The sequence below is a fragment of the Alteromonas macleodii ATCC 27126 genome (assembly GCF_000172635.2).
In the GTDB taxonomy this organism is placed as follows: Bacteria; Pseudomonadota; Gammaproteobacteria; order Enterobacterales; family Alteromonadaceae; genus Alteromonas; species Alteromonas macleodii.
This window is the reverse complement of record NC_018632.1, coordinates 519,042-634,384: the sequence shown is the minus strand read 5'-3', so window position 1 is coordinate 634,384 and position 115,343 is coordinate 519,042. Positions and strand designations below refer to the sequence as shown.

The 115,343-nt window shown below is 45.9% G+C and carries 97 protein-coding genes and 2 pseudogenes (2 of these 99 cut by a window edge); 42 read left to right on the top strand and 57 right to left on the bottom strand.

Going from position 1 to position 115,343, the window contains the following annotated elements; genetic code table 11:
* The 6 genes from MASE_RS02785 to MASE_RS02755 form a co-directional block, all read right to left on the bottom strand.
* Positions 1–774, bottom strand: the 5' portion of a protein-coding gene (locus MASE_RS02785; RefSeq protein WP_014948239.1) for a glycosyl transferase family protein. 213 nt of this gene lie to the left of the window's left edge; 774 of the gene's 987 nt are visible here — the first part of the coding sequence; its start codon is at positions 772–774; its stop codon lies off the left edge, out of view.
* Positions 758–1,741, bottom strand: a complete 984-nt coding sequence (gene cobA / locus MASE_RS02780) for a uroporphyrinogen-III C-methyltransferase (protein WP_014948238.1) — start codon at positions 1,739–1,741, stop codon at positions 758–760. The genes MASE_RS02785 and cobA overlap by 17 nt, the downstream gene beginning before the upstream one ends.
* A gap of 12 nt (positions 1,742–1,753) precedes the next feature.
* Positions 1,754–4,645, bottom strand: a complete 2,892-nt coding sequence (locus MASE_RS02775; RefSeq protein ID WP_014948237.1) for a nitrate reductase — start codon at positions 4,643–4,645, stop codon at positions 1,754–1,756.
* Between the two features lie 86 nt (positions 4,646–4,731).
* Positions 4,732–5,103: a nitrite reductase small subunit NirD gene (gene nirD / locus MASE_RS02770; protein ID WP_014948236.1), complete on the bottom strand. Its 372-nt coding sequence runs from the start codon at positions 5,101–5,103 to the stop codon at positions 4,732–4,734.
* Positions 5,104–5,139: 36 nt separating this feature from the next.
* Positions 5,140–7,689 carry a nitrite reductase large subunit NirB gene (gene nirB / locus MASE_RS02765; RefSeq protein WP_014948235.1) on the bottom strand — a complete coding sequence of 850 codons (2,550 nt, stop codon included), beginning with the start codon at positions 7,687–7,689 and terminating at the stop codon, positions 5,140–5,142.
* A gap of 311 nt (positions 7,690–8,000) precedes the next feature.
* Positions 8,001–9,566, bottom strand: coding sequence for a SulP family inorganic anion transporter (locus MASE_RS02755; protein WP_014948233.1), 1,566 nt, complete (start codon positions 9,564–9,566; stop codon positions 8,001–8,003).
* A gap of 434 nt (positions 9,567–10,000) precedes the next feature.
* Between MASE_RS02755 and MASE_RS02750 the strand changes: the two genes are divergently transcribed.
* Positions 10,001–10,288, top strand: a complete 288-nt coding sequence (locus MASE_RS02750; protein ID WP_014948232.1) for a hypothetical protein — start codon at positions 10,001–10,003, stop codon at positions 10,286–10,288.
* A 355-nt stretch (positions 10,289–10,643) separates the two neighbouring features.
* Positions 10,644–11,984 carry a nitrate regulatory protein gene (locus MASE_RS02745; RefSeq protein WP_014948231.1) on the top strand — a complete coding sequence of 447 codons (1,341 nt, stop codon included), beginning with the start codon at positions 10,644–10,646 and terminating at the stop codon, positions 11,982–11,984.
* Positions 11,985–12,066: 82 nt separating this feature from the next.
* Here the strand turns inward: MASE_RS02745 and MASE_RS02740 are convergent, their stop codons facing one another.
* The 7 genes from MASE_RS02740 to MASE_RS02710 form a co-directional block, all read right to left on the bottom strand.
* Positions 12,067–12,270 carry a helix-turn-helix transcriptional regulator gene (locus MASE_RS02740; protein WP_014948230.1) on the bottom strand — a complete coding sequence of 68 codons (204 nt, stop codon included), beginning with the start codon at positions 12,268–12,270 and terminating at the stop codon, positions 12,067–12,069.
* Positions 12,263–12,745 carry a hypothetical protein gene (locus MASE_RS02735; protein ID WP_014948229.1) on the bottom strand — a complete coding sequence of 161 codons (483 nt, stop codon included), beginning with the start codon at positions 12,743–12,745 and terminating at the stop codon, positions 12,263–12,265. The genes MASE_RS02740 and MASE_RS02735 overlap by 8 nt, the downstream gene beginning before the upstream one ends.
* Before the next feature lie 377 nt (positions 12,746–13,122).
* Positions 13,123–13,764 carry a nucleotidyltransferase family protein gene (locus tag MASE_RS02730; RefSeq protein WP_014948228.1) on the bottom strand — a complete coding sequence of 214 codons (642 nt, stop codon included), beginning with the start codon at positions 13,762–13,764 and terminating at the stop codon, positions 13,123–13,125.
* A 2-nt stretch (positions 13,765–13,766) separates the two neighbouring features.
* Positions 13,767–14,459, bottom strand: coding sequence for a phosphatase PAP2 family protein (locus tag MASE_RS02725; protein WP_014948227.1), 693 nt, complete (start codon positions 14,457–14,459; stop codon positions 13,767–13,769).
* 31 nt (positions 14,460–14,490) lie between these two features.
* A complete protein-coding gene (locus MASE_RS02720) occupies positions 14,491–14,811 on the bottom strand; it encodes a BolA family protein (RefSeq protein ID WP_014948226.1) in 321 nt (106 codons plus the stop codon).
* 5 nt (positions 14,812–14,816) lie between these two features.
* Positions 14,817–15,458 (bottom strand): alpha-ketoglutarate-dependent dioxygenase AlkB family protein, encoded by a 642-nt coding sequence (locus MASE_RS02715; protein WP_014948225.1) that lies wholly within the window; start codon positions 15,456–15,458, stop codon positions 14,817–14,819.
* 138 nt (positions 15,459–15,596) lie between these two features.
* Positions 15,597–16,679 carry a hypothetical protein gene (locus tag MASE_RS02710; RefSeq protein ID WP_014948224.1) on the bottom strand — a complete coding sequence of 361 codons (1,083 nt, stop codon included), beginning with the start codon at positions 16,677–16,679 and terminating at the stop codon, positions 15,597–15,599.
* Positions 16,680–16,915: 236 nt separating this feature from the next.
* Between MASE_RS02710 and MASE_RS02705 the strand changes: the two genes are divergently transcribed.
* Together MASE_RS02705 and MASE_RS02700 are read left to right on the top strand one after the other, a co-directional pair.
* Positions 16,916–18,148 carry a methyltransferase gene (locus MASE_RS02705; RefSeq protein WP_014948223.1) on the top strand — a complete coding sequence of 411 codons (1,233 nt, stop codon included), beginning with the start codon at positions 16,916–16,918 and terminating at the stop codon, positions 18,146–18,148.
* A 49-nt stretch (positions 18,149–18,197) separates the two neighbouring features.
* A complete protein-coding gene (locus tag MASE_RS02700) occupies positions 18,198–18,806 on the top strand; it encodes a peptidylprolyl isomerase (protein ID WP_014975652.1) in 609 nt (202 codons plus the stop codon).
* A 37-nt stretch (positions 18,807–18,843) separates the two neighbouring features.
* On the opposite strand, the gene MASE_RS02695 is transcribed toward MASE_RS02700, so the two are convergent.
* From MASE_RS02695 to efp, 5 genes are all read right to left on the bottom strand, one after another.
* Positions 18,844–19,362, bottom strand: coding sequence for a GNAT family N-acetyltransferase (locus MASE_RS02695; protein ID WP_014948221.1), 519 nt, complete (start codon positions 19,360–19,362; stop codon positions 18,844–18,846).
* Between the two features lie 99 nt (positions 19,363–19,461).
* A complete protein-coding gene (locus tag MASE_RS02690) occupies positions 19,462–20,079 on the bottom strand; it encodes a hypothetical protein (RefSeq protein WP_014948220.1) in 618 nt (205 codons plus the stop codon).
* Between the two features lie 169 nt (positions 20,080–20,248).
* Positions 20,249–22,759, bottom strand: a complete 2,511-nt coding sequence (locus MASE_RS02685; protein WP_014948219.1) for a TonB-dependent receptor — start codon at positions 22,757–22,759, stop codon at positions 20,249–20,251.
* Positions 22,760–22,932: 173 nt separating this feature from the next.
* Positions 22,933–23,901, bottom strand: a complete 969-nt coding sequence (gene epmA, locus MASE_RS02680; RefSeq protein WP_014948218.1) for an elongation factor P--(R)-beta-lysine ligase — start codon at positions 23,899–23,901, stop codon at positions 22,933–22,935.
* Positions 23,902–23,986: 85 nt separating this feature from the next.
* On the bottom strand, positions 23,987–24,556 hold the full coding sequence (gene efp, locus MASE_RS02675) for an elongation factor P (protein ID WP_014948217.1): 570 nt from the start codon (positions 24,554–24,556) through the stop codon (positions 23,987–23,989).
* A gap of 36 nt (positions 24,557–24,592) precedes the next feature.
* On the opposite strand from efp, the gene epmB reads away from it, so the two are divergent.
* A complete protein-coding gene (epmB, locus tag MASE_RS02670; RefSeq protein ID WP_014948216.1) occupies positions 24,593–25,618 on the top strand; it encodes an EF-P beta-lysylation protein EpmB in 1,026 nt (341 codons plus the stop codon).
* A 1-nt stretch (position 25,619) separates the two neighbouring features.
* On the opposite strand, the gene MASE_RS02665 is transcribed toward epmB, so the two are convergent.
* Positions 25,620–25,811 (bottom strand): hypothetical protein, encoded by a 192-nt coding sequence (locus MASE_RS02665; protein WP_014948215.1) that lies wholly within the window; start codon positions 25,809–25,811, stop codon positions 25,620–25,622.
* Between the two features lie 280 nt (positions 25,812–26,091).
* Here MASE_RS02665 and MASE_RS02660 point away from each other — a divergent pair, with 280 nt between their 5' ends.
* Positions 26,092–26,424 (top strand): hypothetical protein, encoded by a 333-nt coding sequence (locus MASE_RS02660; RefSeq protein WP_014948214.1) that lies wholly within the window; start codon positions 26,092–26,094, stop codon positions 26,422–26,424.
* 102 nt (positions 26,425–26,526) lie between these two features.
* On the opposite strand, the gene MASE_RS02655 is transcribed toward MASE_RS02660, so the two are convergent.
* Both MASE_RS02655 and MASE_RS02650 read right to left on the bottom strand, forming a co-directional pair.
* Positions 26,527–27,822, bottom strand: a complete 1,296-nt coding sequence (locus MASE_RS02655; RefSeq protein ID WP_014948213.1) for a hypothetical protein — start codon at positions 27,820–27,822, stop codon at positions 26,527–26,529.
* Between the two features lie 178 nt (positions 27,823–28,000).
* Entirely contained in the window at positions 28,001–28,702 is a 702-nt protein-coding gene (locus tag MASE_RS02650) for an HAD family hydrolase (RefSeq protein WP_014948212.1), read from the bottom strand.
* A 212-nt stretch (positions 28,703–28,914) separates the two neighbouring features.
* Here MASE_RS02650 and MASE_RS02645 point away from each other — a divergent pair, with 212 nt between their 5' ends.
* A complete protein-coding gene (locus MASE_RS02645) occupies positions 28,915–29,589 on the top strand; it encodes a hypothetical protein (protein ID WP_039231969.1) in 675 nt (224 codons plus the stop codon).
* Between the two features lie 124 nt (positions 29,590–29,713).
* Here the strand turns inward: MASE_RS02645 and parE are convergent, their stop codons facing one another.
* The 5 genes from parE to nudF all read right to left on the bottom strand — a co-directional run bounded on the left by parE (position 29,714) and on the right by nudF (position 34,295).
* Positions 29,714–31,609, bottom strand: a complete 1,896-nt coding sequence (gene parE, locus MASE_RS02640) for a DNA topoisomerase IV subunit B (RefSeq protein WP_014948210.1) — start codon at positions 31,607–31,609, stop codon at positions 29,714–29,716.
* A 113-nt stretch (positions 31,610–31,722) separates the two neighbouring features.
* Positions 31,723–32,304, bottom strand: a complete 582-nt coding sequence (locus MASE_RS02635; RefSeq protein ID WP_014948209.1) for a YqiA/YcfP family alpha/beta fold hydrolase — start codon at positions 32,302–32,304, stop codon at positions 31,723–31,725.
* A gap of 127 nt (positions 32,305–32,431) precedes the next feature.
* Positions 32,432–33,235, bottom strand: a complete 804-nt coding sequence (locus MASE_RS02630) for a metallophosphoesterase family protein (protein WP_014948208.1) — start codon at positions 33,233–33,235, stop codon at positions 32,432–32,434.
* Positions 33,232–33,627 (bottom strand): DUF1249 domain-containing protein, encoded by a 396-nt coding sequence (locus tag MASE_RS02625; protein WP_014978277.1) that lies wholly within the window; start codon positions 33,625–33,627, stop codon positions 33,232–33,234. The genes MASE_RS02630 and MASE_RS02625 overlap by 4 nt, the downstream gene beginning before the upstream one ends.
* A 41-nt stretch (positions 33,628–33,668) precedes the next feature.
* Positions 33,669–34,295, bottom strand: a complete 627-nt coding sequence (nudF, locus tag MASE_RS02620) for an ADP-ribose diphosphatase (RefSeq protein ID WP_014948206.1) — start codon at positions 34,293–34,295, stop codon at positions 33,669–33,671.
* A 296-nt stretch (positions 34,296–34,591) separates the two neighbouring features.
* Here nudF and tolC point away from each other — a divergent pair, with 296 nt between their 5' ends.
* Entirely contained in the window at positions 34,592–35,980 is a 1,389-nt protein-coding gene (gene tolC, locus MASE_RS02615; protein WP_014948205.1) for an outer membrane channel protein TolC, read from the top strand.
* A 135-nt stretch (positions 35,981–36,115) separates the two neighbouring features.
* On the opposite strand, the gene MASE_RS20030 is transcribed toward tolC, so the two are convergent.
* Positions 36,116–36,268, bottom strand: coding sequence for a hypothetical protein (locus MASE_RS20030; RefSeq protein WP_014948204.1), 153 nt, complete (start codon positions 36,266–36,268; stop codon positions 36,116–36,118).
* A 209-nt stretch (positions 36,269–36,477) separates the two neighbouring features.
* Here MASE_RS20030 and MASE_RS02610 point away from each other — a divergent pair, with 209 nt between their 5' ends.
* Entirely contained in the window at positions 36,478–37,332 is an 855-nt protein-coding gene (locus tag MASE_RS02610; RefSeq protein ID WP_014948203.1) for an ion transporter, read from the top strand.
* Between the two features lie 112 nt (positions 37,333–37,444).
* Here the strand turns inward: MASE_RS02610 and prsT are convergent, their stop codons facing one another.
* A complete protein-coding gene (gene prsT, locus MASE_RS02605) occupies positions 37,445–40,219 on the bottom strand; it encodes an XrtA/PEP-CTERM system TPR-repeat protein PrsT (RefSeq protein ID WP_014948202.1) in 2,775 nt (924 codons plus the stop codon).
* A 305-nt stretch (positions 40,220–40,524) separates the two neighbouring features.
* Here prsT and MASE_RS02600 point away from each other — a divergent pair, with 305 nt between their 5' ends.
* From MASE_RS02600 to MASE_RS02580, 4 genes are all read left to right on the top strand, one after another.
* Positions 40,525–42,315, top strand: a complete 1,791-nt coding sequence (locus MASE_RS02600) for a DEAD/DEAH box helicase (protein ID WP_014948201.1) — start codon at positions 40,525–40,527, stop codon at positions 42,313–42,315.
* A gap of 129 nt (positions 42,316–42,444) precedes the next feature.
* On the top strand, positions 42,445–43,827 hold the full coding sequence (gene cysG / locus MASE_RS02595; protein WP_014948200.1) for a siroheme synthase CysG: 1,383 nt from the start codon (positions 42,445–42,447) through the stop codon (positions 43,825–43,827).
* 317 nt (positions 43,828–44,144) lie between these two features.
* Complete coding sequence (locus MASE_RS02590) at positions 44,145–45,713, top strand: tryptophan halogenase family protein (RefSeq protein ID WP_014948199.1); 1,569 nt, start codon at positions 44,145–44,147, stop codon at positions 45,711–45,713.
* Between the two features lie 147 nt (positions 45,714–45,860).
* Entirely contained in the window at positions 45,861–46,865 is a 1,005-nt protein-coding gene (locus MASE_RS02580) for a hypothetical protein (RefSeq protein WP_014975626.1), read from the top strand.
* A 7-nt stretch (positions 46,866–46,872) separates the two neighbouring features.
* Here MASE_RS02580 and ccoG read toward each other — a convergent pair whose 3' ends face one another.
* The 3 genes from ccoG to MASE_RS02565 form a co-directional block, all read right to left on the bottom strand.
* A complete protein-coding gene (gene ccoG, locus MASE_RS02575) occupies positions 46,873–48,246 on the bottom strand; it encodes a cytochrome c oxidase accessory protein CcoG (protein WP_014948196.1) in 1,374 nt (457 codons plus the stop codon).
* 234 nt (positions 48,247–48,480) lie between these two features.
* Positions 48,481–49,878: an aminotransferase-like domain-containing protein gene (locus MASE_RS02570; RefSeq protein WP_014948195.1), complete on the bottom strand. Its 1,398-nt coding sequence runs from the start codon at positions 49,876–49,878 to the stop codon at positions 48,481–48,483.
* Positions 49,879–49,971: 93 nt separating this feature from the next.
* Complete coding sequence (locus tag MASE_RS02565) at positions 49,972–51,369, bottom strand: PhoH family protein (protein WP_014948194.1); 1,398 nt, start codon at positions 51,367–51,369, stop codon at positions 49,972–49,974.
* 521 nt (positions 51,370–51,890) lie between these two features.
* On the opposite strand from MASE_RS02565, the gene MASE_RS02560 reads away from it, so the two are divergent.
* Entirely contained in the window at positions 51,891–53,288 is a 1,398-nt protein-coding gene (locus MASE_RS02560; protein WP_014948193.1) for a gluzincin family metallopeptidase, read from the top strand.
* 1 nt (position 53,289) lies between these two features.
* Here the strand turns inward: MASE_RS02560 and MASE_RS02555 are convergent, their stop codons facing one another.
* On the bottom strand, positions 53,290–54,081 hold the full coding sequence (locus MASE_RS02555; protein ID WP_014948192.1) for a DUF4019 domain-containing protein: 792 nt from the start codon (positions 54,079–54,081) through the stop codon (positions 53,290–53,292).
* 329 nt (positions 54,082–54,410) lie between these two features.
* On the opposite strand from MASE_RS02555, the gene rapA reads away from it, so the two are divergent.
* The 6 genes from rapA to MASE_RS02525 all read left to right on the top strand — a co-directional run bounded on the left by rapA (position 54,411) and on the right by MASE_RS02525 (position 63,204).
* On the top strand, positions 54,411–57,272 hold the full coding sequence (gene rapA / locus MASE_RS02550) for an RNA polymerase-associated protein RapA (protein ID WP_014948191.1): 2,862 nt from the start codon (positions 54,411–54,413) through the stop codon (positions 57,270–57,272).
* A 49-nt stretch (positions 57,273–57,321) separates the two neighbouring features.
* The gene (rluA, locus tag MASE_RS02545) at positions 57,322–58,038 is read left to right on the top strand and encodes a bifunctional tRNA pseudouridine(32) synthase/23S rRNA pseudouridine(746) synthase RluA (RefSeq protein WP_014948190.1); all 717 of its coding nucleotides are present in this window, start codon (positions 57,322–57,324) and stop codon (positions 58,036–58,038) included.
* Positions 58,039–58,188: 150 nt separating this feature from the next.
* A complete protein-coding gene (locus tag MASE_RS02540; protein WP_014948189.1) occupies positions 58,189–59,076 on the top strand; it encodes a DUF3530 family protein in 888 nt (295 codons plus the stop codon).
* Positions 59,077–59,218: 142 nt separating this feature from the next.
* A complete protein-coding gene (locus MASE_RS02535; RefSeq protein ID WP_014948188.1) occupies positions 59,219–59,542 on the top strand; it encodes a hypothetical protein in 324 nt (107 codons plus the stop codon).
* A 43-nt stretch (positions 59,543–59,585) separates the two neighbouring features.
* Positions 59,586–60,932 (top strand): AmpG family muropeptide MFS transporter, encoded by a 1,347-nt coding sequence (locus tag MASE_RS02530; RefSeq protein ID WP_014948187.1) that lies wholly within the window; start codon positions 59,586–59,588, stop codon positions 60,930–60,932.
* An 85-nt stretch (positions 60,933–61,017) separates the two neighbouring features.
* The gene (locus MASE_RS02525; protein WP_014948186.1) at positions 61,018–63,204 is read left to right on the top strand and encodes a response regulator; all 2,187 of its coding nucleotides are present in this window, start codon (positions 61,018–61,020) and stop codon (positions 63,202–63,204) included.
* On the opposite strand, the gene MASE_RS02520 is transcribed toward MASE_RS02525, so the two are convergent.
* From MASE_RS02520 to rppH, 7 genes are all read right to left on the bottom strand, one after another.
* Entirely contained in the window at positions 63,199–64,188 is a 990-nt protein-coding gene (locus MASE_RS02520; RefSeq protein ID WP_014948185.1) for a sensor domain-containing diguanylate cyclase, read from the bottom strand. The genes MASE_RS02525 and MASE_RS02520 overlap by 6 nt on opposite strands.
* Positions 64,185–65,255 carry a response regulator gene (locus tag MASE_RS02515; protein ID WP_039224447.1) on the bottom strand — a complete coding sequence of 357 codons (1,071 nt, stop codon included), beginning with the start codon at positions 65,253–65,255 and terminating at the stop codon, positions 64,185–64,187. Before MASE_RS02515 ends, MASE_RS02520 begins: the two co-directional genes overlap by 4 nt.
* 9 nt (positions 65,256–65,264) lie before the next feature.
* Positions 65,265–66,098, bottom strand: coding sequence for a thymidylate synthase (locus MASE_RS02510; protein ID WP_014948183.1), 834 nt, complete (start codon positions 66,096–66,098; stop codon positions 65,265–65,267).
* A gap of 8 nt (positions 66,099–66,106) precedes the next feature.
* Positions 66,107–66,919, bottom strand: a complete 813-nt coding sequence (gene lgt / locus MASE_RS02505) for a prolipoprotein diacylglyceryl transferase (protein WP_014948182.1) — start codon at positions 66,917–66,919, stop codon at positions 66,107–66,109.
* A gap of 4 nt (positions 66,920–66,923) precedes the next feature.
* A complete protein-coding gene (locus MASE_RS02500; protein WP_014948181.1) occupies positions 66,924–67,730 on the bottom strand; it encodes a sulfite exporter TauE/SafE family protein in 807 nt (268 codons plus the stop codon).
* 3 nt (positions 67,731–67,733) lie between these two features.
* Positions 67,734–70,025 carry a phosphoenolpyruvate--protein phosphotransferase gene (ptsP, locus tag MASE_RS02495; protein WP_041693667.1) on the bottom strand — a complete coding sequence of 764 codons (2,292 nt, stop codon included), beginning with the start codon at positions 70,023–70,025 and terminating at the stop codon, positions 67,734–67,736.
* A gap of 108 nt (positions 70,026–70,133) precedes the next feature.
* The gene (gene rppH, locus MASE_RS02490) at positions 70,134–70,676 is read right to left on the bottom strand and encodes an RNA pyrophosphohydrolase (RefSeq protein ID WP_014948179.1); all 543 of its coding nucleotides are present in this window, start codon (positions 70,674–70,676) and stop codon (positions 70,134–70,136) included.
* A 113-nt stretch (positions 70,677–70,789) separates the two neighbouring features.
* Between rppH and mutH the strand changes: the two genes are divergently transcribed.
* Entirely contained in the window at positions 70,790–71,467 is a 678-nt protein-coding gene (mutH, locus tag MASE_RS02485) for a DNA mismatch repair endonuclease MutH (RefSeq protein WP_014948178.1), read from the top strand.
* Positions 71,468–71,670: 203 nt separating this feature from the next.
* Here mutH and MASE_RS02480 read toward each other — a convergent pair whose 3' ends face one another.
* On the bottom strand, positions 71,671–72,576 hold the full coding sequence (locus tag MASE_RS02480) for a hypothetical protein (RefSeq protein WP_014948177.1): 906 nt from the start codon (positions 72,574–72,576) through the stop codon (positions 71,671–71,673).
* A gap of 76 nt (positions 72,577–72,652) precedes the next feature.
* Entirely contained in the window at positions 72,653–74,158 is a 1,506-nt protein-coding gene (locus tag MASE_RS02475) for a CYTH domain-containing protein (RefSeq protein ID WP_014948176.1), read from the bottom strand.
* Here MASE_RS02475 and MASE_RS02470 point away from each other — a divergent pair.
* Positions 74,121–74,933, top strand: a complete 813-nt coding sequence (locus MASE_RS02470; protein ID WP_014948175.1) for a TIGR04211 family SH3 domain-containing protein — start codon at positions 74,121–74,123, stop codon at positions 74,931–74,933. The two genes, MASE_RS02475 and MASE_RS02470, sit on opposite strands and share 38 nt — an antisense overlap.
* Positions 74,934–75,067: 134 nt before the next feature.
* Here MASE_RS02470 and MASE_RS02465 read toward each other — a convergent pair whose 3' ends face one another.
* From MASE_RS02465 to MASE_RS02430, 7 genes and pseudogenes are all read right to left on the bottom strand, one after another.
* The gene (locus MASE_RS02465) at positions 75,068–76,417 is read right to left on the bottom strand and encodes a sensor histidine kinase (RefSeq protein WP_014948174.1); all 1,350 of its coding nucleotides are present in this window, start codon (positions 76,415–76,417) and stop codon (positions 75,068–75,070) included.
* Positions 76,411–77,151 carry a response regulator transcription factor gene (locus tag MASE_RS02460; protein ID WP_014948173.1) on the bottom strand — a complete coding sequence of 247 codons (741 nt, stop codon included), beginning with the start codon at positions 77,149–77,151 and terminating at the stop codon, positions 76,411–76,413. The genes MASE_RS02465 and MASE_RS02460 overlap by 7 nt, the downstream gene beginning before the upstream one ends.
* Positions 77,123–80,346, bottom strand: a pseudogene (locus tag MASE_RS02455) (efflux RND transporter permease subunit). The gene MASE_RS02460 and the pseudogene MASE_RS02455 overlap by 29 nt, the downstream one beginning before the upstream one ends.
* Entirely contained in the window at positions 80,336–81,814 is a 1,479-nt protein-coding gene (locus MASE_RS02450) for an efflux RND transporter periplasmic adaptor subunit (protein WP_014948172.1), read from the bottom strand. Before MASE_RS02450 ends, MASE_RS02455 begins: the two are co-directional and overlap by 11 nt.
* Positions 81,811–83,265, bottom strand: coding sequence for a TolC family protein (locus tag MASE_RS02445; RefSeq protein WP_014948171.1), 1,455 nt, complete (start codon positions 83,263–83,265; stop codon positions 81,811–81,813). The genes MASE_RS02450 and MASE_RS02445 overlap by 4 nt, the downstream gene beginning before the upstream one ends.
* A 260-nt stretch (positions 83,266–83,525) precedes the next feature.
* On the bottom strand, positions 83,526–87,323 hold the full coding sequence (putA, locus tag MASE_RS02440; RefSeq protein ID WP_014948170.1) for a bifunctional proline dehydrogenase/L-glutamate gamma-semialdehyde dehydrogenase PutA: 3,798 nt from the start codon (positions 87,321–87,323) through the stop codon (positions 83,526–83,528).
* A gap of 297 nt (positions 87,324–87,620) precedes the next feature.
* Positions 87,621–88,667, bottom strand: coding sequence for a zinc-dependent alcohol dehydrogenase family protein (locus tag MASE_RS02430; protein ID WP_014948168.1), 1,047 nt, complete (start codon positions 88,665–88,667; stop codon positions 87,621–87,623).
* A gap of 176 nt (positions 88,668–88,843) precedes the next feature.
* On the opposite strand from MASE_RS02430, the gene MASE_RS02425 reads away from it, so the two are divergent.
* The 11 genes from MASE_RS02425 (at position 88,844) to rpoS (ending at position 99,053) form a co-directional block, all read left to right on the top strand.
* On the top strand, positions 88,844–89,302 hold the full coding sequence (locus tag MASE_RS02425) for an Lrp/AsnC family transcriptional regulator (RefSeq protein WP_014948167.1): 459 nt from the start codon (positions 88,844–88,846) through the stop codon (positions 89,300–89,302).
* 132 nt (positions 89,303–89,434) lie between these two features.
* On the top strand, positions 89,435–91,057 hold the full coding sequence (locus MASE_RS02420; protein WP_014948166.1) for a methyl-accepting chemotaxis protein: 1,623 nt from the start codon (positions 89,435–89,437) through the stop codon (positions 91,055–91,057).
* 342 nt (positions 91,058–91,399) lie between these two features.
* A complete protein-coding gene (locus MASE_RS02415; protein WP_014948165.1) occupies positions 91,400–93,115 on the top strand; it encodes a TIGR03545 family protein in 1,716 nt (571 codons plus the stop codon).
* Positions 93,116–93,213: 98 nt separating this feature from the next.
* Positions 93,214–93,504: a cell division protein FtsB gene (ftsB, locus tag MASE_RS02410; RefSeq protein WP_014948164.1), complete on the top strand. Its 291-nt coding sequence runs from the start codon at positions 93,214–93,216 to the stop codon at positions 93,502–93,504.
* Between the two features lie 5 nt (positions 93,505–93,509).
* Positions 93,510–94,271 (top strand): 2-C-methyl-D-erythritol 4-phosphate cytidylyltransferase, encoded by a 762-nt coding sequence (gene ispD / locus MASE_RS02405; RefSeq protein ID WP_014948163.1) that lies wholly within the window; start codon positions 93,510–93,512, stop codon positions 94,269–94,271.
* Entirely contained in the window at positions 94,271–94,744 is a 474-nt protein-coding gene (gene ispF / locus MASE_RS02400) for a 2-C-methyl-D-erythritol 2,4-cyclodiphosphate synthase (protein ID WP_014948162.1), read from the top strand. Before ispD ends, ispF begins: the two co-directional genes overlap by 1 nt.
* Positions 94,741–95,826 (top strand): tRNA pseudouridine(13) synthase TruD, encoded by a 1,086-nt coding sequence (gene truD / locus MASE_RS02395; protein WP_014948161.1) that lies wholly within the window; start codon positions 94,741–94,743, stop codon positions 95,824–95,826. Before ispF ends, truD begins: the two co-directional genes overlap by 4 nt.
* Positions 95,827–95,906: 80 nt before the next feature.
* Positions 95,907–96,542: a protein-L-isoaspartate(D-aspartate) O-methyltransferase gene (locus MASE_RS02390; protein ID WP_014948160.1), complete on the top strand. Its 636-nt coding sequence runs from the start codon at positions 95,907–95,909 to the stop codon at positions 96,540–96,542.
* Positions 96,539–97,117 carry a YqaA family protein gene (locus tag MASE_RS02385; RefSeq protein WP_014948159.1) on the top strand — a complete coding sequence of 193 codons (579 nt, stop codon included), beginning with the start codon at positions 96,539–96,541 and terminating at the stop codon, positions 97,115–97,117. The genes MASE_RS02390 and MASE_RS02385 overlap by 4 nt, the downstream gene beginning before the upstream one ends.
* 31 nt (positions 97,118–97,148) lie before the next feature.
* Positions 97,149–97,988, top strand: a complete 840-nt coding sequence (locus MASE_RS02380; RefSeq protein ID WP_014975595.1) for a peptidoglycan DD-metalloendopeptidase family protein — start codon at positions 97,149–97,151, stop codon at positions 97,986–97,988.
* 72 nt (positions 97,989–98,060) lie between these two features.
* Positions 98,061–99,053, top strand: coding sequence for an RNA polymerase sigma factor RpoS (gene rpoS, locus MASE_RS02375; RefSeq protein WP_014948157.1), 993 nt, complete (start codon positions 98,061–98,063; stop codon positions 99,051–99,053).
* A 113-nt stretch (positions 99,054–99,166) separates the two neighbouring features.
* On the opposite strand, the gene folA is transcribed toward rpoS, so the two are convergent.
* Positions 99,167–99,664: a type 3 dihydrofolate reductase gene (folA, locus tag MASE_RS02370; protein ID WP_041693359.1), complete on the bottom strand. Its 498-nt coding sequence runs from the start codon at positions 99,662–99,664 to the stop codon at positions 99,167–99,169.
* A gap of 182 nt (positions 99,665–99,846) precedes the next feature.
* Between folA and MASE_RS02365 the strand changes: the two genes are divergently transcribed.
* The 4 genes from MASE_RS02365 (at position 99,847) to MASE_RS02350 (ending at position 101,281) form a co-directional block, all read left to right on the top strand.
* Positions 99,847–100,212: a hypothetical protein gene (locus tag MASE_RS02365; RefSeq protein ID WP_014948155.1), complete on the top strand. Its 366-nt coding sequence runs from the start codon at positions 99,847–99,849 to the stop codon at positions 100,210–100,212.
* Between the two features lie 63 nt (positions 100,213–100,275).
* Positions 100,276–100,482: a hypothetical protein gene (locus tag MASE_RS02360; protein ID WP_014948154.1), complete on the top strand. Its 207-nt coding sequence runs from the start codon at positions 100,276–100,278 to the stop codon at positions 100,480–100,482.
* Between the two features lie 13 nt (positions 100,483–100,495).
* Positions 100,496–100,993: a superoxide dismutase, Ni gene (sodN, locus tag MASE_RS02355; protein WP_014948153.1), complete on the top strand. Its 498-nt coding sequence runs from the start codon at positions 100,496–100,498 to the stop codon at positions 100,991–100,993.
* Positions 100,994–101,281 (top strand): S24/S26 family peptidase, encoded by a 288-nt coding sequence (locus MASE_RS02350; RefSeq protein WP_014948152.1) that lies wholly within the window; start codon positions 100,994–100,996, stop codon positions 101,279–101,281. It abuts the gene before it with no gap.
* A 186-nt stretch (positions 101,282–101,467) separates the two neighbouring features.
* Here MASE_RS02350 and cgtA read toward each other — a convergent pair whose 3' ends face one another.
* The 4 genes from cgtA to MASE_RS20025 form a co-directional block, all read right to left on the bottom strand.
* Complete coding sequence (gene cgtA, locus MASE_RS02345; protein WP_014948151.1) at positions 101,468–102,634, bottom strand: Obg family GTPase CgtA; 1,167 nt, start codon at positions 102,632–102,634, stop codon at positions 101,468–101,470.
* A gap of 260 nt (positions 102,635–102,894) precedes the next feature.
* The gene (gene rpmA, locus MASE_RS02340) at positions 102,895–103,152 is read right to left on the bottom strand and encodes a 50S ribosomal protein L27 (RefSeq protein ID WP_012517170.1); all 258 of its coding nucleotides are present in this window, start codon (positions 103,150–103,152) and stop codon (positions 102,895–102,897) included.
* 15 nt (positions 103,153–103,167) lie between these two features.
* The gene (gene rplU, locus MASE_RS02335) at positions 103,168–103,479 is read right to left on the bottom strand and encodes a 50S ribosomal protein L21 (protein ID WP_012517169.1); all 312 of its coding nucleotides are present in this window, start codon (positions 103,477–103,479) and stop codon (positions 103,168–103,170) included.
* A 258-nt stretch (positions 103,480–103,737) separates the two neighbouring features.
* Complete coding sequence (locus MASE_RS20025; RefSeq protein ID WP_156080638.1) at positions 103,738–103,902, bottom strand: hypothetical protein; 165 nt, start codon at positions 103,900–103,902, stop codon at positions 103,738–103,740.
* Between the two features lie 352 nt (positions 103,903–104,254).
* Here MASE_RS20025 and ispB point away from each other — a divergent pair, with 352 nt between their 5' ends.
* Positions 104,255–105,229: an octaprenyl diphosphate synthase gene (ispB, locus tag MASE_RS02330; RefSeq protein ID WP_014948150.1), complete on the top strand. Its 975-nt coding sequence runs from the start codon at positions 104,255–104,257 to the stop codon at positions 105,227–105,229.
* Between the two features lie 111 nt (positions 105,230–105,340).
* Here the strand turns inward: ispB and MASE_RS02325 are convergent, their stop codons facing one another.
* From MASE_RS02325 to MASE_RS02315, 3 genes are all read right to left on the bottom strand, one after another.
* Entirely contained in the window at positions 105,341–106,057 is a 717-nt protein-coding gene (locus MASE_RS02325) for a ZIP family metal transporter (protein ID WP_014948149.1), read from the bottom strand.
* Positions 106,058–106,337: 280 nt separating this feature from the next.
* The gene (gene pepQ / locus MASE_RS02320) at positions 106,338–107,669 is read right to left on the bottom strand and encodes a Xaa-Pro dipeptidase (protein ID WP_014948148.1); all 1,332 of its coding nucleotides are present in this window, start codon (positions 107,667–107,669) and stop codon (positions 106,338–106,340) included.
* A 167-nt stretch (positions 107,670–107,836) separates the two neighbouring features.
* Positions 107,837–109,900, bottom strand: a complete 2,064-nt coding sequence (locus tag MASE_RS02315) for a transglycosylase SLT domain-containing protein (RefSeq protein WP_014948147.1) — start codon at positions 109,898–109,900, stop codon at positions 107,837–107,839.
* Between the two features lie 495 nt (positions 109,901–110,395).
* Here MASE_RS02315 and fadB point away from each other — a divergent pair, with 495 nt between their 5' ends.
* Together fadB and fadA are read left to right on the top strand one after the other, a co-directional pair.
* The gene (gene fadB, locus MASE_RS02310) at positions 110,396–112,546 is read left to right on the top strand and encodes a fatty acid oxidation complex subunit alpha FadB (protein ID WP_014948146.1); all 2,151 of its coding nucleotides are present in this window, start codon (positions 110,396–110,398) and stop codon (positions 112,544–112,546) included.
* A gap of 18 nt (positions 112,547–112,564) precedes the next feature.
* Entirely contained in the window at positions 112,565–113,728 is a 1,164-nt protein-coding gene (fadA, locus tag MASE_RS02305) for an acetyl-CoA C-acyltransferase FadA (RefSeq protein ID WP_014948145.1), read from the top strand.
* A gap of 81 nt (positions 113,729–113,809) precedes the next feature.
* Here the strand turns inward: fadA and MASE_RS20375 are convergent.
* Positions 113,810–114,361 (bottom strand): annotated as a pseudogene (locus tag MASE_RS20375) (phage integrase N-terminal SAM-like domain-containing protein).
* Between the two features lie 238 nt (positions 114,362–114,599).
* Here MASE_RS20375 and MASE_RS02295 point away from each other — a divergent pair.
* Complete coding sequence (locus tag MASE_RS02295) at positions 114,600–115,313, top strand: hypothetical protein (protein WP_014948144.1); 714 nt, start codon at positions 114,600–114,602, stop codon at positions 115,311–115,313.
* Positions 115,283–115,343 carry the 5' portion of a winged helix-turn-helix domain-containing protein gene (locus tag MASE_RS02290; RefSeq protein WP_014948143.1) on the top strand. It continues 578 nt past the right edge of the window, so only the first 61 of its 639 coding nucleotides appear in the window; it begins with the start codon at positions 115,283–115,285; its stop codon lies beyond the right edge, outside the window. The genes MASE_RS02295 and MASE_RS02290 overlap by 31 nt, the downstream gene beginning before the upstream one ends.

The window sequence follows — 115,343 nt, the reverse complement described above, 5'->3', positions numbered from 1 at the left end:
AACCACCGGCATTATTACTTCTTCGGTCTCACCATTTCTGGTAATAAATAGCTCAGTTTCCCGTTCACCATTAACTTCAGGATCTCCGCCATCACCACGAAAACAAAGCGCATCTATAGATGGATAATTTTCATTAACGCGGCAGTGTTTGTGGTCAAGATGCATATGGTAAACGCCCTGTACGCAAAATTGTGCAGCGGTGGGATTCAACAACCTTGCGAGGGTGTTAGCGCATGAACGCAGGCCAAATACCTCACGAAGCTTAATAATTGTGTCGAGCGCAGGCAGCAAATAAGACAAATCAAGGTAAGTCACCCCTTTATCCGTTAACTGCTGTTTGGCATCTTCAATACTGCTAACTTCAGACAGGCCCAATTGGGGTAACGCTATACTTGCATAAAGGCGTCCCGAACCCGGTTCATGCGCACCGTGGAGCATAACCGAGTAACCATTGTTGGCTAGAACCGCTACGGCCAATAAGTACCACGGTAACTGGCGACGCTTTCCCGCGTAGCAGCCAATATCTAACGTGGGGGTGAGGGTTTTAACTTCTGGCTCTATCAGCTCTCTGCATGCATCGACAAAGCCAATAACTTCTTCTGGTGTTTCTTCACGGGTACGCAGCAACATAAGAAATGCGCCGCGTTGATCGCCTGTCACTTCATTGGCCAATACCATTTTCATGGCATGATAAGCCTCATCACGGGTAAGGCTACGCCCCCCTTTTTGACCTTTTCCAATAATTTTTATGTATTCACTAAATGGTTGCTGCATGCTTGGATGAATGTAATAGAAGAGTATTTACCTGTTGACGAGACTCTACCACCTTTCCAAATATAAGTAACGTAGGCCCCGTTAAATTTGCTGCTTCTACCTTGCTATGAATATCGGCAAGCACGCCAGTAATCACGCGCTGTTCAAGCGAAGTGGCATTTTCAATTGCCGCTACTGGCCATGTGGTTGGCACGTTGTGATGAATCAAGCCTTTGCATAGCCCTTCAAGTCGGCTTAGCCCCATATAAACCACCATGGTTTGCTTCAATACATTTTGCGCCATGGGTGCCATCTCTGGCCATTGATCCACGTCCTTAAAATGTGCGGTCATAAAACACACCGACTGAGCACAACACCTGTCGGTTAAAGGGATCCCCGTATAGGCTGACACACCCGATGCTGCCGTAATACCAGGAACAATAGCAAAAGGAATGTTGGCTTTTGTGAGTGCATCGGTTTCTTCGCAGGTTCTTGCAAATAGGGCTGGGTCACCGCCTTTTAACCGTACGACAGTGTGACCGTTGCTTGCCAATTCAACCACTCGCTTGCATATAGCGTCTTGGGTAAAGCTATGCTTTTTGCAGCGTTTCCCTACATATTCTTTCACCACTTTAGAGGGAATTAGCGCGAGAATATCTTCGCTGACTAAAGCATCGAACAGCACGACATCGGCTTGTTGCAGAAGACGAAACGCTTTTAACGTAAGTAACTCGGCATCACCAGGGCCAGCACCGACGATGAACACCTGCCCTTGTTTATGACCTTCAGTTTGCCTGTTTGCTAACTTCAACCACTTGCCAAAGTATGAATGCTTAGCTGGAGCTTTTGGATTATCGGAGCGCTGGCGCGTCGTCACGGTCGTGACCGAGGTAGAAATAGCATCGCGATAAAAGAGGTTTAACAAAGGTTTCTGCGGTTTAAATAAGGTGCGCAAAAACGGTAACGACCAACTAGTTGCAATTGACATGATTTAACGCTCCTAAACAGATTGAATTTCAATGACTAAATGCTCGTCTATCAGCTGAGACAAGGCGGGCTTACACGAGCCACAATTCGTACCACACTTTAATGCTTCACCAAGCTCTGCCACCGAACTACAGCCTTCTTCGATGGCATGTGTAATGGTTTTTTCGCGCACTTCAAAGCAGCTACAAACTACATCACCATTTAAAAATGCGTCGTCTACTTGGCCACGTATTAAATTGCGCTGTATGTCTGTAGAAATAGATGTGTTGAGAAGGCTGGCGAGCCATTCGTTAGGTACTGACCATGTGTTTTTTAAATGTGGCGCTGCCTGCGCTATTGTATGTGCAGCTGCTGGTGCCCTTTCACCCTTTTCTGGCTCATCGCCTAAAAACGCCGCGAAACAAAGAGTATCATCGACAAGCGCAAGGCATACTGAGTATGTATGATGATGAAACTGCAATAGCACCGCGTTTTGCGGCAGCAGAGGTATCAACCCTTGGGTAAAATCCCGACGACCTTTGTTCGAAGCAACATTCAATACTGATAATGCTGCATCCGAGTTATTTAAAGGTGAAGACGCCTCTGTGCTTTCAAGCGGTGTCGTATTCCAGTAATCACACGCATGCTTTAGTGCGTCTTCACTAAACGGATTAAGTTTTGAATTATGTGCTGATTGGTTTACTGATGAAACAAAGAGCTTGCCGTAGGTAGCGAAATGAGCAGGCGCGATAGCTACCGCCGCGTGTTTTAACTCTGGCTGCCCTGAAATAGGGTCTACCGCGCTGGCGTAAAGTGCGCCTAGTTTACTGTGCGAACCCCATTGCGCCGACCAGTGAATGGGAATGAATACTTCCCCTTTGCGCATATCCGTATCCGCTTTAACCGGATAAATAACAGGGGCGTCTTTACACACTGCACTTGAAAGAGAAACGAGGCTTCCGTCTTCAACGCCCAATTCAGCAGCGTCTTTAGGGTTGATATGCACGCAAGCACTTGGCATATGAGCCAGTAACTTTGCCGCTTTACCCGTGCGTGTCATAGTATGCCACTGATCTCGCGCTCGCCCGCTGTTCACAACAAAAGGATAAGCGTCTGATGTCACCTGCAGTGGCGCTCTGTAAGTTACGGGAATAAGCCTAGCCTTGGCGTTGGGTGTTGAAAACTGCTTGTCTTCAAAAGGACGTTTACTGGTAAGGCTAGGTTGAGAATTAGAACTGGCCGTATTCTCAGCTTTTGTAACTGCTTGAAAGGGCCACTGCAAAGGCGATAGCCCGTTGTATTGAGCTTCACTTAACGCTTGTAAAGGTGACAGGTCTAATTGTCGCTTACCGTTATTTTGATAGCCGGTTAGCCCAGCGTATTCGCAGAATATTTGTGACGGATGGGTAAAATTAAATGCCTCGCCAAAGCCCATTTTACCCGCCACTTCACACAGTATTTGCCAGTCGTGTTTTGCACTACCTGGTGGAGGCAATATACCGCGCTGACGTGATATACGGCGCTCTGAGTTTGTCACCGTGCCGTCTTTCTCCGACCACCCCGTGGCAGGAAGGGCAATGTGCGCGTAGTTAAGCGTATCGTTAGACTCAACGATATCAGACACCACCACCATGTCACATTTAGAAAGTGCGCGTTCAACTTGACCGCGATTTGGCATACTGACAACGGGGTTCGTCCCCATTATCCAAACGAATTTTACCTTTTCACTCTCAATTGCATTAAACAAATCAACAGCTTTAAGCCCCTGCCCTTTGGGCATAACAGGGGCATTCCAATAGGTTTTAACAGCGCTGATATGCTCATGGTTTTCAAGGTCCATATGTGCAGCTAGCATATTGGCTAACCCACCGACTTCACGCCCTCCCATGGCATTGGGCTGGCCAGTAATTGAAAACGGGCCACAACCGTTCTTAGCAATTAAATCCATTGCTAAATGACAGTTGATAATGGCTTGGGCTTTATCCACACCAGCAGAAGACTGGTTCACGCCCATAGAATAAAAAGTAACTACGCTAGAGGCTTCACAAAAGGCATCAAAGAAGGCCTTAATGCTGTTAATGTCCAGGTCGCATACTTCAGCAACGTCATCTAACGTTAAGGCATTTGCACTTTTGAGCGTTTCTTCAAGTCCCTCGGCATAGGTCTCAACGGCGGATTTGTCTATTCGACCTTGTGCGTTTGCATAGCTGAGTAAACCGTTAAATAGCGCTACGTCGCTACCCGGTTTTATAGGAAGGTGTAAATCGGCAATGGTACAGGTTTCGGTTTTGCGTGGGTCAACAACAATGACCTTCATATTCGGATTTTTCAGCTTTGCTCGCTGAATGCGTTGAAAAAGCACTGGGTGCGCCCACGCCGTATTACTCCCGGTGATCACCAGTAAATCTGTACATTCTAAGTCGGTGTAATCGCAAGGCACTACATCTTCACCGAACGCACGCTTGTACGCGGCAACGGCTGATGACATACACAGGCGTGAATTCGTATCGATATTGGCACTGCCGATGTAACCTTTCATAAGCTTATTGGCAATGTAATAGTCCTCGGTGAGAAGCTGACCTGATACATAAAAAGCAACGGCATCCGCGCCATACTGCGCAATGGTAGAGGTGATCTTATCCGCAATCACATCGGTGACCGTGTCCCAATCCACCGATTGACCTGCCATGGTTGGGTGAAGCAAACGTCCGTTTACGTCGTTTGTTTCAAGCAGGTTTGTTCCTTTAACACACAATCTTCCATAATTGGCGGGATGCTCTGGCGTGCCTTTAACAGTGTCCAGGGTTATGGCACGCGGGCTTACGTTGCAACTGATATCTACACCACACCCTACGCCGCAGTATGGGCATGTTGTTTGTCTTAATTGTTCAGACATCATGTCGGGTTGTCGTGTAGGCATATTCATTTCATTACCTTTTTCGGTTTCACAGCTTTTGAATGCATTTTGCTAAAAGGCTTTATTCATGTGGGCGTATAAAAAAGACAGTTTGCTTAAACGCCCACAAAAACCTTTTCGCCCTCTACCTTCACAGCGTAAGCCGTGACGGAAACATCGTCGTGTTCTTTACACAGCCCGGTTTCTAAAAAGTAATGCTCTTTGTATAGAGGCGAAGCAACAACAGGCGCACAGCCTATCGACCCTAGAAGCCCGCGATAGAGTACGTTTGCTTTACCAATAGGGTCGTAGTTACTAATGGCGAAAACCTGGGTTTCGCCGTTTATCTTCAAACTGAAAATTGCCACTTGCTGTGAGTCGACAAGGGCGCAAACCCCACTGTTTGTCACTAAGTCGTTCGTCTCACAAATATAGTGCCATTGCACTTGCTGTGGTTCTGACGCCATTACATTTTGCGCTGCTGACATAATTTGATTCTCCTAACAGGGTTGATAAGCCAGTGGCTATACCATAGAGACAGGAATGAACTGATCTTTACCTGCTACTTTTTCAGCTTCAGTAGCTGGGCGAACCTGGCCTCGCTCTGAAACAAACTGAATATTGGTGTCGCTAGCATTGCTGTTTACGAATTGACGGAAACGCTTGCGCGACTCAGGGTTTTCAATGGTGGTTTTCCATTCGCACTGATAAGCATCAACCACAGCATCCATCTGTGCTTCAAGCTCACCATTAATGCCAAGAGCATCGTTTATCACAACGTCTTGCAGGTAAGCTAACCCACCTTCTAAGTTGTCCATCCACACCGATGTGCGCTGTAGGCGATCAGCCGTTTTCACGTAAAACATCAGCACGCGGTCGATGTACTTAATTAGGGTTTCGGTATCTAGGTCGGTGGCAAACAGGTCTGCATGTCGAGGCTTCATGCCGCCATTCCCGCAAACATACAGGTTCCAGCCTTGCTCGGTAGCAATAACGCCAATGTCTTTGCTTTGGGCTTCTGCGCACTCACGGGTACACCCCGAGACGGCAAATTTAATTTTGTGCGGCGCACGTAAGCCTTTGTAACGATTCTCTAAGTCAATGGCAGTGCCAACAGAATCCTGAACACCGTAGCGGCACCATGTGCTTCCCACACACGATTTCACGGTACGCAGTGCCTTCGCGTAAGCATGGCCGGTTTCAAAACCACCAGCGACCAGTTTTTCCCAGATATCAGGTAAGTGCTCTACGCGCGCTCCAAATAAATCAATGCGCTGACCACCCGTGATCTTGGTGTACAGGTTGTATTCTTTTGCCACTTCGCCGAGCAGAATCAACTTCTCAGGCGTTATTTCGCCACCAGGTACACGCGGTACAACGGAATACGTGCCATCTTTTTGCATGTTGCCAAGGTAGATATCGTTGGTGTCTTGTAGAGGAAGATGTGAAGCCTTAAGAATGTAGTCGTTATACACCGAGGCTAAAATTGAGCCGACAGCGGGCTTACAAATTTCACACCCTAGACCTTCACCATGCTGCTCTAGTAGCTCGTCAAAGGTGCGAATGCCGTTTACCTTAACAATGTGAAATAGCTCTTGTCGGGTATGGTTGAAGTGCTCACAAATGGCTTTTGATACTTCCACACCGCGCTTTTCAAGTTCGCTATCCACAACATTTTTAAGTAAGGCAGCACAACCTCCACACCCTGTGCTGGCCTTGGTTTCGCCTTTTACATCGCCAACGCTACAACAGCCGCCTTCAATGGCTGAAACAATATCGCCCTTTGTCACATTTAGGCATGAACAAATAGACGCGGTGTCTGGTAGTGCATCGGCACCTAACGCCGGTGCGGCATCGGATGAGGGCAGAATTAGGCTTTCTGGGTGTTCAGGTAATTCAATATTATTAAGTGCATACTGTAAGAGCGTGTCGTAGTCGCTGGTATCGCCAACGAGTACAGCACCAAGCACGTACTTTTGCTCGCTATCTACCACCAGCTTTTTGTACACGCCTTCTGGCTGATTTAAATAGGTGTAGCTAAGCGCACCGACTGTGCGTTCATGAGCATCGCCAATTGAGCCCACTTCCACACCCATTAGCTTGAGTTTGGTACTCATATCTGCGCCAGCGAACTCGGCATCGCCGCCGGTTATATGACTTACAGCCGTGCGCGCCATGGTATAGCCAGGTGCTACCAGGCCAAATATTTTGTTATCCCACAGCGCACATTCACCTACAGCGTAAATGTTTGGGTCAGACGTCACGCAGTGATTATCAATGACAATACCGCCGCGCTCACCCAGTGTTAGCGCTGACTTTCTGCCGAGCTGGTCGGAAGGTCGAATACCGGCAGAGAATAAAATCATGTCAGTTTCTAGTGCAGTGCCGTCAGCAAACACCATTTTATAGCGGCAGGTATCACCGGCCTCAATAGTTTGCGTTGCCTTTTGGGTGTGAACCGTAACGCCCAATGCTTCTATTTTGTCCTTAAGAACGTTACCACCTGCTTGGTCTAGCTGAACCGCCATAAGCTGCGGGGCAAACTCAACCACGTGGGTGTCGAGACCGGCTTGCTTTAATGCGTTAGCGGCTTCTAAACCCAACAGCCCACCACCAACAACAACCCCTACTTTGCTCACTGCTGCTGAAGCTTCAATAGCGAGTAGATCGTCTATAGTACGGTACACCAAGCAATGCTCTTGATCGTTGCCAGGGATGGGTGGCACAAATGGGTATGAGCCCGTAGCTAACACAAGCTTATCGTAGCTAAACACCTGCCCTTCAGAAGTCGTCACTTTATTATTGTCACGGTCTATATCGGTAACCAAGGCATTGGTAACTACGTTTACGCCCCACTCGGCGTACTGAGCGGGTGTAGTGAGCGCTAAGTCATCAGCACTCGCGCCGCTAAAAAAAGACGACAGATAAACGCGGTCGTACGCAAGGCGTGACTCGCCGCATAAAACGGTTATTTCTACATTGGCATCGCTTTGGTGAAGCTGCTCAACAAAATGATGCCCCACCATGCCGTTGCCTACGACGACAATTTGCGTTTTTGAGTCCAATGAAGTCATGGTATTCCCCTTTTTTCGGGACAAAAAAAAGCCCGCTTCAACTTTCGTTGATGCGGGCTTCGTTGCCTATTTTGCCAACGGTTTAGGTCGGCTAACACATTTTACGGAGTGTTATAAATCACACAATTTTCAGCGATTGACACAAATCACCAAAACACACTTTACGTTTATAGCTATCCAAGTTCAGTGCCAAAACCGTAAACAATTGTTTTTATTTGATTTACTACAAAATAAGCATTATTCAGACTTCACAACTGCACCAAACAAACGCAAAACTGTGTTTACTTGGTGCATTAAGGCTTTCAAATAACTTAGGCCAGCTTATCCGTCGCTACGCGGTAGCGGGGATCTTCAACCACATTAATTTCAACAAACTTATCGGCCTTGCGAAGCAGTGAGCGACACTCATCACTGATATGGCGAATGTGTAGCTTTTTACCCTGCTCTTCGTATTTGTCAGCAAGGGTATCTAGCGCATCGATACCTGATGAATCCCAAATGCGAGAGTCTTTAAAATCAATAACTACATCATTAGGGTCGTTGGCGATATCAAACAGGTCTTTGAAATGCGATACCGAGCCAAAGAACAGCGGGCCGTCTAGCTCATAGACTTTCCAACCGTCGTTATCGATATGGGATCTCGCTTCAATATGACGAGCGTGTTTCCATGCAAACACCAGTGCAGAAACGATAACACCCACCACAACCGCAATAGCCAGGTCAGCGATAACGGTAACGCCTGTTACTAGGAAAAGTACGAACGCATCTTCTTTGTTTACGCCGCGAATAATTCTGAATGACGCCCACTCGAAGGTAGCGATAACCACCACGAACATAACGCCAACAAGGGCAGCGAGAGGAATCATTTCAATTAGCGGAGCAGCAAATAGAATAAAGCCTAATAATACAACCGCCGCGGTGATACCAGACAAGCGGCCACGGCCACCAGAGTTAATATTAATCATACTTTGACCAATCATGGCGCAACCGCCCATACCGCCAAAGAAACCGTTTACGGTATTTGCAACGCCTTGGCCAACGCACTCTTTGTTGCCGCGCCCGCGGGTATCTGTCATTTCGTCAATTAATGAAAGAGTAAGAAGCGACTCAATTAGACCAACCAAGCAAAGAATGACTGAGGTAGGCAAAATGATCATGACGGTTTCCCAGGTGAACGGCACCATAGGAATAGCAAAGCTAGGAAGTTCACCCGCTAGCGTCGCGGTGTCGCGCTGGTCAGCTGGTAGCAAATCGCGAACAAAGTCGATTACAGTGCGCGCTTCAAGGTCAAGACCGTGTACTAACAAGGTTACCGTAACAATCGCTACAAGCGACGCCGGTACAGCTTTGGTTAGCTTTGGCAATAAATAGATAATGGCCATGGTTAGCGCCACAAGCCCTAACATCCAATATAACAGCGTACCTTCCATCCACTGTAATTCACCCGCTGCGTTGGTCACTTTGAACTGGCCTAATTGCGCCAAGAAAATAACAATTGCCAAACCATTTACGAAGCCTAGCATTACCGGATATGGGACCAGACGTATAAACTTTCCGAGCTTGAAAATACCGCACATTATTTGCAGTAAACCAGCCAAAATAACCGCGGCAAATAAATACTGCACGCCGTGTTGGGCAACCAGTGCCACCATTACAACGGCCATGGCGCCGGTAGCACCAGAAATCATTCCTGGTCGGCCACCAATAGCGGAAGTGATCAAGCCCATCATGAAAGCCGCATAAAGACCAATCATTGGTTCTACGCCGGCTACAAATGCAAATGCTACGGCTTCAGGGACCAAGGCTAGCGCCACGGTAATACCTGATAGCACGTCGTTTTTAACGTTGCTGTCTTTACTGGTAATTAAATCGAACATGTTCTCTCAGAAGCTAAGATGTTAAACACAACAACCCACCGTGGCGTAAGCTGCGCAAAAGCAGTACACCAAGTAGGTAGGAGATTTTTTCGGCGATTCTATCACCATTGTAGCGCAAAATCTTTTAATAGATTGTTACTAGGGCCTGTTGAACGTTGATGTGCAGCAAAGATCAACAGGCTCCAGTCCGAACTACTTGGCGCTTACGTGATAAGCGCAGGGCTCTTTGCCCCTTTCCTAATGCTGTGAGCTTGTCAATTTTTCATGTTCGGTCTCAGGGCTTAATTTAATAGCGAATGCTGACAAATTGCATCGTACATGGCATCGTATAATGGTTTTTATTAACCGCGTCGTTCAATGCGCTTCGATTTCTAATACGGGGCTACGGTAAGACGTCGCAATAAGGCACAAGTCTTATTCAACGAGGAGTTAAAGTGGTACCTTATATTCTGACTATTTTGTGCGTGCTAGTGGCAGGCGCTATTCATTGGATGTCGCCGAAGGCTTATTGGAAAGCCACTATCATGTCGACCGCCGTTATTTTACTATTTTCTGTAGCGGCATTGTTCATCTTTAAAGCATCAGGAATGCTGGTTAGCGAGCACACTGGAGAGAATGCTGACTTTTCTGGGCAAATGTTAACTATCACCACAATGATTGCCTTCTTCGGTTTCTTAATTTCACTGTTTGTAGGTTGGTTTCTTCGCGTAGTCAGAAACTAATCTGGAAAGCAAAACCACAGATTTTGCGAGGCTGCACCATTTTGGCGCAGCTTCTTCCCTCTCAACTTCCCTCTTAACGCCGCTAACCTTCCCGTCCCCCTTATAAAGTCACCTTAAGCAAAAGTTCCAGCCGCACCACACCCCGCTATATGTCAGCACTCCGGGCGTTTTTGTTCACTCTAACGCTTATCTTCATTAATTCTAATAAACAGGGCATAAGTGTTGCTTGGTACACGTATTGCTCTGCTGAGTGCAGGGGACTAAGAGCAAAGAGTTTCAAAAAACGTTTCGCCAATAGATGCACTCATCAATAGAAAATTCGAAACGTGTGTACCGAAGATTAGCAGGCCTTAACATGCTTCATGAACCAGAACAGACCATTGCGCTTTGTAGCGACGCCACTAAGCGCTTTTTGCTAGCGGCCAAGCACGCCGAAATAACCGTACTTGAGCAATTATCTAGTAATTGTCGAATTGTAATTGCCGTTCGAGAACTCATCCATGAACTGCAAAAAGAGCGTGGGGCCAGCAATATCTTTCTTGCTTCAAAAGGCGAGCGTTATGCCGCTGAGCGAATGCAGTACGTCAGTGCTAGCGAGCAAGCGGAGTCAATGTTGAAAAGCCACTTGAAATCTCTCTACCTGACAGATGAGATCACCACGGGTAACCCGCGGTTGTTGAGCAGCATTACACTTGCTATGCAGGCGACGGACTACCTGCCCAGACTGAGAGAACAGGTAAGCAAGCAGCTGCTGACACCACTGGAATCTACACGAGCATATAGTCGTCTAGTTGCCAGTTTACTTACGGTTATTTTTGAAGCGGCAGATATTGCAAGCGACCCAACAATCACTCGCTTATTGGTTGCACTGTTCAACTTTATGCAGGCAAAAGAATACGCTGGGCAGGAGCGGGCGTGGGGCGCTATTGGTTTCGCAGAAACTCATTTCGATGTTCGCCTTTGTGAAAAGCTGGCCGCGCTTCAGCATGCCCAAGAACATCACTTCAGTATATTCTGTGAGTTTAGCTGTAAGCCGCATAAAGATGCATTAGACGCGTTGAACAAAAGCCCTGCTGCAATCGATATTACACAGCTTAGAAATATGATTGCACAGCTTGGTGACGGCAGTCCGATTGCCGGAGAAATATCGGAAGTTTGGTTTTATGTAGCAACACGTCGAATGGATGCAATGCAGACTATCGAAGTGGCGCTCACTGAGGCCCTTACTCAGCAAGCTAACAGTAAAGTGGCCGATGCAAAAAATGAGATGGCCAATCATCAGCAGTTGCTTACGCGCTTCAATGATGAACACGCCACTGATGGCTCACCGCTCACCTTATTGTTCGATCCAAGCATGCCTGGACTCGCGGAAGACACTAAAGAAGACGAAATCAAAACGCTATCACTTAACGAGCAAACGAAGACTTTATCTGCTCACCGCTCTTTTTATGATTTACTGCGTTCACAGGCCCAACACATAGAAGATATGGGGCGGGAGCTCGAAGAGGCCAAGCGTGCAATACAGGAACAAAAACTGATTGGGCGAGCAAAACTGGTAGTAATGGAGCAATTCGGATTAAGCGAAAATAACGCGTATCGTCGACTGCAAAAACAAGCTATGAGCGAAAATACGACCATAGCGGCTATTGCCGCTAAGATCGTAAATATTACAACGAAAAACTCAGCAGGAAGGTAAATTCCGGCTCAACACAAATTCCGACTTTTTGTGCAGCGCCCATTAATAGGCTTCCACTACAGAATATTTCCAATGTATCGATTTATTTAAGTGCGAATACTTGCTCAACTGGAATAGCAAAATATTCGGCAATTTTTAGAGCAATAACTACCGATGGTGTGAAACGTCCGGTTTCCACGGTACTTATAGTTTTTCTGGAAACACCTATCGCATCAGCTAACTCTTGCTGAGAGATTTTATGTTGCAATCGGAGCTTGTGAATGTGGTTATCTAAATCTTCATTCATCTAGCTCTTCCTCGCGCAACTTCCACAAAATGGATGTTCCATGAGCAGCCGCGGCTACACCAAGTAAGACTTGAAGAGCATTGGTAATCTCAAAGGGAGCAATTACTTCTACAAACCACCTACTGTCCCCCCAAAAAGCGAGAATCAGTGTGCCGAAAATCAGTATATGACAGGTAATGCGCAAGCTAAATGAGCTGACGTAGTCCACATATTCATCGTCAAATGTTAGTGTCCAAAAACCCAACCGGGATATATTTTTGGCAAACTTCGTTGATTTAATACCTAATGCTACGCAGTAAATGGCACTTGCTAATGAAGCTACCTCTAGTGCCCAGTGAATAACTGAGTCTGTATTGCCAATTACAGCTAATGCAACTTGGAATAGCACAAATAAAGCTAAGGCGAGACTGACTTTACCCGTGATTGTTAAATACTCTTGTTCCGTCTCTGGTGGTACCAAAATTGATGTTGCCATTTTTAAATTCCCTATTATTAACGGCGCATTGATGCCGATTAAAGCTCACTGCGTTCTAATGTCACATATGATACCTAAACGGATCATATGTAACCCTTAGGTATCAATGATACCCAAAGGTTACATGAATGCAAGTTTTTTATGCAACACACGTGTGCCGCGTTTACTGTAACTACGTTCTTTCGTAATTTTTTCGACGATAGGTACAGAGGAAATGCCGGGATAAATTGGCTAATTCGTAATGCTTTACTGATAGTATGAATGCAGAAATGAACAATGTATTATTGTGCAGAAGAACGTTTATTATGGCTTTGATTAATCAAAGTATAGTCTGAAACATTGCGTGCCAATTCGTACAAATATGTACTGCTTTCCAGTTATTTATGAACTTTCAACAAAGGCCAAACAGTAAGCCAATTCTTAGAAGCTAGTCGCTGTTTAAAAACTTCGGGCCTTGGATATTTTGGGTTAATACTTATGGTGCCGGCGAAGTTTGCTTCCAAACCAAATGGCGCGAGTATGTCTAAATCATCATTGGCTAAAAGACGAACCGCAACACAGGTTTCTCGTTCTATCCAATAAGAAATAGCGTCGTGGCAATTTTGATAGGGAGCGTGCGCGTGAGCTACGTGCATACGCGCTTGGTTTTTAACTTGCCAATTAGCTTGAGGAACCATACGCGCTAGCTCGCGTTCTATGGCGTGTTCTTGTGCTTTCAGCCCTGGTTTAGCAGCTGCAGAATTTGGTGAGTAAGCTTGCGGTTGAGGTACTGATTCCAATGTATTATCGGCACTCGCAACACTTTGCGGCGGATTAATTTCACCACTAAAGTAAATCACATCAATATCGTTAAGGGGAGTTGGTGTCGCTCTTGCGTGTAACTCATCCCATATGGCATTTCGAACAAATCCAGCACCAATGTACCCTTGCGGTAAATCGAGCGCTCTCAAAGCGCGAAGGCAACGCATGCGAAAAGGATCCCGCTTAATCATGTCGCCTAGCCGCTTGAAATCTTGCACGTTTAACCTTCGCCTTTTATACGCAGTTTGCGTTTCCACTTGATGATATAAAAGCAAAAGGCAGCCATACTGCCACCAGCAAACCACCCTGCAATAATGTCGCTAGGCCAATGCACGCCCAATAAAATGCGGCTTAAGCCAATACAAAATACAAGAAAGGTGGCTGCCATGTAGATCCACACTTTTACTGAAGCGTTTTGCGTGAAGTACGTTAACAAATAGGCGATATAGAAATAAACAAGCGTAGATAAGGTAGCATGTGCAGAGGGGAAGCTTTGTGTATACACACTTACATCCTGCATGGGCAGCGGAGGACGAGGCCTGTCGATGCCAGCTTTGAGTAAGAAAGTCGTTGCGATCCCCACGGCAACAGCAATCAAAAAAGTCAGTGCCTTTTTCTTTTCACCGGCCATCGCCAAGGCTCCGGCAACTGAAATCGTGACAAAGATAAGTGCCGTATTACTGCCTAACGCGGTGATATCGCGAAGCGCGTCTTCTTTCCAACCCGATACATTGCCTGCTTCACTAATTACATTGAATAACGCATCGTCAAACGTAGTCAGCACGCCCATGTAGACAAACAACATCATAAGCAAAAAACCGGTGCCAAGTAGTAACACCTGAATAGAGGGTGTTTTAATGATGTCTAAGTAAGAGGCTAGCGCGCCGCTGTTTTTCGTTTCACTGCTTGTCATAAATCTACTTCCATTTAGTACAAAAAGAGCGTTATTGGTCGTGCTTGCTACCACCTAGGCAGTTTGGCGATACCATAGATTGCCCACCTCGAGCTTCCCACTCTGTCGGCGTATACGTGTGAAGTGCCAACGCATGAACAGGCCCCTGCAGCGCTTCAGCCGCAAGACCGTTAATTTCTCTGTGTCTCGCTATTAAGCGCTTACCCTCAAAAGCATCGCTCACTACCGTTACTTTGAAATGACTTTGAGCCCCTTCTGGAACATTGTGCATAAAACTCTCATCTACAACCTCGAGAAAACTCGGATTAAGTGCAGCTTCAATCGTAGTTTCCAGAAACGCTTTTACTTGCATTTGGCTTACCTTGTTCTGTGAATAAGATGTCGGAATGTAAGATTAATTCTACCACCGATAGGCTTAGCCGTCTTCGCAATACCGTGCACATAATGACTTTGTGTTGTTCCTGCCATAATTAATACACTGCCGTGCTCAAGCACCTGTGTATACTTTTCCTTTGTTTCTTTGTGCTTAAAAACAAAGGGCCTTGCTTCACCTAAGGTGACGGATGCAATAACCGGGTTTATACCCAACTCAGGCTCATCATCTGAATGAAAGCTCATGCTATCTTGTCCGTCACGATACCAATTCGCTAACACACTGTTGAACTTTGTATTTTGGGTTGCAGCACATAACGCTTCACAACAATCCTTAATGCTTAAAAGGCTGTTCGTCCACGGATTTGGCGACATGGTTAAATTCGAATAGGTATAGGTGCAATCGTCATCGCCGTGCCAGCTCTGAAGGCGGGGAATTTTTACCGGCTTGCCAAACAATCTGATCGAGTCCTGACGCCAGGGTAACTCGGCCTTCAGTAACTCAAAAAAAGTATCTGCATCATTTTTTGATAGCGCCTGAGGAAAATAAGTGACGTCGCCCTCTGACAGCGGGAGCTTATGAGATGAGCTATTGTTTTCTGGGGTCTCGAAAAGAGAAAACTGCATGCGTAACTATAATATTTCCGGTGATTTTTAATTTTGGCTATGGGCACTTGATCTCAAAAGTGTTTAAACACACTTTTGAAGTTCCCCCAATTACACCTTAATTACGCATGCATTGCTAATGTGGATTGATGTTAACTTCTATAAGCGTGATTTTTCTTTGAAGTCGTCATCTGCAGGTGTGGCACTGTATGCACCGCTGTCTTGAATAACGCCTTTATTCTTGTTCATCCACGTTTTGATTACGGTACTGCTCGCCGATGCGCTCGGTACTTGGGTATTGCTTCCGTCAAGTGTCAACGGGCTGAAAGCTCGTGACCAAAAATAGTGAGTCACTGCAGCACCGTGCTTCTCAGCCACTTGCCACCAAGAAAAATTCCATGGTTTTAGCTCTGAAAATGCAATGCTATTCATTAGGCTAGCGTTATTGTCACCAGCAAGAAATGTGCTGGTAACCGGCGAGCTACGATACGCTTCAATGGCAATTCCCTTAGCTTTTAGTGCATCAACAATGCTTTTACTTCTCTCACCAGTCCAATCGTTATTCAGATAAGATTTTTCGCCTATGGAATAGAAAGGGTCGAGCAATGCGATACGATTTGGCCGATATGATGATGTCAGAACACCTCTATTTACCGCATCGTCTAATTTCTCTGAAATAGTAAGCGCGAGCTGATTCCCCAAAGAGTGACCCGCTATGCGGAGCTCGCTACCATTAAAGTTAGGCATTCCATTCGTGAGTGAGTTGTAAAGTAACTGTGTTACCGAAGAGCTTGGTCCCGAGCTGTAGCTGCCATTTGACGACTTCCAGCGCATATTTCGAGGACCAGAAGCCGAATGAATCTTGGCTTCAGCATCTTTAACTTCAGACTCATCTGCAAACTGGTTCCAATACAGAATCCCTACATTATACCCTCTATCTAACCAATACCATGCGAGGTCTTCGTTAGGTCCTCCCGAGTTTGAACGATTCAACGTCTCGCGACGACGCTCCGTTACCGAGCCGTTTTGCCATCCGTGAATGTAGATGACCGTTTTATTATTGGCGTTGTAGTATGGATTAGGTTCATTAACATTCGCTTTTTTTGCGTCGTTGTAGTCAAACCAATACAAACCGTAATCTAAATTACTAAAGGCGGCATCAGGGAAAGTTACTTCAGCTTTAACATTTAGAGAGAGCGTTGAAAAGGCAATGGACAGTAGAATTATCAGTCGTGTTTTCATAGTTTTCTCAGTTAATTATCAAGTGGTCAGATGAGATTTAATTAACAATATTTTCACATAAATAAAACAAAGTAAACGTTTTACCTTTTATTATCATCGAAACATTCGCGTTTTGAGTCTTCTTGGCTGTTAGAGCCGCGTAGCTGATATGATAAGATAGGCAACGCGTACATAAACCAAATAGGCATTCCCAAAAGTATGTGAGTGCTTTGAGCCTTCTCTGAAAACAGACTCCAATGAATACAGAATTTATTTTTGCCGACCGACAATTCTCGCTTATTCGCTACCCTGAAAAGCACCAGCACATAAGCCTTCAAGCATGGGATAGCGCTGATGAACTCGTTATTGAGCACATTGAGAGCTTATTAAGTGAAGCGTCGCTTTCAATTGGCAGTGGCGACAATGATGGCTCAATGATGATTTTTAACGACGATTTCGGCGCGTTAGGTTGTTGGTTTTCGCACTTAGCACCTTACTGGGTATCTGACTCCTACATATCTTTGCGATCACTCTCTGAGAATTTAAAAGCCAATCATTTACTGGGTAATGCAGAAACGAGCAATAAAAACGGCCTGCTAACCGCGCCGCTGAAAACCTTGACTAGCGTGCAAAGCTTAACGTTTAAGCCAGAAAAGGCGCCGAGTCTTGTTGTGCTGAAGGTCCCCCGCGCCCTTGCACTTCTTGAACAGCAGCTTATTGATTTACAAAAATATATAACACCTGACACGCGTGTTATCGCAACCGGTAAAGTGAAGACCATCACAAAATCCGTACTCAACCTATTTGAGCGATATATTGGCCCCACCACCACGTCCCTTGCCAAGAAGAAATCGCGGCTTGTGTTCGCTTCGCCTCGTGAGTCAATAAAACTATCTGACTCGCCCTATCCGACGCGCTGGCAGTGTAAAAGTACGATGGGAACGGCGTTAACTATAGACAATCTGGCGAATACGTTTTCCCGACAGTCATTAGATATAGGCGCTCGCATTATGCTTGAACATATGACGGTGAGCGCTAATGATGTGGTGGTAGATTTAGGCTGCGGCAACGGAGTACTGGGGGTTAATGCCCTTTCTCTTGCCCCTGATGCCAAAGTAATATTTGTGGATGAGTCCTATATGGCATTAGAAAGTGCCAGACTCAATGTGCTCAACAACTTCCCGGATAAAATTGATCAATGTGAGTTTGTTGCAAGTAATTGCCTTGAAACATTAATCAATAGAGAGAATAAACCTGCTGTTACCAAAATTCTGTGTAACCCACCGTTTCATCAACAAAACGCAATCACTGACCATATTGCATGGCAAATGTTCACTGATTCCCGGGACGTACTTATTAAAAGCGGTCACTTAGTGGTGGTTGGTAACCGACACCTCGACTATCACATTAAACTTAAAAAGTTGTTTGGTGGCGCTAAGGTACTTGCGAGTGACAAAAAGTTCGTTATCTTAGGCACTGCAAAACGATAAGCGATCAAAAAACATGCGCGAATTAAGGAAAACATTTAAAGGCATTTTTATGAAGAAAATACTTTTATCACTGCTGACCGCTATCATGCTAATAGGCAGCAGTTCACCCGTTATGGCCAAGAAAGACGATGGGTCTCAGGTTCAGCCAGATAACTATTACCCTCGGGTGAAAATAGAAACCACCATGGGCGATATTGTGGTTGAACTGGACAGAAGACGTGCGCCAATTACCGTAAATAACTTTCTTCGTTATGTTGATAAGCGCGCCTACGAAGACACCATTTTTCACCGCATCGTGCCTGGTTTTGTTGTGCAAGGTGGTGGTTATACGGCAGACTTCAACGGCAAGTCGAACTTTCCAGATATCTTCAATGAGTCTGGTAACGGTTTGACTAACGACCTGCACACCATTGCAATGGCAAGACAAGGTGACCCGCATACCGCAAACCGACAATTTTTCTTCAACGTGAATGACAACAGCAGCTTAAACCCCGGAAGAGACTGGGGCTACGCGGTTTTTGGCGTAATTGTTGAAGGCGAAGATATTGTTGATGCCATGTCGGAAGTAGAAACTGAATATTCGATTCGCCTTAACGCGAATAACGTACCCATTGAGCCGATCATTATTAAAAAGATGACCGTGTTACCGCCCTTATAGCGATTAACAGATACAAACAGCCATAAAGAGCAATGCTTTATGGCTGTAATTCCAACCTGAACAAATGCTGTTTTGGGAACGTTTTGTCGAAGTAAAAGCCCTGCTTGTTAAATCCTAAGCGCTGTAAAAGCTTTTGCGACGCCATATTTTCTGGGTGCGTCATGGCTGTTAAAAAACGATAGCCCTTAGACGCAGACCACGCTATAACACACTGACATGCCTCATAACATATACCTTTGCCTCTTGCTTCAGGCAGCATGGCAAAGCCTAAATCTGGACATTCAAATGCAAAGCGATTGAAGAGACCACAAACCCCTAACGGTTGTTTGGTTTCGGTTAATTCGACAGCCAGCAGGCCATACCCCCACTCTACGCGCTGCGCATTTGTTTTGCCAATGTAGTCACACGCATCGTCTACTGTATCGACATTTTTACTTCCAATGTATCTAAGCCATAGCGGGTCCTGCTGCAGCGCAAGTACCCAGTGTTTATCATCAAAAGTAAGCGGCCGTAGCGTTATTTTATCGTTTGTAAAAATAGCGGTGTTTGTGTTCACACTAATCCTTTTAGCAAAGTTTTTATGACGCGCATGTAGTACTCGCTTTTGTACCTCTACATTTGAACGTATAACTAGAAGTAAGACCTAAGGCAAACACTATCTCTTTGATAGAAGCCTGTCTATGTGCTCAAAGTGGTCTGGGTTGACCACTGCCGCGCGGGGGTACTTCGGGTTCGCTCTGTCGTTTACTCTTGGGTGCTCCCACAACGATGTATGGACGATAAATCGCTCGGCTTCCTCTATACCACCGTGCTCTAAGCATCCACTCAAGCATGTATCTACGTACGTTTGATGTACGGGATAGGCGTCATTTGCCTGTGTACAATCGAGTGTTTCGCAAATCCAAAAGGTAAATTGTGCAAGCACATCGTCTAAGGACGCAGACCCCTTGTGTTGATGAAAGTTGAGTGCTTTAGCGCTTACTTCGACAAACCGATAGTCTTTTTCTCTTTCCTGTAAGGCAGGGTTAATTTGTGTTGGGATAAGCTGGGCGTTTAATTTGCAATGCGCATTGGCCACGGCGCCAACGTAAGTCTGTTTTTCATGAAGACTACGCGTCACCCATGCCCTTTCGAAGCCTGAAACCGTCACAGGGATCCCTGGTGTAGAAATGTTGGAGTAGCGCTCTCGGCTGTCTTTGCTAAGTAAGCTTCCATAACCTAACACCATGTGTTTTTCGGTTTGCGTACTTAACCAATTCGCTATTTCATTCATTTTCACCTCTACTTCACAACCGCTCGACGTTTACCATCTTAAGCATGTTTATCTTTACAGTTTATTCAACTAGAAAAAATCGTACTGACCACTTTCCCCCGAGTATAAAAAAGGCGATGTACTGAGAGCCCCAATACATCGCCTTGTATACCGCAGTGGAGTTGTTTAATTAAAACAACGCTCTCACACCCATAGTAAAGTTTCTACCTGGAAGCGGTGCTTGGTCTTTTAAGAAAGATGTATGAACACGGGCTTCCTCGTCAGTTAGGTTTTCACCGCGCGCAAACACTACCCAGTCAATGCCCTGCGTGCCAAACTCATATTGCACGCTTGCGTTAACCAAGGTGTAGCCGTCGGTTGCAGTCTCAAATGACGCAACGTCATTTTGGTCGTCGTACCACGTAAAGCCAACGTCAGCACTTAAACCATCGTTCACGTAGCTTAATTCACTACCAAAGCGCATAGGCGGCGTGCGCGGAAGGTTGTCGTCTTCAATTTCTGCGCGGATATAGTCACCAAATACGGTTAAGCGTAGCGTGTCTGTTAAATCAACGTAAGTTTCTGCTTCAAAGCCCCAGATGTCAGCGTCAGCCTGTTGGAAATAATAAATTGGCAAGCCTTCTTCATCGCCGTGTTCATCATGTCCATATTCTTCGTGCTCGCTTTCTAATCCTTCCTCTTCGTGCTCATCGTGTTCTTCGTGCTCGCTGAGCGCAATTAAGCCTGTGCTTGTTTGGAAGATATAGTCATCTGCTTGATTGTAGAAGAACGACGCACTGTAGCCCCAGCTTCCGGTAAACTTACGGAAAGTAATATCTAGGTTGGTACTAACTTCTTCTTTTACGCCTTTAAGTGTTTCTTCGATATGGCCTTCCTCGTCCATATCAAATACTAGACCTACTTCGTAGCTTTGCGTTGCTAAGTGCTGGCCAGCAGAGAAAAGTTCTTGCTGGCTAGGCGCGCGTTCGCTGCGTGATAAAGTCACTGCAATAGAGTGTCCTTCCTGGTATTCCCAGTTAGCGCCCGCTGAAAGCGACAGGCTGGTGAAGTCATAATCAGGGAAGTTGAAAGCAACAGCGTGCTCTTCATGTTCTTCACCCTCATGCTCTTCATCGTGCTCTTCGCCTTCGTGCTCCTCACCTTCATGCTCATCATGTTCTTCATGTAAAACGTCAAGTTCTACTTCGCTTGCGTCAGCATCCAAAGTCGTTCGCTCTAGTCGGCCACCAAGCTCAAAGGTTACATCACCTACTTTCTTTTGTTCTATAACATAAAGTGCGTAGCTCGATGTAGTATTAGCGGGGGTAAAGGCTTCTTCGCCTACGGCATTGTAATCGCTATGATTAAACTGTAGCCCGAATACGCCGTGCCAGCCGTTCACTTCTTCGTGGTAAGCAGAAAGACGGATATCGCTCGACTCATTAGTAAATACAGTACCTGGTTCACCGTCTTCAATTTCAGCATGTTCGTAATCGGTGTAGGCTGCGGCAAACTTAAGGTTTGTAAGTCCACGTACTGGAGAGTGCCACTCACCGGCTGCTTGATAACGGGTCATATCTACATCAAGTAACACGCCTTCTTCAGCGTGTTCTTCATGATCATGTTCTTCAAGGTCGTGGTCTTCGCCCTCATGCTCTTCATCGTGCTCTTCCTCACCATGAGCATGACTATGGCCAGGTACGCCATATTTATTGTCGAGTTGTTCAACAGCAAAACCGAAGTAGCCTTCTTCGGCCACGTAAGATAAACCTGCAACGACGTTACGCGTCTCCATTGCGCTGCTTTCTAGCACACCGTTTGGTTCATCTTCATCGGGGTCGATAGATGCGAAGTCTGGGATGTCAGCATTGTCTGTGTCGCGATAAAAGCCATCTACATGCCATACGATATTACCGCTTCCGCCAGTTACATCAGCACGGGTATAAGAACCGTTATTTACTGTGCTGTAGCTGGTCTCGGCTTCGCCTTCTACGCCGTCTATCTGATACTGAGGAATACGTTTGTCAACAACGTTTACAACACCACCAATAGCGCCACTGCCGTATTGAAGCGTCGCAGGACCGCGAAGTACTTCCACCTGCGTTGCACTTGAGAGTGTGGTGGCGACATTGTGATCTGGACCTACTCGAGATACATCAGATACATCCAAACCGTTTTGAACAATCTTGACACGCGGGCCATCGTTACCGCGAATAACTGGGCTGCTTGAAACCGGGCCAAAATAAGTGCTGTGCACACCAGGCGCGTTTTTTAGGGTTTCCCCTAAGGTTGGTGCTTCTATTTTACGTAATTTTTCAGCACCAATTACGGTCACTGGCGTAACAGATTCCAGTACTGATGATTGAAGCGCATTGGCGGTAACCACGATATTTTCGACGGATGCAGGCTTTAAAACGAAGTCTACATTTTGATCCGTATTTACGTCGCCTAAGTCGTTATCACCATGAATGTAGTTAGAAGAATAAACATGTAAATGAATGTGTGGCTGCTTTACATCGTCAAAACGGTAAATACCATTTGCATCGGTGTATGCTACACGGCGGCTGCCTTCAATCTTTACTTCAGCCCCTGCAACAGGTTGCCCTGCCGTGTCGGTGACTTTTCCCGTTACTGTGGTGGCATACACAGGCGCACTTAACAGCCCTGCTATGGACAAACTTAGCAGCGAACGCATTTTCATGGGTATTCCTCTGAGGATGTTATAACATTATCTAGTGATGTTATAACATTTTTCAGCATTGCCGTGCTCATGTCAACCGCAGGCCAATGTAAGTTACCCCTTATCTACGCTAATTTAATGTTTTGTAACTATTTAGGTGCAAAGCCTTCGCATTTCTGCCCCATTAAAAGTCTCTAAGCTCTGCTTACCGTAAAGTTGATCACTTCTTGTATGTGTTTTGCATTGGTTTTAAGCATAAGCAAACGATCGATGCCCAGCGCCACACCCGCACACGGTGGCAAACCTGCGTCAAGCGCACTTAGAAAGTTTTCATCAATGGGCTTAGTGGGAAGGCCATGTTCTTCGCGCTTTCTGTTATCCGTTTCAAAGCGCAGCCGCTGCTCTTTTGCTGCACTTAACTCATGAAAACCGTTAGCAAGTTCAGCGCCTTGGTAATACACCTCAAAGCGTTCGGCAACCCGTTCATCAACTGGGCTTAGTTTAGCAAGCGCCGCCTGAGAAGCAGGGAAATCGTAGATGAAGCACGGTTTTTCGTTACCGATTTTAGGTTCGATTGCATAGCTGAATAACAGTTGTAACTTACTGTCATAGCTTAGATTTTGCGGCGCATGAATATCTATGTTCTGCTCTTCCATTGCCTTTAGCAAAACGTCGTTATCAGCACTTAACGGGTCAATATTTAAATAGGTTTGAAAAGCTTGCTGATACGTCATCTTATCGGCCGAAGCCGTGTTTAAGGTTTCTTGCAGCAAGGCGTCAACCTCGTCCATTAGCGCAAAATGATCAAAACCTAAGCGGTACCACTCTAGCATGGTAAACTCTGGATTGTGCCAGCGCCCTTCACCTTCATGGCGAAACGCTTTACACACTTGGTAAATACTACCGCTGTCAGCGCACAGTAACCGCTTCATGGCATATTCAGGGGAAGTTTGAAGATACAGCGTAGTTGGCTTACCGGATGAGGCAAAATTGAATTGTGTATCAAACGCATCTAAATGCTCATCGGTAACCGTACCGTTTGAAAGTAAAGGCGTATCGACCTCTAACACGTTTCTTGCGTAAAAAAACTCACGGATTGTTCTGAGTAATTCTGCTCGCGCAACACGGGCTTCATAAGTGGTAGTAGGCTGCCAAGATTGCATGTATTCAAACCTAAAAAGAATAGCTAAAACAAAAAACCGGTACACTAAGGCACCGGCTTTACACGTATACAGAATGTCTCAGATATTATTTTTGTGCGCGAGACACGTATTCGCCAGAGCGCGTATCTACACGGATAACTTCGCCTGTTTGAACGAATAGAGGAACGCGAACAACTGCACCAGTGCTAAGCGTTGCTGGCTTACCACCAGTACCTGCTGTATCACCTTTAAGACCAGGATCAGTTTCAGTGATTTCAAGCTCAACGAAGTTTGGCGGCGTTACTGTGATAGGTGAACCGTTCCACAGTGTAATGGTGCAAACGTCGTTTTCTACCAACCACTTGGTATTCTCGCCTACCGCTTTTTCGTCTGCAGCGATTTGTTCGAATGTATCGTTGTTCATAAAGTGGTAGAATTCGCCGTCGGTGTACAAGTAGGCAAGTTCCGTATCCATTACGTCAGCGCCTTCTACTGATTCACCTGAGCGGAAAGTTTTTTCTAAAACTTTACCTGAAATAAGCTTGCGGATTTTTACGCGGTTAAACGCTTGGCCCTTACCCGGCTTTACGTATTCGTTTTCTAGAATGTTGCAAGGTTCGCCGTCCAGCATGATTTTCAGGCCGCCTTTGAACTCGTTAGTGCTGTAATTAGCCATAATTCCTCTGTCTAAACATAAGGTACAAAAAGTTTCGTGGAACAAATAATACCTAAAAAACCGATTTCTGTAGAGCATAACTGGCAAAAAGAATTAGCAAGTAGCTTTACTGATCCTGCAAAGCTATTGCAACACTTAGGTTTAGACCAAGAAAAATACGCACAACACATTAAAGCACGTCGTCTTTTTCCTATGCGTGTTCCACGACATTTTGTGGATCTGATGGAAAAAGAAAATCCCAACGACCCGCTGTTTTTGCAAGTCATGCCGCTCAGCGATGAATTCCTAACATCACCCGGTTATAGCGAAGATCCGTTAGACGAGCACGACACCGCAGGCAAAGGCATACTGCACAAATACGATTCTCGCGTGTTGTTAATGGTTCGCACTGGCTGTGCAGTAAACTGCCGTTACTGTTTTCGCCGCCATTTTCCATACGCCGACAATGCGGTAAGTAAGCACCAATGGCTTGATGTGCTTGAATACCTTCGCAGTAATAACAAAATTAATGAGGTGATTTTTTCAGGTGGCGACCCACTGATGGCGAAAGATGAACATTTGTCGTGGTTAGCCAACGAAATTACCACCATTCCCCATATAAAACGCCTGCGTATTCATAGCCGTCTGCCGGTAGTGCTACCAGAACGAATTAGCCATGACTTTGTTGAATGGTTTACCGCATTGCCGCTTCAAAAAGTATTAGTGCTGCATGCAAACCACGCAAATGAGATGTCAGAAACGCTAAAATCCCGATTAAAAACACTACGAGAGAGAGGTGTGACTCTGCTCAATCAGTCGGTATTGCTAAAAGGTGTAAACGATTCCGGCGATGCCATAAGTGATTTAAGTGAAACGCTATTTGAGGCTGGAGTACTGCCCTATTACTTGCACGTGTTAGATAAAGTGCAGGGTGCGAGTCATTTTTATGTGAGTGATGATGAAGGCCGCGAAATTATGGAAGAAGCGATAAAGCGTCTGCCGGGCTTCTTGGTGCCAAAACTGGTGAGAGAAATTGGCGGTCAACCCGGCAAAACGCCTATCGACTTACATTTGCATCCGTAACTTACGCGTAGGTATCAATGTTGGCGCCTAACGCGGGGTTTGAAGATGACGTTTTTGGTACGTCAGCGGCTGATTCCAGCAGCTGAAGCGACGCTTTTCCCTCTTGCTCTTGCTGGCTTTTTGCCAACTTAAGAGAGGCCAACTCAAGTGACGCACCGGACGTTCCAGAGGCACTAGTACCTTGTAGATCCATACCATTTTCCTTTGTTGCTTGTAGCAAAGTAAAAAAATGGGCAGAATTGCCCACCCTTACGGCGTGTTGTCCATTACATAAATAGCAAGCGGCTCAATTACCCGCAGACTTCGTAATTTACAACTGACTTCAGGTTATCGGCCTTGAAAGGCGAAACTTTAATCATTATTTACCGTGATACATTCGGCGTAGCATATAATGATAGCTGCGCAATATATATGAACATTAAGTGTGCGGCTAACTCGTGCACCGGATTACATTAGAAACAAAAGGCGTGACCATGCAACAGAGCCAAGAGATGCAAGCTGTCCATCAACAACTTCAAGAAACACTTCAAACGCTGCACCGCAAAGCTGTTGATGCCGACCAAATACTAGATAGTTTACAGCGCGATCAAAAAGGGAAGTTTGCAGCCGTTTTCGCAGATGACAGTGGGTTTAGCACATCAGCAAAACGCTTTGGTCCATATGTTCAAGAGATTGCAAATGACTGGCAATTGCTAAAGGAACTGGATGATGATGCGGCCAAACAAGCCCTAGCGCCATTAGTTAAAAAAATAGAGTTGGCGCTGGTGACCATTGCGCAATTTCAGCAATCCCTATCTAAAAGCTAGCGCGGACTAAAATATACCTATGAACGAAAAGCCCGCTTTATTTGCGGGCTTTTTTTTGACATTAGCTTCTCGCTTACGGCGAACTCTCACGCGCCTTACCGCTTATTTTTGATAAAGCGGTAGCAAGGCAATTCTCCGCTTAATTTCCTGCACTTCTTTCAAATAGGCTTCACTGTCCACCCGCTGATACTGCTCGGTAAATACTTGCTTACTTAAGCCTTCGGGCAGCCCTTCAATAGGCGGGATGATTTCAAGTTCACTTTGAATGCGCGCAATCGCGTTTTGCACTTCCATCGCTGTATTTGGATGGGTAGCGACCTTTGCAAACTCAGTACCCGACATGTCTGCCGCTAAGTCTACAAAGCTATAGCCCGAACCACCGTTGCCCCGGTCCATTAGCTCTTTAAACTCACCAATTGCTAGGGACATACCTTGTTCTGCCATTAACTCTAATGCAGCAGAAATAATAAAGTGACGAGCCAAATCGTTGCGCTTGTGCAGCACAGCACCTCTGCGAGGCTTTAACGCTTTTTCGGAATCTGGCTGTATGTCGCCCACTAGAGTCCCAACACGATGATGCCCAACGTAAACCGCTAAAGCGAGGATTACCGCATTATTATGCAGTACTGCATCTTGAGGGGTTTGGCTTTGCTCTCTCGCCCGTGCCATCCCCTCGCGCAAGTATTCAATAAGGGATACCGGTTTACTTGATAAGGCTATTTCTCTACCAGACAAATAACGTAAATAGTACGCTGATAACTGCTGAAGCTCGGTCTGTTCGCTTACCGACATGTTCGACGCCACCACGTTTAACTCGCTTAGCAGCTCATCTAAACGCCCAACATCAAGGGTAAGTTCACCGCTTCTCATGGTCACACGTTCAACCCGCGATAACGCAATGGTGGCTATTTCTGATTGCGTATAAGAGTTCACCGTACGCTCTAAAAACCCAAGTAAAAAACGACCCGGAATGGTTAAGTCGCCAACTTGGACTTGCTCTATACGCAAGCTATCTCCAGGCAGTACTAGTGCTGACGCATTTACATAATAGCCCGTATTGTTGATAGCGTAAGTGACGTTAATGGTTCCCGCCAACGGCGTGATATTCACTACGCCCTTAAAGTCAGGTAATGCACGCTGTAACACACCCACTAAGCTTTCGACTTGGGTTTCGGTGAGCGTAACTTTATGCCCCTCTTCTCGGCGGGAAAACGCCTGTTGCAGCTGACCGAGGAGTTCATTAACGCTATCAGCACCATCTAGCTGTGTGGGCGCTGTCGATGCGACTAATGGCGTTTTTTGCACAGCCATAACCGTAATCGTAGCAACGCTTACTACAAGCAGAACAACAATGATGGCAAGAGTAATCAAAAGCCATTTTACGCTACGCAAAATCATGAGAAATCAGCTGTACCTGTCATTACAATGAATAAAAAATAAGTTAGCGCCTCTGGCGTTCTTTGCTGTAAAACAAAGAAAGTTACGCCCTAACGTGCTGGTTATACTACGTTATCTATTTTCGCGCCACCAGTGACAAGTGGCACGACAAGTCGGCAATTAACCTCCACCGCATTCGCTAAAAAACGAGTTCGCAGTCCACCCAGTCTTTCAAGCTTGTATACCGCACTGTGGCACCAGACAAGTTATGATGTTTCGACAAATCCGTGGGTATCACAACGCAAGCTAGGTTTGCAGCAAGTGCCGCTGTCATGCCGGTTTGCGTGTCTTCAATTGCCACACATTCACCGGGTATTTTTCCTAGCTTGTCCATTGCAAGCGCGTAACAATCAGGTGCTGGTTTGCTGTTTTCGACATCTTCCACGGCAACCACGCAAGAGATAAAAGCACTCAAATCATACTGAGATAAGGTTTTTTCCACCGACTTTTTACTTCCCCCAGTCACAATGCCAATGGTATAGCCTTTGTTTGCACATTGTTTAATAGCTTCCTTAGCAAACGGCATTAAGGGGAAAGCTTGCTTGTCTAAGTAGTCGCTAATGCTTTTGTGTTTTTGCTCTGCTAGCTGCTGCGGCGCTACATCAATATTAAAATGTTCGACGAGATCGACAGCATTTTGCTTTACTGGAATACCCGCCATCACTTCACAATAAAAATCTTCGCTTAGTTCAACATCGTACTTCAGCAAAATGTCTTTCCACAGGTCAAAATGTACGGATTCTGAGTCAATAAGGGTACCGTCGTGATCAAATAATAGCGTTGTGGTTTTGTCGCTTACCGCTAACTGGCGGGTTGATGAAGAAACTGAGTGCAATGCCAAAATAAACCTCCTTGCTAGTTCAATACCGGTTTTGAAAACATATTGGGTGTCATCGATACCGAAAAAACGATAACACCTTTAGCCCCTGCTGCAGTGCTTTGTTAAAGGTGATTGTTTGCATGCCATATGTCAGAACATGCCAGAACAGTGCCAGTCCTGTGATACACTGGGGCATTCACGAGCTAGAACATTTTCAACGTGGAGAAAATTGGGTGCTTTACCACATACTAGGCTTTGCCAGTGCCGCGCTGTTTTTACTGACATGGTTAGGATTATGGTCACAAATTAAGGCCATGACGCGCTTTCACGTGCCCGTTTCTAGCGAAAGTGACGATGCTAACCACAGTCTGTCACTTAACCAGTTTGGCTCTAGCTATTTTGCCTTTTTCTCAATTTTCCTATTTGGCATTTCGGTAGAGCCTTTCAACCATTACTTGGTGTGGACACGATTTGGCGCGCTCATACTTACGCTCATTATCATTTGGAAAATATGGCAACACAGGCGCACTACAATTTCAGGTTACGTTGCCGCTGTTGCTCTGCTAGCCCTTATTGGTGGCACACTTTCCATTGCTTTTCGGCCATTCCCAACGCTTGCACAGCTTGGCGCAAACACATTAATGCTGGTCGTTACCGTTATCTTATTTCAAGGTTCACTGCACCAGTGGTTTGTACTGCAGCGCAGACAAAAAGTGGGGTCGCTGTCATTTGCGCTGTTTCGCAATATATTGATAAAAGACGTTAGCACTTTATTGTTTGGCCTAACAATGCCATTAAGCCAAAGCTGGCCGCTGCTTATCTTAAATGGTACGAGCGTAATTATGCGTGGCAGTATTTTATTGCAAATGCACAAACTAAAACGCCGAGAAATTTCCGTATCAGGATAGTATCTCGGCGTTTTCGATTTGCTTCATGTAGCGATAAGGTTGCTTGTCTAGCGGTCACTTGTTTGAACAGCGTTATCGATACACGCTTCTATAAATAAGCACAAAAGCGGCGCGTTTCTGCAATCTACAACGCCACTTCGGCCATATTACCTTTGCTTTCAAGCCATGTTTTACGGTCGCCAGAACGCTTCTTAGCAAGAAGCATGTCCATCAACTCCATCATTTCTTCCGCGTCTTCAATGGTCAGCTGAACAAGCCGACGGGTGTTCGGGCCCATGGTTGTTTCGCGAAGCTGTAGCGGGTTCATTTCACCCAAGCCTTTAAAGCGCTGTACGTTGACTTTACCGCGTTTCTTTTCCGCTTCAATTCGGTCAAGAATGCCCTGCTTCTCGCCTTCATCTAGCGCGTAATACACCTCTTTGCCTACATCTATTCTAAATAGCGGCGGCATAGCGACATACACATGACCTTGTTCAACCAAGGTTCTGAAATGACGTACAAAGAGCGCACATAATAAGGTAGCAATGTGTAGCCCATCGGAGTCAGCATCGGCAAGAATACATATTTTACCGTAGCGCAAACCAGACAGGTCCGTCGAGTCTGGGTCGATACCCAGCGCAACTGAAATATCGTGAATTTCCTGTGAAGCCAGTACCTGAGAAGAGTCGACTTCCCAGCTATTTAAGATTTTACCGCGCAGCGGCATAATTGCCTGAAACTCTCGGTCTCGCGCTTGCTTGGCCGAGCCACCCGCCGAGTCACCCTCTACTAAAAACAGTTCAGAGTAAGAAATATCTTGTGATGAGCAGTCGGTCAGTTTGCCTGGTAGTGCCGGCCCTTGAGTGACCTTTTTACGCGCAACCTTTTTGGTTTGACGCAGGCGGCGCTGTGCATTGTTGATACACATTTCAGCAAGCGCTTCAGCAATTTCAGTGTGTTGGTTTAACCAAAGGCTGAATGCGTCTTTCACCACGCCTGATACAAACGCGCTGGCCTGACGTGAAGACAAGCGTTCTTTAGTTTGACCAGCAAACTGCGGGTCCTGCATCTTAGTCGACAGGATATAGGCACAACGGTCCCAAATGTCATCTGGCGATAACTTAACGCCACGAGGCATTAAGTTTCTAAATTCGCAAAATTCGCGCATGGACTCTAGTAAGCCTTGGCGCAACCCGTTAACGTGTGTACCGCCTTGCGCTGTAGGAATAAGGTTAACGTAGCTTTCCGTTACTAAATCACCACCTTCAGGCAACCACATTACAGCCCAATCGGCGGCTTCTGTGTTGCCACTAAATGTACCTACAAATGGCGTGTCAGACGGCAAGGTTTCAAACTCTTCTACCGCTTGATAGAGGTAGTCTTTAAGACCATCTTCGTAATACCACTCTTGGCTTTCTTTGGTGATCTTGTTGTCGAAACGAATGCGCAGACCCGGGCTTAATACCGCTTTAGCGCGCAAGTTGTGCACAAGTCGACTGGCTGAGAATTTAGCCGAATCGAAATATTGCGGGTCAGGCCAGAAGTGAACACGAGTTCCTGTATTGCGTTTACCACAGGTATCAATAACTTGTAAGTCTTCGACTTTGTCGCCGTTTTCAAAGGCAATTTGGTATACGTTACTGTCTCGTCGAATAGTTACTTCTACGCGGGTTGAAAGCGCGTTAACTACCGAGATCCCCACCCCGTGAAGACCACCAGAGAAGGCATAGTTTTTATTTGAAAATTTACCACCCGCGTGAAGCTTACATAGAATAAGCTCTACGCCTGATATCCCTTCTTCAGGGTGGATATCTACCGGCATACCACGACCATCGTCGATAACTTCTAACGATTGGTCTTCATGCAAAATTACTTTGATGTTAGAGGCGTGCCCAGCAAGCGCTTCATCCACACTGTTATCGATGACTTCCTGACCCAAGTGATTTGGGCGGGTAGTGTCGGTATACATACCAGGGCGGCGTTTTACGGGGTCAAGGCCGTTTAAAACCTCGATAGCATCTGAATTGTATTGATTTGACATAGTTATGGTTGTTATTTAAGCCAGCGACAAAGAAAGAGGTACGCGGCACTTAAGCAAAGCGCCGCACAGCATAGGTTTGATGTTAGCAGGGCGAGTACAGACTGGCAATGCGCTTATTTCAGCAAAAACTCGGCAATAGCAGGCAAGTGATTTTCGTAACCTACAAAGCTGTGATCGCCGCCTTCTTCAATAACCAGATGACTTTGTGCGTACTTTTCAGCCGCTAAGCGGTAATCCAGTGTTTCATCCTCGGTCTGAAGTAGCACTTTGTAATTACCTGGCGTTTTAATTGAGGCAGCTTCTAATGCTTGGATTACCCCCATATCGCTTTCTACTATTTCAAACTTTTCTTTGCTGTAAGGGTTTTCGTGGGCACCGATAAACCCTTGCAATAGCTCGTAAGGGCGAACAGCGGGATTGATTAACACGGCTTTGCCACCAAACTTTTCAAGCAAAAACGTAGAGAGATACCCCCCCATTGAACTACCAATAAGTTTCAGCCCGTTTTCAAGCAGTGCCGGTGTGTTCTCAATAAGTGAAATTAGCTGGTCTTCCACTTTGCTAGGAAAATTAGATAGCTCAGGAATGTGCAAGGTAACGTTCGAGTGATGCTGCTCAAAATACGCTTTGGTGGCTTGCGCCTTAATGGATTTCGGCGAACTTAAAAAGCCGTGGAGATATAAAATGTGCTGCATATTTTTCTCTACTCTGTGTTCTCTGTTCTTTTTTGTTTCTTTGTTTGCTCTAAACTCGATGCGAGTATGAAACGGGTTTTAACGCCAAACGCACCTAGCGCATCCTTCAAAGCCAAGCTCGACTGAGCTAAACCCTAACAACGGTAACGTTTACCGTGCCATCACCCATTAAACTCATCACCTGATACCCCGGCGCTTCATTGCTAACACCAAACTCGGGCCGCATTTCCCACTGCCAACATGTAGAAGGGCTGCCGTAAGAAGGCGTATTGTGTTTTCCTATCTGCTGGCGCAACGGCGAATGCACGTGTCCGTGTAGGAAGGCTTTTATCTGCGGATATTCATCTGTAAGCGATACTAACCGCTGAGCATCAACCAAAGAGTGCTTATCCATCCAACTGTTTGAAGGCAATATGTGATGATGAAGCGCAACAAGATGATTTGTCTGCGGCGACGTAGTTAACGATTGCTCAAGCGCCTGTATATCGCTTTCTTTTACTCCCCCCGCTGCCGTATGCATATTACTTGTAGCGCGGGTATCCATGCCGTGTATTTGCCAATTGCACAAGCTTAACGAGTCATTGTTTTGTAAGTGCCGACTGCCAACGTACTTTTCGAAGTACGGATTATTGTCATGGTTTCCCGCCAGCACAAACCATTCTATATTTGCTGGCTCAATATGTTGCTCCATCAATGCAATAAAATGCTGATAGCTCTCAGGGGAATTATCGCCGCTAATATCCCCAGTAACCAGCACGACTACTTGGTGCTTTGCTCTCTGTTCTGGCTCACTGGCAACTTCTTGAACAATGTAATTTTGGATATCAGAAAGCACGCGTGCTAGTGAATCATAGGGCGCGATGCCCGCATATCCCGTCTTATCTTTGTCTTTTAGTAAGTGGCAATCACTTAGCTGAATGAGTGTTATCACGCTTCAGAAGTAACGTTTGAGGAGTGTTGCAAACAGAAGTTTAGCCATTCAGCTAAAAAGATATTCACCATGTGCTTTTCGTTACGCTGACGCATTTTTAAATTCGGATACTCGTACGACGGTTCAAGCGCTCCCGTATTTTGGCTATTGATAACCTCTGCCATACGCGCATCGTGATATAAGCGTACCGTCATGCTGGGCGTTAAATATGAGGGCATATCTTTAGTGGTTTGCTTAATGCTTAACGTACTGGTGTAGCGAGCAGACTCTACAATACGTATTTCATAAGACAGGCCGACACCAACCGAAAATTCATAGCTCAAATCTTCCGTATCGCAATCAGGCAAAATTCTCAGAACATGGGAGTAGTTCAGTTCGCAAAGGGCCTGCATTGAAGGAAGATGAGGTACGTATTTTCGTCGATTGCGTTGTGTCACGATGTCTGCCACTGCTCCAGAAGTTGTGTTTTGTGCATAAAGAACCATTGTAGCGCAATTACCGCTGCGGCGTTGTCAATATGGCCATTTTCCAACCATTCAAGGGCGGTATTTTCTTTTATTCGATGTACTTTAATGTCTTCAGACTCGCTTTCTAGGCCGTGAATGCCTTGCGCTTGGCTAGCATCAGTCTTTGCTATAAAAATGTGTAATCTTTCGGTCGTGCCGCCCGGGCTCGATAAATAACTCAGCGCTTTGGTTAATTTATCTAGGGTAATACCTGCCTCTTCCATCGACTCTCTATGGCATACAGACTCCGGTGTTTCTCCTTTGTCGATCATGCCCGCGATAATTTCTATTAACCAAGGGCTTGAAGATGTGGCTAATGCCCCAATTCTAACTTGCTCAATGAGCACAAACTCTTGGAGTTCAGGATCGTAGGGTAAGACCCCCACCGCATGACCGCGTTCAAATATTTCTCGCGTGACCGTGTCGCTCCATTCTCCATTAAAACACTTGTGCTTAAATTGATACTGATTCATGGTAAAGAAACCACGATACACTGGCTTAATGTCGGTAATTTCGACGTCATTTGAGGTAAATGAAAGGAATTCCTTGCTCATTTGCTGACACTTATGGTTCAAATAGATTTATCATACATAGTACATTTACACACCAACCATGTATACGCATGAAAAATGCGATACGGCGTGTGAGCGAATAACAGAAAACTCATATTACAAGTCGTCTATTACTATAATAATTGCGTGGGTAGATCACATATTCTGTTACAGTTAATCGAATACTGTTACGAGTTTGGACTTTCGGTTTGTGGTTGAATTTTCATACACTTGGTTTTAATAAGTCGTCTCAACGAATAAACGACGACGCAACTTGAACACAACAGGAAGACGTAAGCATGAAACGAACACTTCTGTCGCTAGTTATCGGTGTTTCGATGACAACTGGTGCGCTAGCCGATGACCTAATGCAGGTATATCAACAAGCACTGGCGAACGATCCATTGGTAAACCAAGCGAAAGCGCAACGTGATGCTGCGTTCGAAGGAATCAGTCTTAGCCGCGCAAGCCTACTACCCCAAATCTCTGGCTCTGTGGGTTACACTCACGCCGAGTCTGAACGCTTTCAGCAGCTTGGTCCGGATACGTCCTTTACATCAGATACTACTGTCGACACCACGGATTATGGTATTTCCCTAACAATGTCGCTTTATGACCACGCAAACTGGCTTAACTTGAATCGCGCCGAAAAAATTGCAGAACAAAGCGATGCACAACTTGCCGCTAGCATGCAAGACGTTATCGTGCGTACGGTTACAGCTTACTTTGACGTATTGCGCGCTCGTGACAACGTAGAATTTGTAGGTGCTGAAAAACGCGCCATTGAGCGTCAGCTTGAGCAAACACGCCAGCGCTTCGAGGTTGGGCTAACAGCTATTACTGACGTACACGAAGCACAAGCGAACTACGACAGTACAGTAGCTCAAGAAATCCAAGCGAAAAACCAGCTTGAGTTTGCCCTTGAAGCACTTCGTGTTATTACCGGCAAGTACCACGACCGCCTTTTCGGTCTAAATACAGAGAATTTCTCTGCGACTATGCCAGTACCAGAAACGGTAGACAGCTGGCTAGAGACCGCGCAGGACCAAAACCTTGCTCTATTAGTTGACCGTTTGGCCATGGACGTGGCAAAAGAGGACATCGCCATTGCACGTTCAGGCCACTTACCAACCTTGGCATTGTCGGGTCGATATGGCCGCTCTAAAGACGATGTTGAAGGTGAGTTTATTACTGATGATGGTCAAACCGCACCCGTTGCTTACGACACGCCGTACCTTGATAGTAAGTCTATAGGTGTAACGCTCAGCGTTCCAATCTATCAAGGCGGTAGCGTAAGCGCGCAAACGTCGCAAGCGAAGTACAACTACGTAGCGGCCAGCCAAGCCGCAGAGCAGACGTATCGTCAAACGGTACAGTCAGTTCGTAGCTCGTTTAATAACGTAAAAGCGTCTATCTCTACTATTCGTGCTCTTGAGCAGTCAGTGGTGTCTGCAGATAGCGCACTTAAAGCCACAGAAGCGGGCTTTGATGTAGGTACACGTACTATTGTTGACGTATTGGACAGCACCCGTAACTTGTTTGACGCTCGTCGTAACCTTGCGGGCGCACGCTATGACTTTATTCAGTCAGTGGTTACGCTTAAGCAAGCGGCAGGTACATTGACAGGTGAAGATGTGGCTATGATCAACCGTGGTCTTAAGCCAGCAGAAACCAAAACCAATGGCTAACATTAAGTAGTTGATTGCGCCAAGCGCTGTCAAAAGAATGAAAGGGTAGCCTATGCTGCCCTTTTTTATGCCTACTAGTTTTACTTAGTTGATAGCAAAAGCAGGCTCTATCCAAACGGTGATGAGAAAGGAATGCTACGCTGCGGGCGTAAATCTTTTTAGTGCACTGAGCAGTTGGCGATATTCTGCGCGCAAGGCTTCAGCATTTTGTTTTGTTGGCGCGAAATTAGATAGGCGTTCAGCCACGATATGCAATTTCTCTTGCAACAACCGTAATTCATCATCCATGATTATGCCCTTTATTTTTAAGCCTATGTATTTGGCTAGATAAACGTTTAGGTCACGTGTGGCGACACAGGTTTTAAAACGCCTTTTGTGCCCCTACATTTGTAAGCAATAAGTGCCTTTATTCAGCACTACTGATTATTTAGTATACCGCCAATCGCGCTTACCACAAGCCTTTGGTTATTTGGTTTTTCTTTGAGTGATAAATAGAAATGCAAGCCTCTGAACTTCAAAATAAATTTGAGCGCATTCGAGCCAATAAATGGTTCGAAGCCTTTGTAATTAGCGTTATCGTTATTTCAGCGCTTCTCGTAGGTGCCAAAACCTATGAATTGCCAGCAGGCATGTCATCCGTCACGTTATTCTTAGATTGGTTTATCAGTGCATTCTTCCTGACAGAGATCACCATACGATTTTTGGCTGAAAAACGTAAACGCTACTTTTTCAAGAGCTTTTGGAACTGGTTTGACACACTGATTGTGGTTATTAGTCTCATTCCGGCAGACGATACCGAACTGGCACTTATCGCCCGTTTGGTGCGTGTGTTCCGCGTATTGCGTATGATTTCGATCATTCCCGAGCTCAGGATCTTATTAGTTTCTTTGGTTAAAGCACTGCCCCAATTAGCATATGTCATGCTGTTGATGTTTATCATTTTCTACATTTACGCAGCTATAGGCAGTACTTTATTCGAAACCATCAATCCCGTGCTGTGGGGCGATATCACTATCTCGATGCTAACGCTCTTTAGAATTATGACATTCGAAGATTGGACCGATGTAATGTACGAGACTCAGGAGGTTTACTCGCTAAGCTGGATTTTCTACCTTACCTTTATTTTCTTTACTGCGTTCGCGTTCTTGAACATGGTGATTGGGATCGTGGTGAACGTGATGGAAAGAGAAAACGAAAAAGCACGAGCAGAAAAAGAAGCCGCTTTACTTGAAGAGCAAATTGCACAAGGAAACGTAGAGCCAACCCTTCAAGATGTCATGAAAGAACTACGAGAGTTAAAGGCGCAGATTACTGCTAATAACGAACATAGCACAGTAAGCAAAACCAGCTAGGCGCGTTTTGCTCCAATAGCATGATTGAAAAAGGCCACATTGATGTGGCCTTTTTCGTTTCTCGCAAATGGAATGTTTAGATCTAAGCTAAAGCATAATAAGCTATACGAGCCTAAAGCCCGTACTGCTGCTTAAGCGACTCAGCCCTTTGTTTTGCAGCTTCGGACTTAAACTCTCGACTTGCTAGCTTGCGCGAGGCGAGCGCTTTTTTATCGAGTTCAAGCAACACACTCACGTGGTTTAAATACACATCGTCGTTCGCAATAGGACGTGCAGAAACTTCTTCGTACAGTTTGAGGGCAGCGGCTTTATCACCTTTAGCCACATAAATTTGCGCTAGCGTATCTACTGCGTCAGCGTTCTCACGTTGCAGCGATACAGCTTTTTTAGCAAGTTCTTCGGCTCGAGTAAGGTTTTTATCTTCAAACGCCAAATACGCTAAGTTGTTTAAAACAACAAAGTTATCCGGTGTTTTAGTTAGCACCTGCTCATAGGTTTTAATGGCTGCAGCTCTGTCATTGCCGATTTGACGCTCTGCTAACAACATGGCACTTGGAATGTCGTTACTGTGCGCCTGAACGTGTTTTTCAAGAAACGTAAATGCCTGAGCTTTTTTACCCGACATCTCAAGCGCCGCTATCAACAACAAAGCGTTATCTGAGTTAGGCGTAGCGTCATAGGCGGCTTTGGCATGCTCTACAGCTTGCTCAGGCGCTTTATCGATAAGATGTAAGCGCGCTATTACGCCTCTAACGAAAGGCAGAGTCTTAACATCATCGGCCGTGCTATTAATGATTTCCCATGCAGGTTTTGCCTGCCCAAGTCGGCTGTGAAAATAAGCTTTCAATAAGGTTAACTGTGCATCTGGACGTTTAGCCAACACCTTATTGGTTAACGTCAGCCCCTGATCAAATTGCTTTTGAGAGTCGACAATCAACAACTTACCCAATACCGCATTTTTATCTTGCGGGTAAAACGATAGCCAACGATCAAAAAACGCTGTCGCGTCTTCTACGTTGTTGGTGGCGATAAGCGCTTGACCCTTTAAGTTCCAAAACGCTTGTGGCGACGCTTCATTACCTTCTACATCTGACAAAAGCGAAACCGTTTTATCAAGCTGACTGTTTAACGAGTACATTCTTGCAAGAAGAAGTCTTAAGTTCAGATTTGTTTTATTGGTATTGAACTGTGTTTGAGTATGCTTGATAACGTCCTGTGCGTTCCCCTTTTCCGTTGCAAGGGCAAACCAAAGCGCTAGCGCCTGTACATCGGCGGGGTTCTTATCAATAAAGGCGCGAACAAAAGAAATCGCGTTATCTTTTTTACCTTCGGCTACCAGTAATTTAGCGCGAGAGTAAAACACCTCATTCTTTGCACCTTCTAGCTCGCTAGCTTTATCTAGATATTGGGCGGCCTCTTGGTAGGCTCCCTCTGCCGTCGCAATATTCCCTAGGTAAATAAGCGGAGCTGCAGTTTCAGGTGACTGTTCATGCCACTCTTTCGCCGCACTTTTTGCTTTTTCAAGCTGACTAGTAGCAATATAGGCGCGAAGTAATGTAGCCTGTGACGTTACAGACTCTGGCGACTGCTCTACGGCTTGTTCAAGATTAACTAAGCCATCAATATCATTTAGTGATAACTGCAAAACACCTAAGCGAGATAAGTCTTCTGCCGTGGTACTCACCGCTTCAGACTTTGCCACCATTTGCTGTGCACCGACTACGTTACCGTCTTTTAAAAGCTGATAACTTGCCTTAGAGAATAGTGCGGCATCAATACCTTGCTCGCCTTCTACCCTCGCTAATACTTCAAGCGCTTCATCATTTTCACCGAGCTGCAGCATGCTGTCTGCCAGCATACGAAGACCAGGGTGATTATCAGGAAGACTAGAAGCCACCATTGTCAGGTGACGCTGTGCCGCTTCAAAGTCTTGAATTTGATATGCACTGAAGCCCGCAACCAAACGCACGACCTGATCACTTCTTCCATTTTGAACGGCAATTTCCAAGTGTTCGAGGGCCTTAGCATAATTTTCGTTGGCCGACTCAATGATGCCTTTAAAGGTATTAAGCAGCGGATGGTTTTCATTTAAGGTCAACAAGTCATCTACAATAGGTTCTGCTTTGTCGAGCTCTCTTATTTCAATCAGTAGCGCTGCATAGGCAAATTTGCTGGTTACGTCGTCAGGATACTGACTCACATACACGCCGTAGACTTCGGCAGCTTTACTCGGCTCACCTTTTTGAAGATAAATTTTTGCTAGCTGTTGTAGCACGTCTTTATTGGTGGGGGCTTGTTCTCGCAGCTTCTCGGTGGCGGCTAGCGCTCCATCCATGTCGTTGTCTAAAACAAAGGCATAACTGTCAATAAGGCCTTTATAGACTGAGCTCGTATCTAGGGTTGATAAATCAGCCAGTAGCGTTTGAGCTTCTTCGTTTTTACCTAGCTGCATTAAAGCCTGTAGCTTATAAAAACCCACCTCGGCTGATTCAACTGCTGACATCCCTTCTGCGCGATAATCTACTTCGGCCAGCGCATTTTCTGCCCCTGACTGTTGGTAAGCGACCGACAATAGAGGAATGACTTGGCTAACAGGATGCCCAAGTTCCATTGCCTTGTTGAGTTCTTTTTCAGCAGCTGAAAAATTACTTTGCTGCAAGTACAGCTTGCCAAGTTCAAAGCGCGGTGCTGCGGCATCGGGCGCTTTTTGAATGGCGTTTTTATATTCAACAATGGCGGCGTCGATTTGTTGAGAAGAGGCGTAGTTCCTTGCATCTGCCAAATGGCTTTCCACTGATTTTTCACTACATCCAGATAAAAGCGCGCTGGTCAGCATTACCGCTAACGTTGTGCGTTTAAGTAATGTATTGGGTTTCATTTTTGTCATTGTAATTCCTTGCCCTACCTCAACTTTTTATTGTCACATCGCTACACATTGAAAATAGCGCATGGTTTACTGTCTATTATTTCATCTAAACTGTGCAATTTCGTGGCAACCTTGCCATTATTCGAATATAATATGGTTTTTTGCAACACTGCTGGCAAGCATATCGCGAAATACGCTACGAATACGCTTCATAAACTCGCCCGAAAGGCCAGTTCATCGCTGTATAGCGTCTTGCGATAATAAACCGAAAAAGTACGGTTTAATCGTATGCCGCACCCTCCTTACTTAATGCACCAGGATCCTTAATGACCACAACTGTCGACATGACATTTAAAGACCTCAATTTACCAGAACCTATCTTACAAGCCCTTGAAAAAGTTGGCTACGAGAAACCGTCTCCTATTCAAGCTGAGAGTATTCCTCTTTTACTTGAAGGGCACGATTTACTCGGTCAGGCACAGACAGGGACAGGAAAAACCGCTGCGTTTGCCCTGCCCATGTTGGCAAATATCGATCCTGAAGAACGTAAGCCGCAATTACTGGTATTGGCCCCAACCCGTGAACTAGCTATTCAGGTTGCAGAGGCGTTTCAGGTTTATGCGAGCTTTAGTCAAAAAATTAAAGTACTTCCAGTATACGGCGGTCAGTCGTACGACAACCAAATTCGCCAGCTTAAGCGCGGCGTTCAGGTTGTTGTAGGTACACCAGGCCGTATCATCGACCACATTAAGCGCAAAACGCTAGACTTAAGCGAACTTAAGTTCTTAGTGCTAGACGAAGCTGACGAAATGCTTCGTATGGGCTTTATCGATGACGTTGAACTTATTCTTAGCCACGCACCAGAAGAGCGCCAAACCGCACTGTTCTCGGCAACTATGCCTGGCCCAATTAAGAAGATTACTCAGCGATACTTGAAAGACCCTAAGCACGTTAAAATTGCGTCTAAGGTAAGTACAGCTAGCACCATTCGCCAGCGTTATTGCCAAATTGCACCACACCACAAGCTTGAAGCGCTAACGCGTATCATGGAAGTGGAAGTGTTCGACGGTATGATCATATTCGTACGTACGAAAACCGCTACGGTTGAACTAGCAGATAAACTCTCTGCTCGTGGTTACGACGTAGAACCACTAAACGGTGATATTCCTCAGGCTGCTCGTGAGCGCACTGTTGAAAAACTTAAACAGGGTAAAATCGACATTCTTGTAGCTACTGACGTAGTAGCCCGTGGTCTTGACGTTGAGCGTGTAAGCCACGTTATCAACTACGATATCCCGTACGACAGTGAATCTTACGTACACCGTATCGGCCGCACTGGTCGTGCTGGTCGTCAAGGTGATGCGATCCTATTTATCTCTCATCGCGAAAAGCGCTTGTTATTCTCTATCGAGAAAACTACCAAGCAGCCAATTGAAGCAATGCCAATTCCTTCAATTAGCGAAATTAATGAAACACGTTTAAGCCGCTTCAAACAATCAGTTGCCGAAGCAACCCAAGACGATAGCATTGAATCACTAATGCCTATTGTTGAGATGATTAAAGAAGAAAACGAAGCGTCCCCTGAAGTATTGATGGCGGCACTGCTTAAAATTGCGCAAGGCGACGAACCGTTAATTCTTAAAGAATCAGATCGTCCAGATATTAACAGCAAGCCTCAGCGCGACAGCCGCGAGAGAAACTCTCGTGACCGTGATGGTCGTGAGAGAAAGCCAAGAGTACCTCGTGGAAACCGCAAGCCTGAAGAAGGCATGCAGCGCTTCCGCATTGAAGTAGGTCACGTACATGGTGCGAAGCCTGGAAATATCGTTGGCGCTATTGCTAATGAAGCAAACATAAATTCGAAGCACATTGGCGCTATCGAAATTTATGACAACTTCAGCACGGTAGACCTTCCTGAAGGCATGCCTAAGGAAACGCGCGATACGCTACAGGGCACCCGTGTTGCTGGTCAGCGTTTAAACATTCGCGAATGGTCAGATACACCGCCGGCTAAAGGTCGTGGCGATCGTGGTAACCGTGGTGACAGAGCGCCTCGCGGCAATCGTGAAGACCGCCCTAATCGCGGAGATCGCGAAAACCGTAAGCGTAAGAACTGAATAGCAATACATTCAGCCTTTATATAACTAATAGCAATATAAAGGCTGTTTTCGTTGTTTTCTAATTAAAAAGAATTGGCGCAAAATAGTGTCAGTTCTTTTTTTGTATTTGAAGCTAAGAAAACCTTTATGGATTACTTTCCGTTATTCCTAGACGCCAGAAAACTCAATGTTCTAATTGTTGGGGCTGGTGAAGTAGCTGCCCGTAAGCTAGAGCTTATTATGAAGACACCTGCGACCATCACCGTGGTGGCGCCTTGGGTTTGCGATACGGTGAAGCAATTGGCGCAAAATGAGAAAGTGACACTTATTGAACGCGAGTTTGAAAATAGTGATCTCACCCATAAAGATATGGTCTTCATTGCCACAGATAAAGGCGATGTTAATCAACATATTCACGACTTAGCACGCGCTAACAAAGTGTTGGTGAACGTGGTGGACAATACGCCGCTTTGCCAATTCATCACCCCCTCTATTGTTGACCGCTCTCCTATCGTTATTGCTATGAGTAGTGGTGGTGTAGCGCCTGTTTTGCTTCGTTATTTACGTCAAAAGTTAGAGACTGTACTGCCTGCTAACTTAAGTCGACTTGGCGCATTTTCTGAAAAATTCCGCGAAAAAGTAAAACAAACGCTTAATGGCGTTACCGCTCGCCGATACTTTTGGGAAGACGTGCTCGATGGTGACATTGCTGAAATGGTAGAAAAGGGCCAAGACAGCAAAGCCGATGATGCATTCGAATTAGCACTGCAAGCCGCGGCTCAGGACAAAAAAGTAGAAGGGCAAGTGTATTTGGTGGGAGCAGGTCCTGGCGACCCCGATCTTCTTACCTTTCGCGCCTTGCGCTTAATGCAAAAGGCCGACGTGGTAGTCTATGATCGCTTAGTATCGCCGCAAATTCTTGAGCTTGTACGCCGTGACGCTGAGAAAATCTACGTGGGTAAGGCCAAAAGCAATCACACGCTTCCTCAAGACGACATTAACCAGCTAATGGTTGATGAGGCCAAAAAAGGCAATCGCGTAGTGCGTCTAAAAGGCGGCGACCCATTCATATTTGGACGCGGTGGAGAAGAAATTCAAACCCTCATTAAGCACGGTATTGAGTTTCAGGTTGTGCCGGGCATTACCGCAGCAAGCGGGGCATCTAGCTATGCGGGTATTCCCCTAACTCACCGCGATCACGCACAATCCGTGGTATTTGCCACCGGTCACCTAAAAAATGGCACTATCGACCTCAACTGGCCAGCCCTTGCACAGAAGAATCAAACCGCTGTGTTTTATATGGGTTTGACAGGCTTGCCGATTATCTGCGAAAAGCTCATTGAACACGGTCTTGATGCCAATACGCCTATCGCTTTAGTTCAATCGGCGACTACCGAAAAGCAGGCGGTACTAACAGGCACGCTAAGCAATATTGTGGCTAAGCAAGAAGAGGCGCAATTACAGCCTCCTACACTTATTATCGTCGGTTCAGTTGTTAGTTTACGTGACGAGCTAAACTGGTACCAATAATCCCTTCCTGCCCCTTTGTGTAAATAAAGGGGCTCTGTACCAGCTTTCCGTTTATGAACGTCGGCTTCGACTTACCTCCTCTTCAACATTGCTCTGCCGCAATTTCCCAACCGACTACCAACATCTGCCCCAATAATTTCCCTGTGTATTATTGGCAGTAAACAATGCTGCCTGTACTCGTAGTTAATTGCGCTATTTCCTGACTACCGACTAATTATGTAAACGTTTCCACTTACATTTAAGTCCCATTTAATATACATTTAAGAAAAACCAAATCATTAACATTTTGTTTTCATAAAGTAGGCTTTGGGAAAAATATGCATCAAGCGAATAGCGCCCTTCGTCGTATTGTTGTTGTAGGTGGTGGTGCCGCTGGCTGGTTAACCGCTTCAATCATCGCTGTAACGCACAAGCACGATGACAATATTAGTGTCACTTTAGTTGAGTCACCAGATGTCAGTATATTGGGTGTAGGCGAAGGGACGTGGCCTACTATGCGCAGTACGCTTCTTAAAATTGGTATCAGTGAAGAAACCTTTTTAGCCCAGTGCAATGCGTCTTTTAAGCAGGGTACCAGTTTTCACAATTGGCGCTCAGACACCATTGAACATCAGTACTACCACCCTTTCAGCCTGCCATTTAGGTACTTTGAAAGCGACGTTGCGGCATGGTGGCAAAGCTACGCAGCAGAGCAAGATTTTGCACATGCCGTATGTTCCCAGGCCGCATTATGCGACCACCACCTCGCCCCCAAGCAGCGTCAAACGCCTGCGTATGCTGGCATTGCAAACTATGGTTATCACCTTGACGCAAACAAGTTTGCAGCCTTACTTCAAAAGCACGCGACAACGGTTTTAGGTGTTCAACATATTGTGGATCATGTGGATGATGTGGTTGGCTCATCTTCAGAACCTATTGCTGCAATAGTGGGTCGTGAACACGGTAATATTACTGGTGATCTATTCATAGATTGTACAGGCTTTGCGGCAAGGTTAATTGGTCAGCACTATGGTGTCCCCTTAACATCTTGCTCCAACGTACTGGCCAACGACAGTGCTATCGCAATCCAAGCTCCCTACGTTGACAGCTCAGTTGATATTGCCTCTACCACACACTCAACAGCTCAAGACAGTGGCTGGATTTGGGATATTGGTTTGCCTTCGAGAAAAGGTGTGGGATACGTGTATAGCTCGGCGCATTGCAGTGAAGATGAAGCAAGAGCAACACTGGAGACCTACTTAAAGCACGACAAGAAAACCGCTGATGTGGATGTTAGCAAAGCGAGAAAGATCACATTCTCACCGGGCTACCGTAAAACGCTTTGGGTAGAGAATTGTGTCGCCATCGGCACATCCGCTGGCTTCCTAGAACCTTTGGAAGCGTCGGCGCTTGTTATGATTGAATTATCTGCCACCCATATAGCAAAACAACTGCCTAGAACATATAAAGAATGCCAAGCGGCTGGTCGACAGTTTAATCAGGCTTTTGAAAAAAAATGGGAAAGAATAGTCGACTTCCTAAAGCTTCATTATGTGTTGAGTGAACGTGAAGCTTCTGCTTACTGGCGTGATATGCGGAACCAAGAGAGCTGCTCCACCCAGTTACAAGATTGGCTAACCCTGTGGAAAAGCCGCAGCCCTATTTCATCTGATTTTGAACTTCGTGAGGAATTGTTCCCCGCTGCCAGCTATTTGTTTGTTCTATACGGCATGGGATTCAGGTCGCAGTACAATGATGTCTATCAAGCTAATTTACACACCCCTGAACAGCGGCACGCCTACGCAAAACATGTACAAAGTATTCAGCAACAACTCAGTGGTTTACCCACTAATCGACAGTTTTTGAATCAAGTAGCACAATCCCAAGGTCTCTCAATGCATTATTAACGCTCACTGCCCTTTGCTAGGGTAATGGGCCGGCACGACCCATTACCCTAGCAAAGGCTTCAAAATAGCCTTTGCCTTGTTTTTTTCATTTTCACGCGCATACTCACAAAATGAGTGATCAATTATTGAGTTAACCCCACGATAACAATGAAGCTTCATACTTCCTCGAAAAAAAAGAACATTTGGCGCTTTATTAGCAAGGTAACGAGATACCTTGGTCTCGCTACGATCCCTGTGGTTTTCCATGTTCAGCATGCGCTTTCTGAACAACTCGAGTTCAAAAGAAAGAAGACTGATACCGGCATGCAGTTCTATTACGAATGGATTGACGGTGCGAAGCAGCGACATAACCTCAGGTTTGAAATTCCCTTTGAGTCAATTGAAGACTTGCCGCTCAGGCAAACTAATTATAAGCCCAAAATAGCACAGCGACACGTGACTGTTGCGTTGACCAAAGCAGCAAAGGCTATCGACCCCAAGGACGCAAAAATAACAATCAAGCCCTTGAGAGAAGCCATTAATATTAAAGTGTCGGGGACTGACGAAGAGAAAATAGAAGACGTTCAAGCGCATTTACGTGACGTACAGCAAAACGCTTACGATAGCTACTTGCATGAACATTACTTCACGCGCTTTACGACCATATTTAACCAAAGTGCCATAAAGCCAGATCACCTGCGTTACATCTCTGAGTCAGTAAAACCTTTGGTGTCCGTTTCTCAAGCGTTTTACGAGAAAGTTGCGTCTGAGTCAGATTCTAGAGCCTATTTTTCTTTAATTCTCAGTTGGCTGCAAAGCATCCCTTACGACACGTTAGAAGATAGAGTAGTGAGTAATGGCTCTGGGTATGCGCCGCCCATAAGTGTGCTTATGCAGAACCTAGGGGACTGTGACAGTAAAGCAGTGTTAGCGTCTTCAATGGTAAGAGCTTTTTTACCCACTACAAAGATGATTGTACTTTACCTGCCCAACCATGCCTTGCTTGGAATTGCATTAACCCCCATGGCAGATGACCGAACCATAGAGCACGATGGCGACGTTTACGTGCTCTATGATCCTACGGGTCCGGCACTCATTCCTTTCGGGCAAGTATCCGAAGATACAGAGCGCAACATTGTGACCGGGCGCTACCAGGTAGAAGTAGTAGAGTAAGTTTCATCTACATTTGCCTGTTATTCCCTGAATAGAACATCACTTCATTGCCAATCACACTGTTGGTAGATTTATCGATAATAACAAAGCTAACAGATTGCATGGTATTAGCCATTGGCGACAATGCTTCAACTGAAAACGGCACATTTCGCTTTTCGCCTGGTGCTACGTTTATAGTCGGTACGTTAATAAGCTGCATATCTGATGGCGTTTCTATAGCAATTTCATAGGTTTTGGCCACGCGGGATTTATTTAAAACGGTTAACGTATAAGTGTTTTCAATGTGTCCCGCGTTGTTCTCTCTGTAAAGCGCGTTGCGGTCACGGCTAATTGAAGCTTCGAAGTCCTGCCTGTCGATAGCCCACTCGCCCATTGCGAGCAGTATGGCAATGATTGCGGCGCCGTAAAGATAGTTAGTGAATTTACGCCCCGAATTTCTGCCGGCTCGCGAAAAATTGATAAGTTTGAGTGGATAGCCAAATTTGGCCATGACCTTGTCGCATGCGTCAATACACAGGCCACAGTTAATGCACTCGTACTGAATTCCTTCACGAATATCGATGCCTGCTGGGCAGACTTGAACGCATAAATTACAATCCACACAATCGCCCAAGTCTTTGTGCTGTGAAAAACGCTTCCTTGGTCCGCGACTTTCTCCTCTGGTTTCGTTGTAAGTAACCAATGACGTACTGTTATCAAACATCGCAGCTTGAAAGCGAGAATAGGGGCACATGTGCGTGCACATTTTCTCTCGAAGCCAACCGGCATTGGCATAAGTGCAAACGGCAAAGAACATTGTCCAGCCTGAAATTAACGCAGGCGCAGAGAACGTAAAAAACTCCGTATATAGACGAGATGCCGGATAGAAATAAGACATAAAAACCAGCGCAGTAATAAGGCTCAATACCAACCATGCACTGTGTTTTGCCCCCTTTACGACTACTTTTGTTAGTGAGCTAGGCTGCTTATCTAAAGCCTTGCTTTGATTGTGCGTACCTTCAATACGGCGCTCTACCCAATTGAAAGCGAGAGTCCATACGGTTTGAGGGCAAGTAAAGCCACACCATACTCGCCCGTAATGACGGGTGACTAAAAACAAAACAAAAGCCGCAAGAATAAACAGAAAGGCAAAAATCATGAGGTCTTGTGGATACAACACCCATGTAAAAAGCGTGAGGGTTTGACGCCCCACATCAAACAAAATCGCCTGCTGTCCTTGGTATTGAATAAAGGGGAGCGCAACAAACAGCGTCACTAATACTACATTCAAGTATCGACGTATTTTTTGAAAGTGCCCAGTTTCCTCACGGATATAGATTTTTTTGCTTTCTACGGGTGTACAAGCAATGATGTCTTCTTGCCGAATTTTAACTGCCGTCATTAGCTTTCTCCGAAAATTTTGCGCTAATGGTAGGGATTTAAGGCCGTTAAAATAGAAACAGATTAGGGCTTTCTTTATAGATCAGTTGCAATAGTTTTTAAGGCGCAGATATTTAAGGCGTAGGCTTTGAAGTCGCAGATTTTTAAGGTGGATGTTTTTCTTATTTCAAACCTGCACCCTATACATAATGTGCAAAAACTACGGTTTGCGTTACACAGAGTGATAACGCGTTATTTATGAAAGACTTTTTATAAATAGCGAAAGCTTAAGCAGTTGATTGCGCTTCGCTTCATTCAGAGCAAACGATGCATTTAAACGAAAACAATGGTTAAACTCATTGGTTAAGCTAAACAGTTTTCCTGGCGCAATGGTGATGTGTAAACGCAACGCTTCTTTATAAATAGCCATTGCATCAACATGCCCCCGGCATTCCACCCACAAAAAATAGCCGCCGCTATGTGTATGAATAGTCGCAACGTCTGATAGAAGGTCGGTAAGCAGCGCCGTTATCGTCTTCTTACGAGCGATGAGTTTTTTTCGCAGCTGCTTTAAATGAGACTCGTAATTTTTTGTGGATAAATAGTCTACAAGCGCAAGCTGTATCGGCGCACTGGTTGCCAATGTACTCATAAGCTGCTGTTTTTGTATTTCAAGGGCACGCTTACCTGCGGCGACCCACCCTATTCTGTACCCTGCCACTAAAGACTTGGAGAACGATGAACACAACATGCTATCTCCCTCTTTCATAAAATGCTTAATTGGCAGAGGTGGACGCTTATCAGCATAAAGCTCGGCATACACATCATCTTCAATAAGGGCAACATTATACTTATCGAGTAACGCGGCCACCTGCTGTTTTTGACCGTCACTCAATGAGTATCCAACAGGATTTTGAAAGTTGCTCATAAGCCAGCAAGCTTTCACATTATGATTTTTAAATGCGCGCTCAAGTGCAGCTACATCCAGGCCAGTGTTGGGTGATACCGTTACAGTAATCGCTTTTAGACCTAAACGTTGAAGCGCCTGCAGCGTTCCGTAAAACACCGGCGACTCGACCACCACCCAGTCTCCTGGTGTGGTGCATGCCTGCAAACTCAAGTTCAGCGCCTCTAGCGCACCAGCGGTAATAATGATTTCATCAGGCGATATATTCACGCCTTTGGCGGCATAGCGCTTAGCGATGATTTTTCTAAGGTCCAGGTTACCTGGAGGCAAATTATCCATGGCGCTGGTCAAGGAAATTTGCTGGGCGGCAGCTGCAATAGACTTATTTAAATGTTGCCTTGGATAAAGGCTTGGGTCGGGGTAAGCAAATCCTAAACTGAACATGTGGGGGTCGCGAGAGGCCTGCAGCACTTCATATACAAAGTCGTTAATGCTGACGGCTTCTGTGGCCTGTACACGTTCTTTTGAGGCATTGCTCGCTTTAGCTGTTACCAGAAAGCCCGAACGTTCTTGGGAGCTTACTATGCCTTGGCTTTCTAACATCTGATAGGCGTGCAGCACTGTCATTAGGCTGAAGCCTGTTTGTGCTGCCTGTTTGCGAAGCGATGGGAGCTTTTCATTTTCTACCCACACGCCGCGCTCAATCTGCTCTTTAAGTTGGTGAGCTAAAACTTCGTATTTAGCCACGTTATACTCCGATAGTTCCCACCAGCGGAGTATAACAGTGAGGACAGTATTCTGTTATAAAAACAATACTACCAATTTACGCGTTATCTTAGGTTAAAGATTCTCTTCAGCAAAACTCGCAAGACGACTTCTTACCACGCCGTCTAGGTTAATGGTGGCACTGCCCGAAAAGTCTTTAAACTTCTCAACCAAGTAAGTAAGCCCCGAGGTCACTGCGCTCAGATAGTTACTGTCAATCTGCGCGAGGTTTCCGCCCACTATCAGCTTCGTTCCTTCACCACAGCGTGTGATGATGGTTTTAAGCTGTGACGCGGTTAAGTTCTGCGACTCATCCAAAATCACAATCGCATTTTGAATACTTCGGCCTCGCATAAAGTTCACCGACTTGTACTGAATGTTGGCTTTTTCCATGATGTAATTCATAGAACCTTTGGTATTTTCGTCGTGCTTGTGGAGTACTTCCAAAGAATCGGTAATTGCTGCCAACCAAGGCAACATTTTTTCTTCTTCCGTTCCCGGCAAGAAGCCAATGGACTCAGCAATTTCCGGCGTGCTTCGCGTGACAATGATTTTGTCATACATGTTACGCTCTACCACCATTTCAAGGGCCGCTGCTAGCGCAAGAAGTGTTTTACCACTACCTGCCGGGCCGGTAAGGATCACCATATCAATATGCGGGTCTAGCAACGCATGAAGTGCCATTGCCTGCCCAATATTTTTAGGCGTTATGCCCCACGCGTGGCGACCCATTAAGCGTTCGTAACCTAAATCCAACACCTCTAAGTGATCGTCGGTAATCTCTTCTACCAAGCCAGCAAATTGCTTACTTTCATCTAGTAAGAACTCGTTTACATACGCTTCTGGCAACATAGACTTGGGGATGGTGTGAATCGTATCGCGTCCTTCGCTGCGACTATCCACGCTCTTTACGCTGTCCCAAAAGTTACCTTCAAAGGTGTGAAACCCGCGAGATAGATATTTAATGTCAGTAATAAGCTGATCGGTACGATAATCTTCAACATGCGCAAGGCCTGCTCCTTTCGCTTTAAGGCGCATGTTTAAATCTTTAGTAACCAACACGACCTTCTGCGGCGCAAAAGTCTTCTGCAGATGTAGCGCTACGTTAATAATGCGGTTGTCATTCTCGTTGCTGGTAAACACTTGCTGAGCCTCAACCATGTTGAGGTCGGCGAATATAGATAGACTCCCTGTAGGTGCCGTTTGACCCGCGCCCAACCCTTCCATCGATACACCCGCTAGCATATCTTCTGGCGTTGCGTCGTGGAGTAAATCCTCCATTGCCCGAATGGATACCCGTGCATCACGCGCCACGTCTTTTTTGCTGTCTTTGATGTAGTCGAGCTCTTCCAATACGGTCATTGGAATAACAACGTCATGTTCTTTAAAGGAGAGAAAAGCGTGAGGTTCGTGCAGCAGAATATTGGTATCGAGGACGTAAATCTTAGTATCGGTAGAATTTTTTCTTGGCATCCTTCACTCCGGTAAATAAAGCCAGGTTAGACGTATTGTTCATTTATGAACGCACGCGCTAACAAGCTACAGTTACGGTTGTAGGAGAATGCCGCTCGAAACAGGACTTCTTCCCCTACTCGCGTCGACTGAGAAGCAGTACTACTCTTTCTGCCTCAAAGGTTCGTTTGTTAAATTAGCGAACCCTTAATTCCACCATAATCCAGTTTTTGAGATTTAGCACTGTTTTTTCTTTTTTATTTTTCGTTAGAGCAAGTGATAAGCGAAGAGCAGTCCCTTCACGTAATATGAGATAGCACAGCGCTCCCATTCTGCATTAACAAGAAACTGGCATACTTGGTTCGTAACAAATGCTCACACTTTAACTACAGTTAGCGCAGCTTTAGTTGCGTTTTTAATACCCAAATAGGCTAAGGTGTATTTGTTGAAGCGGTGAATTAAACACGGGTGCTAACCCAATGCCACAACACCTCAGTAAAGTGGATGCGTTTAAATTAATAACACTCAGGGAAAGGTCAGCTATGAATTGGCTTAACATCACAAAAATAAAAACGGCCATAAGCATGACGTTAGCGCTACTAGCGTACTTTAACGCTGAAATTGCATGGGCGAATAGCCAAGCGCACAATGATTCTTCCCCTGCTAACATTCTAATCAAGGTTGAGAAAAGCACGGCTGACACGTCTGAAAAATGGGTAGTCACCTACACATTGACTACGCCAGCCAAAACGCTGGCTTTTGTTAGAAACCCAGATACATCAAGAACAACACGTTGGTTCGCGCAAGACAACGACATAGAAATCATCTTTGATGACACCAAACACCAAGAACTTGTGCGCTCGAAGTCAGGCAAGCCCCTCTCTACCGTGTCATTTTTTCTGACGCCCACCTATAAACATTTGGGTAAAGATTACGCACCATTTTCTCCTTTTTCTGATGGTGGAAATGCCTTTCACTCTGGACGACTGTTTGCTTGTGCTAATACCTGTACTGAAGAAGATAATAAATGGCACCTGACACTCAATGTTCCCAGTGATGAACACATATTGTTGAATGGCAAAGTAATGAAAAGCAGCGTGTCGTGGACAGATAACAATGATGGAAGAGTCGTGTATGTGGGTAAGCAACAGCCAATTATTACCGATGATGTGGTTGCCCTAATTGATCCCGGGCTTCCTGAAAGCATTAAAGCTTCGCTAGAAGAAGATATACCCAACATGATGGCGTTTTTCTCCCATTCTCTTAATCCGCTTAAGGGCGAAAAGCCCATGTTATTTGCCTCTTACGCAAACGTAGACGATCACTCTACACAAGGTGGAACACTACCTAACCAGATATTTATGCATTGGAACAGACAAGACTTAAATGAGCAGGCCAAAAACAGCAGCTTTGTTAACCAAACACTTTGGTTCTTTGCTCACGAAGTCGCCCATTTATATCAGCCTGGCAGTACCGAAGGTGTATCAGAGAACGAGGATCAGTCTTGGCTGCACGAGGGCAACGCCGACTACTTTGCGGCAATCGCCATGAACTTCCTCTACGAAGACGCCAATAGCTATGTTGAAAGCCGAATGACCCGCGCTTTCGAGAGCTGTACTGAAGGGCTGGCGCAGACAACGCTGGCTCGTGCTTATAAAAACGGACACTTCAATCTTTATTATTCATGCGGGATGATAATGCACCGCGCCATCGATAGCGTGGTGCAACAAAAAACGTTAGGTGAGGAGTCGCTGTTCACCGTATGGAAGCGACTTCAAAAAGCAGTGAATAATGGCATGCCGCCTGGTACAGCGACGTTCCTAACCTTGTTAGAGCCCTACAATGCACCTGAACTTATCAAAGCCATCAACAATGCAACGAGCGATCATGCTTTCAAAGCCATTCAAGGAATTGAAACTTTGTACCAGTTACCTGGGTAGGCTACTTAATGAAGTAGCCTATTGCTTTATATTCGCCATCAACTTCCACCATAGAAAGGGTCTCTACTTTCATTGTGGTCTGGGAATCAAAGTCAGTGGTGAACGACAAAATTAGGTAGTTTCCTTTAGGCAATCCAGGCAGTGAAGTTGGCGCTTGTGCTAACGCGATTTCCCTCGACTTGGCCGCCCCCAATGGCTCCCTGACTAGCTGCATCGCCTCGGTCCATTTAGCGATTGAAATACCGCTTCTAAAAATAGCCCCACTCTCTTTCCAACTTTGTTCATATTCACCGCTGTCGATAAGTTCCAGCCAACTTGTTGCATCTTCAAGGACTTCGCTACTGACATTAACTGGCTTGCCAGCTTCAATTACTTGGTTGCTACCATTGTTTGCATTGACCGTTTGCGCATAATAAATAGCAACGAACAAACTGATGGCGAGCGCTAGCGTGATCCAAAGAACATGTTGGGGATTCAACGACGTTGGCCGGTCACCCTGCAGCTTAATTGAATGATGAGCTGCGGCATTCTCGCCCGCAGTAGAAGTTTGCGAGGTTGGCTGCCCTTGAGCATGACTTGTAGTGGCATGGGTTTCACCCATTAAAAGCGCATCGGGCGTCGTTTCGAAAACTGAAGCAAGTGCGCCTATTGAATCGTGTGATGCAGATTGTGTTTTCTCAATTCGCTGAATAGTACGCAAACTCAATCCAGACACATCTGCCAGATGCTGCTGACTCCATGCCCTAGCATTGCGAAGTTGTATAAGCTTTTGACTGTCTACTTTCATATCCATCTCGCGCTTCCTCCTGTTAGCTGCGATTCACATACGTTAAAAACGTAACGCGGTTAACAGTAAGAAATATCCATGGTCAGTGATACGACAGTTTTACGCCAACCCTGTGACAAAGCAAGCCTGATGGGCACGTCAACGTTCTTATTCTTTTGCTACCAGCATTCTCGTTGTGAAGCAAAGAAGGCCTACTAGTGCTAATCGTCTTGTTAACGCAGGGCATAGGTACTCAATCCCCCCACCTGCAACCGCAAATCAAATGAGCTAGTATTAATGACTTATCACAACGCAATGCGTACAATACCGCCCCCCGAAAAATAGGTTGGTGATTTATGAGTTCAAATAGTCAATTTTCAGTTGGTCAGCGTTGGTTAAGCAACACAGAAATAGAGCTGGGGTTAGGTGTCGTTATTGGTAGCGACTTCCGTTCTGTCGAAGTGTTGTATCCAGCAACAGGCGAAGCGCGAAAGTATACTAAGCAAGATGCGCCGCTTACGCGACTAATTTTTGAAATTGGCGAAACGGTCAAAAGCCAAGACGGCTGGGAAATGACCATTACTGAAAAAGAAGAAAGCCAAGATCTTTTCATCTATCACGGGCTTCGCGAAGACACCAAAGCGCAAGCGCGATTACCTGAAACCATGCTAGACAGCCACATTCGCTTGAACCAACCTGAAAAGCGCCTGTTCAGTCAGCAATTAGACAACCCTAAATGGTTCGATTTGCGCGAGCGTGCTTTAGATCATCAATACGATTACTTACGTTCAAACACCATTGGTCTTGCAGGTGCGCGCATATCGCTTATTCCGCACCAACTCCACATTGCGTCAGAGGTAGGCGGCAGACACGCACCTCGCGTATTACTTGCCGATGAAGTAGGTCTTGGTAAAACCATTGAAGCCGCGTTAATTATTCACCAGCAGCTTAAAACAGGCCGCGCAGAGCGCGTGCTTATTTTGGTTCCAGACTCGCTCATGCACCAATGGTTAGTTGAAATGCTTCGTCGCGTTAACCTTCCTTTTGCCATTTACGATGAAAGTCGTTGCGAGGCTATAGAGAAGAGCGAAGGCTTACAAGATGACGAAACATCTGACGCGAGCGCTGTGAATCCATTTGAAAACGACCAGCTAGTACTTTGTAGTATCGACTTCCTAAGCAAGAGCGAAAAACGCCAGCAGCAAATTCAAGCTGCAGGATGGGATTTAATGGTTGTCGATGAAGCCCATCACCTTGCGTGGTCAAGTGAGGCTCCCTCTGCCGAATACTTGTGTGTGGAAGCGCTGGCAAACCAAACGCCAGGCGTATTACTGCTTACCGCAACGCCTGATCAACTTGGTCACGAAAGCCACTTTGCCCGCTTGCGCCTGCTCGACCCGGCTCGCTTCCATAGCTACGATGCATTCTTAGATGAAGAATCGAAATACAGCCAACTGGCCGATGCGGTAGCGCCATTACTTTCAGACGCCGAGCCTAACGACAAACAACGCAGCAAACTCGCAGAATTCGCGCCTGACGTAATGGAACATGCGGGTGATTTAAGTGCGCCGGAAAATCGCCATGCGTTGCTGCACCAACTTATCGATTGTCACGGCACAGGTCGTATGCTGTTTAGAAACCGCCGCGCCAATATCGAAGGCTTTCCGATGCGTAAATTAAGCGCTTACGAACTGGCTTTGCCTGAGGTTTATTCAGATGCAGTGAGCGGCGGCGACTTAACCTATTCACTGTATCCTGAACGTATGGCAAGCGTGGTTAACAGCTGGACCAAGCAAGACCCGCGCGTTGAATGGCTGCTTGATTTCATGCAAAGCGTTAAGCCAGAAAAGATTCTGCTTATTTGCGCAAGCGCCCGTACAGCGCAAGAGTTAGGTGAGGTTATTCGCACGCAAACCGGTATTCGCCACAGTGTATTCCACGAAGGCATGAGCATTGTGGAGCGCGACAAGGCGGCCCATTATTTTGCTGATGAGGAAGACGGCGCACAAATTCTACTGTGTAGTGAAATTGGTAGCGAAGGTCGTAACTTCCAGTTCGCTCATCATTTGGTGCTGTTCGATTTGCCTATCACGCCAGATCTGCTTGAACAACGTATTGGTCGTCTTGACCGTATTGGCCAAACCCAAACCGTACAAATTCACGTGCCGTATTTAGCGAAAACCGCGCAGCACGTATTACTAGATTGGTATCACGAAGGGCTGAATGCCTTCGAAAAGACCTGCCCCACGGGCTCTGGTGTATTCGACGACGTTAAGCCTCTGCTTATTGGTGCGTGCTTACACCCTGACGATATGAGCGCGCGTGACGAGCTAGTGAACATGAGTGTTACGCTTAATAGCCAGCTCGTAGCGCAGCTTGAAGCCGGTCGCGATCGTCTCCTAGAGCTTAATGCTTCGGGAGAGGGCCGCGTAGAACAACTGCTTGAAGACATTATCACCCTTGATAGCGAACAAGATTTGTCGCGCTTTATGGGTCGCGTATTCGATGCTATTGGTGTTCAGCAGGACGAAAAAGGCAATGACTGCTTTATTCTTATGCCAACTGAATCGATGGTGAGCCAGCTTCCAGGTCTTGACCCAGAGGGCATGACGGTTACTTACAAGCGCCGTGTTGCCACCACGCTAGAAAACGTGCAGTTTTTAAGTTGGGATCATCCACTTGTGCATACCGCCATGGACGTAGTACTCACCGACGTGCACGGAAAGAGCAGCATGGGCTTTATTGCCGAGCCGTCTTTGCCAAAAGGCGCTTATTGGGTTGAGGCGTTGTTTGTGCTGCAGGCGCAAGCGCCTAAAGCGCTTCAGTTAGGCCGTTTCTTACCTCAAACGCCCGTGCGAGTGTGTTTAGATGCGCAAGGAAACCCGTCTGAATTGAGCTTCGACGTTAAGCGTAAAATTGGACGTAAGATCTCGGCTCAGCTTCTAAAAGCCTTGCAACAGCCGCTTGAGCTTGCCATTGAAAAGGCGCGTAAGCTTGCCCATCAGCAAGCTAACCAAAAGCAACACGACGCACTTAACAGCATGCACAGCACGCTTAACGAAGAAATACAGCGCTTGCGCGATCTTCAAAAGCGTAACCCAGCAGTACGTGACAGCGAAATTGAGTTTATTGAAACGCAAATGAACGCCCTTGATAAAGTTATTCAGGATGCAGATGTTCAGCTGGACGCCATTCGTATTGTGGTAAATAACCCGTAACCTCGAAAGGTTAAACATTCAAAAGCGACTGTGAAGTAACGAGTACATAATGGCGAACCCAAGTTTTGTTTATAACCCACCGATGACACCTTATCTTGATATTTTGTATCAAGATGAGGACATGGTGGTTGCGCATAAACCTAGCGGGCTATTGAGCGTTCCGGGCAAAGCATTAGAGCACCGCGACTCGCTGATTAGCCGGGTGAACCGTGTGTATCCCACCGCCACAGTAGTGCATCGCTTAGACATGGCGACTTCGGGTATTTTGGTGCTGGCGCTTAATAAAGACAGCCATCGCCATATCTCGAAACAGTTTGAATTACGTCAAACTAAAAAGCGCTACTTCGCTCGGGTTCATGGACATGTAGAACAAGACAGCGGAGAGGTTAACCTTCCCCTTATTTGCGACTGGCCAAACAGGCCAAAGCAAATGGTAGACTTCGAGCGCGGTAAAAAAGCCGTAACGCACTTTGACGTCATTGAGCGCACACTGGATGAAAAAGAGCGACCCTATTCTCTCGTTGCCCTTTATCCCATTACCGGTCGCTCTCACCAACTGCGAGTACATATGCTTGCTTTGGGTCACCCTATTTTGGGAGATAGACTCTATGCGCATGAAGAAGCGTTATCCATGGCGCCTCGTTTACAGCTTCATGCTGAAAGCTTGAGTCTTTCGCACCCGACACTTGGGCATTGGCTGCACTTTAATGTCGCCATCCCTTTTAGTCCGTTTTGCCCAAAGCCGCTCTCAGAAAGTTTTGAGTAGCGTTTTAACGCTATTCAACTTTATCAATAGACTCCATTTTAGTTTTAACGCACCCTGCCGATAACCTTCGTATAACGCTTGATGTACGAATTAATTTGATGCTGTCCAAGCTGAATAGATCCAGATTAAGGTAAAGGCAAACCACATTTTATGAAAAGGCACGCTCTCCTTTTAACATTTGCTGTTATTGTTTCGCTATTGCCTATGACAGCTCACTGTGACTTTTTCACAGATGTTAGTCACGCCTATCTGCCTGGAGAAGTGAAACCTTTGATGATTGGAGAAGTTGAATCCCCAATTATTGAAATTGAAGCGCAAACACCATTACCTTTGGGTGTGGCTATCATACTCACAGAGCCTTTTCCCTCTAGCCTTACGCTCGCGCAGGGAAATAGCCTTGCCAACATGCTTGCTGAAAAAGGCTGGAATGTAGTGATAAGTCCGTTTAATTTGCCGGTCAATGTCACGTCCCAGCAGAACCTACCTGCTGAATCTACAAACACCGACATGTCAGACTCTGAAACTACGTCTATGTCAGCCCAAAATATCCACCCCAGAAGTAATCAACTTACGCAGTATCTCAATTTTGAATCAGCAACTTCAGCGCTGAGTTTACAACTCAATGCATTGAATAATTATTTACAAGACAATTCAGGCTACCGTATGGTCATTGCACAAGGCATGCTGGCCACAACTTACTTGTCCGTCGTAGAGCAACAGCCTCAACTTCATCCAGACACTTTCGTAGCCATTTCACCTTTTTGGCCAGAAGAATCAACGAACACATTAGTTATAGATAATATAGCGCAGTCCAGCTTTCCAATATTGGATCTGTCACTAAGTGGATTTAACGACTGGGCGAACAGTACCACGCAAAAGCGAAAGATTAGCGCAAAAAACGCACTAAAGATGCACTATCGGCAAATAATTATTCCCAGCAATTTATTAGCCTTTAGTATAAAGGAGTTTCAGAAATCCCCTCATATTCAGATAGTTGCAAATAGCACTATTGGTTGGACTCGCCACCTAGGCTGGTAATTCGATAATTAACCGATTACGCTAAATTAGTATCCAAAACAATTACCTAAATTTAATGGTGTAAATAGCAAGCCTCTGTCCTAAGCAGTAAGATTGTTATGAACTATAATACTTTTAGCAAACATAAACGGTTGAGTTACTTGTGAGTGTTCAAGATTTCGTAGATAACAAAGCAAAGCAGCTGTGTTTCTATTTGAGAGCATTTTGGCAAGGAGAGCTTCCTATCGAGGAGATCGAGCTATTCTTTTGGGATAGTATGGAAGAATGGGGGCAAATTGATTACACCTTAACGCAGCCCTACACACAAAAAGAACGGGTTTTTTGGCATTTACTTCACCAAGTGCATTATTGGAATGAAGACAAGCTAATTAACGACCAGTTTCTTGTAGATGAACTAAATAACTGCGTGAATTTCCTTGAAGGTTTGGGTCATTGCCCACTCGACTGCGTAGGCATTCGTCCATAGTAAAACTTTCACTTCAACGCGTTATTGCTTCTCACTCTGGTTCATGGCTCAATATGCTTTTGTATTCTTGCCTAAGGCCGCAGTTTTGCTCAACGCTTTAAAAACGTTTAACGACAAACGATACCTCAGTATATTTCTTTTCGGCATTTCCAGTGGCTTCCCTTGGATCATGATTGGTTCAGTGCTATCTGCTTGGCTCAAAGATGAAGGTTTGTCTCGCTCGGCCATCGGCTTATTCGGCATTATTTTCGCGACATACTCTTTTAATTTCCTCTGGTCTCCGCTTGTCGACAAAATCAAGCCCCCACTATTAGGTCAACGACGAGGTTGGATTTTCGCTATGCAAGGCTGTGTAGTTTTGCTGTGTTTAGTGATGTCTCAACTCACTGCAGACCAAGATTTGTTTTATGTTGCATTAATCGGTTTGCTTATTGCTATTGCCTCAGCCACGCAAGATATCGCCATCGATGGTTTTCGCATTGACTGTATTGCCCAAGACGACAAAGACGGCATGTCAGCTGCGTCTTCAGTAGCCACCGCTGGCTGGTGGACAGGTTATGGCGGGCTTGGTGCTATCCCGTTCTTCTTGGCTGACATGACATCTTGGACTTGGCCAAACATTTATCTTTTACTCGGTGCTCTCATGGCTTTATTAATGTGCGCCACGTGTTTAGCGAACGAGCCACAAATTGACCGCGAAGCCTTGCTTGAAAAGATAACAGCCAAAGATACAAAGCAGCCTCCCGTTTTTCACTGGATACAAACTACTCTGGTCACGCCATTCGCCGAATTTTTCAATCGAAACGGCGTTAAATTAGCGGCGTCGTTTTTACTGTTTATCTTTCTATTTAAAATCGGTGAAGCCTTTCTAGGCCGCATGAGTATCGTGTTTTATAAAGAAATTGGCTTTTCTAATAGCGATATCGCTACTTACTCAAAATTGCTCAACTGGTGGGTAACCATTGTGTTTTCACTGTTAGGTGGATTGGTTAACATTCACTACGGTATTTACCGCGGATTAATGATTGCGGGTGTGGCCATGGCCGCGTCTAACTTACTATTTGCACTGATCGCGCAAACAGGCCCTTCCACATCTCTTTTAGCCATAACCGTTATTGTCGATGGCTTTACAGGGGCTTGGAGCACCGTTGCTATGGTCGCGTTTATCTCACTATTGTGTAATCGGGCGTTTAGTGCAACCCAATACGCACTCATGGCTTCCCTGAGTGTTGCGGGCAGAACCTTGGTCGCTTCTAGCAGCGGCTTTGTTGTAGATAGTCTTGAAGGCAATTGGAGCTTGTTCTTTATTCTCACAGCAGTCATGGTAATTCCCAGCCTTTGCTTTTTGTATTCAATTAGGCACCACATAAAGCGCGTTGAGTCACCGTAATTTTATTCTACTTCCTTGCAAGTTAGCGTTAGTTGCCTACATTTAAGGTAGGTATCTCTACCGCGTATTACTTGCAAGGATGAACGTGAGCTCAAACCAGGCTGGCCAGTCGCAGCGCAAATCATCATCAATTTCGCGGACATTCACTTTTTCAAAAGTGAGTGTTACAGCACTGTTGATCGCTATGGTTGTCATTGCGGTTTTAATCGCGCTGATGAGCAAGCAACAAGCACTCATAACAGCCTTAAAGCAGCAGAGTTATTTAGAGGATAATATTCTTGCCACTGAGTCTAGTATCAATCAATTTACGTTTCGGATGGAGAGCAGCGCGTTTTCTGGACCCGCGAATTACACTATTTTAAAGCGCGAGCTACAAGTCACCGTTCAAGGTATATCTGAATACCTTCGCAGTAGTGCAGGCCAAGCAATCTCGCCCACAGTCTTATCCGAAAGAGACTTTGCAATAGCAAAAGAAGGATTGAATAGCGCGTCTGCACGACAGGTCGCGCAAACCACACTAGATTTACTTCATACTCTTATTGAGTTACCGATAGCCGACGCAACTCAACGTATTCAACAGCAATTTAGCCTGCTGCCTATGATCAATGCCATGCAGGCGGAAGAAAACGCGTTGTTACTGCGTATTCAGGCGTTGCGCAATAAGATGCTTCTCACTACTATTTTGGGCGCAGTCGTCATTGTACTTTGGTATTTTATTGCATGGCTTTTTTACAAAAGTAACGCAAACAAGTCGCCTAAAAAGTTTGGTAAATCGAAGTTGAGACTTGCCATGGTGGATGACGATGGAGATTTGCAAAACAAAGAGTTTTTGCAGCTGATTAGCCATGAATTCAGAGCGCCAATAAGTGCAATTATCAGTGCTCTTGAACTTATTCCTAACATGGAAGAGCAGCGCACCAGACTAATTCAGCAGGCTGAACAATCCAGCTATCGACTTCTTAATCTTACCAACAACCTTACCGATGTATTAACCAATAACACTGAAGACGACCTGCACTTTTCAGATGTCGACCTAATCAGCTTGCTCGACGAATGTATCTCGCCGTTTTCTGTACGCGTAAAAGACAAAAAAATCGAATTTAATATGCACTGTAGTCACAGTGTGCCCCATTACGCAGAAACGGATCCTGTCGCCCTTTCTAAAGTGGTAGTTAACATTCTTGATAACGCCGTTAAATTTACGGCTAATGGACTGATCGACGTCACCGTTACAACCTTGGTGAAAAACCAAGGGATTTTTCTCGTTATTATAATTAGTGATACTGGAATAGGAATTGATGAGGCGACGCAAAAACGCATGTTTGAACGCTTCTATCGCGGCGAACACTCAACTGGCCAACGTTTCCCGGGTGCAGGGATTGGCTTATCTGTAGCTAAACGCAGCGTTGATAAGCTGGGCGGTGCACTACAGGTAACCAGTACAGTTGGAGTGGGTACAGAGTTTAAAATTTTACTGCCTCTGAAACCTATTGAGGATCTTCCCGCTACAAATTCAGCACCGTCTAATGCGACCTTCGCCGTAGTTGACGATTTAGAGATATCTAGGCTGCATTTACAATCAATTATTACCAAAGAGGGCTTTAGCGCACGCACGTTTTCATCTGGTGCGAACTTGCTCAATCTGCACGAAGAAATACTCCAGTTTTCAGGCATTATTGCCGATTTGTATATGCCGGGCATGAATGGTCTTGAACTAGTGAGGACGCTTAAGGCGATTTTTGGTGAACGGGTACCGCCCGTTATTGTGCTGTCAGCAACCCCAGATATTGCCAACATTATTGCAAACAGTGAACTGCCCATCTATCAAAGTTTTGTTAAACCCATCGATAGAAACCGCTTTGTAGATGCGCTCCATCACCTTACAGCAAGTAACGCAAGAGTTGTTGAAACAAAGAAAAAGGCCAATGTGTTGCTGGTAGAAGACGAGCCCATTAATGCAGAAATGGTGGAGTATATGCTTCAATGTATGGGCCACGAAGTTACTGTGAGTTACACCGGTGACGACGCTATTATTAGAGTGAGTGAAAATGCGTTTGACTGTGTGCTGTTGGATATCAACTTACCAGATATCAATGGTTTGGAAGTCGCTAAAATAATGAAAGAAGGTCACCCTGACCTTCCGATCATCGCCCTTACGGCCAATGCCCACAGAAGCGATAAAGAAGCGTCGCTGCAGGCAGGTATTCGATATCACTTAGTGAAGCCTGTCACCTTTCAAGAGCTCAAAAACACCCTACGCCTAGCACTATAACGCGCCAGGCGCTGCATAAATGCGATATTGATTTCGGCCGTTTTCTTTTGCTTCATAAAGCGCCTGGTCGGCACACTCAAGCCATGCCATCGCTCCTTTAAAGTCAGGAGAGAATTGTGCAAGGCCTAAACTAACAGTGAAACTTATTGACTCACCTTCGTGTTCTACCACTAAACGCTGTGCTAATTGTCGGATACGTTCAGCAACGATCTTGGCATCTTCAACTGAAGAGTCATTCAGAATAATGGCAAATTCCTCTCCACCGTAGCGCCCTGCAAGGTCGGTTTCCCGCACACAGCGCTTAATCAGCGCTGCTAACATCTTAATCACCTTATCCCCAGCCTGATGACCATAAGTATCGTTAATGCGTTTGAAATGGTCGATATCGAGCATAAGCGCAGTACTTGGCTTTTCTCGGCGCACACAAAGTTTGTGCATCTCATCAAAGCGTTCCTGCCAGTAGCGACGATTATATAGCCCAGTGAGACCGTCCACGCGGCTCGCAGTTTTCAACTCTTCGTTAAGATGCTCCATTCCACGCTTACCGAGCGCCTGCTCAGTGACATCGTAAACAAGCATACAAAACCGCTCTACGTTGCCGCGCTTATCGACAATAGGGAACATGGTCACATTTTGGTACATGAACTCTGCAGCGCTGGTTACAGGGCGATTACAACCAAACTTAAACAAGTAAGGACGCTGCTCCCAAATAATAAACACCGGGCTCTTCAAATTGAACACAGGGTCAACTTTGGTTCTCAGCCATTTTTCTTCTATTTCCGGGAAATGAGAAAAAAGACTGTCTCCAATGATTGCTTCCGCTTTCTTTGCACCATGGTTTTCAAGAAACTTGTTCCACACTTGAACGTTGAAGTTGCGGTCTAGCACTGCAATGCCCACTTCAATGGAATCGAGAAGCTCTGCGGGTACTTGAGAAGAATTAACTAAAGCACCGGTGGAAAGTGCGTCTGTAGATGCATTCATAGACTTTCCTTGTCTTGTGTCACAGCGTCATCATCGAGCAGCCGAGAATAGATATGGTTCATGGCATCACCAGGAAATAGCAACAGCAGGTCAAAGGAAATATCTCTGGCCTTAATGGCATAACCTATTTCGATAGCCATGAGCTTGCCCCAACGCTGCACGTTATCACTTAAAAGCGTTGATAGTCCTTGGTGCTGCCCCAGTAACACCGGATGCGTGTGGCTAAAGGCGACATTTAACTGCTCTGACAAACCGTTTAAACAGGCCCCGATAAGAATATTGGAAACATCCATTAGTGCTTCTAGCGCTAGTTTGTCGGAGGAAGCCGACGGCGGATACTTTAATAGTTCAACGATGTTTTGAGAGTTTGTGTCGTTAAAAATAACCAGCGCTTCGCCGCTTATACCTTCACTAATAAAGCCTTTTGAAACTGCCGACACGCTGTCGTTACGATTAATTTCCGCAACCGCCATAGACAGTTCGTTGCTTTCAATTAAGTTGACGTTTGGGATAGGCAAATCAATAAATTCACCTAGCAGTTGAGCAAGATTCTCACCCGCACGCCCCATGGCAATATTGACCATTTCACGACATGCGTCTAATTGATCTTCTTTACTCATCTGGCGCTTGGCTAAAACGGCATTTGAGTCGCTATCGTCTTGCGCTTTTTGTAAGCTCGCACCAGAAGAATGCGTCTCGCCACTGTAAATCCCGTAAGAGGCTAGGATGTGGCTGAGTTTTTCGTTATCAATTGGCTTTCTTATGAAATCCAGCGCACCAAGAGCGAGCATTTTTTCTCGCGCTTGCGCTTGTACATCACCGGAAACGACAACTACCAAGCAAGGAAGATCCTGTTGGCGAATGGCTTCCATGGTTTGATAACCGTCCATTACCGGCATGTTTAAGTCGAGAAACACCACATCGCCTTTGCCTTCGCGAACAAGCGCGAGGGCTTGCTCGCCATTCTCGGCAAACGAAATATCCACGTCCCACCCATCAGGTAAACTGCGCGCCATCTGGCGCCTTGCGAAACCTGAGTCGTCGCATATTAATATAGGAGTACTCATGGTAACTCCTTATATGGCAACAGGGGCTTTAATGTGTGGGTGTGACTGGTAATTTTTAAGCGTAAAGTCGTCGAAGGAAAACCCGAAGATATCTTTCACCTCAGGATTAATTTCCATAGTTGGGCGCTCGAAAGGCTCACGACTTAGCTGCAACTCTACCTGTTCAAGATGGTTTGAATACAGATGCGCATCGCCTAGCGTATGAATAAAATCGCCGGGCTCTAAATCACACACTTGTGCCATCATCATGGTCAGTAAAGCATAACTTGCAATATTGAAAGGAACGCCCAAGAAAATATCGCCGCTTCGCTGGTAAAGTTGGCAGCTAAGCTTACCGTCTAATACGTAAAATTGGAAAAGTGTATGGCAGGGTGGCAGTGCTTGCTTGCCCATCGCTGCATTTTCTTTAGGAGAATAATTAGTATCAGGGAGTACCGCAGGGTTCCAGCCGCTAACGATAAGTCGACGAGAATCTGGATTGTTTTTGATTTGCTCAACCACTTCGGCAATCTGGTCTACCGATGTGCCATCACCGCGATCCCAACTGCGCCACTGGTGTCCATAAACCGGACCAAGCTCGCCTTCTTCGGTAGCCCACTCGTCCCAAATACTCACACCGTGCTCTTTCAAATAAGCGATGTTTGTCTCGCCTTTAAGAAACCAAAGTAGTTCGTGAATAATGGATTTAAGGTGACACTTCTTTGTTGTCACCAAGGGGAAACCTTCCTGTAGATTAAAACGCATCTGATAGCCGAATACACTTAGCGTACCTGTACCAGTTCGATCTTCCTTTTTCACACCCGTATCACGTACATGGCGCATTAGAGCGAGATATTCTTTCATCGTTATTCTTATATTTTTTGCTGTTCAACATGGTCTTTTCCGCGCATGTAAGCACGGACTATTAATCCTATTCCTAAAGCTATCATAGGTAAACAAAGAAGTTGCCCTTGGCTTAGTCCCATTTGATATAAGCCAATATGTGCGTCGGGTTCTCTGAAGTATTCAACGATAAATCGGAAGGTGCCGTAACCAAGTAAGAACAAGCCGCTGACCGCCCCTACTGGACGCTTTTTGGCAGAATATAGCCATAGGATAATAAAGAGTAGTACGCCTTCAAGCGCAAACTCGTACAATTGGGACGGGTGCCGAGGAACATGACCCGCGTTGGGGAAAATGACCGCCCAAGGCACATCGGTGCTACGCCCCCAAAGTTCAGCGTTTAAGAAGTTACCTATGCGTCCGGCACCCAAGCCGATGGGTACTAACGGGGCAACAAAGTCGCCTAGTCGAAGGAAGGTCGTGTTCATACACTTGGCGCGCCAGAATAAGGCTGTTAGCACCCCTAAAAGCCCGCCGTGGAAGGACATTCCACCAGCCCAAATTTTGAATAAGTACAAGGGATCGTCGAGAAACATGCCAAACTGGTAGAAAAGCACATAGCCTATTCGACCGCCTAATATTACGCCAACGAAGCTCCAGAAAAGCAGGTCGCTTAATTGCTCACGGCTCCAGTTGGTTTGTGAAAGACGCTTTTGTGCCAATAGGTAAGCGGCGATAAAGCCCACCAAATACATAAGGCCGTACCAGCGGACACTTAACGGACCGACACTGAAGATAACGGGGTCGATACTGGGAAATACCAGATAACTGCTCTGTTCCATTACTTTATTCAATTCCTAAAATCATTCTAATGCTCACCAACACGAGTAAGCACGCCAACATCGCTTTTAACACACGAACATTTACTCGCTGCCCAAGCTTTGCACCTATGTTTGCGGTAAACATAGAGGTGGCAACGATACCAGCTGTTGCAGGTAAATACACATAACCTAAACTATGTTCTGGTACATCTATCGCATTGTAACCGGCCACGATAAAACTCGTGGTACCAAAAACGGCAATAATAAGTCCGCAAAAGGCTGCACAGCCAATTGCCGCCCGTACATTAACACGAAACCATACCAGCGCAGGTACCAATAATGCACCGCCACCAATCCCCATAAGTGCACTTAGTAAGCCAGCTCCACCACCAACAGTCGCAAGCGTACCTTTTGATGCGTCATTTTCTGAGGCTTTTTGCTTACCAAATATCATCTGCATCGCAATCAAAATAACCAGCACCGCAAACACATCTTTAAGCAGTTCACCCGAAATATGGCTTGCTATCTGTGCTCCGGCAAATGCGCCAAAAGCAATACCTAAGCCTGTGTAAAGTACAACATGCCTTTGAATATTACCCAGCTTGTAATGCGCGAAGGCCGACGACATTCCTGTGAAGATGATGGTAGATAATGAGGTAGCGATAGCGACTGGCATTACGGTTTCAGTGGTCATTCCCATAAAATGTATAAGCAAATACGACAACACAGGAACGATGATAAGCCCACCGCCAATGCCCAGCATACCCGCCAGAACACCTACCACAGAACCTAAAATAAGGCAGCTGAGAACTATTACAACTAATGGTTCCATTCCTTAAGCACCTGCTCGGATAAGGCCTCCCAGGCCCTTGGTTTCAAGATATTGATTCAAGTGCACAAAAACTTCTTCTTGGCTAACAGAGGTGAGCGCCAATGACAGTAACTGCTTACATTCATCCAGCGTGACTTTTCTAATAAGCCAGTTTATTTTTCTTAAGTTAAAGCCGTTCATACTTAGGCGGCGATAACCCATTCCCATTAGCAGTAATGCTCCAGCTGGCTCACCTGCAATTTCACCGCAGATAGTTACGGGCACTTGATTTTGATTGGCTTTTTGAACCACGTCGTAAAGCGCCCCTAATACCGCAGGATGATAGCTATTGTAGAGCCCTGCCACCCGCGTATTGTTTCTATCCACCGCGAGCAGATATTGGGTCAGGTCGTTACTGCCTACCGAAAAGAAATCCACGTGCTTTGCTAATTGAGGTAGCTGATAAAGTACCGACGGGACTTCTAGCATAATACCTAACTTAGGCTTGGTTAACGTTTGTCCTGACTCTGCAATCTCATCACAAATTTCATAATATGCCTGATTAATTAGTCGCTTAGACTCCTGCACTTCAGATACGGTGGAGATCATTGGCAGCATAATTTGCAAATTGCTTAGGCCTACACTTGCACGCAGCATGGCGCGAACCTGAACCAAGAAAATTTCTGGATGATCAAGGGTTAGGCGGATGCCTCGCCACCCCAAAAATGGGTTTTCTTCATTAATGGGGAAGTACGGTAGTGGCTTATCGCCTCCTACGTCGAGAGTACGCATAGTGATAGGCAATGAAGGCGCGGCCTCAAGCACCTGGCGGTACAGCTTTACTTGCTCTTGTTCTGAAGGAAAACGCTCGCGTAACATAAAGGGGATCTCGGTGCGATAAAGCCCCACACCCGCGCCAATTTGTTCAGCGTTTAGCTCGACTTCAGCTGAAAGGCCAGCATTGATATAAAGAGACATTCTACAGCCATCAACACTTTCGCAAGGTTTATCAGCCTCGGCGTCAATTTTCTCTGCGATGGCCGACTCTTCTTCAATGAGCTGTATAAATTCAGACTTGATGTTACGTTCAGGCGATACAATGACCTCGCCTGAATACCCATCAAGCAAAATCTCTTTGTCTTCGAGTAGTGCTGGCGTAACGTTTTGACAGCCCATCACTGCAGGCACGCCCATGGCTCTAGCCAATATTGCCGCGTGTGAGTTATTTGAACCGCGAATAGAAATAATGCCTTTTAGCTTACCTCTTGGAAATTCGGCAAGCATAGGCGCTGACACTTCATCAGCTACGAGAATACTGGCTTCGGTTATCGTTTTTTCAGTAACCTTTTTGCCATTCGCTTCATACAAAATGTTAGCAAGAATACGGTCGGATAAATCGACAATATCAATGGCACGCTCTTGCATGTAAGGGTCGTCCATTGCCTGAAAGCGTGCGGCATAGCTTTCTACAACCATTTTTAATGAAGACGCCGCATCCCAACCTTGGCGAATTTTTTCTTCTACTTCCCGCCCAAGGCTGTTGGCATCTAGCAGATGATGATACAGCTGAAAAATGGACTTAACATCGTCGGGGATGCCGTCATCTAACCGCTTCGATAACGCATCGACATGACCTCGCGTAACTTCAACCCCTTTGCGATAGAGTTGAATTTGATCTTGAGGAGATTGCGTGCGCTTTACGATCCAGTTTTTAAGGTTAATAGATTTGTCTGGAGACACTCCCTTGCCAATAGCAAGGCCTGGAGAACCCGCAATACCACGCACATTTTTTTGCCGCGCAGTATTGTCGTTCGAATTTGACAGCGTCAAAGCCCCGCGAATATCAGCATTGGTTATTTCTAACGCGAGCTGCGCAGCAAGGGTGACTAAAAATGCTTCTTCGTCTTCACTGAAGCGGCGCATTTGTGATTGCTGAAGGGTAATAACACCAAGCACACGCCGTTGGTTGATAATAGGCGTACCTAAAAAGGCGTTATAGTTTTCTTCCTGAACTTCGGGGTAATGTTTGAATCGAGGATGGCTATGAGCATTAACGATATTAAGAGGCTCTTCCCGCTGACCTACCAGCCCGATAAGCCCTTCTGAGAATCCAATGCGTACCTGCTCGACTGCATCGGGATGTAGTCCGTCAGTGGCTTTAAGGATAAATTCTTGGGTGTCGTAATCGGCAAGGTAAATAGAGCATGAATCGACATCTAGGGTCTGTTTAACCCGTGAGGCTAGCCTAAACAACGCCGTATCGAGAGCAGGAATTTGATTCATTTCCTGCACGATACGCTTTAACGTGGTTAACATTGTTCCTTGCTGGCTCTGAGGGCTCACCGGTTTTTCCTTTTTTACTCGCAGTTTACTCGCTGCTTACTCCGCACACCTCTGTCTTGCGTACCTGAACTTCGCATACGCTTATCCACGCCTGCGTTTCTTGCCACGTTTATGTGGCGCTGCGTTTTGGCGCTGTTGAGGCCGATGCTGCGCAGACATAACTACAGGCGAGAACTCTTTCATTACTCGTCTGTATACATCGCGCTTAAACGATACAACGTTTCTTATTGGATACCAGTAACTTACCCACCTCCAGTCATCGAATTCAGGATGACCTGTTTTAAGTACATTAACGTCTCGCTCGTTACAATCGAGCTGCAACAAGAACCATTTTTGTTTTTGCCCTATACAAACAGGGTTACTGCCTTGTCGAATTAATCGCTTCGGCAGCTTATATCTAAGCCAGTTACGGGTAACACTTAAAATAGTGACATCTTTCGGTGTCAGCCCTACTTCTTCGTGAAGCTCGCGGTACATAGCTTGTTCAGCAGATTCCCCTTCATCAATTCCGCCTTGAGGGAACTGCCATGAATGTTGACCATAACGTCTTGCCCAAAATACTTGACCCATTTTGTTGCAAATCACTATGCCCACATTCGCACGGAATCCATCGGCATCTATCACATAGACTCCCGGGCACACTATACTGTTATATGTTTTCATTCTTCCACAAACTATGCTCCAATCATAGTCTTAATATTCGTACCCGCTTTTCAAACAGGAAATTAGCCATATTTATGCAGCCACCAGCGTCTCCCCCGTCATCTCCAGATAGCCTTTTAGCCCGTTGTCATGCGATAGCAGGCTTGACGCTTGGAGAGCTTGCGGATATGGCAAATGTAGCCATTCCGGCCAATTTACAACGTCATAAGGGGTGGCCAGGCATGCTGATAGAGAAGTGGCTGGGCGCGAGTGCAGGTTCGAAGCCTCAACAGGACTTTCCTGAACTTGGCATCGAACTTAAAACCATTCCCATCGACGCCCATTTTTCGCCTTTAGAAACCACCTACGTCTGTTTTGCCCCGCTTTTGATGGCGCCCGGCATTACATGGGAAACGTCTAACGTGCGAAACAAACTACAGCAGGTATTGTGGCTACCTATTGAAGGTGACAGAGCTATTCCGCTGGCCCATAGGCGGGTAGCAACAGGCTTTTACTGGCGACCGAATGAACACGAAGATGCGGTATTGAGACACGATTGGGAGGAACTGGTCGAGCAAATTGCGACTGGACAGGTTGAGTCGATCACCTCTCGTCAAGGCGAGGCCTTACATATTCGTCCTAAGGCGGCAAACGGGAAAGTGCTCACCGACGCGCTGGGGCCAGAAGGTCAGCGTATTAAAACCCGCCCTCGCGGCTTTTATTTACGTAAAACCTTCACCCATCAAATATTGATAAATGCATTTGGTGGCTAACGCAAACTCAACGTCTAGCACAATACTCTTGTTATCTTAGCGGCGTGGAGTTTAGGTGTTTAACCAAATACTCACTCAAGAACTTTTCTGAATTTATCCCCATGCGTTTTGCCACGGCTTCAAGTTTAGCGTCGCTGCGCAGCAGAACATTCTTTGCGTACTCTAAGCGGTAGTGGAAAATGAAACGTCTAAAGTTTTTCTTTTCAGTAAGTTGCAAGGCCAATGCGCGAGGTGGGGTCGATATCTGCCCCTTTACAAAACTCACTGAGGGTAAGGAAGCGAACCTTGTACGCCTTTGATTCTATGGTGTAGCGTTCTGCTTTAGAAATAATACTGCTAATTTCATAAGGCGTTGCCTTGCCTTCATCTAAGCGTTCGTAATCGAGCGGCGATGGAGACGTCCGTCGTATAAAGGTTAGTGAAAACAGTACAACTAGAATTGCCGTTCCAATCATCAGATGATGAAACCCTTCCCAAAAAGGAACAGGGAAGAAGCCGAATGTTGCGGCCGTCACAAGTAAAATACTCATAAACGCTACGCCAACCAAGCTCCCCATTACTCCGGCAAGCCTAGGCATTTTCAGGTTTTTTATATCCACTGCCTGCTCTGGTAAGTGCCTATGGTACATTTGAATATGCTCGGTAATAAGAATACCTATGAGCAACACGCTAAACCCCGTTAACAGTGATGCAATATAGGCAGGCCACAATAGCAGAGGCTGCCCATGAGGTGACGAGGAGAGCCATAGCTGCTTATCGTCTACGGGTATCAGGAGAATGGCGCACTGAAAAACGCCGGTCACTACTACCGGCCACCACAACCGCTTTCGTGCCGTAGGATAAGCTAACAGCATGGGTTTTATTGCGCGGTAACAACACGTAATCGCGATAACAGCAAATACTTCTGATAACCCGTAAATACTAGCCAGTCCTGTGGCATTTGCCATACGAAGCCACTCATCCAGCATAAATACAGGCCAGCACAAAAACGCTGCCGTTAGCCAGCGTCCACTGCGTAAATTGACTTTTTGAACGAACAGACGCACAAAGCCAATGGCATAAATGCCAAGCAGTGCGTAAAGGAAATAGTCATTTATGGCTGAGGTCATCAGCGCCCTCCATCCTTGAGATTCGAGTTGCCTTTACCGTGCATGTTTACAGTAACCACATATGCATAGAAAACAATTACCAGTAAACGTCACGTTGCATAGCCACTGTGCGAGTTCGTTCCATAATTCGAATAAGCGTGCTGAGTTTCTCTGCTGTCCATTTACGCACTTCGTCATGGGAGTCTACTTCGGCGTCGTCTATTGACTGCTTTAACATAAGCAGCGCATTCAGCTCATCAATACCAGTGAGCAAATCTAACCACGGCGCGCGAAAATTACCCCGCTCTTCTACAAACAAGTCACCGAGCAGAAATCCACTCCATAATGTCTGCCTAAGCATCACTTCTACAGCGCTGTAATTGGCAGGCCCCATGGTTTTGTTTAGCGGCATGCTTTGCTGCACAGTTTGCCAACCTTGCGACAGCCAGCCTTTTGCATGATCAAGCACGGGATGATCAAAACCCGTTGCGACTTTTTGCCACGGCTTATTCTGAATAAGACTTATGGCGTGTAGCTTAATGTCTGTGGCATCGTTGTCGAAAAACAGCTTTTCGGGCTCATGAGCCTGCATTAAACCTGTTTGTCGTCCTTGCAAATAGCTTACTACTGCAGGATGTTTGCTGAGAGTTTTGTTAAACATGCTCTTTTTAGAGAGCAAGTAACGCAAACTTTGTAAGTCGTCTTGCCAGCCCCACTTTTGAGCATGGGTGACCAGCTTTTTATGCAGGGCTAGTAGCTCAGGGCACTGCAGAACCGGCAAGTAAAGCGATACACTTTGCAGTAACAAACGTACGCTTTTAGCAACTTCAGCCAGCATTTTTATTGAGCCACTTTCGCAAAACACATGCTCGTGGTGCTGCCAATGCGCCAATGCAGTTTGAACCGCGTGGCTAAATGCTTCTTCCGTGGTGGTTGTGTCTTCAAGCGCAAGGAAATCTGGCAGGTGTCGAACTTTAGCGTTAAAGCCGTGAAGTAATTGATATCCCTGCGCCGCTTTTGATACATCACTAAGGCGTACCGGCATGTTGTCGTTTATTAGCACCGCCAACGTAAACAAACTGTTGATATCACCTGACATCAATTCAAGCTCTATTTCGTTGATTGGGGAACTGGCTTTTTCTGTACTTGCTTCGCCACAGTCCAGCACAATCTCAACCACACTTTCACCCACACTAACCACATAGGCATTGCGAGTAAAGTGAGTGCTAAACTGTTTAGATAGACGCGTGTTTTTTGCCGCCACGTCCCAATCTTGGGGCCAAGCGCTGGCTTCAAATAGCGTGAGGTCGGGCCTTGAATTATCAAGGCTCACATTGTATTCCATGCGTTTGTGCAGACCACCGCTGACCACGCCGTTAGTCTTTAGCGTCTGTTCGTATTCACCATTGTTACCTCGAACACGAAAGCCCATTTTATTGTTTTGAAAATCGAGCTTATCTGTATCGTAATAGTCGTTCTCAAGGCGCATTTCACGATGAGAGTTAACCTGAATACTGTTTTTTTCGAAAAGAGGAAGTACACGTTGACTAAACGCATGGTGGGCGTTGTCACCCGTTACAAATTTTAATTCTATTTCTGACATGGTTGCGCTAGGCACAGCTTATGATGCTGACACCTTACCTTTGTCGCTTACTTTTCGCAATGCTGGCGCCATGAAACAAGATGCTTTAATTAGACAAAAGTGGAACAAACTTGCCTTTATCGCGGTCAACCAATACCATCTTCACGTTTTAAATTCTAAAATTGGACTTCATATGATTCGAAAGTGGTTAGCAGCAGCCCTTATTGCATGCTCTTTTCAAGCATTTTCGCTACAAGATACCGCTGATTTAGAAGCGTCTTCTTCGCATTACATAAGAGATGACTTGTTTATCTTTATGCATACTGGACCTGGTCGTAACTACCGTATTCTAGGTTCAATTGAAGCAGGCACACCTATTACTGTGCTTGCACGCGATAACGATGCTGAATTCACGCAAATTACCGACAATGAAGGTCGCGAAGGCTGGGTTGAAAGCCGCTTTGTGTCCAATACCATGTCGCAAGCCGAGCAATTGCCAATCATAAGTGAGAAGCTAGCTGAGAGCCAAAGCGCACTGCAAACAGCGCAGTCTGAAAACGCCAGACTTCGCCAGCAACTTAACGATGCACGTCAGCAGGTATCGAAGCTTACAACAACTAGCGAGGAACAAGCCTCTGAGATAACTCGTCTTACCGCCAAAGTAGATAGCGCGAATAAAGATGAGCTGGTTACCTGGTTTACACGCGGTGGTATGGTAGCCGGTGTGGGTATATTACTGGGCGTAATGCTGACTTACCTTCCGAAGCGCAAACGCAGAAGTAGCGAGTGGATGTAGTGTAGGTTTTATAGCTGGACGCTAAAAAGCGAAAAAACGCCGATGTTAGCATCGGCGTTTTTTATTGGGCTTGTTTCGGTAAATTGAATTAGAAGTGACAAAGTGCAAACACTTTGATGAGTTATATGCGCCTATTATCGTACCGTAAGCACCACTCTATACCCTCTTGTCATACGAGAAACATCACCTTGGTCATCATGTGAACCTCGGGCTGTTATCCTCTCATGTGCATAACCCCATTTAAGCTTCGCACAAAGCTTATCAATGAGTTTTAACCCTATTCCAAATCCGCCATCTAACTCACTGATAGTCGGCGCAGATAAAGTCGCTTGGCCTTTTTCGTTAAGCGCCTCTTCTTCAAGGCCGTCCTCTTCGTTGAGCACGGTGAGCGTTGCATCAGAAAGACTTATTGTGACTCTTCCTTGCTGCGTGTGCTGATAAGCGTTTCGAATCACATTTCCTATCACAATTTCGCTCGCCGTTTTCGCCAGCGTTAACTCACAATCGCTCAATTGCAGCTGCACACTCACGTCTTTTCCCGACAGCAAATACATTAAATCTTGGCTTAGAGCCTCAATCATTGCTTTAAGATTAACCTTTTCTTTGGGTAAAGCTGCTTCTTCATTTCTTCCTAACCAAAGTAGAGTTTCGGTCAAATCTGCCATGGTTTTTGAGGCATGATCCACCCGCGCAAGCGCGTTATTGCCTTTAGTATTTTCACTATCGATCACTCTGTGCAGTAATGCCGCGCTACTTCTAATGACGGCAATCGGCGTTCTAAGCTCGTGACTCGCATGGTTAACAAATTCCCGTTCTCGATTTAGGGTGTTGCGCACGTTTTGCAAGCTGCCATGTATCATCCCTGCTAGCGCGTTAAGTTCCTTATAACGAAACTCCGGGATAGGCTTATCGAGCTCTTGTTCATCCAAAGACGCCGCCCACCTCTGCAATGACTCTATGGGGCGAGACACGCTGCGCATAAGAAAAAGCAAGGCGACAAAGAACGAAACCAGTGCAACTACGCCCACAATGGCGCTGTAAATAACATGGTTTATTCTAAAGTGTTTTTTGCCGTCAGAAGGTGGCGCGACAAACACTTGGGTAACGTATCGCGATTCTCCATTTTCTAACGGAACTAACACGGCAAAGTGAGCCGAAATAGGACGGGAAAACCAATCAGGTTTGTTGATATCTTTCATAAGTGAAAACGGTATAAAGCTCTCTTTGGAAAAGCTCTGCTTCACTTCGACAGGCAAACTCTCGTAGTTCGCAAAAACATGTAAATCGAGAATTTGAGCATGCTTGTTGTCATCAAGCTCTGCGCTTTCTGCCGCCCGTATCATGGTATTTCTCAGCATGCCGTCCATACCATCGAAAAAGCTATCGCTGCTTTGTATTGAAAAGAGCACGATAACTACGGCGGCCAAACTTAATAGCGACCACAAGACGTAGCGTCTTAAGCTGATGCGAAGGCCATTTACCACTGATCGTTTCCTTTATTTGTACTTTTTGGTTCCGCGCTTGTACTTTGCACTGAACTGGACTGTTCTGGTTTTAACGTCACACAAAAGCCTGTGCCGGCTACTGCTTTTACCTCAATGCTGGCATTTGCTTGCACCAGTGATTTACGCAAATTATGAAGATGCACTTTAAGCGCATTGCTCTCTGGCGCATCTTCTCCCCAAACCGCATCGAGAAGACGCTCCCGTGGCATAACTTTTCCTTGTTGCTGTAACAATGCCTTTAGCAGCGTAAATGCTGTGGGGCTTAACTTAATAGGCACGTTCTCAACACTTACTACTTCGCTTCCCATTGCTAGACTTACGTTGCCAAAGCGCAGCTTTTTCACTTGTGATGAACGCCTGTGCGCCAGTGCAAAAACCCGAGCAACCAGTTCAGGCATGTCAAACGGCTTCACTAAATAATCATCGGCGCCTTTTTGAAACCCTTCTAGCTTGTTTTCCAACTGGTCACGGGCGGTTAGCATAATAATAGGCGTATCGTTGCCGTCTTCCCGCACCCTCTCACATACGCTTAAGCCATCAAGTCGCGGTAAATTAATGTCCAGCACCACAACATCAAACGGATGCTTTTGGATAAGAGACAGCGCGGCTACACCGTTTGCAGCGTGGTCACATACCATGTCTTCAAGCTCTAAATAGTCGATAATATTGCCCGCCAGGCCCATATCATCTTCCACTAGTAACACGCGGATCATTAGCCGTACTCTCCGTTAAAGGTTTAACCAAATGCTTTGCCATTAGACGGCTTACATCGTCATAAATTAACAGTAATGCGGGTATTAATAAAAGTGTGATGACGGTGGCAAACAATATACCGTAACCCAGCGACGCAGCTGCCGGAATTAAGAACTGCGCTTGTACCGACGTTTCGCCCAATATGGGATATAAGCCTACAAAGGTGGTAATTGAGGTCAACAACACAGCTCGCAAGCGACTGGTACAAGCTTCAATAACTGCCGTTTCCACCAGCACACCTTCTTCTCGCAAAGCGTTGAATCGTGAAACCAACAACAAGCTGTCGTTAACCACCACACCGCTAAGCGCCAATATGCCGTTCAGCGAGAGCAGACTTATCATTAATCCATTCGACCAGTGGCCGATAATGGCTCCGACTATACCAAAGGGGATGGCGGTCATAATAATAAGCGGCTGTACGTAGGATTTAAGCGGAATCGCCAACAACGCAAAAATAGACAACAAGGCTAATATAAACACGCTCTGCATAGAGCTTTGCGTTTCAGCTTGCTGCTCAGCCTCACCGGCAAAATAAAGCGATAAGTCCTGATATTGACGCGATAGCTGAGGAACAAACTCGTTGTTTAAGTAATTCACCAGTTCGGTAGAGGTAATAACATCGCTATCCACTGACGCGCTAACCGTTAGGGCGCGTAGGCCGTCTATACGTACCACCTGTTTTTCTTGCACATCTTGAATAACGTTAGCCACTACAGAAAGCGGTACTACGGTGCCATCGTCCAGACGCACTTGCGTGTTCATTACATCAGACGGATTCATTCTGTCTTGTTCAGGATAACGCACCCGCACTTTTACTTCGTTTTTATCGCGCAAATAGCGCTGAACAATTTCGCCACCAAATGCTTTTAACAGTTGCTGCGATAGGCTTTGCGTATTCAACCCCAACGCTCGTCCTGGGTATGTTCTAAGCGCATCATGGCTTCGCCGGGTGTCAGCGAACTCTCGACTGCATATACACCATCGATATTGTTAAGTACTTCAATAAAGGCATCGTTAGCCGCCGTCAGGGTATCGTCGTTAATGCTTTTAATTTCAACGTTAAACCCGTCGACCATCTCTCGGCGTGAGCGTATTTTTAGACTTTTTACGCCTTCTAAATTGCCAGTTAACGCATTCCAGCGTGCCGACAATTCATCAAGAGAATAAGAGGAGTCTTCATCAAGTGAAATGGTGATTGTGCCGCTTTGATCGCCACTCGCCGTCACTTGCAAACTGCTAATGCCACTTTTATCTGCGCCATTTTCTTGGGTTAATTGGCGGTCTGCCTCTAGCGCATTTTTCTCTAGCAGCATTAAGTTGCGTTCGTTCTGTCCATAGCTGGCATCGCTGTAAAGCGACATATTGGCCGAAACCGTGTCGCCCTGCATGCTGGGGAAGAAGCTTACTCTTACCGCACCTGTAAGCGGTAGGCTAACCACCATGACAAATAAGGCAATAAACAACAATACAGCGGCATAACGGTAGGCTACGGTGACTTTCAATAGGCGCTGATACACGCGATAGTTAAACCACTGAAGTCCACCATCCGCTTTTTGCTGCACTTTGTTCCATACGCTACCTAATCCCCTCCGCGCTTTTTGCTTGGTTGGCAGATGGGCTAAATGAGAAGGTAAGATCAGCTTCGATTCCACCACCGACAGCAACAAACACAAGGTAACGATAGTGCCGAACTGAGAATAAAGCGTACCTAAGCCGCCCGATACGTTCGATAATGCGAAAAAAGTGGCCACTGTGGTTAGCACACCAAACAGTGTGGGAACCGCCACTTTATGGGTACCTAAGATGGTATTTTGAAGCGTATCGCCATGCTGTTTACGCGTGGCGTACACGCTTTCCCCCACCACCACGGCATCGTCCACCACAATGCCAAGGGCCATGATAAAACCGAATGTGGTCATTTCGTTTAGCGTCATTCCCGTATAGCTGTCGGTCATGAAGTACAAGGTACCGAAGAAGATAAAGGGCAAGCCTGCCGCCACCCAAAATGCCACGCGTAAATTTAGAAACACGGCAAGAGTAACAAATACCAACACAATGCCCATAAGCGCATTACTGGTAAGTAACGTCAATCGCTCGGTAATAAGCGTGCTTTTGTCATACCAGGTTTCAAGCTCTACGCCTTCAGGTAGCAAGCCTTTTTCGTGCCATGCGTCCACTACTTCGTGAGCCTGCTGTACCATTTTTGTTACGTCACCATATTCGTCCATAAGCACCTGAATTTCATAGCCATTGGTACCGTTGTAACGTGACAAGTGATAGCTGTCGTCGGCAAACATATCGCGCACTGTAGCAACATCGCCAACGGTGAGTATGACGCCATTGGTATCGGTAATGAGGGGGATGTTGGCAAAACCTTTCGCCCAGTAAGACTGTTCAGACGCTTTTAAACGAATCACTTTTTCTTTGTTGCGCAAGCTGGTTGTAAGCGCGGTATTCGACTCCTGGTTAACGGCATCAGCCACGTCTGACAGCGTTAATCCGTAGGCTTGAAGCTTACCTTCGTCTATTTCAATAGACATCATAGGGTCGACAAAGCTGCCTGCGCTGACTTCGCGAATGTCATCTGTTGCCAGTAAATCTCGCTCTAATTGCTCACCCAAGTATTGAAGCGAAGCGTGGTCGACGTCACCATAAAGCTGCACCCAAATAGCGTGTTCTTGTCGGCGTGCTTTGCTGATAACAGGGTTTTCAGCATCCGACGGGAAGTTAGAAATACTATCTACTTCGGTTTTGATGTCGTTGAAAAGCGTGTCTAAATCGTATTCGGTTTCTTTTTCTACCTGCACACTTGCGCCGCTGGCGTTCGAGGTAGAGGTAATTCGCTTAATCCCCGGAATTGCTTCCAGAGCGGTTTCAATTTTGATAGCTATCCCTTCTTCTGCTTGTTTAGGGTCACCACTATCGTATGTCATTGAAATGGTAACAAAGCGTGGCTCCATACTTGGAAATGCCTCTTTGCGGATATCGTTCATGGAAACCAAGCCAAGCACAATAAGGCTGACCATGAGCAAATTGGCCGCTACTGAGTTCTGCGCAAACCAAGCGATAATTCCCCGGGAGTTATTCCCACCATTCCTATTACCATTCGGACTCTCGCCACCATCAAACGGCGCGCCGTTTCGATTATTTGTCATCGGCTTGCCCTCCTGTTTGTCCTTCCACTACAGGTAATACTTTGGTATTCACCAGATAGCTGTTTAAAGGGCGCGCAACCACCAGCGCTTGGCGTATTTCGCCAACCTGTTCTGACATGCTGTTGCCGCTAGCGTTACCCGAGGTTTTACCCGCAACATTACTCACAATATCGCCCGTAACATCACTGGTTTTTGGTGGGGTGATGTAGGCATAACCTTCGCTTTCAAACAGAACCGAAGGCGTGAACTTTGCCAACTGCCCGGTAGATGGCATTACTAACCATACTTCTTGCTTTTGCGAGATAGCAGAAGCCGGCAGTTTCCAGACATTGTCGAGAGCTCTTCCTTCAATATCTGCCTGCACAAAGCTGCCGAATAAAAGAGGCGTTGAGTATGCTAACGGCTTTTCAATAACCGCTATGGCGTTACGCTGACGCGTTGTATCACTTTGATGCCATTCAGCGCGAACGATATTGGCAACCCAGGTATTTCCCGTAGTGGTATCGGTAAGCGTTACCGGCCAGTTAAGGGAGGCATCACCAGACAACTGCGTTTCATCACCAGAAGGTAGTTGAGCCCATTGGCTAGGTGAAAGGCCAATAGCCACTTCGGCAATATCTGCAGAATAGAGTGTGGCGACCGCACTTCCAGTTTGAACATAGCTCCCTAGCGCAATGTCACGGCTGACCACCAATGCATTAAAAGGTGCACGTAACGAGGTAAACGCCAAATCTCGCTTGGCTGAATTTACACTTTGCTCGGCTTCATCCAAAGTGGCCTGAGCCGCCTTTAGCTGTGGCTCACGCAGTACTAATGCCGATAAAGGTTCACCATCAAGCCCTGAACGTGTCCATTCATCTTTCGCTTGAATACCTTGTAATCGCTCTTCTTCCAGACTTACCACAGCCGCTTGATAGGTAGCATTTGCACTTGCTAACGCCTGTTGATAGTTGGTGTCATCAATACGTGCCAATACCGTGTTATTTGCCACTAGGGCACCAGTTTTAAAAGACGAAGATATATCAGTAACTTGACCACTAACCTGTGCGACTAAGCTCAAACTATCTTGCGGAACAACCTGACCATACCCCCTCACCTTAGCGTTATAGCTGTCAGCGGTTACATCAATAACGCCTACTTGAGCCAGCTGAGTATTGCCGCTTTGTTCTCCCTTTGGGCTGCGATTAGTGGTATTCACTGATGACGTGTCGCTTGCCTTGTTAAACCTGTTCACACCGCTATCGGCAGCAGGTAATGCTGCTGGCCTTTCACCACCTGCAGTTTTCTTTGCCTGAGCGGCATTTTGTGGTTGCTCAGCATTCGCGGAAATTGCTGGAGACGTTGGCTTTGATTCGGTCTGCGGTTTTGCGCCGGGATGTTGGGCACCCATATTCATCATGGTATACATAACCGCTAGCGCAATACTTGCAGCGGCGAGTAAGGTTACAATAATTCGTTTGTTTCTCATTGTGACACTCCAAGGCCAAGGGCTAGGCCTAAGTCAATTCGGTTTTGTAATTTCTGGGCGTGCAGCTCAACTGCCTGAGCTTGTAAGTTAAAGCGCGTGTCATATACGGAAAGTAAGTCCAAGATGTCAGCAAGGCCCTGTCGATATTGACCTTCAATGGTAGAGACGCTGCGCTCTGCATTTGCTAGCGCCACGTTGATGTGGCTAATTCGAGCACTCAACGCAGTCTCGCTATCCAGCGCATTTTGGGTTTCCTGTACCGCCGTTAATAACGTTTCGCGATACTGCCACCAGGCATTGGCTGAGGTTAGCTTTGCATCTTCAACTTGCGCCCTTAGAGCGCCCCCCTGAAACAGTGGCGCGGTCATCTGTCCAAGCAAACTCCACAAAGGGTTAGTAAACAAAGCTTGTGAAGGTGTAGAGGCATTATCAGAAAGGGATGCAGACAAGCTAATGCTTGGCAACAGGGCTTTGTACGCCACATCGACTTCAAACTCTGTTGCTTTTAACGCATAAAAGGCCGCCTGAAGATCGGGTCTACGTGCCAGATCCTGTTTCGGCAAAGTTGTTAGCGGCAATAACACGTCGGGAAAACTAACTTGAGTGTTGAGCTCGTTTAGCGATTGGTTTTGTCTGCCTAAGAGTACGGCCAACGTGCGCTTTGCTGTTAAAAGTGCATTTTCATATTGGGCAATAGTAGCGCGAGTATTTGCACTGCTTGTACGCGCAGTATCTAAATCGTCTAGGCTTCCTAGCCCGGTGCTATAGCGCTTTAAAATAACGGCTTCGTTATTTTCTAGTACCGTTAACCGAGACTGCTCAATATTCAGTAATTGCTGCTGAGTGAGTACGTCGATATAGCTTCTTACTACGTTAGCGACCAGAGAATCTCTGGCAGACTGATAGCTGGCTCTGGCACTTGCTGCATCTAAGTTTGCTGCACTTATTCCATCGCTGATTTTTTGCCATAGGTCCAGCTCCCAACTGACATTCATGCTCGCACTATAGCTCGGACTGCTCGAATTAGAGCTCGTACTGGAGTTGGTATTTGAGCTGGTAGATGCACTGCTATTGGTGGTTTCACTTTTTGACGCAGAGAAGCTCGCGTCAACATTAAGGTTCCTATCCGCTTTTGCACTATCAATGGCTACTTGTGCTTTTCTAAGCGTTATTAACGACTGCTGCAGACTAGCATTAGAAGACAGGGCTTCATCAATGTAACCAGCTAAGTGGGGTAACTCTTTGATATCAATGACATCGGTTAACGTCGTGTCCGAATTCAGCTGCAAGGTTTGTGTTGATTCTTGTTGCCGTCCTTGAGACTGCCACACAACATTGTTACCCGTTGACGACGATACCGATTCGCTCAACGCTCTGTCATCAGTACTTGTACATGCAGACAGCAAAATGCAAAGGGTAATGCTATTTACCGTCAGTTTTATCTTGCCCATGACTTGTGCCTATTATTTGGCGCACAGCTTACTTTCGAAGGTCTATGCGCAGCTTTTTTAAATTAACTGACACGAGTATTTCAAACGCAGGGTTAAGGTCCGGTTAAGGAAAGAGCAAGGAATTAGAAATAAATGAGAAAGGTAGGAATAAGGTATTAAAAAGGCCAGCTTAGCGCTGGCCTTTGAATGACATGTTGTGAAGATAGCTCTCAATTAAATCGCTATCTTGACAAGTCGGTATTTACCGCAAGTATTACCGCTTATTCATCATCTTCAACTAGGGTCATCAACGATGTGTTACCACCTGATGCCGTAGTATCAATACTGATGGTTTTTTCGGTCATCAAACGCTGAATAAGGTTATCGTTATATTCAGCTGTGATAACCGGCAAGATAGCGCCTTCGCGAGATGACAGCATTGCTGTAATACGCGCAGTACGCTCAGTACCAGAGTCGACCACCACGCCAGATAAATCTTCATCCATTAGCAAGGTATCTAGATGCGCAAGACGCGCTACCTGGAATAAGCCTTTTGGTGCGCCAGTTGATTCAAACTTGTTTTGAATTTCAACGGCTTCTTCATAGAAGATTTCAGACACAACTGATACTACCGGGTTACCCGTTGATAGCGCGGTCACAATAGACAGTAACCAGTATTCAAAGGTTACTTCTTTATCGGCAAAACACACCAAGATCCCGCGAGGCTCTAGGTAAAGCTTGTTCGATTCACCTGTTGGCCCCGGCAAGGTTTGTGGCTTGGCAAGCTTGCGTTCAACACTGGTTAACTGCTGACGCGCCGTCGCAAGCGTACGGTTCAAGTCATCAGCAAGCTCGTCAACGATGTCCACTTTCGCAATTTTAGCAAGAAGCTGACGTACCATAGAAATACGGTCATTCAACGGCGTATGACGCCACTGCACTTCTACCGCTTTCGCTTTATCCATCATTACGTGCGCACGCTCGGCAATCTTTTCATCACCGACAAGCGCTGCATCAGTACCATCTACATCATCAATGTGCGATGGCTTAGGTGTGGCACGCTCCATCATTAAGCGAGGCAGATAGTTAGGGCCACCCGCTTTTGGACCTGTACCAGACAATCCACGTCCACCGAATGGCTGAACGCCAACAATAGCGCCAATCATGTTGCGGTTAATGTACACGTTACCCGCGCGGCTCTTCGCTGCTAGCTCGTTGGCACGCTCTTCAATACGCGAGTGAATGCCCATAGTCAGGCCGTAACCTGTGCCATTGATTTGCTCTAGCACATTATCAAGGTCTTTCGACTTAAAGCGAACAATATGTACCACAGGACCGAACACTTCTTTTTCAAGCACATCAATGTTCTTGATTTCATATAAGGTCGGCGCAAAGAAAGTACCGTTTTCAAAGCCTGCTGGCATTTCATTGCGATAAAGCAGCTTAGCTTTATCTTCCATATACTCTTGGTGATCGGTTAGGCTCTTAAGCGCCTTCTCGTCAATTACAGGGCCCACATCGGTAGCAAGCTGCGTTGGATCACCAACGGTAAGCTCTTTCATGGCGCCGGTTAGCATTTCGATAAGGTCATCAGCAATTTCATCTTGTACGAACAATACGCGAAGCGCTGAACAGCGCTGACCGGCACTTTGGAAGCCAGAGTGGATCACGTCATCAACTACCTGCTCTGGCAGTGCAGTTGAATCAACAATCATACAGTTTTGACCGCCCGTCTCTGCAATCAATGGCACCTGTTCGCCACCACGTTCTGCAAGCACTTGAGAAATTAACGTACCGGTTTGCGTTGAACCTGTGAACATTACCGCTTTAATGCGCTCGTCTGGTAGAAGGGTTTCGCCCACTTCTTTACCAGGCGACACAATAAGTTTCAGTGCGTCTTCTGGCAGGCCTACCGAGTGCATAATATCTACCGCACGCTGCGCAATAATGCTGGTTTGTTCAGCAGGCTTAGCAATAACCGTGTTACCTGTTACAAGTGCCGCTGCCACCTGGCCTAAGAAAATGGCTAGTGGGAAGTTCCACGGGCTAATACAAAGCACAACACCACGAGGAAGTAAGCGTTGATCTTCAGCAAGCTCTTCTGCACGCGCCGCGTAGTAGCGACAGAAATCAACGGCTTCACGCACTTCATCAATACTGTCTTGCGCTACTTTACCGGCTTCACGCATACAGATAGCGATAAGTTCTGCCATGTGGCGCTCAAGCGCATCTGCTGTTCGATTAAGTATTTCAGCGCGCTCGCTTACATCGCGTTTAGACCATGCTTCAAACCCAGCTTCGGCTTCATCTAATGCTTTACGCATATCATCAGGCGTAGCGTAATGGTGATAACCTACCACGTCGTTGTGGTTAGTTGGGCTAAGTACCGCTGTCGCACCTTCTGGCACTTCACCGGTCACTTTGTAGTAATCCTGCCAGCGTTCAAGTTCGTGTTTAAGCGCCGTTACCGCATTGGTGTCGGTAAGGTCTAGACCACGCGAGTTATCGCGCTCTGGCGCATACAGCCCACGTGGGGTTTTGATTAACTTGTTATAGCGTACTTTCAGGCGTTGTGTTTTCTCTACCGGATCTTCAAGCAAAGACTCAACCGGTTTTTCATCGTCAACGATGGCGTTTACAAACGACGAGTTCGCGCCGTTTTCAAGAAGACGACGTACAAGGTAGGCCAATAAGTCTTCGTGTTCACCTACAGGTGCATAAACACGGCACTGAATTTTATCCTGTGTTACCACCTGATCGTAAAGAGTATCGCCCATACCGTGCAGACACTGGAACTCAAAACCTTCTTTGTCGTCACCAGCAAGCTCAACAATTACAGACGCTGTGTAGGCATTGTGAGTCGCAAACTGCGGGTAAATGGTGTCGCGATATTCAAGTAGACGGTTCGCACAGGCATGGTATGACACATCTGTTGACGACTTACGGGTAAATACAGGGAACTCTTCAAGGCCCGCTTGTTGAGTAAGCTTAATCTCAGTATCCCAATAGGCACCTTTAACTAAACGCACCATTAGCGGACGACCTACCTCTAGGGTAAGTTCACGTAAGTGCTCTATAACGTGGATTGCGCGTTTTTGGTACGCCTGTACGGCCAAGCCAAAGCCTGTCCAACCGTTCAGGTCTTCATCGCGAAATACAGCTTCAATAATATCTAGAGAAAGCTCTAGACGGTCAGCTTCTTCCGCATCTACGGTTAAACCGATATCGTATTCTTTCGCCATCATACACAGCGCTTTCAAGCGCGGCGGAATGTCTGCCATGGCGCGTTCGCGGTGAGAAAATTCAAAGCGTGGGTGAATAGCAGAAAGCTTTACCGAGATCCCCGGTGAACGCTTAGGACCGCGTCCGTTAGCCGCTTTACCGATTACTTTTATTGCTTTTACGTATGCATCGTAGTAACGCTCAGCGTCGCGCATAGTGCGTGCGCCTTCGCCTAGCATGTCGTAAGAATATACGTACCCTTTGGTTTCTTTCTCTTTGGCGCGATCTACCGCATCTTCAATGGTTTCGCCCATAACGAACTGACGACCCATAACGCGCATCGCAATGTTCATAGCGCGGCGAATAACAGGTTCACCTAAGCGGCCAAGGGTTTGTTTTAATAAGCCAAACTGTTCTTTCTTGCGCTTGTCGGCATAGTTCACCATGTTGCCCGTAAACAACAAGCCCCACGCCGATGCGTTAACAAATAACGACTCTGAATTCCCCAAGTGAGGTGTCCACTGTCCCTGAGACAGTTTGTCACGAATAAGCTCATCTTGAGTGGCTTTGTCTGGAACACGCAGCAAGGCTTCAGCCAAGCACATCAATACCACACCTTCTGCTGTAGATAGCGAGTATTCATTTAATAATGCGTCAACACCACCGTGCCCTTCTTGCTCTCGGCGAATTTGAAGCACCATCTTTCGTGCGCGTTCCCATGCACGGCTTCGTGCACGTGGGTTTACCTCGGCAATGGGAAGGATTTGATCCACAGCCACCGACTCACTAATGCGATAGTAGTCTCTTATACGCTGGCGTAGGGGTGAAGTTGTATGAAGTGTGTCGTTAATGAGCATTGCAACCCTTTCATAGAAATAGCTGTAACAAAAAGCGTTCCCGCCGTGTAAGACTGCTCACGGTTACATGGAAGCGGCTAAAAAACAAGCAAAGTCGAAACCCTGCGTTGACCTGTCGTTCTTCTTTTAACTTTATACTTTTGGATGAAGATCACGACAGTGCCAAATTTGCGCGGATGGTAGCACACAAAATCGCCCTGCCAAGCCCCTACCAGCAAAGTTTTTTTGATTCTCTGTCAAGCTACGTATTCAGTGCGTTAGATGACATTTCACACGCAGCTCAACAAGCCCTGTTTTTCACTTTTCATCAAAAGAAATAACGGTCACGCCAGGTTGTGAATATTTGTCCATTTCAGTCAACGCTTTAGGCGCTTCTTGAAGTGAAATTATCTTTCCAATCAGGGCTTGGGGATTCAGCTTTTTTGTGGCGATCATGCCAAACATGGCCTCGTAACGATACGCCTGCATACCGTGACTACCTATTACTTCAAGCTCATGTGCAACGACCGTATCCATGGGAATAGGAGGCGTTGACTGTTCAGCTAATAGCAAACCAACTTGAACATGTTTACCACGCTTTCTTAAGCTATTTACCGAGTTAACACAGGTAATAGGATTTCCTAAGGCGTCAATTGACACGTGCGCACCGCCTGATGAGAGGCGCTTAATTGTCGCAGACACATCCTTTTCATTTTTAGCATTTATCACCACATCAGCGCCAAGCTTTTGCGCCAATGCTAGTGCGTCATCTGAAATATCAACGGCAATAACGTTTGCGCCAATACTCGATGCAATCATCACAGCAGATAGCCCAACGCCACCACAGCCGTGAACAGCGACCCATTGCCCAGCGCTCACCTTACCTTGGTCAACCACTGCGCGAAATGATGTAGCAAAACGGCAACCCAAACTAGCCGCAGTCACGTAGTCTATTTCTTCAGGGAGATGAACCAGATTAACGTCTCCAAAATCGATTTCTACATATTCTGCAAACGAGCCCCAGTGAGTAAAACCCGGCTGTGTTTGGTTACCACACACCTGGTGATTACCCGAAGAGCATTCTGAACATCTTCCACACGCACTAATAAAAGGCACCGTAACTTTATCGCCCGCTTTGAATCGCTTTACATCGCTTCCAACGGACTCTACAACGCCAGCAAATTCATGACCCGGTACATGAGGTAAGTTTATTCCATCATCATGTCCCATCCAGCCATGCCAATCGCTGCGGCACACGCCTGTGGCTTTTACCCGTATCACTACTCCGTGAGATTTTGGCATGGGCTTCTTTACGTCCTGAATATTTAATTGTCCACCAAACGATTCAAATACCACAGCTTTCATGATTACAGCCCTCCAAAATAAGACTAATAAGTGTTCACACCATTGTGACTAATTCTAAAAGAGTGCTCGCGAAATAACCTTGCTTTCTATTTAGCTTAAATAGCCCAAATTGAAAGAAGCTTTTAATTGGCATTTAATTTAGGAAAGAATCCATCAAATAGGACGTAAAGAAGAGCATGGATAATGTTGATAAGAAAATTTTAGCCTTACTTCAAAAGGACGGAAAACTGTCGAACGCCAAGCTGGCTGAAAAGCTCAATATGAGTGAAACACCCTGCTGGAGACGCGTAAGACGATTAGAGAGCGAAGGATACATTGAGAGTTACCAAGCGAACCTGAACAAACGAAAGCTAGGGTATGGCGTGCTGGCGTTTGTACAGCTCACTTACACAGCCCATGACACAAAAACAACGAGTGACTTTATTGATATTATTCAACGCTGCGACAACGTTTTAAGCTGCCACAACATCACAGGTGGCGCTGATTTCTTACTACAAGTGGTGGCCAGAGACTTGGATGATTACGGCCACTTTGTAGATACAGTACTGCGAAAACTCCCCGGCATATCAGATATATCATCAAGTATTTCCCTTAAAGAGCTTAAATCAACAGTTCGACTGCCTTTAGATTGCTGAATAAACACCACAAAAAGTGCCATACTTAAATTTTGGTACATTTGTCTAATTTAACTCTGGAGTAATAAGTAGAAGTATAAAAACCGTCTACACTTTAAAAAAACAAAAATACAAATAGATAGGTATTTGCCGATGTGGTTAAGAAAATTCAGTTTAATTCAACGTTTGGGCATTATCGTTGCCCTAATTACGCTGTTATTTGTACTTCTTACTGCCGTTGTTTTAAACAGGCACTACGAAGCATTAAAGCAAAAGTCTTATGATGAAAATCAGCACCTGGTCGAGGTGGTTCATACCATGCTCAGTAGCTTCGCGGCGCGCACCGACGTAGACGAGGCAACCGCTAAGCAACAGGCGTTAGAGGCCGTCAAAGCGCTACGATACGACGGAAGCAACTACTTTTGGATCCAAGACCAAACGCCATCTATGGTTATGCACCCCATCAAGCCCGCCCTTGACGGTCAAGATTTACGAACCTTTAAAGACGGGAATGGCAAAGCCTTCTTTATAGAAATGGCGCAAAAAGTGAAATCGAAAGGTGAAGGTTTTGTCGATTATGTATGGCCGCTTCCCGGTGAAGAGTCACCTACCGACAAAATTTCCTACGTTAAAGAGTTCAAGCCGTGGGGATGGACAGTGGGCTCTGGTATCTACCTTACCAATCTTGAAAAAGAATTTGCTCATCTTCGCAATGTGATTGCGGTGTTTTGTCTGGTTAGCATAGTGCTAGTTGTGGTGCTTGTTTATGTTATTGGCGGCAGCATAGTGAAACCGGTTCAAGAAGTAAGTGAGCGAATGAAGGATATCTCACAAGGAGAAGGTGATCTCACCCGCTCGTTGCCTGAAACTGGCCAAGATGAAGTAACGCGTTTGGCACGCTACTTTAATGAATATACCGAAAAAATGCGCCATTCGCTGTTGGGGATCCGTGAGAATATTAATTCACTGACCCAGCAAGCAGAACTTGTAGAAACATCAAGTAAAAATAGTAACGCTCAGGCACAGACGCAAAATGAAAACATGCTTCAAGTTGCCGCTGCCATGGAAGAGATGACAACGCAGATAAATGAGGTTAGCAATAACGCAGATTCTGCAGAAAAAAGTACCAGCAGCGCGCGGGGTAACGTACAAAACGGCGCCTCGGTTGTGGATAGTACCGTTAACGATATACGCTCTCTTACCTCTGATATTGAAAGCGTAAGTAGCGCGGTTACCGAACTTGCTGCGCAGACTGAAAGCATTGGTGCTGTACTTGATGTAATCCGCGGCATTGCCGAACAAACTAACTTACTGGCGCTTAACGCTGCTATAGAAGCAGCGCGAGCTGGCGAGCAAGGACGAGGTTTCGCCGTCGTAGCTGATGAAGTGCGTACACTGGCAAGTCGAACCGGACAAAGTACCGATGAAATCCAAGCGATGATAGAAAAGCTGCAAAGTAATGCCAAAAGCGCAGTAGATGCAGTAAAAGTAAGCCAGTCAGCGTCAACCAAAACGGTAGACAACGCTATACAGGCGAATCAAAATCTGCAAGAGGCTGATCGCTTAATGACTGAAATTGCAGATATGAGTAGCGAAATAGCGCGGGCTACCGAGCAGCAAGCGGAAGCCGCTACCGAAGCGAATATGCGCATCAATGCGCTTTCGGGTGCTGCTGATAGTAGCTTGAGAACGGCAGATGAATTAGCAGCTGCGAGCCAGGCGTTACGCGCAAGCTGTATAGCAATAATGGACATTGCGAACCGCTTTAAGCTTTAAAGCATTTTACATTTCAACGAGCCTGCTGCGCTTTGCTGCAAAGCATTGAGAAGCAGGCTCACTTTACTGCTGCTACCACTCCATAGCTCAGGGTAATTTTCTTTTAAAAAAAGTAAACTTTGCCGAATTTTGCTTCTCTTACGTCAAGTTGTTTAAAAGCTCACATGGTTTAATCAATACACCTACCTTCTGCGTATGGAAGAAAAGACCTGAGTGCATTACACTCAGAGGCACCATAAGTGGCGGTTAATCGATTACTTTTTATTGAGCGATATACTAGCCACCAAAGTAGTGACTTATGCGCAATAAAAGCCAGACGCGCAAAAAATCAAGGAGTTGAATATGAGCAGTGGTTCAAAGGGTAAGCCTATTTTATTATGGGTTGTCGGTTTTTTCGTGTTGCTATTTTTGGTGTATTTCCTGTTCGCCAATACCATCATCAAATCTATTCTTGAGTCCAAGCTGGGCGAATCCTATGGAGCAGAAGTGAATATCGACGAGTTCGACCACTCTCTTTTTCCAACAACTGTTACGCTGAAAGGTATTGCACTCACCAACCCCACAAAGCCTACTCACAACCAAGTTTTTGTAGGTGAAGCTCACGCAGACGTTGAGCTGAAGCCACTGTTAGATGATCAAGTTATCGTAAACAATCTTGATTTACTGAAAGTGCAGTTCGATACACAGCGCGAGTCTGAAGGTGAAGTTTATCGCGTTCCAGAACGTTCACTGTCATTTGACGAAATTAAAGCAAAAGCCAAAGAAGCCGTGCCTACGGTTGACGAACTTCTCGCCCGCAATCCACTAAAAACCACTGCTGCCATTGAAAATGCGAAGTCTGCCTACGAAACTTACGGCAAGGGCCTTAAAAACGATTATGAATCTTTACCTGATAAGGCGCGCATTGAGTACTATAAAACGCAAGTTGCCCAGCTAAAAGAAACGAACTACAAAGACCCTCAAGCCTTGGTACAGGCAAAGTCTTCTTTTGATAAGTTGAAAGAAGAAATGCAGGCAGACCGCGCGCTTATTAGCAATTTCACGGAAAAAGCGAGCGATGCCAAACAAGCCCTTAGTGAAAGTGTTGAAGCACTTAAGAAAGCGCCACAAGAAGATTACGCGTTGCTGAAAGGGGTAATTGCAGGTGACCAAGCGGCACTTTCTCAAGTCACTTACTTTGTGTTTGGCGACAAAGCGGCGGAATACACTGAGTACCTTATGGCAGCAATGCAAATTGTTATGCCGCTCATTCAAGGTGAAGAAAAAAGTGAAGCACCGACTGAAGTGCCGTCGATTTTGGTGAAAGAAGCCAATGTATCAGTGCTTTGGCAAAATGAATCTATCACCAGCAAATGGAACAACATTACAAACGTTCACGAAGTATTCGGTAACCCCACCACCTTTACTATTGAAGCAGCGGGCGAGTTACTAAAGTCGTTTACTTCCAGCGGTGAATTCTGGATTGACGGCAACGGGGTTGACGCTAGCCAAGTCTGGCAGCTAGCCGGTGTGAATATGTCTAACATTTCATTTAGCGGTAATGAAACACTAAATGCGGTGCTTAAATCAGCGCTGATGAAAACCAATGGATCGATGAAAGTCACTGATAACATGCTTACCGGTACGGGCGAAGTTGACCTTCAGCAGCTCGTTATGGAAGCAACTGGCACCAGTGATATCACCAGTGCTATTGCGCAGGCACTGCAAACGTTAACCAGCCTAAACATGACGATGCTGCTAGACGGCACGCTTTCAGACCCTGGCTTTAACATTAAGTCTGATCTGGATAATAAGCTGGCTAAAGCGGCGCTTTCACAGCTTACTGCCAGCCAAAAAGACAAGCTGGATGAATTAAACAACAAACTCAACAGCATGATAAGTAACGAACAATCATTGCTATCAGGCGAGCTTGTTGACGTAAACAGTATGCTTAGCGCAGCCCAAGGCGACAGTGCCGCCCTTCAGGAGCTGCTTCAAGCTCAACTTAACAACGTTGTTGAGCAGCAAAAAAGTAAGCTGTTTGATAAATTGAAGGGAAAATTGGGCCAAGGTGAATAATGCGCCTTTGACTCGACGCTGCTTCGCGGCATAATAAGACACAGCAGAGGCGAAGAGCCTCTGCTTTTTTCCGCTTAACCACATTGTCAGGTGAATCTGTGTTGCAAGGTAAATGGCTTCCCATTGTATTGATAGTACTGCTTGGTCTATTGCAATACAGGCTATGGTTTGGAAAAAATAGTATTCCCGATTACTTCAACCGAAAACAAGAAGTTCACTCTCAAGCCCTTCAAAATGCCAACCTCGCTCAGCGCAATGCCCTACTTAAAGCTGATATTAGCGATTTAAAAATTGGTCTAGAAGCCATTGAAGAAAGAGCCCGAAATGAACTCGGTCTGATCAAAAAGGGAGAAACCTTCTACCGTATTTTGCCCGCAGATTCTAAGTGAAGAAAATGACATCGCCCCGCGTTGTTGCGGTTATCCCCGCAGCCGGAGTTGGCAGCCGAATGCAGGCTGACCGCCCAAAGCAATACCTCACCTTAAATGGTAAAACCATTCTTGAACACACTATTGACGCGCTGCTACAGCATCCGTTAATCGATGACGTGATCGTAGCGATAAGCCCAGGTGACGCGTATTTTGATCAATATCGGTTACGTGAAAAACCCATTCGCGTTGTAGATGGCGGAAAGGAACGCGCTGATAGTGTATTGAACGGGCTTATGTCACTTGGCGAGAACGATTGGGCACTGGTTCACGATGCCGCGAGGCCTTGTATAGAAGAGAGCGATATTTCCGCACTGCTCGAATTAATGAGCAGTGATAACGTTTCTGGCGGTATTCTAGCTACCCCTGTTCGTGACACCATGAAGCGGGTCAGACCTTCAACAAATGTTATTTCTCACACTGAAGACCGGGACGGTCTTTGGCACGCTTTAACGCCTCAACTTTTTCCAGCAACATTGCTAAAACGCGCGCTTCAAAATGGTTTATCACAGGGCGCAAATATCACAGACGAAGCCTCTGCCATGGAGCTTGAAGGCTACAAAGTTGCCATGGTAAGCGGAAGTCCGGCAAATATAAAAATAACGCATCCGGCCGATCTTCCTTTGGCAGAATTTTATCTTAAGCAAAAATTAAGCGCGCAAGGCCAGAACGGTCAAAACTACAGAGTTCAAAGCCACAGCGCAAAAAATCAAAAGGCACAATCATAATGCGAATTGGACACGGATTTGATGTACACAAGTTTGGCGGTGAAGGCCCCATCACAATAGGTGGCGTCAGTATCGACTATGAGCAAGGACTGTTAGCTCACTCAGATGGCGATGTATTACTACACGCACTGTGTGATGCAATGCTAGGTGCAGCAGCACTCGGTGATATTGGCAAGCACTTCCCTGACACAGACGACGCATACGCGGGTGCAGACAGCCGCGTGCTGCTGCGTCACGTTGTCAATGTAGTAAGGGAGAAAGGTTACCGCTTAAGTAATGCAGATATGACCATTGTGGCGCAAGCACCTAAGATGGCGCCGCATATTACTGCTATGCGTGAGATTATTGCCCAAGACTGCAACGTATCGCTTGACGACATCAACGTAAAAGCAACGACCACTGAAAAGCTAGGCTATACAGGCCGTAAAGAAGGCATTGCCTCTCACGCCGTTGTTCTACTGGAAAAATTATGAAGCCTTTACACACTGACCACTGGCAGTACTATTTCGCAAAACCCGTATCCACCGGTATTTTTAAATTCCAAGCCGACGATTTTCAAGTTGTCGAGGATTTGGGTTATACCCCTTGTGGTGAAGGCGAGCACCAGTTTGTATTTATTGAAAAAACCAACACCAATACCGCGTTTGTCGCTGAGCAGCTAGCCCGTTTCGTTAACCTTCCATTACGCCAAATTACCTATGCTGGTCGCAAAGACAAATACGCGGTAACGCAACAGTGGTTTGGTATTCACGCGCCGGGTAAGCCTGACTTCGACTTCAGCAACTTTGAACTGGAAGGCGTTAAAGTGCTTAAGCAAATGCGTCACAATAAAAAGTTGCGAACGGGTCAGCTTAAAGGCAATCACTTTACGATTACCTTGCGCCAGGTACTGCATCCTGAGGCCATTGAAGAGCGTCTTCAAGAAATTGAAAAGCACGGTGTGCCGAACTATTACGGCGAACAACGCTTTGGCGTGATGCGCTTAAATGACATGGGTGAAGTGCAACGCGGTGGAAACCTAGTAATAGCCGAGCGGATGGTAAACGGTGAAACCATCAGACACCGCAACAAACGTTCCATGGCACTTTCTGCACTGCGCAGCTGGCTATTTAATGAAATGCTTTCTGCACGCTTAGAAAAAGACATGTTCGACAAGGTCACTCACGGCGACGCGCTGGTGCTTTCAGGTTCTAACAGCTTTTTCATCAACGAAGGTTCCGACGGCTCTGAGCAGCAGCAAGACGCACAACGTCGTTTTAATGCCAAAGACGTAAGCCCTTCAGCACCGCTGTGGGGTAAAGGAGCACTTGTTACGCAAGCTGACACACTAGCGCTTGAGCAATCTGTTGCAGAGCAAAATAGTGAAGTTATCGACTTTTTAAGCCAGTGCGGGTTCGAACAAGAGCGTCGTGCGATAAAAATTTGGCCTTCACAGCTTGAATGGCAGAGTAAGGGTGATACATTTACTATCTCGTTTGCGCTTCCAAGTGGCTGCTTTGCAACCTCAGTCCTTAGAGAGTGCGTGGAAACCTTGTCCCCAATTAACAGGGTGTAAAGAGTATTGAGAAAGCGTGGCGCGCAACAGACTAAACCTCGCGTGGCTGTGGATAAGAATAAAGGAAAGTACGCAACATCATGAGAGCTTCTAGAAAAGGAGACGCGTTAGCACAACTGCTTTATAACGAGGGAATACGTTCGCAAGCAGTATTGAACGCCATTGCTGGTACGCCGCGGGAAAGCTTTTTACCCGACGCGCTGAAACATAAGGCCTATCAAAATACGGCATTGCCAATAGGTCAAGGCCAAACCATTTCGCAGCCTTATATTGTTGCGAAAATGACAGAGTTGCTGCTAGATAGCCCTAATAAACCCGAGAAAGTGTTAGAAATAGGCACGGGTTCAGGTTATCAGACCGCTATACTCGCGCAGCTTTTTGCCAAAGTATTCAGTGTTGAACGTATTAAATCATTGCAGTTCCAAGCGAAACGTCGAATGAATCAGCTCGACCTTCACAATATTGCAATGAAACACGGCGATGGTTGGAAAGGTTGGGCATCCAAGGGCCCTTACGATGCCATTATTGTCACCGCCGCCGCTGCAAGTCTTCCACAGGATCTGTGCGATCAGCTTAAAGAAGGCGGGCGGTTGATTATTCCCGTAGGTAACGAGCAACAATCGTTACTATGTATTGATAGGATTGAAGGTGAACTAAAAACATCGACCATTGAATCGGTCCGATTTGTTCCCCTTGTAGCAGGAGAGCTAATGTGAAGCTTTTTGAGCCATGTTATGACATGGCGTTACGCTGGGCGAGACATCGTCACGCAACCAAATATTTGGGCGGGTTAAGCTTCTCAGAGTCGGTTTTCTTCCCTATTCCACCTGATGTTATGCTTGCGCCAATGGCACTGTCCCAGCCTGCTAGAGCATGGCAGTTCGCTTTTATTACGACCATCGCGTCGATTTTGGGCGGTATAGCTGGCTATTGGCTTGGTTACTTTGCTTTCGATGCTTGGCTGGCTCCGCTTATCGAGAGCTGGGGGTATACCCACAAAATAGACACGGCAATGCAGTGGTTTAAAGACTACGGCGTATGGGTAGTTTTTCTTGCTGGTTTCTCACCTATCCCTTATAAAATTTTCACTGTGAGTGCTGGCTTCTTGCAAATGGCCTTCTTGCCATTTGTACTGGCATCAGCTGTTGGTCGAGGCGCACGCTTCTTTTTGGTCGCAGCACTCATGCGCTGGGGGGGCGCAGCCATGGAGCAAAAGCTAAGGCAGTATGTAGAAGTGCTTGGATGGGGAGTAGTCATCCTCGCAATATTCGCTTATTTACTATTGCGATGACATGCGTAGGCCCCACCTTCACATAGGAATTTTGTTATATATTTGTGTACTCATCGGGGGCTGTGCAGGAAGAAGTGCACCCGCTCCCGTGGTTTTATTAAATAGCCAAGTTTCAGATGGAAGCGAAGAATACACAAAAAAAACCTATAAAGTTCAACGGGGAGACACCCTCTATGCGGTGGCATGGTACACGGGAAATGACTATCGCGACTTAGCAAAATACAACCAATTATCAGCTCCTTACACCATTTTCCCTGGTCAAGTTTTAAACGTCACACCACCTTCGAATGTGGCTACAGCCCCCGTTATACCTAAGTCCAAGACCAATCAGTCAACAGCTCCGACCACATCAAATGTAGACAAAAGTTTGGTTGACCGCCCACAACCACAGGCGTATCGTGAAAGTGAAAAAGTTGTTAAGCCACAAAATGTTACAACTGTCAAGAAGCCGTCACAAAGCGTCAAAAAACAAACACCGACGAGTTTTCCAGACAAAGTACAAGAGTGGGTGTGGCCTGCAGAAGGTAAGGTAGTTGGAACCTTCAGTAAGTCAGAGTCAGGCAACAAAGGTATTGATATCGCTGGTGTTAAAGGCAGTAAAGTCGTAGCGGCAGCAGATGGAAAAGTTGTTTACTCAGGTAGCGCACTAAGAGGTTACGGTAATCTGGTTATCATTAAGCATACAGATACCTTTCTAAGTGCCTATGCCTACAACGACACTATTTTAGTCAAAGAACGAGAATGGGTGTCGGCAGGGCAGCAAATTGCAACCATGGGTGACAGCGGAACAAATTCGGTAAAACTTCACTTTGAAGTTAGGTATAGAGGGAAATCATTAGACCCTATGAAATACCTGCCAGCATTAAAATAATAAAAATAAATAACAATAAAAAAAGACAAAGGAGAAACGTCATAAGGTAAACCTTGTAGCAGGAGATTCATGATGGGTAAGTCAACGAAAGCCTTAGAATCAACACCTCAAGATGATGTAGAAGTCATCGATATGCCAGCTGATATGAAAGCTGACGAAACCTTAACGAACGACGCTGACCTAGAAAATGACGACGCTATTTTCAGTCAGGATGACCAACCTAAAAACCTGGATGCCACACAGCTTTATCTAGGCGAGATTGGTTTTTCACCACTGCTAACCGCAGAAGAAGAAGTTTATTTTGCGCGCCGCTCACTGAAAGGCTGCGAAGCCTCTCGTAAACGTATGATTGTAAGCAACCTTCGCCTTGTTGTTAAGATTGCTCGCCGTTATAACAACCGTGGGTTGGCTCTTCTAGATTTAATCGAAGAAGGCAATTTAGGACTAATTCGTGCCGTAGAGAAGTTTGATCCTGAACGTGGATTCCGCTTTTCAACATACGCCACATGGTGGATACGCCAAACCATCGAACGCGCTATCATGAACCAAACGCGCACCATTCGTTTGCCTATTCATGTAGTGAAAGAACTAAACGTTTATTTACGTGCTTCTCGTGAACTTTCACAAAAGCTTGATCATGAGCCAACTGCAGAAGAAATTGCACTAGCGCTTGATAAGCCTGTGGAAGATGTCACTAAGATGTTGCGTTTAAACGAGCGCATTACCTCTGTCGATACACCTATTGGTGGAGAAAATGATAAAGCACTCCTCGACATTATTGCTGACGAGAAAGAGTTTAGCCCTGAAGAGAGCTTACAAGACTCAGATATCAAAAGTAATATTGTAACCTGGCTTGAAGAACTAAACCCTAAGCAACGCGAAGTACTTGCTCGTCGTTTCGGTCTTATGGGATATGAACCTTCAACACTTGAGGATGTGGGTGCCGAAATTGGCTTAACACGTGAACGTGTTCGTCAAATTCAAGTAGAAGCACTTCGCCGTCTTCGCGATATGTTGGGTCATCAGGGTCTTTCATTAGAGAACCTGTTCGACCAAATGAAGTAGCATCTGCGCGCAACGCAAAAATACAAATGCCAGTGTTGTGAAGCTCTCAATTTTTGAGTTTCACAACACTGGCATTTTTTTATTTTAAATTGGACCTAGTTCCAATCTCTCCGTTAGTTTCGAACGAGAGTAACGAATGTGTAAGGGTGAGGATTTTTCTCATCGGCGTCATGTTCATCACGTGATACTTCCGTCCAACTTGCTGCCGCCTCATAGTCTGGGAACTGTGTATCTCCGTCAACAGTCAAATCAATATGTGTGAGATACAAAGTGTCAGTGCTATCTAAGAACGTTTGGTAAATAGTACCGCCACCGATAATCATTATTTCATCGTTGTCGCTGTGCTCTGCGCTTAGCGCTTTGGCTACCTCAATCGCTGACTCTGGTGAATCTACTACCGTCGCGTCAGATAAGCTGTAGTCAGCATTACTCGTTATAACAATGTTTGGCCTGCCAGGTAATGCCCTTCCGATTGACTCATAGGTTTTGCGGCCCATTATGACGGCTTTGCCTAAGGTGATCGCTTTAAAGTGTTTTAAATCAGCCGGTAAGTGCCACGGCATATCATTATCTGCGCCTATAATTCTGTTTTTCGCCATAGCAGCAATCATCGCTATCTTCATTTCATTACCTATAAAGCCGTTTTTATTGTTGAACCGCGGCAGTATATCAATATCAGCGACCAAATGTGTATTGGCTCAAAGGGTATAGCTTTAACACTCAACAAATAGAAACAGTTATCATTTGCATTATTATTTTAACTGTTCTAGTGTGTATACAGGAGGTCGCGACAATGCAAATAAACTATCTATGCCCTAAACACGCAGATTGGGTTTACAACAACCCAGAACAGGCCCTACACGTAATGGCGCGCGATGAAATGCAAGGCACAATGCTTATGCAAAGCGGTCAGTTCAGTGAAGCAATTCCATACCTTGGCTGTGCGTTTGATATCGCCGTTATTCTGCTTGAGGTAGACGGCGGTGAGAACAACGCAATGACAGCTAAGATTATGGGCTTAACAAGCTTGCTTGAAGAGACATACTTTCATCTGAAACTGCCTCACCACCGAAACGCCATTGTCGACAGAGCTCATACTGTCATCAGCGCCTCGAACAACATCGTGAACAGCAATGTACCACTGCGCTTCGCCGTGTAGTTGCACCGATACTTATGCGCCTAACTACTTCACCTTACTTTTACTAACGCTTTAGGAGAATTCATGAAAGTTAACCTTAAACGCTCAGCTCTAATGCTATACGCCGCTGTATTTAGTTCAGGCGCATTCGCTCATGCAGGACACGATCATGAACACTGGACTAGCGGTGTTATGCATGCTCTGTTTTACGCGTCTCTTGTAGGCTGTGCAGCTGCGTGTGGCTTTGCGGCTTACAAATACTTCAACACTAAAAAGCGCTCAGCAAAGTAAGGGGGTACAAATTATGATTCATCAATTACTCTCAAAACTTCATGCCGTTAGCCCCTTCCCTGCGGTTAGCGCACATTGCGACATTCCTTGCAAAATTTACGATCCGTTTTCGGCGCAGTTGGCTGCGTTGAGTGTTATTCGTTTCGTAGACCTACTTAACGAACTGGCCGAAAAAGAGACACTTACGTTCGCAGACCAAGCGCAAATGAGCCGCCTAGTAGCAGAAAAGGAAACCCATGCAGAGAAAGTAAAGCAAGAAGTCAGGGTAATATGGGGCGATTACTTTAAAGCCCCTCAGTTTGAGAAGTTTCCAGATACTAACGAGCTGGTGCATAAAATCATGCTGGCCGGTTCTGGGTGTAAGCAACACGTCAGCAGAGAAAAAGCTGAAGAGCTGCTTTCGTTAGTGAATGAATTTGCAGAGCGTTTCTGGGCAACCAAGGATGTCGCAACCAAAAAAGCAACGTGCCCCTATCCACCTTCTGAAGAAGTGGTTTATCCCGACCTCTAAATGTTTAAAATTATGCGGGTTACGGGGAGCAGCATGTTGCCTTCTCTAAGTGACGGTGATTTTGTCTGTGCAATGAGATGGCCTTTTAGGTGGCTGCGTAGCGGGCAAATCGTGGTTGTTAAAAGCAGCACTTACGGCGTAATTATCAAAAGGGTAGACCATGTTAACACCGACGGAACGTTTACCTTAACGGGCGATAACAAGGCCCACTCTGTAAGCCAAGAGGCCATGGGTAAGTTTACTCGCGCTCAATTGATGGGAAAGGTTATCTATCATACCAATGAGTAAGCCAGCACGATGAGGGTGCATTAGCCTAACCGCGTTACTTACAAAAAAGCTCGCACGTTGTCTTTGCAACGATGCGAGCTTTTTGTTGTTCTAATTTGCTTTAGAGCACTGGTTATCAGTAATTGTTTCGCAATTGACTGTCACTCAGCGATTGTTTCTCAACGACTGTTTCTCAGCGATTGTTTCTCAACGACGATACTCAACTTCCACGTCGTAATCGTCTTCGTCCCAGTCGTCGTCATCTAGGTCATCTTCAAACTCATCATGAGCTTCAAGTGTATTCTTGTGGTAAGTGTCCCACTTGAATTCTACTTCTTTCTTCTCTTCTTCCTCTTCCAGTTCAGCTGGAAGAGTTTCAATGAAGTCCATAATGTCGTTACACAAAGGATCTAGGTTCATCTTTTGGAACGCAGAGATTTGATAAACTGGGCCTTCCCAACCTAGTGCATCGATCACGTGCTGACAGCGTTCTTCAGCTTCTTCTTCAAGTAGTAAATCGACTTTATTAAATACTAACCAACGAGGCTTTTCTGCCAATTTAGGGCTGTATTTTTCAAGCTCTTCAATGATCGCTTTTGCGTGCTCGGCAGGATCCGTTTCATCAACAGGGAAAATATCTACCACGTGGAGCAAGATACGGCAGCGCTCTAAGTGTTTTAAGAAGCGTATACCTAGGCCAGCACCATCGGCAGCACCTTCAATCAAACCAGGAATATCCGCAACAACGAAGCTTCGCTGTGAATCTTGACGAACCACCCCTAAGTTAGGCACCAGGGTTGTAAACGGATAATCAGCCACTTTAGGCTTAGCTGCTGATACAGAGCGGATAAAGGTTGATTTACCTGCGTTAGGCATACCGAGTAAGCCAACATCGGCTAGAAGCATAAGCTCTAGCTTAAGGTTACGAATTTCACCTGGTGTACCATTGGTCTTTTGACGCGGGGCACGGTTCGTACTGCTTTTAAAGCGGGCATTACCTAAACCGTGAAAACCACCTTGTGCCACTTTAAGCTTTTGACCATGACGAGTCAGGTCACCTAATACTTCGCCAGTATCACTATCAGTAGCACGCGTGCCAACAGGCACCATTACGGTGAGGTCTTTACCTTTCTTACCAATACAGTTGCCGCCTTGACCATTTTGGCCACGCTCAGCACGGTGAAAGCGCTCAAAGCGATAATCGATCAATGTATTTAGGTTTTCATCGGCCTGTAAAAATACACTGCCGCCGTCACCACCGTCGCCACCGTCTGGGCCACCTTTAGGTACGTATTTTTCCCTTCTAAAGCCAATTGTACCGTTGCCGCCGTCACCGGCTTCAACGCGAATTTCAGCTTCATCTACAAATTTCATTTATCACTCCGGGCTGTAATGCCGTGGGTTATTAACTTATTTAATGCGAATACTAAGTTTACACCAAATTGCGCATCGGCGCTTTTGAGTCTACTCAGCATTCTAAAAAATTGAGAAGTAAAACCTTGCTCAGCGCTAATTCATTTTCAGAATATAATCGCTATTAATTAAGAACAGAAAAAGAAAGAAAGGTTTCACAAAACAAAAAACCCCGCAAGCGCGGGGTTTTTCTAAGCCTGTTCGGCGAGAAGCTTACGCGCTTACTCAGCTACGATGCTTACAAATTTACGGTTCTTCGGTCCTTTAACGTCGAACTGAACTTTACCGTCTTTTAGTGCAAACAACGTGTGGTCTTTACCGATACCCATGTTGTCACCAGCGTGGAAACGAGTACCACGTTGACGAACAATGATGTTACCAGCAAGAACAGATTCACCACCAAAGCGCTTAACACCTAGGCGTTTACTTTCTGAATCACGACCGTTTTTGGTACTACCACCAGCTTTTTTGTGTGCCATGTGTTCGTGCTCCTATTATGCGTTGATACCAGTGATTTTCACTTCTGTGAACCACTGACGGTGACCCGCTTGCTTACGAGAGTGCTTACGACGACGGAACTTAACGATTTTTACTTTATCGCCACGACCGTGTGTAACAACCTCAGCAGTCACCTTACCACCAGCAACGATTGGTGTGCCGATTTTTACGTCGTCACCGTTGCTTACCATTAAAACTTTGTCAAATTCAACCGTTTCGCCTGGGGCTACTTCGATTTTTTCAAGACGAACGGTTTGGCCTTCGGCCACACGGTGTTGTTTACCGCCACTTTGGAAAACCGCGTACATAGTTAACTCCGCTCTGCGTCCACTGACGCTTCAATTCAAAAAACAGGGCGCGAATTGTACGTGAAACATCCGTAAATCACAACCCCGATTCGCAGAAAAATAGATTATTTTTCCAACATGGGGCGAATTATGCCCCAATTGCGTATTTGATGCAGCTTCAAATGCCCAAAAACCGTTAAAAATTCACAAATTTTTTTGAAAAAACAGTAAAAATTTTTAGGTCGTATTAAATCAAAATGGAAATATTGATAGGTCAAATTACATAGAAATGCGATCCAAACAGCGCAAGATCACGCGAGCGAGATCGGCAAACGATCCCCAAATATGCATTGCGATCAGACTGCGATCGAGCTGCTGGATCCCACGAATAGGATCGTTTTTACGATTACTACTTCCCCACTTTGTATCTGTGACTTGGGGCAATGCTACTCCCCTAATTGAGAAACAAAGTTGCTCTTAAACACTTCGTTTTCTTCATACAAACGTCAAAAAATAGCGACTTAACAGGAAAAATTATCGAGAGCACCTATAATTGCATGTGATCGCATGATTAAGGGGGCGTACGTGCGGCAAACCGCTAAACACAGAACAGAATTTATATGAAGAACGCAGCCCCACCTTTTTCACATCTGGTTTAACCGTATTTGAGGAATTACACGTAAATGCGTTAAGCCGTCATTTTTTAAGACAATTTGGTGGATAGTACAGATGATTAAGGTACAATCGCCACCAATAATTGCCCAAGACGTAAGAGTAAGTATTTATTGCCATGCCTATGGATATAGATCAAATCCGCGCCCTGTCTAATGATGATATGCAGGCGGTCAACCAGCTGATTCAACAACAAGTCGACTCTGATGTTGCCCTAATTAATCAGCTTGGTTTTTACATTGTAAACAGTGGCGGCAAGCGATTACGCCCACTTCTTACCGTGTTAAGTGCGCGGGCTATGGGAATAGACAACAACGATCACCATACCCTTGCGGCGATTGTTGAATTTATTCATACCGCTACCCTGTTGCACGACGATGTAGTTGACGAATCGACCATGCGCAGAGGGCGGGAAACGGCCAATGCCATTTTTGGCAATCAGGCATCAGTGTTAGTGGGTGACTTTCTTTACACCCGTTCTTTCCAAATGATGGTGAGCCTTAAACGCATGCGCGTTATGGAGATACTGTCTGAAGCCACAAACCAAATTGCTGAAGGTGAAGTGTTACAGCTGATGAACTGTAACGATCCCAGCACTACAGAAGCTCGTTACTTTGATGTTATTTACGGTAAAACGGCGCGTTTGTTTGAAGCTGCTACGCAGTTAGCGGCTGTGCTGACCGACCAAAATGAGCACATTGAACACGCTATGCAAGAATACGGTAAGCACCTAGGCACAGCCTTTCAGCTAGCTGACGATATACTTGACTACATGGCTGACAGCGAAGAAATGGGCAAGAATGCGGGCGACGACTTAGCTGAAGGTAAGCCTACTCTGCCATTACTTTACGCTATGTGGCACGCAAGAAATGACGACGACAAAGCGCTTATTCAAGAAGCTATTGAACAAAGCAATGGCCTACCACACTTGACGCGGATTCAAGGCATTATGGAAGAAACCGGTGCTTTGGACTACACACGTGAATGTGCGCAAAAAGAAGTACAAATGGCCATTAACAGCTTAAACGCTATTGAAGATTCTGAATATAAAGAGGCGTTAATCGCGCTGGCACATATTTCAATTGAGCGTACAAGCTAACTAGCAATAGATAACTAATTGTCGATAAGTGATATGAAAAGGCGTGTTGTAAGCAACACGCTTTTTTTATTGGCAATTACCAATTACGAAAACTAGCTAATTATTAAAAAGCTAGCCTTCGAGCATGAAGCCTATCATCCCCACTAAAAAACCAAGAATACCGCCAAGCGGAGGAAGCCAATGGTTTTCCATACGAATTTGCGGTGCAATATCCTGAAACACCGAATAGAGTATCCCACCTGCGGCAAACAGCATTATACCGCTCATTACAACGGGGAACTGCGCTAGATAATAAAAGCCTAACAAGCTAAACAAGGGGCCAAGTAGCGCCATTAATACAAAGATAATAATGAGTTTGGTGCTGCGCTGCTTGTTCTTTGGCAACATTTCCCTATATGCATTAAACCCTTCTGGTAAGTTTTGAACTGCAATCAGTAGGCCTAATAACATGGTACCTCCGCCTAACGCTGCCGTAGTACCAAGTGCGATAGACTCAGGCACAAAATCACTGAGCATGGCGGCTAACTGGCTGCCTGCGGTTTTCTTTTTCGCCAAGTAAATATCAAGGGCCATAAAAGCTAAAGCACCGCCTACGAAGCACATTATGGCCGCAAATACCGATACGTCTTTTATGCCTTCAGGTACAAGTACAAGACCCACCGCCGAAATTAGCGCTCCTGCTCCTAACGCTAAAATACCATGGCGTAATTCTTTTTCTAGCCACTTAGGCTGAATGCCTTGGTAAGTCGCTAAAATAGCGCCAGCAGGCATCGCTAAGCCTGCTACTGTTGCCATTATTAATAAACCTACAATATCGCCTTGTGGCATAACGACTCCTTTCTAATCATTGCTTGTACATCTTCCTATTGATTACTACACACAGCACCATTGGTTTACAAATAATACCAGTCCGCATAGATAATTACCTACTCAGCGAGAGTTAAAATGTTCGTAATCGCGACGTGTTACCGCAGGTATAGTGGTTCTACATCAAGGTGACACAACAAGGAGTACGAACATTTTAAAAGCGCGTAATGAAAAAGAGCAGCTTAAGGCTGCTCTTTGCATTTATAACGATGGGTTGTGTTGGCTATACACAAAAAATCGATTAATTTAAGTCCAAATCTCGTGTCATGTTCTCGTTCTTATCGCGATGCACAATAATGTTGTCTTCAATGCGAATGCCGCCAAACGGTTTGTATGCATCAATGGTATCCCAGTTAATGTACTTAGACGCAGGCGTCGCTTTAAGGTCGCGCAGTAGACTATCGATGAAGTACAGGCCCGGCTCAATAGTGAACACTTGACGCGCTTCTACCATACGCGTGCAGCGCAAGAACGGGTGATCATCAGGAGCAGGCTTAGGCGTGCCTCTGTCATCATTAACCAATCCGCCCACATCGTGTACCTGCAGCCCCAAGAAATGGCCAATGCCATGTGGGAAGAACGTGCGTGTAATCCCCATTTCCACAATCTCAGGTGGCGTTAAATTCACCATGCCGGTATCGTGAAGAATTTGCGCAATACCATCGTGGGCTAACAAGTGAATGTCTGTGTAGGCTACACCCGGCTTTAACGAATCGACTAAGGTCAGCGTTACCTTATCTACCGCTTGAATGAGGTCGCGGAACATCGCTGAATTATGAACACCTTCTTGAGCGTAAGTACGTGTAATATCTGCCGCATAGCCATGATAATTTGCACCCGCATCAATCAGAAACGAACGTGATTCTTTTGGCGCTACGGTATCACACTGCATGTAATGCAGAATTGAAGCATGCTCGTTAAGTGCCACAATACTGGTATATGGTACGTCGTTGTCACCTTGTCGGCTTGCTGCGGCATAGGCAAGATTGATATCAAATTCGCTTTTGCCTTCACGGAAGGCTTGCTCAGCGGCCTTATGGCCTGCCACCGCCAGCTTGTTAGCTTCACGCATGCAGTCAAGTTCATAGTCGGTTTTATAAGCACGTTGATAGTGCAAATAGTGCAACACGCGGTCTGGATTTACATTGTCAAAACCCAACGCTTTTGCCACTTCAATATATTCGCCTACATAGGCAAAACGGCTTTTATCGTAAGGCAGAAATTTCTCTACCGCATCGGCCTGTTGAAGTAGTTTAATGTCGAAGCTGTCAGTCCAAAAGTCATTTGGCTCTGGTGGCACTTTGTGCCAGAAATCTTCAGGGCGATAGAAAATAAGCGTAGGCTTGTCTACACCGTTTACCACCAGCCAACAGTTAGGGTTATCAATAACAGGCACCCATGCTTTGAACTGCGGGTTTACCTTAAATGGGTAGTGATTATCGTCCAAGAAAAGACGTTTGCCCTGCCCTGAGTGAATAACTAGTCCGTCTAGCCCTTCTCGCTGTAGTGCTTCGCGAGTTCTAGCTTGAAGCTCTTCGATATGCTGTTGGTAGGTTGCTTTATGTTGCGACATAGCCCCTCTTATCTTTTTAGTCGTTAGTTAGCTACTAGTGTATCACGAGGCCAGCATGACATGCATACTGGCTCAGACCGCTGTGCTGTTGTATACGTTAAGTTTCCCATACTGGTAAAATAATAACGTAATGAAAGGCGTACCCGTATACGCCTAACCTTTGACAGCTATCGCGGTGCTAGTTGCAGTGTACCTGTTACCGGATGTGTACTTACTGCATCTGCCGATGGGATCATATCGCGGGTAAGTTGAGGGAAGATATTCTCGTTTCCACCTAGCTGCTGGTCGTAAATATGCTGATACGCCATCACCGCCTTCACGTAAGCACGGGTTTCTTTGTAGGGAATATTCTCAATCCAAATATCCACGGGCAGCGCTTCATTAGCAGGTAACCATTCCAACACTTTGCGCCAACCAGCGTTATAAGATGCGGACACCAGCACAGGGTTATTGTTTAACTTGTCCATTAAATAACGCAGGTACTGCACGCCGTATTCAACGTTATCGTCTACCTGAAACAGTGTGTTACGACTCACTTTCTCTTTTGCTACATAACGCGCTGTTCCCGGCATAAGCTGCATGAGTCCAGCCGCTCCCACCGAAGAGATAGCATCGCTTCTAAACGAACTTTCGCGGCGTGCAATAGCCATAGCCAGCGACTTTGAAATGCTGTATGCCTGCGACTTTTCGCTGAATACATCGTTAAAGGCCAGTGGGAATCGGCGCTCGACATCATCCCAATAGCCACTTCGCGCAAAACTGGTAATAGCTTGATCGTACAAGCCCCACTCATACGCCAAAATGCCCGCATCGGTCACTTTCGATTCGGGTAAATGTGACAGTAAATAAAACCACTCACGGCGCGCTTCTGTGGTTCTGTCTAACCTGAAAAATTCAACAGAGCGCATGGTGGCAGGGGTTTTCGCCACACTGGCAATAGCTGCCGTGTCTCTTGGTGCTGGCGTGTGTGCAAGCGACGGAATTTCGCCTATGTGCGCACTTGCCATAAAGCCATAATAATGGCGTTCTTGAGAAAGCTCTTTATAAAGCACGGTAGCCTGCATAGTTTGACCAAGCGCTTCTAAAGCTCGGGCTTTCCAATAGCGATAGTTTTCTTCTTGCTGCAAACTGGCAGGAGCGCTATCAATAACATTAACCACTTCCTGCCACTTTTTCGTGCGAAGCAAATGGGAAATATGCCAAAGCTTTACATCTTCACTGGCACCCTGCACATCAGCAAGTTCAAGCCAATGATGCGCTTGAGGAAGGCGGTCTAGCGTGTAGCTAAGCGCTATTGCTCTTCGCATAACGTGCTGCTGCGCTGGCGAGAACACGTTTTTGTCGTTGTAGCGGTTAAATACCGTGCCGGCTAAGTCAGGGTTTCGCCAAGCAAGTTTCTCGACCGCCCATACGATTACCTCAGCTTCATGCGATGCATTTTTTAGTGGAAAGAGCGCCGTTCTATTTACTCGGCTGGTGTCTCGGGTTACCGATAGCCACGCGTCAGCCAGGTATTGCTTATCACCGGGAAGTTGGCGCTTAAGATAAGAGATAATGCTTCGGTTATCTTCTTTCGCGGCAATCTCTATGCGCTTGATCACCATTTCGGGTGTCATCATGCCCGCTTTTTTCCACTTAGCAAAAAGCGGATCGCATTCATCCGGTTGCGATTGACCGTGAAGCCATAAAGCGTCAACTTCGGACAAAATAGCTTGTTCGCTTTCACCTTCTTTTAAACGGTAATTAAGCGCAATACAGGTTAGCCTTGCGCCCATACCTGGGCGATAATTGTCTAAAAAAGTGCTGCGATAATCGTGCTTAGCAAGGTAATTAAGCCATTTATAACGCACACCGTAGCTTACCGGCTGACCATTGAAATCTTCCAGAAACTGCTTAACCTCGCGCTTTGTTCTTATTGACATAGTGCGCTCTAGCTTGAGTCTAAGTAGATAAGGATAAAGCGGATAATGCGCCAGTTCATAAATGTCGTTATCGAGGCGCTGAACGCTTAGCTTCGAATACGTTAACAGCTTTTTTTCAACTTCTAGATAACGAGCGCGATCCTTTTCGAAGATATCTTCGGGTAGTGTTAAAGGCTGTGTAGCCCATGCGCCGATAGAGAAAAATGAAGAGAGCGAGCAAACAAATGCCCCCACAACGGTGGCGAACAATTTATTGTTTTTTGTCAGCGAGCGCTGACCTAACCACGAACTAAAATAAAAACCAGACACAATAGAACTCCTACCCTGCTCTACACTCGAACGCTTATGAGCGCTGGCAAATTTGCCGAATCGAGCTGATTGTAAAATGTTGCTGAAAAAGCAGCATTGCGACTGATCCACTACGTTCGTTTGATAAACGAAGGGAAAATTTCAGCCTGGCTCCTTGCCAAAGAAGATGTTGTGCCAGCTGTCGTTAGCTATGCTTTACACACATAGTTGACATGATTGTAGATTATTCTTTTGCTGGATTGGCGCTTTGCGTCAATAACGCTCATTATACAACCACCAATGGCGAAATGAAGCTTGAATTCGATATTTACACTTGAATTTAAGTCATCCGACCACTACCTTAGACAAATTGAAACGCTTGTTTGATTTTTTGTTGAAATTTTGTGTGGCTTTGTAAAGAATCTAGCCACCCTAACGCGTTAGTGAATGCATACGACCCTACAAATTAGTTGGATTACTTCACTAACATCCTGGCCAATGCCGAAGGAGATGATAATGATATACACAGGCAAAAGTCTTTCCGTCAGCCTGTTAGAAGACGGCTTTGCTGAGCTGGTATTCGACGCCCAAGGTTCAGTAAACAAGTTCGACCGCCAAACGGTGAGTGAACTTGACGAAGCAACTCAAGCCCTACTTGCTAAAGGCGATGTTAAAGGCTTAGTGGTACGCAGTGCAAAACCTGCATTTATCGTGGGTGCTGATATCACCGAGTTCACTGGCCTATTCGCCATGGACGATGCAGAAGTACTACAGTGGGTTGCCAATACATCACAAGTATTCGACCGCTTCGAAGACCTACCTTTCCCTACCATCGCTGCAGTTAACGGCTTCGCTCTAGGTGGCGGCTGTGAGATGGCATTGGCGTGTGACATGCGTATTGCAGACACTACTGCTTCAATTGGTTTACCAGAAGTTAAACTAGGCCTAATGCCTGGTTTTGGTGGTACGGTTCGTCTACCTCGCCTTATTGGTTCAGACAATGCCCTTGAGTGGATGACCACTGGCCGCGACAGAAAAGGCGCGAAAGCCTTGGCTGAAGGCGCGGTTGATGCCGTTGTTGCACCAGAAGCACTTGTTGAAGGTGCGCTTTCAATGGTGAAAGACGCCGCTGACGGTAAATTTGACTGGCAAGCGCGTCGTGCGGTTAAGAAAGCCCCACTACAGCTAAACAAAAACGAAGCCATGATGAGCTTCAGTACTGCTCAAGCTATGGTATTTGCGCAAGCTGGCAAACACTACCCAGCACCGCACAAAATGGTTGAGACTGTTCAAAAAGCAGCGGGCCTAGACCGTGAAGGTGCACTTAAGCTTGAAAATGAAGGCTTTGTAGCGTTAGCGAAAACAGACGCTGCGAAAGCGCAAATTGGTATTTTCCTAGCCGACCAGCTAGTTAAAAGCAAAGGTAAAAAGCAAGCGAAAGCAGCTACTAAGCAATCTAAGCTTAACGCTGTGCTAGGCGCAGGCATCATGGGCGGCGGTATCGCATACCAAAGCGCTGTGAAAGGCACGCCAGTTATCATGAAAGACATTAATCAAGGTGCACTAGACCTTGGCCTTTCTGAAGCAGCGAAAATTCTTGGTAAAGGCATGCAGCGCGGTAAAGTAGACGCGACTAAAATGGCGCAAACACTTAACGCTATCACGCCTACCCTTGAGTACAGCACGCTTAAAGATGCTGACCTTGTTATTGAAGCGGTTGTAGAAAACCCGAAGGTAAAAGGTATTGTGCTTAAAGAGGTAGAGGACAACGTAGCGGACGACGCTATCATTTGTTCAAACACTTCTACTATCTCTATCAATCAGCTCGCTGAAAGCCTAGACAAGCCAGAGCGCTTCTGTGGTATGCACTTCTTTAACCCAGTGCACCGCATGCCGCTTGTTGAAATTATTCGTGGCGAAAAAACCTCTGAAGAAACCATCAATGCAGTAGTAGCCGCTACCCTTAAAATGGGCAAAACCCCAATTGTGGTTAACGACTGCCCAGGGTTCTTGGTAAACCGCGTATTGTTCCCATACTTTGCGGGCTTCAGTAAGCTACTTATCGACGGCGCTGACTTTGTTGCAGTTGATAAAGTAATGGAAAAAATCTTCGGCTGGCCTATGGGCCCTGCCTACCTAATGGACGTTGTAGGTATCGACACGGGCGATCACGCAGCAGACGTAATGGCAGCGGGTATTCCAGAGCGTATGGCTCGCCTAGACAACGACCCTGTAACACTGTTCTACAAAGAGCAGCGTTTAGGTCAGAAGAACGGTAAAGGTTTTTACAACTACGGTGTTGATAAGCGCGGTAAGCCGTCTAAAACACCTGCTGAAGAAGCATACGCCCTAATGGCGCCACACGTAGCTGAGAAGACAGACTTTGAAGCTGACGACATTATTGCACGCCTTATGATCCCAATGGCAAACGAAGCAATTCGCTGCCTAGAAGAAGGCATTGTAGATAGCGCAGCTGAAGCAGATATGGCGCTACTTTACGGCTTAGGTTTCCCTCCATTCCGCGGTGGTATCTTCCGTTGGATTGAAACCATTGGCTTGGCGAACTTTGTTGCGATGGCAGACAAGTACGCTGAACTTGGTCCAATTTATCAGATCTCAGACGGCGTTCGTGAAATGGCCGCTGCTGGTAAATCCTATTTCGCATAAGACCCGGAGGAAAAACTAATGAAAGAAGTGGTCGTAATCGATTGCGTACGTACCCCTATGGGTCGTTCAAAAAACGGTGTTTTCAGAAATGTGCGTGCAGAAGACCTATCTGCAGCGCTAATGACCGCGCTACTAGAGCGTAACCCTGGCGTAAACCCAGCGGAAATTGAAGACATCATTTGGGGCTGTGTTCAGCAAACTAAAGAACAAGGCTTCAACGTTGCACGTAACGCGCAACTATTAACACAAATTCCACGCACAACTGGCGCGGTAACGGTAAACCGTTTATGTGGCTCGTCAATGCAAGCCCTTCACGATGCAACAAGTGGCATCATGAGCGGTCGTGGTGACATTTACATGATTGGTGGTGTTGAGCACATGGGTCACGTACCGATGAACTACAACATAGACTTCCACCCAGGTCTTGCTAAGTACACGGCGAAAGCGTCGGGCATGATGGGTATGACTGCCGAGCTACTTGGCCGTCAAAACGGTATTACTCGTGAGCAACAAGATGCATTCGGTGCGCGTTCGCACCAGCTAGCGCACAAAGCACACCTTGAAGGCCGCTGGGCTAACGAGATTGTGCCTGTTGAAGGTCACGATGCAAACGGCGTATTAAAGCTAATTGACTACGATGAAGTAGTTCGCCCAGAGAGCACTGCTGAGAGCATGGCGGCACTTCGCCCAGTGTTCGACCCAGTAAACGGTACTGTTACTGCGGGTACATCTTCTGCGCTGTCTGACGGTGCATCAGGTATGCTACTTATGTCAGCAGACCGTGCGAAAGAGCTTGGCCTAACGCCTCGTGCGAAAATTCGCTCGATGGCAGTGGCTGGTTGTGATGCGGCAATTATGGGTTACGGCCCAGTGCCAGCAACACAAAAAGCGCTTAAGCGCGCTGGCCTTACTATGGACGATATTGAACTTGCTGAGTTTAACGAAGCGTTCGCAGCACAGGCGCTATCATGCATTAAGCAACTAGGTTGGATGGACCACCTAGATACTAAGATTAACCTTAACGGTGGTGCGATTGCACTTGGTCACCCACTAGGTTGCTCCGGTTCACGTATCTCAGGTACGCTTATCAACCTAATGGAATCACAAGACGTAAGCCTAGGCTTAGCGACTATGTGTATTGGTTTAGGCCAAGGTATTGCTACCGTATTTGAGCGTGTATAAGCGTTAAAATAAGCGCTTTTGAAGCTAAATTTAAAAAAGGGCCTTCGGGCTCTTTTTTGTTGGGTGTAATTACTTTAAAGATTACTTCAAAACACGAGATAAAGGACTTATCACCCCCTGCGCACCTTGCTGAAGCACGTGAGTATAAATTTGTGTGGTCTTTACGTCTGAATGACCCAACTGTGTTTGCACCGTTCTAATATCAACGCCCGATTGCAGCAAATGCGTTGCAAAAGAGTGGCGCAGCGTATGAGGCGTAACTTTCTTTTTAATGTCACAAGTTTTTGCCGTGTTCCGTATTGCTTTTTGTATACTCGATTCATCAATATGATGTCATCGCACTCTTTTGTTTTCAGGATCGATAGATAATCGAGAAGTGGCCTTTCCAATATATCGCGATACAAGAACGCCAGTTCATTTAGCGCGCTAGCCTGAGTAGCCTGAGCCACATTCTTAGCGTTAACTAAGTGAGACAGAAACACTCAACTCTTTGTCTCCCATTTCAGATGGGTGCTTATTATTATTGAAGCGGATAAAACTAATTATCCATTTACTATAGAGTTCAATCGAACGCTTCGCATAGCGACGGTTTTGCATGTGCTCTATCACCATTTGCATGAACATTGATTTCATTTTTTTGATTTTAATTACTGTAAATAAAAACAGAATTGCGGTTTTTGACTCGTCCGTAAAATAAAAAGGAAAGATTCCGTACTTAAGTACAGTATTTTCAGATACTAGGTGTAGGTTATTGATGGAAGTGTATTTACGTGCGAAAGTGGCAAAACTATAAATGTGATATATGGAAACTATCCACTTTGCATAAAGGATTTTTTCCTTACACTAAATTGTTATGCTTTTTAGAGGAAGTATGGACGAAAGAAGTACTAGTGAACTTATTGTAACTTTAGGCGAAGATTTTCAGCGGTGTTACTCCAATGTCATAAAAGATATTGAGAATGGCGAAAAGCAAGAGGATGGTTCAACTCTTGCTGAACATGAGTTCAATGCTCGCCAGCTTGTTAGAGCTGGTTTCGCCTATATCGAAGGAGTCAGTTTTGCTATGAAGATTGCGGCAATTGATGATGCAATTGAAAATGGTATTGAACTAACTCAGGCCGAAATTGACTTTGCGTTTGAAGTTTCTCATCAGTTAAATGAAAAAGGCAACGTTGTCGAAGTTAGTGCTCATATCAATCTAACGAAAAATATCAAATTTGCTTTTAATTTATATTCTAAAGCTCATAGCTTAAATCAATCATTTGATGCAGGTCTTACGTGGTGGAGCGACCTGAAAAAGGCAATCAAGATCCGTGATCGGCTAATGCACCCTCGTAGCCCCGAGAATCTTGATATTGAGCCTAATGAAGTAATCACCGTTATTTCAGCAGTTAGAGGTTTTGAAGCTTTGCTAGTCGAATATATTGGAAAAAAGCATAACAAGCGCTTCAACCAAGGGACGCTAAACAGCAGGCTGCGCTCCTTCGTCGCTTATTTTAGCCTGCTGTTTTTGCGCCGGTTAAGCGAGCGTTATGCATTTTGGAAACTTCGGCTATGGAATCGAAACTTTTTATCATCGAGTTAGTTAAGTATGGAGCATGGCCTCTCGTTACCT

Excerpts from the sequence above, each read along its gene's own strand:
- cobA (WP_014948238.1), bottom strand. The coding sequence starts at position 1,741 with ATGTCAATTGCAACTAGTTGGTCGTTACCGTTTTTGCGCACCTTATTT.
- MASE_RS02775 (WP_014948237.1), bottom strand. The coding sequence starts at position 4,645 with ATGAATATGCCTACACGACAACCCGACATGATGTCTGAACAATTAAGA.
- nirD (WP_014948236.1), bottom strand. The coding sequence starts at position 5,103 with ATGTCAGCAGCGCAAAATGTAATGGCGTCAGAACCACAGCAAGTGCAA.
- nirB (WP_014948235.1), bottom strand. The coding sequence starts at position 7,689 with ATGACTTCATTGGACTCAAAAACGCAAATTGTCGTCGTAGGCAACGGC.
- MASE_RS02755 (WP_014948233.1), bottom strand. The coding sequence starts at position 9,566 with ATGTTCGATTTAATTACCAGTAAAGACAGCAACGTTAAAAACGACGTG.
- MASE_RS02745 (WP_014948231.1), top strand. The coding sequence starts at position 10,644 with ATGCTTCATGAACCAGAACAGACCATTGCGCTTTGTAGCGACGCCACT.
- MASE_RS02740 (WP_014948230.1), bottom strand. The coding sequence starts at position 12,270 with ATGAATGAAGATTTAGATAACCACATTCACAAGCTCCGATTGCAACAT.
- MASE_RS02735 (WP_014948229.1), bottom strand. The coding sequence starts at position 12,745 with ATGGCAACATCAATTTTGGTACCACCAGAGACGGAACAAGAGTATTTA.
- MASE_RS02725 (WP_014948227.1), bottom strand. The coding sequence starts at position 14,459 with ATGACAAGCAGTGAAACGAAAAACAGCGGCGCGCTAGCCTCTTACTTA.
- MASE_RS02720 (WP_014948226.1), bottom strand. The coding sequence starts at position 14,811 with ATGCAAGTAAAAGCGTTTCTGGAAACTACGATTGAAGCTGCACTTAAT.
- MASE_RS02715 (WP_014948225.1), bottom strand. The coding sequence starts at position 15,458 with ATGCAGTTTTCTCTTTTCGAGACCCCAGAAAACAATAGCTCATCTCAT.
- MASE_RS02710 (WP_014948224.1), bottom strand. The coding sequence starts at position 16,679 with ATGAAAACACGACTGATAATTCTACTGTCCATTGCCTTTTCAACGCTC.
- MASE_RS02705 (WP_014948223.1), top strand. The coding sequence starts at position 16,916 with ATGAATACAGAATTTATTTTTGCCGACCGACAATTCTCGCTTATTCGC.
- MASE_RS02700 (WP_014975652.1), top strand. The coding sequence starts at position 18,198 with ATGAAGAAAATACTTTTATCACTGCTGACCGCTATCATGCTAATAGGC.
- MASE_RS02690 (WP_014948220.1), bottom strand. The coding sequence starts at position 20,079 with ATGAATGAAATAGCGAATTGGTTAAGTACGCAAACCGAAAAACACATG.
- MASE_RS02685 (WP_014948219.1), bottom strand. The coding sequence starts at position 22,759 with ATGAAAATGCGTTCGCTGCTAAGTTTGTCCATAGCAGGGCTGTTAAGT.
- epmA (WP_014948218.1), bottom strand. The coding sequence starts at position 23,901 with ATGCAATCTTGGCAGCCTACTACCACTTATGAAGCCCGTGTTGCGCGA.
- efp (WP_014948217.1), bottom strand. The coding sequence starts at position 24,556 with ATGGCTAATTACAGCACTAACGAGTTCAAAGGCGGCCTGAAAATCATG.
- MASE_RS02665 (WP_014948215.1), bottom strand. The coding sequence starts at position 25,811 with ATGGATCTACAAGGTACTAGTGCCTCTGGAACGTCCGGTGCGTCACTT.
- MASE_RS02660 (WP_014948214.1), top strand. The coding sequence starts at position 26,092 with ATGCAACAGAGCCAAGAGATGCAAGCTGTCCATCAACAACTTCAAGAA.
- MASE_RS02655 (WP_014948213.1), bottom strand. The coding sequence starts at position 27,822 with ATGATTTTGCGTAGCGTAAAATGGCTTTTGATTACTCTTGCCATCATT.
- parE (WP_014948210.1), bottom strand. The coding sequence starts at position 31,609 with ATGTCAAATCAATACAATTCAGATGCTATCGAGGTTTTAAACGGCCTT.
- MASE_RS02635 (WP_014948209.1), bottom strand. The coding sequence starts at position 32,304 with ATGCAGCACATTTTATATCTCCACGGCTTTTTAAGTTCGCCGAAATCC.
- MASE_RS02625 (WP_014978277.1), bottom strand. The coding sequence starts at position 33,627 with ATGCAGGCCCTTTGCGAACTGAACTACTCCCATGTTCTGAGAATTTTG.
- nudF (WP_014948206.1), bottom strand. The coding sequence starts at position 34,295 with ATGAGCAAGGAATTCCTTTCATTTACCTCAAATGACGTCGAAATTACC.
- tolC (WP_014948205.1), top strand. The coding sequence starts at position 34,592 with ATGAAACGAACACTTCTGTCGCTAGTTATCGGTGTTTCGATGACAACT.
- MASE_RS20030 (WP_014948204.1), bottom strand. The coding sequence starts at position 36,268 with ATGGATGATGAATTACGGTTGTTGCAAGAGAAATTGCATATCGTGGCT.
- MASE_RS02610 (WP_014948203.1), top strand. The coding sequence starts at position 36,478 with ATGCAAGCCTCTGAACTTCAAAATAAATTTGAGCGCATTCGAGCCAAT.
- prsT (WP_014948202.1), bottom strand. The coding sequence starts at position 40,219 with ATGACAAAAATGAAACCCAATACATTACTTAAACGCACAACGTTAGCG.
- MASE_RS02600 (WP_014948201.1), top strand. The coding sequence starts at position 40,525 with ATGACCACAACTGTCGACATGACATTTAAAGACCTCAATTTACCAGAA.
- cysG (WP_014948200.1), top strand. The coding sequence starts at position 42,445 with ATGGATTACTTTCCGTTATTCCTAGACGCCAGAAAACTCAATGTTCTA.
- MASE_RS02590 (WP_014948199.1), top strand. The coding sequence starts at position 44,145 with ATGCATCAAGCGAATAGCGCCCTTCGTCGTATTGTTGTTGTAGGTGGT.
- MASE_RS02580 (WP_014975626.1), top strand. The coding sequence starts at position 45,861 with ATGAAGCTTCATACTTCCTCGAAAAAAAAGAACATTTGGCGCTTTATT.
- ccoG (WP_014948196.1), bottom strand. The coding sequence starts at position 48,246 with ATGACGGCAGTTAAAATTCGGCAAGAAGACATCATTGCTTGTACACCC.
- MASE_RS02565 (WP_014948194.1), bottom strand. The coding sequence starts at position 51,369 with ATGCCAAGAAAAAATTCTACCGATACTAAGATTTACGTCCTCGATACC.
- MASE_RS02560 (WP_014948193.1), top strand. The coding sequence starts at position 51,891 with ATGAATTGGCTTAACATCACAAAAATAAAAACGGCCATAAGCATGACG.
- MASE_RS02555 (WP_014948192.1), bottom strand. The coding sequence starts at position 54,081 with ATGGATATGAAAGTAGACAGTCAAAAGCTTATACAACTTCGCAATGCT.
- rapA (WP_014948191.1), top strand. The coding sequence starts at position 54,411 with ATGAGTTCAAATAGTCAATTTTCAGTTGGTCAGCGTTGGTTAAGCAAC.
- rluA (WP_014948190.1), top strand. The coding sequence starts at position 57,322 with ATGGCGAACCCAAGTTTTGTTTATAACCCACCGATGACACCTTATCTT.
- MASE_RS02540 (WP_014948189.1), top strand. The coding sequence starts at position 58,189 with ATGAAAAGGCACGCTCTCCTTTTAACATTTGCTGTTATTGTTTCGCTA.
- MASE_RS02530 (WP_014948187.1), top strand. The coding sequence starts at position 59,586 with ATGGCTCAATATGCTTTTGTATTCTTGCCTAAGGCCGCAGTTTTGCTC.
- MASE_RS02520 (WP_014948185.1), bottom strand. The coding sequence starts at position 64,188 with ATGAATGCATCTACAGACGCACTTTCCACCGGTGCTTTAGTTAATTCT.
- MASE_RS02515 (WP_039224447.1), bottom strand. The coding sequence starts at position 65,255 with ATGAGTACTCCTATATTAATATGCGACGACTCAGGTTTCGCAAGGCGC.
- MASE_RS02510 (WP_014948183.1), bottom strand. The coding sequence starts at position 66,098 with ATGAAAGAATATCTCGCTCTAATGCGCCATGTACGTGATACGGGTGTG.
- lgt (WP_014948182.1), bottom strand. The coding sequence starts at position 66,919 with ATGGAACAGAGCAGTTATCTGGTATTTCCCAGTATCGACCCCGTTATC.
- MASE_RS02500 (WP_014948181.1), bottom strand. The coding sequence starts at position 67,730 with ATGGAACCATTAGTTGTAATAGTTCTCAGCTGCCTTATTTTAGGTTCT.
- ptsP (WP_041693667.1), bottom strand. The coding sequence starts at position 70,025 with ATGTTAACCACGTTAAAGCGTATCGTGCAGGAAATGAATCAAATTCCT.
- mutH (WP_014948178.1), top strand. The coding sequence starts at position 70,790 with ATGCAGCCACCAGCGTCTCCCCCGTCATCTCCAGATAGCCTTTTAGCC.
- MASE_RS02480 (WP_014948177.1), bottom strand. The coding sequence starts at position 72,576 with ATGACCTCAGCCATAAATGACTATTTCCTTTACGCACTGCTTGGCATT.
- MASE_RS02475 (WP_014948176.1), bottom strand. The coding sequence starts at position 74,158 with ATGTCAGAAATAGAATTAAAATTTGTAACGGGTGACAACGCCCACCAT.
- MASE_RS02460 (WP_014948173.1), bottom strand. The coding sequence starts at position 77,151 with ATGATCCGCGTGTTACTAGTGGAAGATGATATGGGCCTGGCGGGCAAT.
- MASE_RS02450 (WP_014948172.1), bottom strand. The coding sequence starts at position 81,814 with ATGAGAAACAAACGAATTATTGTAACCTTACTCGCCGCTGCAAGTATT.
- MASE_RS02445 (WP_014948171.1), bottom strand. The coding sequence starts at position 83,265 with ATGGGCAAGATAAAACTGACGGTAAATAGCATTACCCTTTGCATTTTG.
- putA (WP_014948170.1), bottom strand. The coding sequence starts at position 87,323 with ATGCTCATTAACGACACACTTCATACAACTTCACCCCTACGCCAGCGT.
- MASE_RS02430 (WP_014948168.1), bottom strand. The coding sequence starts at position 88,667 with ATGAAAGCTGTGGTATTTGAATCGTTTGGTGGACAATTAAATATTCAG.
- MASE_RS02425 (WP_014948167.1), top strand. The coding sequence starts at position 88,844 with ATGGATAATGTTGATAAGAAAATTTTAGCCTTACTTCAAAAGGACGGA.
- MASE_RS02420 (WP_014948166.1), top strand. The coding sequence starts at position 89,435 with ATGTGGTTAAGAAAATTCAGTTTAATTCAACGTTTGGGCATTATCGTT.
- MASE_RS02415 (WP_014948165.1), top strand. The coding sequence starts at position 91,400 with ATGAGCAGTGGTTCAAAGGGTAAGCCTATTTTATTATGGGTTGTCGGT.
- ispD (WP_014948163.1), top strand. The coding sequence starts at position 93,510 with ATGACATCGCCCCGCGTTGTTGCGGTTATCCCCGCAGCCGGAGTTGGC.
- ispF (WP_014948162.1), top strand. The coding sequence starts at position 94,271 with ATGCGAATTGGACACGGATTTGATGTACACAAGTTTGGCGGTGAAGGC.
- truD (WP_014948161.1), top strand. The coding sequence starts at position 94,741 with ATGAAGCCTTTACACACTGACCACTGGCAGTACTATTTCGCAAAACCC.
- MASE_RS02390 (WP_014948160.1), top strand. The coding sequence starts at position 95,907 with ATGAGAGCTTCTAGAAAAGGAGACGCGTTAGCACAACTGCTTTATAAC.
- rpoS (WP_014948157.1), top strand. The coding sequence starts at position 98,061 with ATGGGTAAGTCAACGAAAGCCTTAGAATCAACACCTCAAGATGATGTA.
- folA (WP_041693359.1), bottom strand. The coding sequence starts at position 99,664 with ATGATTGCTGCTATGGCGAAAAACAGAATTATAGGCGCAGATAATGAT.
- MASE_RS02365 (WP_014948155.1), top strand. The coding sequence starts at position 99,847 with ATGCAAATAAACTATCTATGCCCTAAACACGCAGATTGGGTTTACAAC.
- MASE_RS02360 (WP_014948154.1), top strand. The coding sequence starts at position 100,276 with ATGAAAGTTAACCTTAAACGCTCAGCTCTAATGCTATACGCCGCTGTA.
- sodN (WP_014948153.1), top strand. The coding sequence starts at position 100,496 with ATGATTCATCAATTACTCTCAAAACTTCATGCCGTTAGCCCCTTCCCT.
- MASE_RS02350 (WP_014948152.1), top strand. The coding sequence starts at position 100,994 with ATGTTTAAAATTATGCGGGTTACGGGGAGCAGCATGTTGCCTTCTCTA.
- cgtA (WP_014948151.1), bottom strand. The coding sequence starts at position 102,634 with ATGAAATTTGTAGATGAAGCTGAAATTCGCGTTGAAGCCGGTGACGGC.
- rpmA (WP_012517170.1), bottom strand. The coding sequence starts at position 103,152 with ATGGCACACAAAAAAGCTGGTGGTAGTACCAAAAACGGTCGTGATTCA.
- rplU (WP_012517169.1), bottom strand. The coding sequence starts at position 103,479 with ATGTACGCGGTTTTCCAAAGTGGCGGTAAACAACACCGTGTGGCCGAA.
- ispB (WP_014948150.1), top strand. The coding sequence starts at position 104,255 with ATGGATATAGATCAAATCCGCGCCCTGTCTAATGATGATATGCAGGCG.
- MASE_RS02325 (WP_014948149.1), bottom strand. The coding sequence starts at position 106,057 with ATGCCACAAGGCGATATTGTAGGTTTATTAATAATGGCAACAGTAGCA.
- pepQ (WP_014948148.1), bottom strand. The coding sequence starts at position 107,669 with ATGTCGCAACATAAAGCAACCTACCAACAGCATATCGAAGAGCTTCAA.
- fadB (WP_014948146.1), top strand. The coding sequence starts at position 110,396 with ATGATATACACAGGCAAAAGTCTTTCCGTCAGCCTGTTAGAAGACGGC.
- fadA (WP_014948145.1), top strand. The coding sequence starts at position 112,565 with ATGAAAGAAGTGGTCGTAATCGATTGCGTACGTACCCCTATGGGTCGT.
- MASE_RS02295 (WP_014948144.1), top strand. The coding sequence starts at position 114,600 with ATGGACGAAAGAAGTACTAGTGAACTTATTGTAACTTTAGGCGAAGAT.